This is a genomic window from Bradyrhizobium sp. ISRA430 (genome assembly GCF_029909975.1).
Lineage (GTDB): Bacteria > Pseudomonadota > Alphaproteobacteria > Rhizobiales > Xanthobacteraceae > Bradyrhizobium.
The window spans coordinates 7,617,773-7,733,115 of record NZ_CP094516.1; the positions used below are offsets into that span (position 1 = coordinate 7,617,773).

Here is a 115,343-nt window from a genome sequence, read left to right on the forward strand (position 1 = left end):
TCGATAGGGGAGGTGAGGTAACCGAACTTTATCGTCAGATGTTCCGAACCTGGTGGGATTTGCGGAGTACCAAGACGGGAGCATTATCCGGCCCGTCTCACGCTGGAGAGCCGGTCCACACTGCTTGGGACGTTTCGGAGAAAGTTCGGGCGGCCTGCGACATCTCCAAGGTGCGACAGGCGAACGGTCCATCGGACGCTGACGTCGAGCAGAATTTGCGCCCGGCCACGTCGATGGCTGCCCCGTTGCAACAGGCGCTGTTGGCGTTAGAAGCTGATCGAGCTGCGGGGCTGGATGCCATTCGCAAGCGCGACGCGGCTATTGAGATGTTACGAGGCGAGGTCGCGCGGCTTGAGCAGATCCTCAATACGATCTGAATGCTTGCAATCAAAAGGCGCTGGCGGATTTTGCCAAGATGCTTAACCCACACGAGCTGATCTCCCGATCAGGTGTGACGCAGGCGCCGGCCGCATCAGCGGCGGAATCGATATTCTCCCCAGCCTGCAAGTCTGCTGTCCAACGGGGGCTTGACCTCATGGACGAGCCGTGCGTCTTGGCCGGCCGTTTCCGCCGCGGATAATCTCACTGTGGGCTGGTGCCGTAGAACGGCGAAGACCAGAGATCCTGCATCGAAAAGAAGATATATGCTGCCGAAACATCTGCGCCATCTCGAAGCTGAATCGATTGAAATCATGCGTGATGTGGTCGCCGAGTTCAAAAGGCCGGTCATGCTTTACTCGATCGGAAAAGACTCAAGCGTCATGCTGCATATTGCGATCAAGGCATTCTATCCGACAAAATTGCCTTTCCCCCTACTTCACGTCGACACGACTTGGAAGTTCCGCGAGATGATCAGCTTCCGGGACGCCGCAGCCAGGCGGCTGGGCCTCGACCTGATCGTCCATGTCAACGAGGAGGGAATCGCGCGCGGGATCAATCCGATCGATTCCGGCTCCGCGCTACACACCCAGGTGATGAAGACTGATGCGCTGAAACAGGCGCTCGACCTTCACGGATTTGATGCCGCCTTCGGCGGAGCCCGGCGCGATGAGGAAAAGAGTCGCGCAAAAGAACGGATACTCTCCTTCCGTTCGGCCGGACACGTATGGGATCCCCGTAACCAGCGGCCGGAGCTCTGGAGCCTGTTCAACACACGGATTCGCCAGGGCGAAACCATGCGGGTGTTTGCGATGTCAAACTGGACCGAGCTCGATGTGTGGGAATACATCATGCTCGAGAAGATTCCGGTCGTTCCGCTCTACTTCGCAAAACAAAGACCGATAGTGCGTCGAAATGGTGCGTCTATCATGATCGACGACCAGCGATTGCCCCTTAACTGCGGCGAGAGGCCGGAAATGCGGATGATCCGCTTTCGCACGCTTGGATGTTATCCGTTGAGCGGGGCTATTGAATCCGATGCGACGACCATCGAAGACATCGTCGCGGAAATGCAGACTGCGACTGTGTCGGAGCGCCAGGGACGCCTAATTGATACCGATGAAGCCGCTTCAATGGAGAAGAAGAAGCGAGAAGGCTACTTTTGATGTTTGCAAAGCCAACAACGGAACTGGTCCCGGCCAGGACAAAGGATCAGCTGCGATTCATCACATGTGGCTCGGTGGACGACGGCAAATCGACGCTGATCGGCCGATTACTGCACGACAGCAAGATGATCTACCACGATCAGCTCACGGTGCTGGAACGCGACAGCATCAAGCATGGTAGCACCGGGAACGACATCGATTTCGCGCTGCTCGTGGACGGGCTAGAGGCCGAACGGGAACAGGGCATCACGATCGACGTCGCCTACCGCTTCTTCACGACGCCACGGCGCTCCTTCATGGTGGCCGACACTCCCGGTCACGAACAGTATACCCGAAATATGGCTACCGGCGCCTCGAATGCTCAGCTCGCCATCATCCTGATCGATGCCCGCAGAGGCATGATGGTTCAGACCCGCCGGCACTCCTTTATCTGTTCGCTGCTCGGTATTCGTCATGTCGTGCTGGCAGTGAACAAGATCGATCTTGTGGCATACAACAAGGAGTGCTTCGATCGGATCGCCCGTGACTATCTGGCCTTTGCCGCCGGTCTCGGCTTCACCTCGATCGTTCCGATCCCGATCTCGGCGCGCTACGGCGACAACGTCGTGGACCGCTCCGGTCATGCCAACTGGTATCATGGTCCCTGCCTGCTCGAGCATTTGGAAAGCATCGACATCCAGCCCGGCACCGCAAGCCAGCCTTTCCGCTTTCCGGTCCAATGGGTGAACCGGCCCAACCCGGATTTTCGGGGCTATGCCGGGTCGGTGGCTTCCGGGAGGATCTCGGCAGGAGACGAGATCGTTGTCGCCGTGTCGGGACGGACCACGCGCGTCAAGCGGATCGTGACTCACGATGGCGACCTTGTCGGCGCCGAAGCCGGCGATGCGGTTACCATTACACTGGAAGACGAAATCGATATCGGCCGTGGCGACATTCTGTCGCGACCGGACGACCGACCGAAGGTCGCCGACCAGTTCGCCGCTTATGTGATCTGGATGGACGAGGAGCCGCTCGCTCCCGGACGCAATTACGTCCTGCGGATTGGATCGCAGACGATCGCCGGCAGCATTACCGCAATTAGGCATCGGATCGACGTCAACACTTGTGAGCATCTGGCCGCCGGGATGCTTTGCCTCAACGAGATCGCCTTCTGCGATGTTGCGACCGCAATGCCCGCAGTATTCGATCCTTACGACGTCAATCGAAAGACCGGATCATTTATCTTCATCGATCGTTACACGAATCGTACGGTCGGGGCCGGCATGATTGCCTTTCCGCTACGCCGGGTTACCAATATTGCTAGGCAAGCGCTATCGGTGGACAGGAGGGAGCGCGCCGCGCTCAAGAAACAGAAGGCTTGCGTCATCTGGTTCACCGGCCTGTCTGGCGCGGGAAAGTCGGCGATTGCCAACCTCGTTGATCAAAAACTGTTTGCGATGTCGCGGCATACCATGCTGCTGGATGGTGACAACCTCCGGCACGGATTAAACGCGGACCTCGGCTTCTCGGAGGCGGACCGCGTGGAGAACATTCGACGTGTCGGTGAAGTTGCCAAGTTGATGGCGGACAGCGGCTTGATCGTGATCTGCTCGTTCATCTCGCCCTCCAGGGCCGAACGGGACAGGGTGCGCAGCCTGGTTGGCAAGGAAGAGTTCATAGAAGTTTTTGTCGATACGCCGATCGAGGAATGCGCGCGGCGAGACCCAAAGGGCCTGTATTCAAAGGTGAAATCCGGCAAGATCAAGAACTTCACCGGGATCGATTCGTGCTACGAAGCACCAACAACAGCGGAGATTCATCTCAGGACCATGGAGCAGACCCTAGAGCATTCAGCGGAAGTGGTAGTGGATGTCTTGATGGCGCGCTCAATTCTTGATGGTTAGATGTCCCTCGCATCGCACCATCGATTCGCACAATATCTGCTGGCCCGGCCAAGGCGATTCGGCTCAGGCGGGCCTGCGATCGGACTTTTGGCTCTAAAGGAACAAAATGGTCGCACCCACTCGTCGACTGCCCGCTTCCGGTTACGTGCTCGAAGTGGATGGTCAATTCAAAACCGAGTACGCGAGCAGAGATGGAGCACGGGCAGGAGCGGAGGAGCTCAAGAAGCGCCGTCCCATGCTCCAGATCAGAATCTACGACGCGATTACAAAGGCCAGAGAGGAAGTCCGGCTTCCAGTAGGTTGAGTTTTTCGCTTAGCGCTTCTCGCTGCGCGTGCGGCCGGCGAAACGCCGGGCTCCCGTTAAAGCCGAGCCGGGCAGCGTCCCAGCCGGATTCGATCTCTCGCGCATTATGAGGCTGGGGCCTCGGTTTTCCGGACCTCGCCGCATCCGGCAAGCGGGCGCTTGCGTCTCAGTATATTGACCAATCTGAACTTAGCGGTCGGCCACGACTCCCTGCTGTCGCGGCGATGCCAGCTTTCGGGAAGCTTGCTTCCTTTTGGCCCGCCGCTCGTCGGCGGACATGGCCTGCCTACGCCCCGCGCCTTCGCATTGCGAGACAACGCAGCCGCGAACCTTAGCCATCGTGCGCTGCGCTACGGACCTCCGCCACGCTTCGGGTTCTGCTCCGTTCCGCCCGCCCGTCGTTGATCGCCATGAAGGCGGCGATGGCGCGGCCGAAAAGGCAAGGGAGCTCAACCATGGCAATGACAAGGACTATCTTTTGATAATCTGCTCTGGTCAGCCGTCAACCTGTTCGACCGCGCGGTAGACCGCGTCGAACGCGAGCTCGCCATCAACGAGCAGGCGCTCCAGAGGAGCCAACGCGAGCAGAACGGCTCGGAGGTGCGATCCGTCGAACCAGAGCGCCTCACGGCCGGGGTACTTGCGCTCATTGAGTGCCACGACGCGCTGGAACTCCAGCTCACCTTGGGGCTCACGCTTTGCACCAGCCGTCAACCACGGCACGTTCACCCCCGCCAGGATCGATCGGTGAGACGTTCTCGCCGCGAAGCGGCGTGCAGAACCGAGAGATGCTGTCAGCCTAGCGATCGTTTTCAGAGAGGGACACGTGTCACTCAAGTCCGTAGTCCTCGCAAAGCAGGATGACATGTTCTGCTTCACGGCGACCCGCCGAAAGGTGTCGAACTGATCGTTGCTAAAGGGCCAGCGATTCAAGGTCGCTCAATTGTCTTCAAGCCGGGCTCGACCACAGCCTGCCAAGGCCGCTCATTCAAGCGCAACGACTTGATACCGGCAGTCATGTCCGACGAGGGCGTACACTTTCCCGGCGGCAGCATCCGGGAGGATCTCGCCGGCAAGCTAGGTACCTCAACCTGCGGGTTCGCGAGGAATCGTACGTGAACTGGAGGACTGGGCCATCACTTACCTGCAGGTGGCGCGCTCGCAGGCGGAAGGCCGACGGTCCTGATGTCGAACTCTCAAAATACTTTAGCTCGTTGTGAATCTCCGCACTCTACTGCCTACGTCGGCTTATCGCGGCCAACTGGGGGTACGGTCAGGAAAAATTCACGCGAGAAAAATCCCTGGAGAGGGTTGAAACGCCCCTAACGTCAAGTTGTACGGTCTCGAAATGGACAACGACAGTCATCAGCGTCCGAAACCCTCCAACGAGCGACGGAGTGCGAATGCATCAAGTCTCAAGCCCACGCATCAGACTCCCGCTGCCAACGACGATCATCAAGTGTGCCATGCCTTGATCTGCATCCGGGCGCGATGACATCCGACTGCATCGTTTCCTAACGTCAAGTTTGCCCGAATAGCGCGGGTTCACCGCGTAAGTCGGTCGACCGACCTGCCGCTTCGCGACGTAAGAAGGCTACCGCGCTCAAGCCTGCGCATGCGTGATGGCTGGATGAGAGCGCGCGTCGGCGCCAGTTCGAGGGCGCGGTCCCAAAGCCAATTTCTAGGAGGTGCGAATGGCATCGGTGATGAGCTCTATGAGAAATCGCTCTGTATCTGCGATGAGATATGGAGTTGCCATCCGGCAGGCGTTTCGGACGCCGGCCCGAAAGGCGCCCGCGATTAATGGCGTTTGCCCCGAAGCTGTTGACCGTGGAAGTCGACGCTCACCGCAGGGGCTCCCTGCTGGGCTGGGCGTTCTCCAGATCCATTGACGACTACAACTTGAGGAGGAATGGTTTGACAAGACAGCGCTCTTTGCTGACGCCTGGTCCATTGTCGTTATCGCTGGCGGTCAGGAGCCAGATGCAGCTTGATCTCGCATCGCGCGATTGCGAGTTCAAGGAAGTGACCGCCCGCATGAGGCGGCTAATGCTCAACTTGCTGCGAAATGCTGAGGACTATTCGGTGGTGCCTATTCAGGGAGGCGGCTCCTTTGCAATGGAAGCCGCTCTCTCTTCATTTGTATCCCGAGCCCACAGGCCGCTCGTTTGCATAAACGGCATCTATGGCGAGCGCATTTTACAAATTTTGCGGCTGTGGGGCGTCGAAGCCGTGAAGCTTGTCAAGCGAGCGACCGATCCTTTGGATCCTCAAGAAATTGGCGAGCATCTGAGCCGAAATCCTGGCGTTACGCACCTATGTTTTGTGCATTGTGAGACGACAACCGGAATCGTCAATCCGCTGGACGCGATCGTGGAGGAGGCGAGGCGACGTGGCGTAAAGACCATCATCGATGGGATGAGTTCTTTCGGCGCCCTCAATATCGACCTGAGCCAGCGTGGACCTGACGTCCTGGTCACCTCGAGCAACAAGTGCATAGAAGGGCCGCCGGGAGTAGCGTTTGTCATCGCGTCTCGCGAGCTGCTGGAGAATGCGGTTCAAGAACCGAGGTCGTTTGTGCTCGACGTGAGAGATCAATGGCGTTCGCTCGAGCGCACCGGTGAGTGGCGATCGACCCCTCCCACCCACATCGTTCAGGCAACGACAAAGGCATTGGAGATTCTGCACGAGGAGGGCATTGATGCCAGGCGCTGCAGGTATGAGAAGGTCAGGGACGATCTCGTCAAAGAACTCGAAGGAGTGGCATCTCCGCTGCTGTCCACGGAGTTGCAGTCGCCGGTCTGCGTTGCGTTCAGTGCGCCGCCCGGAATCGTGGACCAGGCAGGATTCGATGGGCTGTATCGCCACTTGGCGGCCCACAACCTTTACGTCTACTCGAAGCTGCATATTCCGACGCGGAGTTTCCGCGTCGGTTGCATTGGGGAAATCAAATCCAGCTGGATCGAGCAGTTGGGCTGCGCTTTTCGTACATATTTCCGGTCCGATCAGGCTCGGTCAGCGGCGCCGATGTCGGCCCAAGAGACATGCGGGGCTCGCGTAAAGATGCCGGCTCGAGCGGCTGGGGACCCGCAGCTGCCGTTTTCCGCCGAGACTGCTGTTCTGCATGCGGGCTATCGACGCGACGTAGTGACGAAAGCCGTCGCAGTGCCGATTTACCAGAATACAGCTTATGAACTCGATGGCGATCTAAATCACATCGCTGACGTCTACAACGTCAAGGCCGATGGGTTCACGTACACGAGGATCATCAATCCGACGACCCGCGCGCTGGAAAGGCGCTACGCCGCCGTCGATATGGGAAGCGACTCGCTCGCCGTTGCGTCAGGTCAAGCGGCGACGTTCCTGGCTATCGTCAACCTGTCAAGTGGCGAAGTGGGGGACAATGTCGTCGCCTCTCCGTATCTATATGGCAATACCTGGAACCTGCTCCACAACACATTAAAGCGTCTTGGGATCAGCGTGAGGACGGCAGATCCTCGAAGGCCCGAGACGTTCGAACGTGCCATTGATGATCGCACGATATGTCTGTTCGGAGAGGTGATTTCGAATCCTTGTCTGATTCCGCTCCCCGTCAAACAGCTGGCCGAGATCGGCCGAAAGTACGGCGTGCCTTTGGTCGTGGACAATACGACGACGCCACTGGTATGCCGGCCGTCAGATCTCGGCGCTGCGATTACGACGTACTCCGCAACGAAATATATATGCGGCCACGGCACGACGCTCGGCGGACTGATCGTTGACAACGGCGAGTTTAGCTACCGGGGAGCCTCTCGCTTTCCCTTGTTCAACCGTCCCGACGATGCGCATGGCGGAATTGTCTGGCATAACGCGGTGCGCGATGTAGACGATCTTGGAAAGAGCGAGTTTCTCCTCAAGGCTCGCATGACCTGGTTGCGCGATACCGGCGCGGCGATCGCCCCGTTTGCGAGCTTTCAACTGATCCAGGGGCTTGAAACGCTGCCCCTTCGCATGAAGCAGCACTGCGCGAATGCCAGGATCGTGGCCGACGTTCTCAAGGAGCATCCTAAAGTGCGCCGTGTCTTCTACCCGGGGCTCTTTGAAGGCGCCGATCGGGAAACCGTCGAACAGACACTCAATGCTGCATACGGACACGGGGCAATGGTCATGTTCGAAGTGGAGGACGAACAAGCCGGGCGCAAGTTCATCCAGAACGTCGACTTGATGTATCACGTTTCGAATGTAGGCGATGCCCGCACGCTCGTGACCCATCCTGTCTCGACGACCCACACCACCGTCCCGCGGGAAAAGCGCGAAGCCGCCGGCATATTTGGCGGATCGATCCGGCTTTGCGTCGGCATCGAAGATGTCAACGACATCCTGCGCGATCTGGACAAGGCGCTTTCCGCAATCTGACAACCTGCAAGGCGATCAGGAGGAGGTTCTCATGAATCAGGCAGACGCTTGGAAATTGAGGTCATCACGCTATGAGGCCGTTCAATTCAGCCGAGAGATCAATAGGCAGCTCTCCGAGCTGAGGCCCGACAACATAACGGGAGCCGCTTATATTGCTAAAGATTACGCTGTCATCACAGCGTGCACGCTCGCGACTGTGTCGGTCTCGTGGTGGCTCTACCCGCTGGCCGTCCTTCTGATTGGTGCCTATCAGCGCGGATTGACAACCATCGCTCATGATGCGGCTCACCGCACGCTCGCCAAGAACACGACCTGGAACTACGTCCTCGGCATTCTGTTCGCTTCCTATCCGTTGTTCCAGCGCCACTGGGCCTACCGGATCTCGCACGTCTATTTACATCATCCCTATCTCGGGGACCCGGACAAGGATCCCGACCTGAAGTTCTTCCTGGCCAGCGGCGTTTACGACGTGCAGCCTCCGGAGCGGTACGCCTTCAACATGATCTGGAAGCCGATCTTCGGCGGCGCGACAGTGGCGTATCTGAAGTATCTTTGGACCAATCGATTTTCGATCACACATGCCGAGGATCAGAGCCGCTCAGGCATACTTATCGACAAGTATGGCTTCTATCTCTTCTGGATCAGCATTCTAGTCGGGTCATATGCTGTTGGGCTGCTCCATATCGTTGTCCTGTTTTGGATCGTGCCCTATCTCACCACGTTTCAGGTCCTCGGCTGGTTTATCGAGCTCGCCGAGCACTCACCTATGTGCGAAACCGAGACGCAGAACGTCTATCTCACCAGGAATCGGAAAGGGAATTTCCTCGAGCGGGCCATCCTCGGACAGAATCTGGATGAGTACCACCTTGAGCATCACCTTTCGCCGGGTATCCCGTTTTGGCTGTTGCGCAAAGCTCAGAAAATCCGAATGCAGGATCCCAACTACGCGAAGGTTGCCGCTACCTGGGGCGGGCTCTTTGCCAAGGGACCTCAAGGTCAACCTAGCGTCATAACTCAGTTGAAAGAGCGAAATCGACGCTTGTACGAGCAGTCCGTTGCCGAGGCTCGCACGCGAGGGCTGGTGGCGTGACGTTGCTACGGCCAGAGAGCGCCCGAGCCGTGGTCGGCATCACTTCGAACCGTCTTTTGGTCGATGGTGTGCATCGCGACTGGTTGCGGCGCAAGTACGTGCAGGCACTCCATCGTCATGCGGGAGTGGCTTGCGTCATATTGCCGACGGCCGACGCCGAAGATGCGAGGGAGGAGGTCGCCCCGGCGATCATGCGCCGGCTCGACGGCTTGGTGTTGACAGGTGATGAATCGAACATCGATCCCGCCGTCCTGAGAGCGCCTGCGTCCTTGACGGAGGCTGACCGGCAGGACGTTGAGGTTGGGATCCTTGACCGTCCGCGGGACAGGCTCTCTGCCCTAACTATAGAGAGCGCCATCGCGCTCGGAATGCCTATTCTGGGCATCTGCCGTGGCCTTCAGGAACTCAACGTCTATTTCGGCGGCACGCTCCGCTCATCGCTTGCGGACTGGAGGCCGGAAAGTGGCGCGATGCATGCCGAGAAGCCAGATCGTCCAAGAGACCGTCAGTACGACGCCGCGCACAGCGTCAGGATATCTTCCGATGGCGCGCTCTTTCCAATCGCGCGGACGATCGAAGCACAAGTCAACTCGCTGCACAATCAAGGCATCGAGGCGCTTGCCCCGGCGCTGAGGCGGGAGGCGCGGGCGCCTGACGGTTTGGTCGAGGCGGCTTCGGTCATTGGCGCCCCGACGCTGCAAATCGGTGTGCAATGGCACCCCGAATGGCACGTCTCAACCGATCTCCTCAGCAAGCAACTGTTCAAGGCATTTGGAGAGGCGTGTGTTGGGTACTACCGAACTAAGAAGAGCTAGAGGCGGATTGTGACATTTCAAACCAAACGTGGTCCGTGCGGGTCGAAAGGAGAGTCCCTCGGAGCCGATGCACGCGCCTGGTCCTGCGAGCGTCGAGCGCCGCCTCGCGGGCACAGGAAGACTGGGCGATTGACGAATCGCTTCGCTCTAGGAGTGTTCTTTGTGGCGCTTTATGTCGTCGTAAGCGCGGCAGGCGAGGTTTATGCGGCGTCGTATTTTCAGCAAGCGGATGTGTTCGTCGCGCTCCTGCTGTCCTTCGCTGTGGTTTGTCTGATGTTCAATCTCCTGGCTCGCCACGAGGGAGGCGAGGCAACGGTCGCGAAATGGTCGCTCCTGGTCTTCGTCGCGCTCAATGTCGTGACAGCAATCAGCTGGATCGGCCTATTTATCGGACTGAAATACGCTGAACCTGCGATCGTCGTCGCCTTCATGGTGGCGCTGGGGCCCACCGCGACGGTGTGGTTAAACGCACTGATCAGGCGCCAGGGTGCCCCTCCAGCATCCGATATTGTCGTAAGCGTTACGATCGCAACGATCGGGAGTTATATGATTTGGATCTCGGCCAGCGGCAACGCGGGCGTGGAGTGGGGGGCTCGATCGTCCTTTGGCATCGTCTTGGCCATCGTGGCCGGCCTATCGCTGGCCCTTACAAATATACTTGTCAAACTGCTGTTCGACCGTGGGTTTTCTAGCCGACAAGTGCTGGCGCATCGCTTTTATGGAACGATTCTCTTGCTGCTGGGACTGGTCGACCATTCATCTATCGTGCCTGAGATCTCGCAGCATGGGTTTGCGATCGCAACAATTGGGCTGTCGACGATCATTGTTCCTTTGCTCTTGATCCAACAGGGCATTCGCCGCGTAGAGCCCTTCACCGTCAACATGGTCCTGTCCACCGCCCCTATCATCACCTTCCTGTTTCAATACTTCGATTCTCGCATCGTGCCTTCGTCACATACGTTCATTGGAAATGTTCTCATTACGGCTGTCGCTGTCGGCAACATCTACTTGCAGTATCGGAGATCCGCATGAAAGAACGGAATTGTGTAATCGTAGACGCATACTCTACCGGCCGTTACCTACCGGAAGAATTCAAGCGCTATGGAATTGGAACGGTGCATGTGATGTCGGCTGCACAGATTCCCCCGATATTCCAATCGCATTTCAATGCGGATCTGTATGATGAAGTCATTCGCCCCAGCGAGCGCATGGGATATGACGACATCGTTGAATATCATCTTCAGGCTCTCCATGGCAGGGAATTGGAGTTCGTTATCGCGGGCTGCGAGACCGGAGTTGAGCTAGCCGATTCTTTGTCGGAGCGGCTGGGCTTACCTTCAAATGGGACCGCGCTATCCGCTGCTCGGCGTGACAAAGCGCGATTGTCTTGCGCGCTGACCTCTGCAGGCGTGCGATCGATCAGACAAGTCGTGTCCGACAGTGCTGTAGAGATCGCGAGCTGGAAGCGTGAAGCGAAGTTCGATGAGATCGTGATCAAGCCTCTGAACAGTACGGGTACCGAGGATGTATTCTTTTGCTCGACAGATGCTGATATTCAGCGGGCTCTCAGCGCAATTGTCGGGAAGACGAACCGTGTCGGAGCGTTGAATCGTTTTGCCCTTGGGCAGGAAAAAATAAACGGCCAGCAATACACCGTAAATGCCGTCTCGATCGACGGGGAAGCCTTCGTTACGGAGGCCTGGACCTATGACACGGTTCCTATTGAGGGGGCATCATCGGTCTGCTCACTTGAGAGATTGTTGGGCGGCAGCGAACCAATCGTTCAGGAACTGTCCGACTACTTGGTGCGTGCGTTGCAGGCGCTTCAGATCGTCGACGGACCAGCTCATGCTGAGATCATCGTCGATCATCGGGGACCGGTTCTGGTGGACTTCGGAGCGAGGCTTCAAGGGACCATGTCGGCAAAAGCACGAACGATGGCGTTGGGGCACAACCATATGACGCTGACGGCCTGGCGCTACGCAGATCCCAAGGGCTTTGGTGAATATATGAGGCTGCGCGGGCCCTACAAGCGGCAGGCTCACGCACTATGCGTCTCGCTGATCTCGGATATGGGCGGTGTCGTTGCCGGTCACCCGGGACTCGAAGCAATCCGCAAGCTCCCGAGCTTCGCGGATGCCATTGCATTCGTTCCGATTGGTCAAGAGCTGGTTCCCACGATCGACTTGGCGTCGACACCAGGCATCGTTTATCTCGTGAATAGCGAGTTGACTCAGCTTGAGGATGACTATCGCAAGTTGCGAGCAATGCGGATGGACCAGGTGTTCGATTTAGTGACGCAGGATCGCGACTAATGCCAACTGATGCCAGGTTGACCGGAGCGAATCCAGCCCGCGCGGCGATGATCGGCGTAAGCGACTTCGATGGCGTTCTGCGAGGCAAACACGTCTTAGGTGAAGATCTCTCGGATGGAGATAAAGTTATCAAGTTCTCTGAAGCGGTGCTGGCGTGGGATTGTTCGGACCGGCTCATTCCGGCCAGTTTCACGCAAAAGCCGCTATCAGCGTTCGGAGATGCTGACCTGCGTATTCTGTCAGGCACCGGCCGTTCGGTGTCTCATGTCGGCGATCAATATCTCTACCTCGCGGAGTTCACGGGCGCACATGAGAACATCTGCCCGCGCGGTGTTCTGCGCAGGGTCCTGCGAAGGGCTGCTGACCACGGATACGACTGCACTGTCGGGTTCGAGTTTGAATTTATGCTGTTCAAGGAGAACGCAGACACGATCGAAGAAAAGCCGTTCGGCGAATGGGCTCCTTTTACGCGCGGCCCGTTCGGCTACTCGATTGCGCGCTCTGTCGCGCAACATCAGTTATTCGATGAGATCTTGGCGCTTTGTGAGAAGGCAAGAATACCTCTCAGCGGACTGCACTTTGAAACGGGACCTGGCGTGGTCGAAGCGTCACTTCGTCATTGTGATGCGCTGGAAGCTGCCGATCGAGCAACCATATTCAAGTCGATGATTAAAGCCTGGGCGCAAACGCGAGGCATGATGGCTACATTCATGGCCAAGGTTTCCGAGAAATGGCCCGGCCAGTCTGGCCATATTCACATCTCGATGTCATCGGATAATCAGAATGCATTTTACGACAGTGATGCGTTCGGCAACGTCTCGAAGCTTATGAGGCAATTCATCGCCGGACAACTAGAATACATGAATGAGTTCTGTGTGCTCGCTGCGCCGAACTTCAACAGCTACAAGAGATTGGTGCCTGGCTGCTGGGCACCAATCTGTCCAAGCTGGGGAGTTGACAACCGCTCCTGCGCAATTCGCGCCATTCCGGGAGAGCCATCTGCCCATCGCCTGGAGTATAGGCTGCCTGGCGCAGACCTGAACCCATATCTCGCGCTCGCAAGTGCGATTGGTTCGGGAATATTGGGTGTCGAGACAGGTCCGGCACTGCCGGCTTCGATCGTCGGTGATGCAAGCGCGGAAATGTGTCGGCCGTCCGCGAGACTGCCTCAAAGCCTATCAGAGGCAACTTCTCGGTTTGCAGAGTCTGCAGCGGCAAGTGATGTCTTCGGAGAAAGGTTTGTTGAGGCGTTTTCTTGCTCGCGCCGTTGGGAGTGGGAAGCCGTTCAACATCGGGTCACCGACTTTGAACGTCGGAGATACTTCGAGATCATTTAGCTTGAGCTCTTCGACAGTTCTGAACTTCATTCCTCTGGCCGGTGCCGGCCACACTATTGCGGCTGCCCGTTCCGCTGATGTTGGACTTCATACAGAGCAAATGTGCGTTACTCGTTAAGTGAGGACCTCGGGACGCTGAGGAGGTCTGCAGTTATCTGCTCTGTGGCAGCAACCGCGATTGCTCCGTTGGGATACTAGATTATATCTAACGTCCGGTCCTTCTCGTAAGCTTTACATCGGCAAGCAGATGGTGGAGCTCAAGCATGCGCCCGGTTGGCAGGTATCCCTCGCAAGCCGTCGAGCGTGCGCGCGCTTGCCTGGGTTGGTCCCAAAGCGGCAAGACAAGCGCTGCGGTCCGTCAGCCAGAAACTCACTCCGGCTGAAGTGAGCGAGCTGAAGTTCCTCGCCTCTTCATTGCCGACTTGGCTTGCCAGACCGGTAAGCGGACTGTAAGCGTAGCTCTGCGGCCCTTTTGATGATTGACGCTTGACATCTGTTTGAGCCGCGTGCCGCGACGCCGCGGCTTCCAAATTTGGACAATGCGCTGGCGGCGGCCTCGAGCATCCTCGGGGCGACGAGGTTGGGATCGAACTGTGCGGGCCCCAGAGGCGCATATTTTCATATTCCAGATGAGTAGGGTCGCCGCTGGCATCGAGGTATTCGGCATAGCCGGGCGCACCGCCGACGTCCTCGAGCAGGAGGGATGTCCCTCTAACGTCGTGGTGTCGAACCATTTTTCGAGTTTGATCACTTGGTCTCAGCTGTCACCGAAGTCATAGAGATAATGGATCGTCTTCGCGCCGGTCTCCTGAACGATATTGAAGGGCCGCGTCTTGCGATGCATCGATGGGCTGAGGGCCAAAATCTCCTCCGGGATCAGGGATACCCCGACGTCCTTCGCCGGCCAGGAACTCGAAGAGATGGCTGTTCGTCCGGCCAAACGCCGCCTGAAGCGTCAGATGCAGCCGATCAAGGCGCAGCGTGAGCGGCACGACAAGGCATCGCGTCACCTCCGGTTTCACATCCTTGAGAGGTCACCTTGATCCGGACCGAGGTCGTGTTCAAGCCCATGCCGCCAGCCTCGGATTATGTGCATGCATCCTGTAGATCGACGCTCAAGCCGTCCAAGGCAGCCAGGAGATGCTGTCCATTGATTGGAAAACCACCTTGACAGCGCTTTCGATACGTCAGGCGATGAGTTCAGCATTGAAGATTGAGCGGTGGACGCCATTTCTTAGTAGCGCTTTCGATAATCGCAGGGTTGATTGCCTCAAAGCAGTTTGGAAAGGCCGGCGGGGACCTGACAACGCTCTTGCCGATGTTTCTGCTGATACCCTTCGGCGGTATCCTTCTCGTCTTCGGATATGCACTGGGATACATGCATCTCGAAATATCTGCATAATCGTCGCGATAGCGGTCGGAGCAATTTTGGTGGTGGAACCGATTCTCACGCTTTCTGCTGCTTCGAGACGGGCTAACGGTAGTTCGCCGATATCGGATTGGCGGTCGGTGTGCTTGGCACGCTCACTGCGCTATTTTTATGAGCGTATTCTAAGTGCGCTTAACTGGGCAGCATCCTCGGCGAGGTCCTATTCTGAAAAGGACTTGCGCAGCGTAGGTTCTGCTCACTCGAACGCGAGAAGAAGAGGTCGACTTGACGGAACGTTCCACATCGAGCCAGATCTACGCATTGTTGGATCCGAAACTCTTTGGTCGAACAATAACATCTCCTCCCGGTTAATAAGAGCTTTGCTGCTGCCGAAAGCCTGACAATCGACCCTTGCGGTTCGCCATGCTCGACGGCTTTCGGTATTCGGGAATGACTTTGGCAGGGCTATTTCTGGCAGCGCACATTTCCATACTGGTCACGGCGAGGCAGCGGAATCCGGACCGGCGCTACAATCGACTATCCGTAACCGGCATGAGGCCCCCACCTAGCCACCCCTCGGCTTGCGCGCGATACAGCCTGGCATGAGCTGATCGGTGGAGGTGGAACGATGGCAAATGCCATGCTTGATGCCAGGCAGGAAGATGACTCCTATCGTCGCGTCGAGGTGATCACTGGGGAGCGCCGACGGCGTCGGTGGACGGGCGAGGAGAAGGCCCGGATCGTGGCGGAGAGCTTTGGGGAGGGTGCGAACATCTCCGAGGTTGCGCGGCGCAATGGCGTTTCGCGCGGGCTGCTTACGGTGTGGCGACGCCAAGTTGCGGCGGCGGTGGTGGGCAAGGCGCCGAACTTCGTGCCAATCCAAATTGATGCCGAGAGCGGTAGCGGGACAGCCAGCGAGCCCGAGCGTATTTCGCGGCTACAGACGAAGCCTTTGGAGATCGCCGCGCCGCCGGCCAAGGTTTGCGGGGTTGTCGAGATCGAGGTGAACGGGGCGCGCATCCGGGTCGAGCCGGGCGTGGAGCTGGCGACGCTGTCGACCGTGCTGGCGGCGCTTCGGGGCGTCCGGTGATTGCGCTACGCTCTGACCTCAAGGTGGTGCTGGCGACACAGCCGGTCGATTTCCGCAAGTCGGTGCATACGCTGTCGGCACTGGTGAGCGAAGCGCTGCGTGCGAACCCGTATTGTGGCGACGTCTTCGTGTTCCGCAGCAAACGCATGGACAGAGTGAAGCTTCTGGCGTGGGACGGCAGCGGCATGGTGCTGGTGACGAAGTGGTTGCACCAAGGGCACTTCACCTGGCCGCCGATCCGCGACGGCGTGGTGCATCTAAGTGCGACGCAGCTCGCGATGCTGCTCGACGGACTCGAGTGGACGCGCGTCTCTCCCAAGCCTGTGAAGCAGCCGGCCGTTGTCGGCTGAGAGGAGAGGATTTCGCTGGAGCCTCTGGCGCGCGCATGTATCGTCTGGTCATGGCGATTCGTCCCGACGCTCTCCCGACCGATCCGTCAGCTCTGACCGAGATGGTGCTCGCGCTTGACGCCGAGAACGAGAAGCTGCGCGTAGCAATGCAGACGCTCAAGGAGATGATCTTCGGGAAGCGCTCGGAGCGGCTTGCGGTGCTCGTCGACGAACAGCTTGCGCTCGAGCTGGGCGATCTTGAGGCCGACGCGAGGCTGTGTGCGCCCGCCAACGACGATGTGGCTGTGGCGAAGCCATCCGGCAAACCGCGCAAGAAGGCGCGCCGCAACATCGGCGCGCTGCCCAAGCACCTGCCGCGCTGTGAGCAGGTGCTGGAGCCGGAGGCGACCGCCTGCCCGTGCTGCCAGGGCCAGCTCCACAAGATCGGCGAGGACGTCAGCGAGGTGCTGGACGTGATCCCGGCGATCCTGCGGGTGCTGCGGACGATCCGTCCCAAATATGGCTGCCGCAGCTGCACCGATGGTGTGGTCCAGGTGAAGGCGTTGCCACGCCTGATCGAGAGCGGCATGGCCTCGACCGCACTCGTGAGCCACGTGGTGGTCTCGAAGTTCGCCTGGTATCTGCCGCTGTACCGACAGGTGCAAATCCTGGCCGGCCAGGGTGTCCATCTCGACCGGGCGACGCTCGCCGGTTGGGTGAAGCGTGCAGCCTGGTGGCTCAAGAGCCTTTATGAGCTCCAGCTGCGCGCGATCCAGGCCGCGCCGCGCCTGTTCTGCGACGAGACGCCGATGCCGGTGCTCGATCCCGGACGACATCGCACCCGCATCTGCCAGTTCTGGGCGCATGCGATGGATGACCGGCCATGGGGCGGCCCCTCGCCGCCGGCGGTCGCCTACGTGTTCGCCGACGGCCGCGGCACGGAGGAGATCGCCGGACAATTGACGGGCTTTTCCGGCATTCTGCAGGTGGACGGATATGCCGCCTACAAGGCGCTCGCCCGCGGTCATGGCGGCGCGATCCAGCTCGCCTTTTGTCTGGCCCATGCCCGGCGCAAATTCGTGGAGGTCTACAAGACGACCCAATCGCCATTCGCTCGCGAGGTGATCGAACGGCTGCAAGCGGTCTATGCGATCGAAGCGGAGATCCGCGGCAGCAGCGCCGAGCAGCGGCTGGCCGCCCGCCGCTCCAGGAGCGCAGCGTTGATGGCGGCGCTCAGGGCGCGGCTGACCGAGATCGTGGGCCAGCTGTTCTCCCAGTCGAAGCTGGCAGAGGCGATCAACTATGCGCTCAATCACTGGGATGGCCTGACGCTGTTTCTCCGCGACGGCCGCGTCGAGGTCGATTCCAATACGGTCGAGCGTTCCATACGCCCGATTGCCATGGGGAGGCGCAACTCGTTGTTCAGCGGCAGCGAGGGCGGCGCCGAGAGCTGGGCGATCCTGGCGTCGCTCGTGAACACGGCAAAGCTCCATGAGCTCGATCCGCAGGGCTATCTGACTGACGTGCTGGAGCGCATCGTCTCCGGACGTACCAAGAGCCATCAGCTGCACGAGCTGCTCGCCTGGAACTGGAAGGCGGCGCGCCAGCGCACCGCACAGGCCGCGGCGTGAGCCCGCGTCGCCATAAAGCATCGTCATCGATGGCCGCCGCCGCGATGCCGCTTGCGGAGCTCGAGCGATGGCTCCAGGCTCGCCTCGATCAGCATCCTGCCGCCACCAGTCTCCCTATGCTCGACGGCTACATCGCCGCGATCGTGGCCGGACCGGTGTCGATGAGCCCGCTCGACTGGATCTGCCCGCTGCTCGCCATCGACGCCGATGCTTTCAACCACGGCGGCACCCCGGAGTTCGCCGCGATCTCCGCCGTCGCGCTGCGCCATAACGAGATCAGCCAGATCCTTTCGACCACGCCTGGCCAGTTTGCCCCGATGCACCGGCGCAAAATCAATGGCGACGTCGATCCGCGTCCCTGGTGCCAGGGTTTTTATGGCGCGATGCGGCTCAGGCTGTCGGCGTGGGCGCCGTTGCTGGACACCAGCAATGTCAATCACGGCCTGCTTCTGCCCATTCTGTTGCACTGTCGCGACGATCAGGGGCAGCCGATGCTCGGATCCCCCCGAAGCGGCCGCGAGACCAAGAACTTTCTGCGTAACGCCCACGCCGATATTCCGGCGGCGGTCGAGGCCTTGCGGCAATACTGGATGCCGATCCGCTACGCCCGCGCTCGCTGATCACCGCGGACGTGGGAGCTCATACCGGTTACGACTATCCCGCACCTTATGGGTCATCCCCTATTGCTGCCTCAGCACCACAACAGCTTCCATGAAATTGGAACTCGGACGGCGGGGTTGTGCATTCGGAGAGCATCCTTCGTCAGCCAACCGTCAGCCAGGCGGCCTATCCAGGGACGCTGCGCATTGTTGACCGTATGGGAGATGGAACATGACGGGCATTGGCCGACCTGGCGAACCGCACGTTGGGGCTGCGGGAGCCGACACCACGTCGGTATCGAGCAGTGCGCATTCGGAGCCAAATTTTGTCCCTGCGGAAGGCCACCGAGTTTTCAACTCCGTCGTGGAGCGGATGCGCTTAGCGTCTGAAGATAGAATGGCGACGCTCGCGAGCCTGCCCTCAGGTTCGGGTGTGGCAGTCCCCATTTCCTCAAGCGGTGAGGGGATCAACGCAGCGAAACAAAATATGGACGGCCTGCTTGAGGAACTTGATGCTTGCCACAGTGCTGCCATGGGCGCTCAGAGCTCGTCTGAGGCGCAAGAGCTGATCGATCAGGTTGTCAAAGCAGGCGCAGCAGTTCTGGACTACTACGCGAGCCTGTCTCCAGATGTGGCGCGCAGCATTCTGTCCGAAGATCAGGCTTGCCGAATTCGTGACCGGACTCTGGATGCGGGGAACGAATGCAACGCGCTGGCCGCACCGACTATCTACGCCTTGGAGCAGAGTAGGGAGAATGCGGGAAAGATACTCGAGCGGATGCGCCAATCCAATGCTCCGCCCGACCAGCTGATCCGAGCGGCTTCCAGTGTGGCGAAACACTATTTGGCCTGCACGGAGTGGTGGGAAAAGAAGGCATTGCGCTCTGAACGGATGCAGTCCGTCTGCGCAGCCACTGCCAGCTTGCCAAGTGCAACGGCCGAAATGCGACAGGCCGAACAGGCGACACTACGGCTGCATACCGGCTGGGCACTGAATACGAGGTGCGTGCATCTGCAATCGCAAGTCCTTCTCGCGCGGGTCATGATTGAGTCGCACGCGAGCACGCTCGACCCGGCCGTCAGGCAAATCCTCTTGGGTGAGAACGGTCGGGCGCGTCTACTCGGAACCTTCATGGGCGATGTTGTTCCGGCATTCCTCTCAACGGGCGACGCTGTTCTGAACAGCAAAGGACAAGCCCTCGACGCAGAGCACTGCGCGGTTCTGGAAGGGGTCATGGAGCGGCTATCGGAATTTGCGTCGGCGTTGCCCAACATGGTTGCCGAGCTAAGGAATAAGGGAGCAAGTCCCGAGCTTCCGTTGGATCTGTTGGATCAGATCGTGGAAGGATCGTGGGTCACGGCCCATGAGGTCATGCGCCTGCTAGCAGTGCAGCCGAAGACACCAGCCATAATTGCACCGCCAACGGAGGCTGACCTTGCGTTACCGGCCGACACTGCCGGCAACGACCCGGCGGCCGAAGCCAGTCCAGCGCGAAGGAAAGGGAAGGGCAAGCGGAGGCAGGCCGGAGGTGCGGGGAGCTCGGCAGCCGGGCAGCCCGAGCCGCAGCTCGCTAGGCCCGAAGCCGACACGGTGCGAACCACCAAGGTTATTGTGCTCTCGGATCTGGGCACGAAGAAACTCGCGAGCGCGGAAGAGGCGCATACGAGGATGTCATCGTCCGCGAGGGAACACTTGGCAATATGGCAGGCCCCGCCATCGAAGGAGACACTGACGCGCCTGCTCGCGCGATTGGACGAACTCTTGCAATTCAATCTGCGCAGTGAGCAAAGAGCCGTTTCGCAAGCGCGCCACATGAAGCCCGAAGATGCCGAGCACGTCGTGGACACCGTGGTTGAGCGGCTGCAGAGCCAATCCGCGGAGATTGAGGCCTGTGTAACCGCGCTGGACGAACCTCGCCGACGCGGCCTACTCACGCCTATCCAAGTGCCCGAAGTGCAAAAAAAAATAGTCCGCCTCAAGGCGATGTTGTCGGAGGTTAAGGGGCAGGCACGTACTGCGAAGGCGCAAAAGGCTTCGATCGAGATCGATTGCATGAAGACCTATGCGTTTCCCTCGCAGAAGTACCTCGAACGGTTGCAGGCGGCCGAGGAGTTGGCTCCCTTGGAGGCACCGCGCGCGCTGAAGGGTGAGCCAGGAACGCTGTTCGAGCTCAAGCTGCAGCCTACGCCACTGCGCAATGGTACGGTGAATCCGATGTGGGTGCACATCCATACGAAGCGGCCGGTCTATGCGTGGCAGTTAACGACATTGGATGACGCCGAATTCGCCGCTTGCCACGTGAAATCCAACGAACAGCGCGGCTACAATCGCCTCTGGCAGAACGCTCGAGCTGCAACGGGTCACGAAGACGTCGTGATCCACCGCGGCAAGCTCACGCCTGCGTTCTGCAAGTCCTTGTTAGGTTCCGCTTTTAGCGGCTATCCAGGGTATCCTTTCGCCGGAACGGAGCGCGGGGCACGCAGGTGACTCGATACGAGACTAGTTAAGCGACTCGATAGAGTGCCGCTTGTGGTACGGCATCGGTCTTCTTCGCATGCGGATCCAGTGGCCGAATGAACCGCACTTTGGGCTCCAGGCGCCAACTCCTGAGTTAAGAAGCCGGATTGAGCTGTTGGAGAGGCGAGCGTTCGCCATTAGCAACTCCAGGAAGAGGCCCAAGAGTTCTCTGAGCCGGGCGAGGATACGGCGGAAGATACTATGGGGTGACCGGCAAAGGCGTGAGAGTATTGAGGCTGGTCATGAGCAATGGAGCACCCCATGCAAAAGGCAAACGATCTCGGCCGGTCTTCCACGGTCCTGGAACAAGATAGCACGCTGATCGCAGTCATTGAGATGAGCCTCTCAAGCTGGCTCGTCGCTGGAATCGTTCCCGGGTTGGATCGTCATCCGTTGAAGAAGCTTGGCGCCGACGAAGACGCGCTGCTCCAGTTGCTACACCGCTGGCGCGAGGAGGCGACAAAGTGTGGGCACGCGATCACACGCATAGCGGGCGCCTTTGAGGCGGGGCGCGATGGTTTTTGGCTGGCTCGCTGGCTGCGGGCTCGTGGCGTCGAGGCCTTCGTTATCCACTCAACAAGCGTCGCCGTCCCCCGCGAACACCGGCGGGCTAAAACCGATCGGCTCGACACCGAGCATTTGAAGCGCGCTCTGCTCGGTTGGCTACGCGGCGAGCCGAACCATTGCCAAATGGCAGCAATCCCTAGTCTCGATGAAGAGGACGCCCGGCGTCCGAACCGCGAGCGTGAGAACCTTGTCAGCCAACAAACCAGCATTGTCAATCGATTGAAGGCATGCCTCATTCGCCTGGGTATTCGCAATTTCAAGCCGACGTTGCGTTATGCGTCAGAGCGACTTGAGACGCTGCGCACGCCGGAAGGGGTGCCTCTGCCGCCCAACACTGTCGCCGAGATGCGCCGGGACATGGCACGCCTTCGCCTCGTCAGGGAGCAGATCAGGGAGATCGAGGCGGCTCGATTACAGCGTTTGCAGGTTTCCGAGAGCGGAGCGCACGCGATGGTCAAATTGCTGGCGCGCATCATTGGCGTTGGAATCGAAACAGCGGACATGCTCGTGCATGAGATCCTCTCCCGGCAATTGAGAGATCGCAGAGCAGTCGCGCGTTATGCGGGCCTCACGGGCGCTCCTGATGAAAGCGGCAAGCGAAGACGGGAGAAAGGCCTTGCACGCGCCGGCAATGCTCGGGTACGGCGTGGGATGATCCAACTGGCCTGGCGCTTTCTCCTTTTCCAAAAGGACAGTGCATTAGCCCAATGGTTCCGCACTCGCGCGGCCGACGCGCGCGGCGCGCGCAAGACCATGATCGTGGCGCTGGCGCGTAAATTGCTCATTGCATTCTGGCGCCTGACGACGACAGGCGAAATACCTGTAGGGATCAAGTTGCGCCCGGTAGCATGAACGCGAGACAAGACACCTCGATTGGGGCTTTGGCGAAGCAACCGCTAAACCCTGATACTCCGAGGTGGCGGTGACCCGAGCCACAACTTGGTCCATATGACCTCGCGGAAGAATGGGCCCGCTGCCCGAGCTTCGCTTGCGATGCGCATTGCTGCATCATGGTCGAAGATTGCGTTCGACCGCATACAAGTACGCGGCGCGATGGCCCGCCGGATATTGCAAGCTCCCTCGGAATGTCTCTCAATCGCCATGCCATGGAGAGTTCGTGGTTACGCCCTGCCGCCCGACCATGCTCAGGCCCACCAAGGGGGATGGGCCCCCCTCTCCGCCGCCATCGCTCGCCAGCGCTGCGCTTTGGGGCAAGCGAGCGACGGCGGCTCCGAGGGGATGGCTTCGTCGGGACCCCAACGATCAATTTGCTGAACTTGACGTCACACGACTGCCCCACCCAAAGGAAAAGAATTGCCTAAGAGCTCTTGACAGGAAACACCCCATACAAGTTGTGGCCGACGGCTGAGAGGACGACATTGGCGGCGTCGCCGGCGCGGCCTTTGAGGTAGCAGCGGCCGAGGTGGCCTTCGGCCTTCATGTGCCCGATGATGGGCTCGATGGCAGAGCGACGGCGCAGCTCGCGCTTGATGACACCGAAGACGCTGCGCTTATGGCCGGAGATGAAGACGGGACGGGGATTTTGCGCATGGTGGCCGCGGTACCCCTTGTCGACATAGGCCCGCTCGATCGGACAGCCGGTGAGCGTCTCGGTGCGCTCGATGGCGTCCCGCAGGGTGTGCCCATCATACGGATTGTCGGGCATTGCGCTCGCGTGCAGCACGAACAGTCCGCCGGGAGCGCGGCGATTGTTGGTGACGACGGAGGCCTTCACGCCGAACTCGTAAGGCGCGGCGGCCTTGGCTTTGCCGATGCACTCCACCGCCGGAGCATGGAAGGAATAAAGCTTCCAGCCGCGCTGGCGCTGCTGCTGCGAACGAATCTGCGCGGCCCAGCCGAGCAAGGGCGAAGGCCTCCTCCAGTGCCGGCTGGCCCTTGATGTTGCGCGGATGTCGCGAATGATTGGGCCGAGCCTGCTACGCAGGATGCGCAACTGTCCCTGATGCCGCCTGAACTGTTTGGCGCGAGCGTAGCGGGAAGCCATCATCGCGGCGGCCTTGGCCACGCGAGCATAGGATTGCCGGACCTGACCCCGTGCCTTCTCGCCAGGTGATTGAGGCCCTTGATGGCCGCATGCAGCGGCTCGGCATCGGTCGGAATGGTGATGGCCTTCGGCTGCACTGTGGTATGTGCGCCATGACGGCGCGAAGAAGGAGGTTGAGTATGTAGACCATCTTCCGAGCACTTGCTGCGCAAGAGATGAGGGCAGGCCCCTCGGACTCGGATTGCAGGATCAGAGTCCAAACCGCCACAAGCTGCTTTAGCTCAATGGCAGAGGTAGTGAGCGTTGCTGGAAAAGGCGGGCGATCAGCCTGTCAGGTGAGCCACGGGAAGACGAACGCAAGTAAACCGCCGATGATGCATCGAAAGTACAGTTCAGCTGTTGTCGAAACCAGGGGCGATACCACCTCCTGGGATCAAGCGCGGCGAGAGCCTGTCTATTGGCCGGGCGACAACCGGTGTAGAGGCGGCGTGATCCCGATGGCAGGCTCTTGCGCGGAACATGGGAACCTGCGTCGCGATGCCAAGGGAGACCCCAAAGGCGGCGGACCCGCCGAGGGCAGAGTACCAATGCGCGACGCAGGGGCGGACGGGTTCGTAATGTGCGCTGGGCAGCGCGTGAATCAGGAGGGTTGAAGTCCCTTCGGTGCTCGAATGAGGAGCACCGTATCCGAAGACGGGGGTAATGCCTCGTTGGCCAGACGCGAGAGCGTTTGGAGGACAGGGTGTCCGGGGCGATCCGGAATCCGAAGGGTTTGAGGAGAAGTATCGGGCTGTAATCGAGGGGCAACCCACAGATGAACAGGTCGGCCAAAGATGGGGCAAGGTCGAGCCCGCATTATGGGGGCGAAGGCGTTACTCATTCACCCATCATACCAAGGTGTTTGCTGACGGCACGATACGGAAGATTCATGCGTGACCCCAGGAGACCTGCCTGTGTCCCGGCAGTAACCGGGAAAGTGACCCTATAAGCGCAAGCGAAGTGGGAAGCGATGCACAGGCAGGAGTCGGAGAACGGAGTAGTACCTGAAGCGCGAGACGAATAACTCGCGTGACCAGCAATGGCGGATCGAGAGTGATCCGGGGAAGGACGTTCGTGAACGGGTCGAGAGAAGATGCGTCGAGATAGATGAGAAAGAAGCGTGGAGATGGACAGTTCCTTTTGTGAAAAACCCGAACGTCACGCTTCGAGGAGACTATCAGATCATCTTGTTCTCGAAGATCAGAAGCAGAAGGTCCACTCTCTGGTGGACAAGGTGTATTCACGCAAGAACTTGAAGCTTGCGTGGGAGCGCGTTCGCGCCAATCATGGGGCAAGCGGCGCAGACAGGGTGACCATTGAGGAGTTCGAGGCCAGGCTGGATGAAAATCTGGAACGGCTTCATCAAGAGCTTCGCGAGGGCACCTATCAGCCGCGAGCAGTGCGACGATTAGAGATTCCGAAAAGAGGAGCTCCGGGCAAGACAAGGCCGCTCGGCATACCTTCGGTCTACGACAGGGTATGTCAGCAGGCTCTGGTCAACCGTCTGGTGCCCATCTTTGAGCGCGTCTTTGATCCGAGCAGTTTTGGATATCGCAAAGGTCGCAAGACCGCGGATGCCCTGACCAAGATTTGGCGTGAAGTGGAGAGCGGAAACGAGTGGATCGTGGACGCGGATCTGAAAGACTTTTTCGGGTCTGTGGATCACGAAAAGCTCCTGACCCTGGTCGGAAAGCAGATCGCTGATAGCAGAGTGCTGAAGTTGATTCAGCAGATGCTGAAAGCAGGTTATGAAGAGCGGGGACAGAAATACGCGACTCCAACGGGAACCCCGCAAGGCGGAGTCGTCTCGCCGTTGATGAGTAACATCTTGCTGACTCCCTTCGACAAGGAGATGAGGCGGCAAGGGTACCAACTCACGCGGTGGGCGGATGACTGGGTGGTGACCTGCCGGACACGAGCTGAGGCGAAGTACGCCTTGGCGCGAGCAGCGAAGATTCTCAAACAGCTTGGCGTTGAGCTCAATCAGGCGAAAACCCGGATTGTGCATGTGGCGCACGGCTTTGAGTTTCTGGGATTCAAAATCCAACGAGGGAAAGGCAACTTCCGCCTGAATCGCGATCGGATTAAGTCCAAGCTGAACCGTCATGGTCTCTATGCCATTCCCGCACAGAAGTCAGTTGACCGATTCAAGGATCAGATCAGGGCCTTGACGCAAAGGAAAATACCTCTGCGTATGAGAGAACTGATCGAAACGATCATCTGCCAACCGACGTGCGCGGTTTCGAGCGGCAAGACGATCGCCGCATTATCAGCGGCATCATACACGTGCTGAAAAGCGGCTGCCGTTGGTCCGATTGTCCCGAAGCCTACGGACCTCCTACGACGATCTATAATCGCTTCGCCCGGTGGGCGCGGCGCGGCATATGGGAAAACTGTTCCGGGAGCTTGCCGGCAACGGTCGATCGACGGACACCCAGATGATCGACTCCACGCACGTCAAAGCGCATCGCTCGGCAGCGGGCGGAAAACGGGGGCAGAAGCAGGCTGTTGGTCGCTCGCGCGGAGGGCGCAACACGAAGATACACGCACTCGCAGATGCTAAGGGGCGCCTGATCGCCATTCTGTTGACTGGAGGCGAAGCGCACGACTGTCCGATCGCAGAACGCCTGATCCGCAGGGTCAAGCGGCCGAAACGGATGCTCGGTGACAAAGCCTATGATAGCGCCGAATTGCGTGAACAACTCGATGAGCGCGGAACCAAGCCGGTTATTCCAAACCGCAGCAATCGCAATCAACCGTACGGCTTCTCAAAGCGTTCTAGCCTGCTCCGGGCTCCTCTGTGTTTGGCCGAGGCAAATATTTGGGCAATGTAGCCACGCTCAAAAAATTCCGCCGCACAGACTGAGGCGTCGTTGTCAACAACGGAAATCACAGGCGCGGACAAGACGAGCCCTCCTGAAGGAGGAATAGCGGCTGCAAGCATTAGCGGCCTTCGGCGAAAGATGGGCTCGACTGATGAAATTGTAAAATCATACTTGGGTTTGTTCAGGACGATTGGCGCGAATTCCCAACGTCTCAGTCATTCTGATCAAGTCGGCCAGCGACCGTGCACGCATCTTCTTCATTACGTGTCCCCGGTAGATCTTGACCGTAATCTCGGCGAGCCCAAGCTCGGCGGCGACCTGCTTATTCATCAGGCCGGCAGCGACCAGTTTCATCACCCCCTGCTCGCGCGGGCTTAAGCTCTCAAATCGAGACTGTAGGTTCGCGACGATCTGCTGAGCCTCCCGTCTTTTGCGATCGCGTTCGGTCGCCGCAACCACGGCATCAAGCAGTTCCTGATCGCGAAACGGTTTGCTGAGAAAATCGACCGCTCCTTCCTTCATGGCCCTGACAGTCATTGGAATGTCGCCATGGCCGGTAATGAAAATGATCGGAATATGTATGTTCAACCTCGCGAGCTCGGTCTGGTAGTCAAGACCGCTCAAGCCTGGCAGCCGGACATCAAGAACCAGACAGCTAATAACGTCCGGGATTGGGCTCTGCAGCATTTCGCGCGCCGATCCGAATGCAATGACGCTTAACCCTACCGATTGAAAAAGATTCGTAAGCGAGCGACGCATGGAGATGTCATCCTCGACGACGAAGACAACCGCCCTTGTCGAGGACTCGGCATTGCTGGCTTCACCTGGCGAGTCAAATCGTCCTGTCACGAGACGGCCTCCTTATGCGGCGGTAGGGCAACCTGGAAGGTCGCGCCCGGTCCAGTTTTGTGGACCATTGACAGCCGTCCTCCGTGAGCTTCCACAATCGACCGGCAGATTGAAAGACCCATTCCAAGGCCACTCGACTTGGTGGTGAAGAAAGGATCCAAGACGCGGTCCGCGTCGTTCTCGGCGATGCCGACGCCGCAATCGGTCACGGCAAGTTGGATGTGCCCCACATCGTCCTTTGATGATTGAATCAGCAGTTCGCACGTCCGGTCGGTAACTGCCTCCATGGCTTCGATTCCGTTCATCACGAGATTGATGATCACCTGTTGTAGCTGAATCCGATCGCCGAGGATCCTAGGCAGCCCTGCCGTCAACTCGGTTCGTAATGTCACTCGGTGGCTCACCAGCTCTCGTGTTACCAGCGCAATGACGTCCTTAACGACCTCATTGATATCGAGCGGCACCATCTCAATCTCGCCTTTCTTCGCGAGCGCGCGAATACGACGGATCACCTCGCTTGCCCGGATTGCGTCTTCGATGATCCACTCCACCGAAGAGCGCGCGGCGGAAAGATTAGGCGCTTCCCGGCCCATCCAACCGAGGCACGCATCGGCGTTGCTGATAATAGCGGCGAGTGGCTGGTTTATTTCGTGGGCGATGGAAGTTGTCAGCTCTCCTAAGGTCGTTACACGCGTTACATGCGCAAGCTCCGACTGTGCCTTTCGTAGCTCTTGTTCGGCTTGATCGGCGCGAATGGTAGCGGTGATGTCAGTGCTGACGCCACGGTAGCCGAGAAAATTGCCCTTTCCATCGAAAAAAGGCTTGCCACTCGTGCGGACGTAGATCTGAGATCCTGTCCGATTCACGGTGCGGTAGACGAGATCCCGAAATGGAAGATGGGCCTCCAACGTCGCCCGATGCTGCCGCCACTTCTCGGGTTCCTCTTCGAGGTCGCACGCAATGTCCCAGCGAAGCAGGCCGATCAATCCTGTCGCCAAAATTCCCGCAGCGCTGGTGTGCTCGGATAAGCGAGTGACCTGATGATCCGGCCCGGTCTCCCAGAGCCAGTCGGAAGCTGTTTCGGCGTAGTCGCGAAAGCGCTGTTCGCTTTCGCGCAGCGCGGCAAGTGTGTTTTCCAGGCGTTCCCTAGCTGCGTGTTGCTCGGTGACATCCATATGTGTTCCGATCAGCTCGCTGACGTTACCATCGCTGCCGACCACCACATGTGCAACGGAGTGTATGCGTCTTATCCCGCCATCCGGTAGAAGGATACGAAAATCATATTCGAACCGCCCCTCCTTGTGTTCAATCGCTTGGCGCTGCACCTCCTGTAGCCGCGGCAAGTCGTCCGGATGGATGCGCGATCGAATGGTCTCGATCGATACCGGCTCTCGTGGGCTAAAGCCAAACAGACGATCGACCTCGGCGGAGCGATACACGAAATCTAGACCGTAGACGTCCCAGGACCAGCTGCCCGTGTGACTGAGATGCTGGGCTTCGGCCAGATAGGCCTCGCTGCGGCGCAGCTGCTGTTCTGCTCGCCTCGCCGCCGTAATATCCGTAGCTGCCCCAACAAACTCGATATCACCAGAGGCTGTTCTCGTCGCTCGTGCCTGCGCATGGATGTGCTTTACCGAGCCGTCCGGTAGCAGAAGCCGGTATTCGTGCTCGAAATCGCTCGGGTCTCGCATTGCGCGATCGATAATTTCTTTAACCGAAGCCCTATCATCTGGATGAGTGCGCTCAACGACGAGCTGCGGCCCCGGCTGCACTCTGTCAGGATCTAATTGGAAAATGCGAAATGTTTCCTTTGACCAGAAGGCCTCGCCCGTAGTGGGGTTCCAGCTGAAGCTGCCTGTGTGACTCAACTCCTGCGCCTGGGCCAAATGTGCTTCGCTCCGCTGCAGGGCGAGTTCGGTCCGCCTTCGCTGCGTGATATCTTCGCAGGCGATAAGGACAATGGGCTGCTCATCGCCCCAGAGCATGGCTTTGGCGTTTTCACGTACCCACAACACCGATCCGCCCTTCCTGACTTTCTGGACGTCCCACGTGCGCGTCTGTCCGACATCCTCAAGGCACGTCCGAACGCATTCGCGAACGAACGCGCGATCCTCCTCCAGAAATACGTCCAGCACGGATCGACCGACCAGTTCAGCAGGAGCATAGCCGAGTTGTGTCGCGCCGAGCGTATTGACGTTGAGGACAGTGCCGGCTTCATCGACCATGAAGTACATGGCCGGATTGTGCTCGAAGATGGCGCGCCACCGCTTTTCGCGATCCTCCAAATCGGCCGCACTCCGCTGAAGCTCGGCCGCAACGACACGCGCAGCCTCTCTTTCCTGGCGGAGCTTTCCGACCAGGTGCGCTCCCACAATCGAGGCAATAAAGAATGCAACAACCACCGGCAGATCTTGGGGGGCATCGAGTCGCAGGCTGAACGCCGGCGGCGCAAAGTAGTAAGCGAGAGCAGCGATGGTTACGATGCAAAGCGCCGACGACGCGATGAAGCTGCCCATCAGCGAAAACAGCAAGATCACTAACAAATACGCGAACGCCGTCGCGGCGAAATGCGCGTGAAGGTACAAGCAGGCCAGTGTTGCCACGGTCAGGGTTATGCTGCCGAAGGTAAACTGAAGGGCCGAACGTTCTAAACTGCTGATCGGGCTACGCATTCTGATACCATCCGGCTGTTCTCCGGCGGGAGAGCTATAACATTTTAGGGCGCGTACTCATAAAGCCACGACAATACCGGGCCTCAGGTCAGTTGTCCGCGCAGTTCTGGTTGAGGTGATCAAGCGGGTTTGTGGCGCAACCATCCCTTCATTTTGAGACCGTCCCGCATGTTGAGAGCCAGAAGTGTAATGTTTGTTGCGCCCGCGACGAGCTCGATCACCTGCACAGCATAGAACGTGGCATCGAATTCTGCCGCCTGAGCCTTGGACGCAAGGAAGAGCGCAGACGGAATAAGAATCAGGATGCCGTTTCCTGCAATGAATGGCATGCGCTTGAATTTGGCCCCGATCAGTCCGGCCCGGCGCGCCTTTGCCAAGATGACACCTGTACCACCGGTCGCAGCGAGCGCCGGAATCAGCAACAAGAAACCCCACGGTATGGTGCTCTTAACCGCTGCAACTGTGGCATGGGACGCGAACAGCTCGCTGAGTACCGTCGACAGCCAAAATGTGCCGATCGTTCCGATAGCCAAGGCGCCAGCGACAGGATGGATCAACTTGATCATGAGTATCTTCCCTTCCTAAAAGGAGCAGGGCTAGGCAACGCAGATGCCGGGCACGGCAACTTTCTGGAACAGATGAGGGGAGGCTATCGCGGAGGCCGGATAGCTGGCGATTTTTGCTAGAAAGTCAGGATGGGTGAAGGCCGCGCGGAAGTGTGCGGTGGATTCCCAGACGGCGTAGTTCAGATAGGTCGAGCTGTCGCCGAGAGCTCTGTGCAGCTGAGTGGAAATGAAGCCCGGCTGTCGCTTCATGAACGCTGCGTCGTCCTGCCAGGTCTTGAGAAAAGCCGCCTCATCGGCTTTGTCGAGTGTGAATGGGTTCACCAGGACGACCGAATTTGCCTCAATAGCGATCTGGCGGTCGATCGGGAAAGAAGGGTCGAGTGGGCGTCGCAGCGACATGAGTGCCTCCATTGCTATTTGATATGTGATGTCTAATTGGTATTATGATCACATAACACTTTGACATCATGATGTCAATAGAAAACAATGGTGACAAATGAAAAGAGCCAAGCGAACCCCGGAGGGTGACGCCCTGACCGACCTTGTTCTCGATCTATTCAGGCTCGACAGCCTATTTCTGACGGCCGGCGACCGTCTGGTCGCCCCGCTTGGCCTAACAAGCGCACGCTGGCAGGTGCTTGGCGCCATTGTGTCCGCCGAACGTCCCCAACCGGTCGCTTGGCTCGCACGTGACCTCGGCGGCAATCGTCAAAACGTGCAGCGGATTATCAATGATCTGCACAGAGAGGGCCTCGTATCTTTTGAGGTCAACCCGCATCACCGACGGGCGCAGCTCGTCGTACTCACTAAGAATGGACAGCGCGCCTTCGAAGCCGCAATGGAGTTGCAGGCTCCCTGGATCAACGATCTTTCAGAAGGGCTGTCGGTCAAGGATATACGGATTGTCCATCGCGTGATCACGGCCTTGCGAGATAAGCTTGAGGGCAGCCGTGAGGACAAGTCGGCCTGACATGGCAAAAGCATTGTGATTGGCCCGGCGCCCGTGATTCAAGCTCCCAAACTGGGCTTCGAATCATGCGCCATGAACTAACGGACTACGAATGGGCAGCTATCGGGTCTATGCTACCAAACAAGCCGCGTGGAGCCCCTCGGGTAAAACGACCGACGCGTCCTCAATAGTATCTTCTGGATGCTGCGATCTGGTGTATGGTGGATTTAATGAGTCTCAACCTTAGTACGCGGTTCGCGCGCCGATTGCCCTCAAGCCGCACGACCTCATCGCGCAGAACCGTCCTCGGGATATCGTGCGGACTTCGAGTGTACAAAGCATCTAACACTGATCTTGTTAAATCATGATTATCGAGAATTAGTGGGAGGTGTTTTTGCGACCGACCAAAGTTTGGCAGTTCATCTAGGAACTGCCGAGTGCATCCTCCAGAATAGCCTTAAGACGCGCGGCTCTCTTTACCAGCTCGCGATCCAGGTCCGCTTTGATGGCTACGGCATAATCGTTGCTGATCTCTACGGCATGGCCCGAATCGTTGTGGTCCAGCGTCCCTGCGGGCAGGAGCTGATAGGCTTTCATACCCAGGACGTGCGTATCGTTCGCCCAAGCGGCAACTCGTGCTTCATCATAGGGCGGGGCTTCGACTGTCGGCAGCGGATCGGCATCCAGCGGATCAGCATAACTCCGCCTGGAGATCGACCAAAGAGTCTTCCGACATGCTGTGGAATGTCGGCGCGCGCGTATATGACGTGCCGTCGGACCGCTTCGCGTGCAAGATGACATGAAGTTTGTTACCGCCTTGATCGCCGTTTTGTTCGCTTGCGTGCAACGGCTGCTCCAGGTCCCAGATGGACAACGAGCTTCAGCGCGCGGAACCTGTTTTCCTTAGAGCGCGAATTGTTTTTGAGGATCGCAATCGCCGCCGGAAGACCTTGGACGATGCAGGTGCCCTGGTTGCTTCCATCCTGGCGATCGAGGGAAGCGTCGTACGTCGGTGGTTCGATGTCAATATCGATGAAATGCCAGCGATGGGTGTCCTTCCGGTACGAATTTATAGTCATCCGCCCAGTTTGAGATGGCGGCCAGCGAAGTGTCGCCGATCGGCTCCTTGAGCTTGGCCTGCGCTGCCGGACTTAAGTGCCGCTACGCCAGTTCCGCAATGACCGAATGACGTAGCTGTCCCCACGCCAGGGCGGAAGATGTGCTGCCTACAAAGCAGCGGTGCAGATCGCGAGTATGAGTCTGAGTGGCTGCCCAATATTGATGAAGTGCGTCAAGTCATTTGCGGACTGAGGCAGGTGCTTGGGTTACGGCACGTCGACCGGGGGCATGGACGCCGTCGGGCGTGGCACAAAGCCATTCTGGTGCTGGTCACGTGCCGCAAATATGATCGTAAAAGTCGCGAGGAGGATCAGGAGTACGCGCATGCAACAAGGATTACTCGAAACGATATATCGCAATTATGAAACGGCTCACATCTCGGCCTTGGAGCAGGGACGGCTCTTACGGGGCATCCCACGCACACAGCGTATTGGCCAGCAAAAAGCTCACAAACCTTGATACTCGTTCGTTTTCGCCAGTAGCCGCCGAACAGCGGGATGTTTGCGCTCAAAAAATGCATTTTCCCTTGAGGGCGGCAGGAATAGTGCAGCGAATTCGAGTGGTAATTTAGTGCTTGGCTATTCACCGCGGAAGGCAGCCGCCCCCTCGTGCTGCTTCCGGGCGCACCATGAAGGACGGTTCATGCGCATCATGACGTTGTGTCCGGTAGCCTGTTGGCGCTGACCGCCGCCGGCCTCGCGCTGCGTTGCTCTAGTCTGCTTACATTTGCCTTCATTTAAATCCCGCGCTCGACGTTCGGCACGCGAGGCTTTCTACGAGACGAGCTCGCGCAAAACCGTACGCCGCTGGCCATGGCGCGTGGTATGGTTTTCCACATGTGGAGGCCCGGCGATTGCAGATTGATCCGCTCAGGTTTCCGTAGGGATCCGCTTCCTCGAATGACTCCATTTTCGGATGTAGTGCCCCTGTTTCTGAACGACCGACCTGATCTCCTGGCCGGGCTTCGTGCAGTTGCCCACTAACAACGTAAGGCCCCCTCCATCGAACGATATGGTTAGTCTTATGATTGCGCTCGCATCACGCGTTTTTTGCGTGGGTTGCGCAGCATTTTTGCGCCAGGTCAACTTCGGCGCGACAACTATCGACCCTCGAACAATCAGGCACAGGAGCGCTGGAAGCGTCACCTAGCAAATCCCCGACGCGCACAGCCTTCGGGGGAGGTGTCGCGTGCCATGGAAAACTGCCCCCTGTCGCCCTGATTGCCGCGCAGCACATGAAGACCGCGGATAAGCTGGGCGTGGACGGCGTCCGCATCTGGGACGCATCACGAGCCGCCCTGATGGCCATCATGGATCAGGAATACGATCGAAGGGATATCATCCCCGAAGTCACGCAGATCGTGCGGAGCAGCTTAGAGACCAATATCGACGACGCGAAGACTGGCAAGATCTGCAAGTACACCGGCAAGTTCGAAACGATGGGCTGGCTGAAGAAGAAGTAGCCTATCGGCTAAGCGGCAGCGCCAGCTGCACGCCGATCTTGCGTCCGAGCTGGCCCTCGATGAAGTCCTTTAGTGCCTCGGACACCTCGCGCCCTTCGGTGCCGATCCGCCACTCGAGTTCGCGGGCGACGTCTTCGGAGGCGTCTCTCGACCAACCCTCGGCCGGATTGAATCCCACTACCATTCAAACCTTCTTCGCCGCAAGACGGCGCATCACCCCATCGTCACGCTAAAAAAATGCGTTTCTTCCTCGCAACAGCAGGAATAGTGCACTCGATTCGAATAATGGTTTATGCGTTGGCCGGTCAAACGGCGACGGCAGCGAGTGCTGCTCTCTTTCTGTGATGTAATATGAGAGCGTTGCATGGCCAATCATGACCTTGTCTCGGGAAGCCTCCTGGCACTGACCGCGGCCGGTATCGCGCTGCTTTGCTCGAGCCTGCTCGCCTTTGCCTTGATCTAAAGCGAACACGCTGACTGCGTTTCACGCCTTACGCATTCAGCCTCACGCCTGGGATGCTACACATGAGAGTGAAACTCTGAACCGCTTCAGGTACCCCGGGAGCGAGACTACCCCTGGTTGTTTCAATGTGAGGCGGTCGCTCATGCAGAAGCACCTCAGGGGCGGCAGCAAGATCGATCCGAAACTGCAAGAGAGCTGTTCGACGACGAACCTCGTGAGTCGCTAGCGATGAAAAAGTACTATTTTGATATCCGCCACGGCAGCCAATTCATTCGCGACGATGAAGGTGTGGAGTTTCCAAACGCCGAGTCAGTGCGGCAAGAGGCGACCACTACACTCTCGGAGATCGCTCGCGAGTGCGTCAGAGGCGGGCCGCAGCACCGCATCGCAGTTGAAGTGCGCGATGATCATGGCCCTATATTGGAGGCGAGCGTAAGCTTCACGGTGAAGCTGCACGGTAGTGTCCGCTTAGGATAGTCGTGAAAAGGTCCCCTAGCCCTAGGCCGGCCTTGTGTTCGGCCGGCTGCCCTTGTCGCGGAACAGGAAGGGATAGTTGATCTTCTCGATGTGGATGCGGCCGTTGATCGGTTCGACGGCGGACGAGCTTGGGCGCGGAGGCTTCGGGATCGGCGTAGGGGCGAGGTTCGGCGTACTTCACTTTAGGTCCATGAAATTTCGCGATTCAGGCTTGATATAACCTGCCGCAGGCTGATGCTTCGCAAGAACGAGTGCCACTGAGACGGGCCCAAAAAGCCCATTCTCCCGCCTCCAGCATCCCACACAGCCACGGCATGCCCGCCCAATCCCGCGTCGTGGGCTCGCATCTCCAGAGCATGCAGTTCTTGCTGCTTTTCGCCATCGGGTAGTCGGCCAAACCGCTGATCCAGCGGAAAAATGATCATGTCTTGGCCTTGTTCGCGAATATGCGCGAGCTTGAGAGTGGGCATCGATTTTCTCGAAAATTGATTCGGAAACGTCAATCAACTTACCCGAGCTTGCCTCACTGTGCCACTTTACGCGAACTCCTCCATCAACCTTATGGCCCCCTATGCCACGGCTGGCCCCGGTCCGCATCGATCGCGCGAGGGATGACACTCGCTGGGGCGATGCGGTCTACGCTGCGCAAGCCCAGAAGCGCCAAGTGAACTGCCACTCGGTCGAGGATCTGAACCTGGACGCTGTTGCGGACCAGGTGGCCCGCGAATTCCCGGACTATATCGTTTCGCCGGGCCCCATCGTAGCGCCGCACGCTCCTTAAGTGACGCCAGAACGCAGTCTTCTGACACGCTGATCCCACAATTGCTGCTTACGCGCGATTGCCATGGGCATTTCGCGACGAGGATTCCCGACCTGCTCAGCGTTGCGCTCGTGCGACGGCGGCCGCCGAAATCCATCGAAGAAAACGGCCAAACGCGGGAATTAAGCGTGAGCGCGCGGGCGATCGCACCAAAAGTCGCACCCGAATTTGCTACTCGCCTAAGGAACCATGTCCGGGGGCGACTCAATGGTTACTGACGACACCAAAGGTGTGGCTCATCGAGTCCCATTCGATCCGCCACGTGGGGCAACGTACATGTCTGTTGACGGTGTCACCATTGGCAACTGCCTCGTGCTGAACACGGGCAACGATGGTGCCCTGCTGGAGCCCGTCCTGCCGACGTTTAACGAGTTCTTCTTGATCTTCACTCCAATCTCAGCGGCGCGCCAGGTTTTCCGACGGTGCAAGAGGGCCGCGCGTTCAGGGCACTAAGATGGAGGTCCAATATGAGCGCAAGCAGCCGTGCTTCGCGCGGCAGAAGACGAAGGACTACCGAATTGGCGGTAGTTTGAGGCCTGACCCATCAAATTCGGTTGGTAGTGAAGAATATGTCCTTCGACCCGATGGCCGCAGCGATTGATTGGCTGGACGCCTACCGCGCTGGCGATCTCGACACGATTTTACGAATGTACGCTGATAACGCAGTGACCGATTGTAGTTGCTGCGTCAAAGAAATCGTTACCGACAAAGTGCGGCTGAGAACGTTCTTGGCGGAGCGTCTGAAGGATTGCGGGGCTTCTGATTTGGACGATCTTCAACCCATAGCTGATGGCGCGTCCGTCTCATACGCCGCGCCCAACAGGGTAGTGCACGCTATCTTGGAGTTCGGCACTGACGGCAAGATAGTCCGCATGCGTTGGTCGGACTAACACTCATCGCGCGGTTCAGCTATTGCGTGAGCGTCACGAGAGGATCATCGTGCCCGGCCTTGACTTGCGCGGAATGCTTTGGATTGGCCGATTTGACGCTGCCGTTGCGTGATGATGGGGTGATCGCGGGTTGGAGCGGGCAACGGGGACCTCGGAATGACCAGCGAGTCGCAGCTACGCGAGAAGCTTCGGAAGATCGAGGCGTTGTTCGCGGGGGCCGGAACTGCTGGTGAGCGCCTTGCGGCGGAAGCTGCGCTACAGCGGGTGCGTGCCCGGGTCGAAGAGCTCGCTCGCCACGATCCACCGATCGAGCGCAATTCTCAACGCCGGAAGAGGGAAGGGGCCCTGTTGTCTCAAGCGAGAACGAAGCAGAGAACACGGCGATTGACGATGAGTCTAGCAACATCGGATACCGGTAGCCGCTTCTGTGAACTCTACAAGGCCTGGGAAAGCCGCCTGTCGGTGACGATGCGCCAATCGCATGCCGTCGGCGACAAGCTGTTCGTGGACTATTCGGGCGACGGCGTGCCGGTGACCGCCTGACCGGCGAGATCCGCAACGCGCAGATCTTTGTCGCAGTGCTGGGCGCCTCGGGCTTCACCTAAGCGCAGGCGACTTGGACGCAAGGGCTGGCCGACTGGATCAGCGGTCATGTCGGCGCGTTCGAGGCGATCGGCGGCGTGCCGGCGCTGGTCGTACCCGACAATGCCAAGACCGCCGTGATCAAGGCGTGCTTCTACGATCCGCAGATCAATCGCAGCTACGCTGAGATGGCGGCGCATTACGGCACGGCAATCCTGCCAGCGCGGCCACGCCGTCCGCAGGCGGTATTAGTAATCGAGCGCTGGCTTATCGGGGGCCTGCGCCACAGCATCTTCCATAGCCTCGCCGAGCTCAATGCCGCGATCGGCGCGATGTTGCACAGGATCAATGACGAACGCCCGATCCGCCGGCTCGGCGTGACGCGCCGGCATTTGTTCAATGAGATCGATCGGCCGGCGCTGAAGGCCTTGCCTGCGACGCCCTACGTCTTCGCCGAATGGCGTATCCGTCAGCATCGACTATCACGTCGACTTCGAGGGTCACTACTACAGCGTTCCGCATCGCTTCGTCCGCGCCGAGGTCGAGGTGCGGCTCACTGCCCGCACGGTGGAGATCTTCCACAAGGGCGAGCGGATTGCCGCGCATCAGCGCATGAGCAGCAATCACAAGCACACCACCGTGCCCGAGCGCATGGCCTCCAGTCATCGGCGTTACGCCGGCTGGACCATCGAGCGCATCCGTAAGGATGCCGCGGCGATCGGGCCTCCGACGTTGGCACTGTGCAATCTTATCCTCGACGAGCGACCGCATCCGAGCAGGGCTTCCGCGCCTGTCTCGGCATCATCAGGCTTGCCCGATCCTATGGCCGCGAACAGCTCGAAGCCGCCGCCGCGCGTGCGATCGACATCAGCGCGGGCACTTACGGCCCGGTCAAATCGATTCTCGCCAACAACCTCGATCGTCGTCCTGAACACGGGACTGCGATCGTCCACGCTAACATCCGCGGGCCGCGCTACTACAATTAGGAGAACAGACGTGCTGACCCATCCGACACTCGATCAGCTCCACGCTCTTGGCCTGCATGGCATGGCCAAGGCCTTTATCGATATCCAGGCTTCTGGCGAGGCCAATGGCCTCGGTCATGCCGAATGGCTGGCGCTGCTGCTCGATCGCGAATCCTCCCTGCGTGGCGACAAGCGCCTCTCCGCTCGCCTGCACTACGCCAAGCTGCGCCAGCAGGCTGCGTCGAGGACATCGATTACCGCACGCCGCGCGGCCTCGATCGCGCGCTGTTCGCTTAACTTGCCGAAGGCGGTTGGATCGATGCGCATACCAATCTCCTGATCTGCGGACCCGCCGGTGTCGACAAAAGCTGGCTTGCCTCGGCGCTCGGCAATAAGGCCTGCCGCGACAACCGCTCGGTGCTGTATCAGCGCGTACCGCGACTGTTCTCGGAGCTTGCTCTGGCGCGCGGCGATGGCCGCCATCAACGCCTCCTGCGCGTGCTCGGCCGCGTCGATCTTCTGATCCTCGACGATTGGGGCCTCGAGCCGCTCGATGCCGCCGCTCGCCACGATCTCCTGGAGATCCTCGAAGATCGCTATGGCTGCCGCTCCACCATCGTCACCAGCCAGCTCCCTGTGGACCAGTGGCACGCGCTGATGGTCGCCACCGCGATCCTCGACCGGCTCCTGCACCACAGCCACGTGCTGACCATCCGCGGCGACAGCTACCGGCTCCGCCAAGCGAAAGAGCGGCCTCATCAAGCCGCCCGCCGCCGACGGCCCTCCGGTCGGCTCCGCCTCCCTCCGTCCCGTCAGCGGCGGAGCCAACCTTCAACCGACATCATGAACCCGAGGGTGGGGGCAGTTCTTCATGACGCAAAGGAGGCAGTTCCAGATGGCGTTTGACAGGGGAGGCGGGCCTCTGAAGCAAGCAGATATAAATGTGCTCACGGTAAACCCCTCTACCGGCCCTCATTATTTACTCACCACCTGCAGCGCAATGCGTAGCTCGTAAAAAGCCTGATACGATCAAGACCCGGCTTTGGGGACAACATTGCTGAAAACGATGCGGCGGGGGTTGCGGCTCGCGGCAGCTCTTGACCGTCATCTGCTATCGCGGCAACGAGAACAACCAGAGCAGATCGAGATGATGAGAACAGGGTGTGGCTGTGACGGATCAATCCCAAGCATCGGAGTTGCCGTCGGTCTTGCAGAGATCGTCGAAAGGCTTTCGTCGGATATTTGCTCTTGTAGCCGTGTTGCTCGCTTTTTGCGCCGGAGCCTATTTTTGGACGAATATCGAAACGTCTGCCGAGGCGCCGCCGGCGCATGAAGTCGTGCCTCCCACGCTTGGCTTGTCATCTGAGGATAGGGCCGTCCTTTTGGGGATCCAATCGGGGCAGCAGAAGACAGCCGATGAAATTGCCGAGCTCAATCGCAACGTCGATGCGCAGCAAGCCGATCTAAAGCGGATCTCGGATCAGATCGCAGCCCTGACCCAAAGAATCGAGAAGCTGCAGAATCCTGCGCCTGTTGCTTCTCCTGCTCCTGCGGCTTCTCCGCCACCCGTGCGCACCACATCCAAGCCGGCCAAGAGAGACGTCCGGCCGTCGAAACCGCAGGGTCCGGTTTCTGTCGGAGGCGCGCCGCTGACTGCGGAGCCGAGCACGGAACAGCGCTGATTGCCACAAAATGCCTGCCATATGACGCTGCGCCTTCCAACGACGTAAGGACGCGGAAACCAACGGTCCACCATCTTGATCGGCAGGCCGAGCCTCTCATTGCTCCGCGTGGTTTCGGAAATCCTCTGCGAGGCGCAAGAAGTTCATAAGCAGGACGTGCCCCTGTGAGGTAAGGATCGACTCGGGATGGAACTGGACGCCATAGGTGGGATAATAGCGGTGCGTGAGGGCCATGATCTCGCCTTCCTCCGAACGCGCCGTCACTATGAGGTTCTGCGCACATGACTGATCAAGCTCGACGCTAAGAGAATGGTAGCGCCCGACGCCAAGCGGGGTTGGCAGCCCCTTGAATAACCCTCGGCCGTCATGCGCAACGTATGAGCACCGACCGTGCATGGGCCGATGCGCACGCGCCACCCGTCCTCCGAAAACGCTCGCAATACACTGATGTCCAAGGCAGATGCCGAGAATTGGTACGCGTCCTGAAAGCTCGCGGACCACTGCTGTCGATATTCCTGCCTCAGTTGGGGTGCAGGGGCCGGGCGATATGACCACCGCGCGCGGCTTGAGACCAACGAGCTCGCTGATGCTGATAGCGTCGTTTCGGATTACTTCCGTTCCTTCACTGAGCTTGTGGAAATAGCGGGCAATGTTGAACACGAAGGAATCGTAATTATCGATGATGACAATCAAAATGCACCAGCTAGTTCAGAACCAAATGCATCAAAGATTCGCTCTGCCTTGGCGAGCGTTTCCTCGTATTCGGCCTCGGGCTCCGACATGGCCGTTATACCGCTGCCCGCATGAAACACAGCCAGGTCGCCATCGATCGTGACAGTGCGGATCGCAATGTTTGTGTCCATGTGCCCGTTGAAGCCGATGAAGCCGATCGCCCCGCAATAGACCTCTCGCGCTATGCGCTCGATTTCTGTAATAATTTCCATCGATCGCAGCTTTGGCGCTCCCGTAATGGAGCCGCCGGGAAAGCAAGCTCGGAGCAGGCTAACGGCGTCTTCGTCTCCGGCAAGTTCCCCCTTAACGATCGACACGAGATGGTGCACCGAGGCATAGGACTCGAGATTGCACAGGGCTGGAACCTCGACCGAATGCGCAGTGCAAACGCGTGACAGATCGTTACGCAAAAGGTCGACAATCATCGTGTTCTCGGCATGATCCTTTTCGGAAGCGAGGAGAACAGCCGCACGGCGCTGGTCTTCCTTGGAATCAGGCGAACGCGCGATCGTGCCCTTGATAGGTCGTGTCTCGACTTGTCGCCCCTCAAGCTTCAGGAATCGTTCCGGCGAACTTGATGTGATGGTCAGCTTTCCGTATCGTAGCAGGGCCGCAAAAGGCGCCGGATTCAATGTTCGTAGCTGGCAGTAGAAGGCGAGCGGATCAAACGAGGTCGACAGGCGGGTGCTGAAACGCTGCGCAATATTCGTTTGGAACACGTCACCAGCCAGGATCAAGTCGATCACGCGTTGTACCGCCGCAATGTAGTCCTCGCGGCTGAAGTTCGAGCGCCATGCGCCCGCTTTGCTGGGACAACCATTCTGTGGCGCCTTTGGACCGGCAATCAATGCTCCAAACTGGTCGGCTCGACGGCGCGCTCGTTCCCTCCGTCGCACGGGATCCTGCTCCGGCCATCCGGTCGAGACGATCCAGCATTTGTTATCCCGGTGGTCGAAGCTGATGACCACGTCATAGAAATGCAGGATGGATTGGGGCAAACCCAGACCGGCAATTGCCGGCGCAGACAATCGCTCCAATGTCCTGTTCATGTCGTAGGCAAGGTAGCCTGCCGTTCCTCCCTGGAAAGGCGGGAGATCGGGACGATGCTCTTGCGGGTACTTCGCGAGCAGCGTGCGAAGGACCTTCCATGGATCGGCCTCGAGAGTCAGTCCGTTCCAACTGGCTTGGCCGTTTACTACCCTATAGGTGCTGAACGGGTCGCACGTCAGATATGAGTAGCGCCCAAGCAGCTCGTGCCTTGCTGCGCTATCGAGAAACGTGAGATGCGATCGATGCCCAAGACGTCGCATCACTGTGACAGGTTCGACCCACTGCAACTCGCGAACGTACATCGGTTTATCGGTCACCGGCGGCTGACGTCGTGAAAGTGCCGTACCATCTGTTGCCCCACCCGATGAGAATGACGCTTGTCTGCGATGGCCGGAAACTTGAGGTCCATTGCCAAGTTAACCCGGCGGTGGACTTTTTGCTGCGGCAGCACCTGGATCATCCTGCCGTGGAGGCGAAAGGGGTATCTATTGATACATTGTAGTCGGCCGCGAACCGCAGCTCGCGGAGCGGTCGGACCCGTTTAATCGACTCCTGGTAGAGATCGTGCGCTTTGTAAGCTGCGAGCTCCGCCTCGCTGTCGAACTCGCCATAGACCACGATGTCGATATCGTTGCCGAGCTGATCGGTCTTGCGGTTGCGGGCAACCTCAAGCCGGCGCGCATGTGGTATCGTGGTGAGAAGCGAAAGACCTTCGATGATCTGGTCGATATGCGCCTCGTCCTTGGCGCTGAAGAAGACGATGTGACGAATCATGGCCGTCCGTGGAGATGTCGCTAGCGGGGGCATAACTATCTGGGAATAGAACCCGTTGCAATGAGGCTAGTCGCTTGCCGCATGATCGTCGCTTGCGATCGTCGGCGATCCGCAATGAAGCTTGACAGATTTGCTCAGGACGCCGGAAGCGCAAGGCGCTCAATGGTTTGAATGTGTCGCGTAAGCAGGTTACAGGCTTGATCGATGTTGCGCGTTCGCAAGGCTTGCAGAATCAGGCGGTGATCTTGATTGGAGCGCGGTCGCCAGCCCACCGACCGCGCCATCGCGAACACCAATCGAGAATTGGCAAGCTGCAGTCCATCGAGGCTCGCGAGCAGACGCGGCATTCCGCAGGGGGCGACCAAGGCTTGATGAAAGGCGCGGTTGGCCATTTCAAACTCCTCGATCGTCTTTGCATTGTCTCCTTCGGTCAAGGCGAGCTCGATCCGAGCCAAATGAGCTGTTGTGAGCCTTGGCCCCGAATGGCGCAATGCCACCACTTCGAGCGCGGCGCGCATTTCGGCGATCTCCTTCACTGAGTGGGTATCGAGCGGGGCCACCCGAACACCGCGACGCGGCACAGCGACAACAAGATGTTGTGCCTGCAGCTGCCGAAAGGCCTCGCGCACCGGGACGTGGCTGGAATTGAATTCTCGTGCAACGTGATCCTGACGAAGTGGCGCGCCTGGCTCTAAGGCGCCGCTGATAATGCGCTCAGCGATCGAGTCCGCGATGCGCGCGACCGTCGTCATGTTGTCAGCAGTGATCATAGATTATCTACCGCAATAACCGGTGCATTTGCGAGGCAGCTCGATTAGCATCTCTTTGAGAGCAATGACTATAGATAATTCACGCGATTATCTACAATTGGGCGGGGTTGGGTTATGGATGCTGCTGCGCAAATCCAACGGAAGGAAGCAAGCAACGGGGCACAGGTTCGTAATGATTGGATCGTCGAAGAGGCTAAGGCGCTCTACGACCTTCCTTTTGCCGACCTGATGCTTCAGGCGCAGCGCGCTCATCGCAAGAACTTCGATCCAAACCACGTCGAAACCGCGAGCCTGCTCAGCATCAAGACCGGGGGCTGTCCGGAAGACTGCGGCTACTGCTCGCAAAGCGCGCATTACGAGACCGGCCTGAAAGCCACCCGACTGATGCGTTGCGCAGATGTGATTGCGACCGCGCAGCGCGCGAAGGATGCCGGCGCGACGCGCTTCTGCATGGCCGCGGCCTGGCGCACGCCAAAAGATCGCGATCTCGATTCCGTCTGCGACATGGTCAACGCGGTCAAAGGACTCGGCATGGAAACGTGCGTCACGCTCGGCATGCTGACACCGAACCAGGCCGCGCGCCTCGCCGAGGCCGGCCTTGACTTCTACAATCACAACGTCGACACATCGCCCGAGTTTTACAGCAAGATCATCACCACCCGCAGCCTGCAGGACCGCATCGATACGCTGGCGCATGTGCGCGATGCCGGCATCAAGATCTGCTGCGGCGGGATTATCGGCATGGGCGAGCGCGTCGAGGACCGCCTAGGTATGCTCGTGCTGCTCGCCAATCTTCCCAACCATCCCGAAAGCGTGCCGATTAACCTGTGGAACAAGGTCAAGGGCGTGCCGGTGGAAGATACCGCGGAGCCTCCCGATCCGATCGCGCTGGTCCGCCTGGTGGCGACCGCGCGGATCATGATGCCGAGGAGCGTGGTTCGCTTGTCCGCCGGGCGGCAATACATGACCGATGAATTGCAGGCGCTTTGCTTCTTGGCCGGCGCAAATTCGATCTTCATCGGCGACGTGCTATTGACCACCAAAAACCCGAAAGTTGATCGCGACGCGGATCTGCTGGCCCGGCTCGGCATCACGTCCGGGCTCGCCTGACGGAAGCAGTGCGCGCAATATGTTGCCTCCACATCCAGCCTAGGTGAGAAATGCAGATAACTTTGATGAAGGGCAAAATCCATCGTGCCTCGGTGACCGAAGCTGATCTGCACTATGAAGGCTCGATCTCGATAGATCGTACGCTCCTGGAGGCAGCAGGAATGGTGATCAACGAGCGCGTCGAAATCTACAATGTCGAAACAGGAACGCGCTTTGCCACCTACGTGATCGAGGCGCCGCCGAGGTCTGGCACGATAAGCCTGAACGGTGCGGCCGCCCGACTGGCGATGCCCGGAGACAAGATCATTATCGTTGCATATGCCTCGTTTGACGAGGCCGAAGCAAAGATATTCAAGCCACGCGTTGTGCGTGTGGACCGAGACAATCGCATCCTAGCAAGTTGAACCTAAAGGGCCATCCTTAAACGGCCAACGGATCTTTTGCGGGATTTGATGCGATCCTGGGAGTGATGAATGCGGTCAATCCAAACAGCTAGACTTAGTCCCTACGTCGCAGCGTTGAATGCCTTGAACGAAGATAAACGGCTGCGCTGCCTCAAGCCGCGCGGGGGGATCGATTTCGCATCAAACGACTATCTGGCGCTCGGGAGCGCCCCGCGCATCAAAAAGGCGATGGTCGCCGCGCTCGAGGCGGGCACTCCGGTTGGAGCGGGCGGGTCGCGGCTTCTGCGCGGCAATTGCGAGGAGCACGAACGGCTCGAAACAGAAGCGGCTCAGTTCTTTGGCGCGGAGACAGCGCTTTTCTTTGGAGGCGGCTACATCGCAAATTTTGCTCTCCTGACAACGCTGCCGCAGCGCGGCGATCTGCTCGTTCTCGATTCGCTCGTGCACGCCAGTATTCACGAGGGGGCGCGGGCCGGCCGCGCAGAGTGCCGAATTCACGCGCACAATGATCCCCAGTCAGTCGAAGACGCAATTCGCGACTGGCGAACCAAAGGTGGAACGGGCCGCGTCTGGATTGTGGCCGAAAGTCTCTACAGTATGGATGGCGACTTCGCTCCAATCGAAGAGCTGGTGGCAATCGCCGATCGCCATGACGCATTTCTGATCGTGGATGAGGCTCATGCCACAGGCGCTTACGGGCATCAGGGACGAGGGCTTACGGCCCCTTATGACAGGCGCGAAAATCTCATCGTCGTTCATACCTGCGGCAAAGCGCTCGGTGCGGCGGGTGCACTTGTTACGGCCTCCGGCATCCTGCGCGATTTCATGGTCAACCGGTGCCGTCCGTTTATTTTTGCCACCGCCCCATCACCATTGATGGCCGTTGCCGTTCGAGAGGCACTCCTCATCCTGCAGAACGAGCCGGAGCGACAGCAACGGCTGGCCAAACTCGTTGCGTTCGCGCATCGGCAGATCACCTCGCTTGGTTTGCGCACGCCATCGACCTCTCAGATCGTGCCGTACATCGTGGGTGACAATGCTCATGCAATACGACTTGCCTCTGCTCTGCAGGCCCGCGGCTTCGATATCCGCGGAATTCGGCCGCCAACCGTCCCTGCAGGCACCGCCCGTTTGCGAATTTCGTTGACACTCAATGTTGGGGAAGAGGACGTGCGCGCAATGCTCGATGCGCTGGTTGAGGTAACGAGGGGCTCGTTTTGTTGAATAAGAGGATCGTCGTGACTGGTACGGACACTGGGGTCGGCAAAACGGTATTTTCCGCAGGGCTCGCCGGCCTTCTCGGCGCGAATTACTGGAAGCCGGTCCAGGCTGGGCTCGAACAAGAGACCGACTCCGAGTGCGTCCGCCGCCTCGGCGGCCTCTCGTCCGATCGGATTGTCCCGGAGCTCTATCGACTTCGGACGCCTGCGTCGCCCTATTACTCCGCGGAGATCGACGGCGTTCGCATAGACACAGAGACGCTTGGATTGCCGAACAGCGGCGAGCAGCAGCTCGTGATCGAGGGCGCCGGCGGACTCATGGTGCCGCTGACAGCGCGCACTCTTTTCATCGACATCTTCGAGCGCTGGCAGCTTCCCGTTGTGCTTTGCGCAAGGACGGGACTGGGCACAATCAATCACTCCCTGCTCTCCATAGAGGCTCTGCGAAAGCGTCAGATTCGAATCCTTGGAATTGCGTTCATTGGCGAAAGAAACGCCGAAACTGAAAGCGCGATTTGCGAGATCGGGAGAGTGCGTTGGTTGGGGCGGCTCCCGTGGCTTGTTCCCCTCACGGACGATAGGCTGCAGGCCGCTTTCAAGAACTCCTTTGTTAGCAGTGATTTCCTGAACCTATGAAGATAGCCAAGAGGTCGCCGATCTGGCACCCGTTCACGCAGCATGCTCTACAGCGGGACATGACGAAAGTGCTGCGGGGAGAGGGGGCTTATCTCTACACCGAAGATGGCCGCCGCCTTATCGATGCAATCTCCTCCTGGTGGGTCGTGACCCACGGCCATTGCCATCCATACATCGTGAACGCGATCCGAGAGCAGGCAGGCAACCTCAACCAGATCATCTTCGCCGGATACACTCACGACGCGGCTGAGCAAGTTGCGACGGAACTATTGAAAGTCACCTCCCCGGCGCTCGAGCATGTGTTCTTCTCCGATAGCGGATCGACCAGCGTCGAAGTCGCGCTGAAAATGGCGCTCGGTTACTGGCACAATACCGGAAAACAGCGAACCCAAATTGTGGTGATGCAGCACTCGTACCATGGCGACACGATCGGGGCGATGTCGGTAGGCAGCCGAGGCGTCTTCAACGCGGCCTACGGGGCGCTGATGTTCGAGGTAACCTCGATTCCGTTCCCGGCAAGAAATCGTGAGCAAATAGCGCTCGATGCGCTTGAAAGCGCGTGTCGAAACGAACATCCAGCGGCCTTTATCGTGGAGCCCCTGATATTGGGCGCCGGTGGAATGCTGATGTATTCTCCCTCGGTGCTAAGAGAGATGAAGCGGATCTGCGAAGCCTTCGACGTCCTGTTCATTGCCGACGAGGTCATGACGGGCTGGGGCCGGACGGGTACCTTGTTTGCGTGTGAGCAGGCCGATGTCACGCCCGATATTGCCTGCTATTCGAAAGGCCTCACGGCTGGGGCGCTGCCGCTCGCCGTCACACTCTGTCGTGCCGATATTTTCGATGCGCATTATTCCGAAGATCGTACGCGTACGTTTTTTCATTCGAGCTCATATGCGGCCAATCCAGTGGCTTGCGCCGCCGCCAAGGCCAATCTGGACCTATGGCAGGATCAGGAATATCGCCGGCGGGTGGCATCCTTGGCCAGAATGCAAGAACAGGCACTCGCGCCATTCCGCGCCGATTCACGGTTCGCAAACGTCCGACGGGCAGGAACAGTCACAGCGCTTGAACTCAATACGAGCGATGCCGGCTATCTGGCGGACATCGGTCCGAAGCTTCTGGCGTTCTTCCAAGCGCGGAATCTGGTGTTACGCCCACTCGGTAACACGATCTACGTGATGCCGCCTTACTGCGTTACGGCGGCCGACCTTGATGAAATCTATGCTGCCATCGGTGACGCTGCTGACTTGCTGATGCGAGGTGCATGAGACTGTGCAATCGTCTGCAGCTTGCAAGGCGAAAGTGTCCGTATTGCTGCCGTTTGATAGTGCAAGGAGGATGCAGCACCCACGGCTCGCAGGGCTGATCGTGCTTTAAGCGCTCTTGATCCAACTGCCGCAGCAATCCTGCGGACTAGCTATGAAAGGCGCGGCATTTAGCCGAAATGTCGAGCGAATTGCATTAATCACGATAGAGAAATCCATTATCTTGAGCAAATTCTCGGCTAGGCATTCTGCGGAAAGTACTGCTTCGCGGGCCAGCCGCACATCAGAGTCAAGGCTCTTGATGGTTGCAAGACCAGTGAGACTGACCGCCGGGCGGCCGCACCTTTGGTGCGCGCGTGGTGCTGCGGTGAGAGGGCAGCGGGGCTTCCCACGTAAATGTCTGACAGGAGGCGAGAATGCACATTGGCTTCCGTAATTCCCTCGACCATTCAGCCACATGCTGCGCGATATGCGGCGGAAAGTTTGGGCTGATCCGCCATTACTGCTGGCGAACGGCCCTTTGCTCCAAGAAATGCGTCAACCGCTTCAAGGCGCGGCGGGAGGCCGATCAGAAATGGCTTCGATGGTTGCGAGCGGCTTAGGAGTAGACTGAGTTGTGCCGGTTGGCCAGACTTGTTGCGAATTCGAGTGGCCCTCTAGAGCGCGTGGAAATCAAGTGACAGAAACATCGGCAAAAATAATCGACTGCCTACAGGGCCAGCAGGCTGGCTCGGTCTGAGCGCCTTCGCGACGACATCTCCTCGACCGCGACTCACGCTGCGCTTACAGCGGCCTGTCACTTTTGGACGTTCCTGGCCTGGCATCCGTTTGCTTTGCTCGGTGCGCCAGCGCCGAAGCAGGAGCCTCACGAGTACCCCTAGGGCGCAGGCACGAAGATGTGCCCTAAGACGAAGTCCCGTGCATCTGCACCTCGGTCCAGGTCGAGCCGTTACCGTTTGGAGAGACTGCAATCAGCCCAGAAACGCGTGCAGATGGTGGCTCGTCGCGAGCGCCGCTCCTCGATCGAGGCGGCGGCCTGCATAGTCGCTGAACCTGTACGGGAAGACGAGCCATCGGGTAGTGAAATCGCGATGAGGAAGGTCTTGTCTCATGATTGCGCGACCATTGGACTGTTTTTGCGTTGTTCTCCAGTTCTTGAGAACTAGATCTCCATGCCCATGCCATTGACAGGTTTGTCCCGTCTTCTCTAGGAAGCGCCGACGGTGTGTGGGGAGCGGATCCAATATGAGCCACAGTTCAGAGCAGCCTCTAGAACGTGTCACGATTCCGGCACTGCAGCAGTGGAAGGATAAAGGACGGCGTGTCGTGATGACCACCGCCTACGATGCGGTTGCGGCGCGCATCGCGGATCCCATTGTCGAGATCATCCTAGTCGGCGATAGCGTCGGAAACGTCTGCCTGGGATTCGACAACACGCTGCCCGTCAGCGTGGCCATGATGAATCATCACCTGGAGGCTGTTGCGCGCACAAGGCCTCGAGCCTTGCTCGTGGCCGATATGCCGTTTCTTAGCTATCACCTCAGCCAAGAGGAGACGCTACGTAACGCCGGCGGTTTTCTGCAGCGTGGCGCCGATGCCGTGAAACTCGAGGGCGGAGCCAAGCGTCTCGCAATGGTGCGCGCTTTGGTCGATTGCGAAATTCCCGTAATGGGCCACCTTGGCCTCACTCCGCAGAGTGTCAATGTCATGGGTGGATTCAAGGTGCAGGGCCGCAACGCCGATGATGCCTTGCGTCTGCTCGATGATGCCCACCGTTTGCAGGAAGCCGGATGCTTCGCTCTCGTCCTGGAGGGGATCCCGGCCGAGCTCGCCGCGCGCGCAACTGAGTCCTTGAGGATACCGACCATCGGGATCGGAGCGGGGTCGAGTTGCTCGGGCCAAGTGCTCGTATTCCATGACGTATTGGGATTCTCTGAAGGCCATCGGGCCAAATTTGTTCGAGCCTATGCCAACGGCTTTCAGTTGATGCAGGAGGCACTGTCGCGCTGGGCTGCCGATGTTCGTGACGGTGCATTCCCCTCGCCACAAGAGTCCTATCGGCTTCCCGAGGACCTTCGCGACACGATCGCAAACTGGACTCCGTCCAGCTCAATCTGATTCAGGGCGCAACATGCAAACAGTAACGACGATCGCAGAGCTCCGCCGCGCTCTCGCAAAGGCTCGCAATACTGACAGGCGCGTCGGCTTCGTGCCGACAATGGGCTATCTGCATGAGGGTCATCTGGCGCTTGTCACCGCGAGCCGGGCGCAATGCGACGTCACGGTCGTTAGCATCTTCGTCAACCCGACCCAGTTCGGACCGAACGAGGATCTCAACACCTATCCGCGCGACTTCCTGCGCGATGAAAAACTGTGCCGCGATGCGGGTGTTGCGATCGTCTTTGCGCCTGGTGCGCAGGAGGTCTATCCGGCTCAATTTGAGACCTTTGTTGAACCGGGTGAACTTGCAAAACCACTGTGCGGAGCGTTCAGACCTGGACACTTTCGCGGTGTCGCAACTGTCGTCTGCAAGCTGTTCAATATGGTGCAGCCGGATGTCGCGTTTTTCGGACAGAAGGACTTTCAGCAATGCGCGGTTGTACGACGCATGGCGATCGACCTTAATCTTCCCATCGAGATCGTCACGGTGCCTACCGTGCGCGAAGCTGACGGGCTCGCGATGAGCAGTCGCAACCGCTATCTCAACAAAGAGAAGCGTCGGCAGGCGGTTGCGATCAGTCGCGCTCTGCTCGCGGCAGAGTCCGCGTTTAAGGCCGGCGAGCGTGACGTCGAGAAGCTCGTAACAATTTCCAGGCGGCATTTGAATGAAGTCGATCGGGTGCAGTACGTTGAGCTCATCGATGCCGACACTCTCAAGGCGGTCGCGAGCCCCTTGACTCGCCCTGCGGCTCTTTGCGCGGCAGTCTACGTCGGCTCGACCCGCCTGATCGACAATGTAATCCTCAAGCCGGAAGCGAAATGCCTTAAGCTGAGCGCGCAAGCAGCCGATCTTGATTGGCTTTGATCTTTTTGGTCCTCGTTGGCCTGCGATGATGACAGCTAGCGCAAAGGGTTTCCAGCGTTCAAAGCGCCAAGGACGCACCTTCAGATCCTCGCCGGTTCAGATCAGCATGCACGTTGAAATCAATTCTCTAAGCTTCCCGGAAAGCAATAGAGAGGTTCTCGCAGATTGAGGCGAAAGTCTTTTTCTATTCCTCGTTCTCGAAGCAAAATCGCGCTCCTTCATCTCCGCGTTCGATCCACCAGTCGACTCTCAGTCCTCGGGAAATATGGGAGGCTTCTCCCCGGCGTTCGCGTTGTGAGTTTTTCTGCATTCCGATGCAGTATTCCTGCGCCGTTCCGGCGATCAAGACGAGTAGCAAGAAGACCAGTTTGGATCCCTGCTCATCAAAGGCGCCTTATAGGATCGACCAAGCATGGAGACCACATCGCCCCAACCAATACCGCCGGCCGTTGAGCCGGCGCCTGCATACCGCAATAAGAATCCTGCGGCGGCCTCTTAAATCAATGGCTTAACACGGCGATGTTGCGGTCGTGTCGCCTTCACTCGTCAGGGTAGGCGTGCCGCCGGGAGCATGATGAAAGAAGATGTCGCCGGTGCCAGACTCTCCCGAGTGACATCTCCTGTTCCTCGGGGGAGGAGCCCCGGCGGCCCGCATACACGCCAACAAGCCATGGTTCGACAAATGCTTGCGGCGCCGGAGCAGGTAGGCCTCGAGAGTTGATCAGTGCTTTCCCGAAGTGCAGGACCGGCGAGCCAGACATCCCGTGACGCGTGGCCGAATCCACAAAGAAGATCGGCATCTGGCCTGCGATATTGACCAGAGGCTCCGAAGCGACGGAGCCACGCTTCCAAATCGCGAGAGTCCCCGGCAGGGCCAATCGTGGCGGAAAGCCAAGAATGAAGACCTCGGCTCCAACCGGCGCATATCCGTATTCCCAATAGTCGGACTTACCGTCTTTCGGGGGGTGATAGAGAACAGCAGCTTTGAAGGACGCAATGCGGCTCTTTTCTTCTTCGTAATTCGGCATCCAGTCATTGAGACAGATCACGCCGATGTCGACCTGTTGAGCCATGCCATCCTGGTTAAGGAAGCCGCAATGTTGTCACCACGTTGGCCGCCCATCTTTGACTACGGGCAGTTCAAGCTCCCGGAATTCCGCTGTTCTACGCGCACTATCTTGCGCAGACCAGTGGCATCTCGGCCGTGTGGGAAAGCGGTGGTGCTCGTCCAGAAATGCTTCAGAGAAGGCATGTTTTCCAGATAGCACATGCCAATTGGTGACAAGGCCGTGCGTCTGCCCGAATTCATAGTAGAATCCTGTCGCCTTCGGCAACGGAACGTTGCGAAAAAATGGTTCGATCTGTGTGACGCGAAGAGATTGCTCGCTAACTGTCAAAGTCTGCTCACTTTCTAGAAAGGGGCGCGTTCAGTGCGCGCATCCTGATAAGTGCAAACCTCAGGTCTCGCCCAGGGCAACTAGAGTGTGCAAATCCGAGTCGCAGCCAATCACGACTCGCGCCCGTGCACGACACTTGTGCTTAACTAAAGCACGCATCTTCGGGCCGAACTGCTCGCTGTCCGACTAAATTCGTGCTCCGAGCGATACTCTGGGCAACTTCGATCGTACGTCTTTGTCAGGAGTGACTTGCGACAAGCATTCACAGTAACACCTCGCCCTTCGGTGCATGCGGTTGCGATTATCGTTTTCAGTCGTCAGAACAGCCTCGGCCGCCGAAATCCTGCAGTTTGACGCCGCTGACCGAACGATCGTAGCTCGCGAATCGCGTTAGCATCTTCATCGTCATGATCACCTCCGCGTGTGGCAATGATTACGGGAGGCCGACGCCGGGCCGGCCTCAAGCCCCCTTCAGAACCATGGCCGATTACGATGCGCGAGCAACGAATCCAATTCCGGATTTTGTATAAGGGCCGAAGCTTCATCTGCTCGCGCACAGTGACTGGCATCAGAAAGTTGCGTCAGACGGTTACTGTCCCGGGCTTTGGTGTCGAGATCGACTTGGCCATTTACAGTCAGCACAACGTTCATCCGATCTCGAGCATGGAGGACGCAGCCATCGGCATCGCCACCCAAATGGTCGCGCGCGCCAGTCATCCTCGTACAGCCCGGCGCCGCAGTGCCCTACGCTCCTCGTCGTAGCTGTTTTCATGGGGATTCCAATAGGGGCCGAATGCGAGCTGCGTTCAGGTAAGGGCTAGCGCACCAGGTCAAGTGCCAATTGAGCCTTCCCTCGGGTAGCTACCGACGCGGCTTCATGCTCGATTCGATGGATGCGTCGGTGGCTTATGTCACAGTCGAAGGGCGGAACCGTAAGAGCCGTTGTAGGTTTTCCGCTGTAGCGCCTCGCTTACACGGCTCACTCCGTACAACTGTTATGCACCATGTTGCGCGCGAATCCTGCAGGCATGAGTAGAGAACTGCAGAATTTGTGCGTCCATTATTATCTGCTACGCCGCGCATCGCTGGAAGATGGTGATGACGATATCAGGTTCAAAAGTGGTGTTTCCAGAGTGCGGCACGCGCGCTCTCACCACTGGGGCGCATGTATGATTCAGATGACAGTCGAGTTCAACCTTATGTAACTAATCAGAACTAGGGGTTTCGCAAACGATCTCGCCTTTGATTGGAAATCTGGTGCCCGCCCCAAAAATAGCGAAACGACTCGTATCAACAGCTCGTCGCAGATTTCGACCGGCCCTGCGTACCCAGATCGCATTGCTGGGAATCGTGAGTGTGCTTGTCACAGGCGCGACTTGCATTGCCGGACTTGACTATCTCGCGAAGTCGCAGAGCGACGTAAGCGAGAGCGCCAATCTTCGCGCTCACCTCACATCTCTTTCCGAAGCCTTTCTTGAATCGCAACAGCTGGCTCTGGAGTTTCTGCGCAAGCGTGATGAAGCTATGGTCGCGCGACAAGCCCAGGGCGTCAAGAACGCGCTGGCGGACCTCAGCCAGATCGAGGAGCAGGCCGCTTCCTTGCCAGGAGGCGATCCCCTGAGAGACGTAACGTTCCTTCGCGCCGGGATCAACCTTTACGCGACTCGCTTTAACAACGTTGTCTCCGCGCAGCGGCTGCTTGGGCTTACGGAGAATGACGGGCTCCAAGGTAAGCTCCGCGAAGCCGTGCATCAGGCGGAAACGCGGCTTGCACGTTTCAACGAGCCACACCTGACGGTGTTGATGTTAATGATGCGACGGTACGAAAAGGATTTCATGCTGCGTCATGAGGAGAAGTATCGTGATGAGCTGGAAAAGTGCGTCGCCGAATTCGAGGCCGCGCTTGCTACCTCAGAGCTTCCTCCGGAATCCAGAGTGGAGTTGAAGAAGCTTGTTGCTTCTTATCGATCGAGCTTTTTGGCGTTAGTTGTATCGCAACAGGCGCTGGATGACCAAGTTGACGATCTCGTCCAAATCTACGGCCGGAATCGTCCTCTTCTGTTGAAGGCGATCGCAGCCGCGGACGCTCGCGCTGTCTCCGCGGAGGATCATGCGTCGCGCCTCAGAGCGACTTTGGGTTGGGCAATCGGGCTAGCCACTCTCGCAATCGGCTTCGTTGCCGTGCTGATTGGGCAGAAGCTGGCGAAGCTGATAACCCGCATGAGCGCAGCAATGCGTCAACTCGCGGCTGGGCAATTCGATGTCACACTGCCGGGTCTTGGGCGTTCAGACGAGATCGGCGACATGGCTCAGGCCATGGAAGAGTTTAAGGTCAGATCGAGGGAGAAACTGCAAGAAGAACTTGCGGTTAATCAGGAACAAGATCGCGCGGCCGCGAAGCGGCGCAAGGCGGAGCTTGGAGAGCTGGCCAGCACATTTGAATACGCCGTGAGCGGCGTCATCGATACAATGTCTTCCGCATCGACCGAGCTGGAGGCTTCCGCTCGAGAGCTGACGGATACGGCACACGTTACTCGGGAGATTTCTGATAACGTTGCTTCGGCGTCGGAGGAGGCGTCAGCCAATGTTCAGCTGGTTGCTGCCGCAACCGAAGAGATGATGGCATCCGCTTCCGAGATCGGCCGGCAGGTCGAGCAATCGACAGAGATCGCCAAGGGAGCCGTGCGCCAGGCTGAAGAAACGGATCGGCGGATGAAGCAGCTATCGGCTGCTGCAATCAAAGTCGGTGGCGTGGTTGACCTAATTGCAACGATCGCCAGGCAAACCAACCTCCTGGCGCTTAATGCAACAATCGAAGCTGCGCGGGCAGGCGGTGCCGGCCGCGGCTTTGCAGTTGTGGCGGTCGAGGTGAAGTCGTTAGCAACTCAGACGGCAAACGCGACCGTCGAAATTGGAGAACGGATTGCTGACATTCAAGCAGCGACACTGGAGTCAGTCAGCGCCATCACAGACATCGGAAATAGTATTGGCAGAATCTCACAAATCGCATCAGCGGTTGCCGTTGCGATCGATCAACAGGGCGCGGTAACGAAGGATATTGCCCAGAATATTCAGCGTGCGGCCGCGATGTCGACGGCGGTCGCGGGCAACATCCGGCAGGTTGCGCAGAAGGCGTCCGTTACAGGTGCATCATCGTCGCAGGTGCTGACATCTGCCAATGTGCTTGCCCGAACCAGCCTTCGCCTCAAAGTCGAAGCCGATGACTTTCTCGCCGGGATCCGATCATGATCCTTGCGCCGAGATGTTCCGCAAGCCTCGCTGATGGTGGAGGTAATAGAGCCAAATGCGTGGCATGATAGGCGCGATAGGAGAATGGGGGCAACTGCTCAGCCCACGAGACTATGGGGCCGGACATCCATAGACAGCTTGCGAAGCCTTCGGAATTGCTGCCGGGGGCAGCATTCGCGCTAACACAAATGGCCGCCGTCGTCGTCCGAAAGCGCTCACGATGCCGGAACATACCGAACTGATCCTTGTGTTTTGACTTCCGATAGGTTTTAAGCCCCTCACTTCATGATCTCGGCGCGAACGAGAAGCGATTCGTGCGGCTTGCCTTGCTGGACTGACGTGACGGAGCCGGCGTCGTTCAGCGTTTGAATCGTTCTGCGCTCCTCAAAGGAATCTATCATGGCAAAAATGACGAAGAACCAGCTAATTGACGCGATTGCTGAAGGAGCGCAGATATCCAAGACTGACGTAAAGGCCGTCATCGAGCAGCTGGCGACGGTAGGCTACAAGGAGTTGAACGAGTCCGGCGAGTTCGTCATTCCCGGCTTCGTCAAAATGTCGGTCGTGAACAAACCCGCTACGGAAGCCCGCAGCGGCATTAATCCTTTTACGAAGGAGCCGATGGAGTTCGCGGCCAAGCCGGCCAGCAAATCGGTTAAAGCGTCTCCGCTCAAGGTTGCCAAAGACGCAGTAGCGGTATGATGAGGTCCGCTCGCCGTCAATAACTTGCACCTGGGCCAGACGACGGACGGCCCTTTGGCACGGTAAGGCCGGGGCAGCGCTCCAGAGAGCCAAACGGATTGCATCACGAAATAAGGTTTGCGAAATACGATACACCGCTATCGAAAGACTGCCGCAACTCTAAGGTCCGTGACGTCCGGCGAGCTGCCGGCGACGTAAGCGGGTCAGGCGATCACGCGATCGCCTGAATTGAGCTGGCGAATATGCTCGCCGGGCGGCTCAGCCCGTAATGCTCACGCAGTGTCCTGCCAGTGTAGTCGTGACGAACAGGCCGCGTTTGCGCAAGATCGGCACGACCTGCTGGGCGAGAGGTCGAAGCCGCCCGGTAGCCAGGCGGCATGACGTTGAAGCCGTCGGCCGCGGGCTTCGGACAACACTCGCTCTTATTGATCTCCCTGTTGATCCGCGCTGATCGATCCGGTGTTTCTTCCGCCTTTCTCCGAAGTCATCGCTGCCGGCTGGCAACTCGCACAAACCGGTGAGCTCTATGACGACGTCTCCGCGAGCCTGCTGCGCGCCTTGAGCGGCTTCTCGTTATCCGTCGCGCTGATCGTGCCGCTTGGCCTTGCCGTCGGCTGGTATGCCCGGCTCGGCAATCTCCTGAATCAGTTCATCGAGATCTGCCGCAACACCGCGCCGCTCAAGGACCGCACCAAGGCTGTCCAAATGATGCTTGTCAATCACTCCCGGCGGCCGACCGCACGATACCATCGCTCTTGTGCTGATGCCGGCCGTCAATGCTCACGATCTCGGCATGTAGGGAGGTGTTGGGCTCGTTTCTGGCTGGCTGCACTCGCCTGGACCAACTCGTCGGGATCGGCAACCTGCGTCCGGCTCTGGGCGGCTGTTCAGATCAGTTGGATTTCCCAAGTTGGTTCCTTCAAGCAGCTCTCGAAGGCGATCGATGCGAGCGATCCGGAGGACATCGGATGGCTTTATCATCAACATTGGGCTCCTTGCGCGAAGTGCGTCGATGAAGACGATACGGGCGCACAATACCGATGCGTTGTCAGCGGGATTGATAGCCCATTGTCCCCATAGATCGACAGCGAGTCATAGCGGCATCTCGCAATAGGCGTGGGAAATAACGTGCTCGGTCAACTGCCGGCGACGAAAGAGGCGACGCACGCAACGCCACCCGAAATGGTTGCCTCGCACTAGCTGCTGCCGCTGTAGAAATCAACTACGCGAACGGCCATCGCCGCTGCGCAGGCGGAAATCCGTCAAAAAAGGGCGATCAAGCGTGGAATTTATGCGTGAGCACTGCTGCTAGCCGCATTAATCAATACTCAAATGCCGCTAGGGTCAGCCAAACGCACTAAAAGCCAAGATGACGCGGAGTTCCTCCGGCCAAAGGAGATCGAAATGTCAGCTGACGGCGGCCTCGTGCTGAACAGGGGCGAAGAGACCTCCCTACTTAGGTATCTAACAAACTTCCGCATGACTATTGCAAGCCGCGAAGATGTGGACCCGCGCGGCAATAGCGCGCCATCTTCCGATCCGGCGAAGGACGCTCTTTTGGTTCGGAGCTGGGACGGCCGGATGCTGCATTCGACGAAACTAGAAACACTCCTGCGATTGAAGCCCATCGCAAAAGACAGAAGCAACGCAGGAATTTAGGCATGAATGGGCGAACTGATGCATTTTGACGCAACAACATTCCTAAGCTGGCCGGCAAGCAAACTCGGCGGACATATTGGGTGACTAGCATGAGCTTGGCGGATTGGAACGTCGTTGTTTTTCGTTCAAGGCCGATTCAGAACGATGATGGCAGAACACAAGCAACCTCAGCTTCCTCGGTTCAGACCAGATGGAGAGCCGCCTGAAAGACCACACACCTAGTGCGCGATGCCCGCGAGCTATTGATGGCGAAGGACTTTATCTAAGGCAATGCCGGGAGCCGGCACATTTCGTGTTCGAAAGGGCTTGTCGAACGCCTGGTTGGAGCTGCCGACAGTAATGGACCAAAGCCGATCCGAACCCGATGCAACGCGGCCCAGGATCATCTCTTACGCTTCGACAAAAATTTTGATCTCTCGTCCGGAGATAGTTGCAATCATGAAGGCTCCCGACTTATGGTAGATCCAATTGAAGGCTGTGGGGAAAAGCTATGAGAGCTGTCTGGCTCGCGTGGCTCGTGCTCGGTGTGTCGGTCTCGCAGGCTTGGTCCTGGGGGCAGGAAGGCCATGCAATTGTCGCCGAGATCGCGCAGCGACGGCTCGATCCCGCCACGCTCGGCAAAATTGAGGGCCTGCTTGCGCAGGAAGCTCCTGGTCTAGATCACCCCAACGTAACACTTGCTTCAATCGCCAGTTGGGCTGACGACTACCGTGCCGACCATAAGGATACGGCAGGTTGGCATTTCGTGGACATGCCGGATGATCGATCAACCTACGATCCGGATGCTGACTGCAAAAACGGCAATTGTGTCGTCGAGGCTATTGCGCGCTTTCGGGCTGTCCTGGGTGATTGCTCGAAGCCGGCATCCGAACGACTCCAGGCCTTGAAGTTCATTGTTCATTTCGTGGGCGACATTCACCAGCCTCTGCACGCTTCGGACCGGTCGGACGCCTACACAGGAAAGGACGATCAAGGCGGCAATCTTGTCCCGGTGACGTTCTTCGGACAGACCACGAACCTGCATACGCTCTGGGATACTGGCCTGATTATGCGCACCGTTTACAACTGGGGCGCCTATGTCGTCCGGCTTGAAACGGTCTGGTTTCCGGGGCGCGACTTGACCGGGTTGAAGGGTGGCTCGCCTGCCGAGTGGGCCGTCGATGCGCACAGGCTTGGCCACGAAATTGCTTATGACATTCCTGACGATGGAGTTTTAGGGGTGAAGTATTTTTCGAAAGCATCTCCGATTGTTGATCGCCAACTGGCCCTGGCTGGAATACGGCTGGCTCAGTTACTCAGGGACACGCTGGCCACGGCAGCGTGCCAGTAACAGAGTGTTAGGTGCCGCTATGAAGGCGCTGACGCTAGCAGTTGCTATCGCTTTGTCGTTTCCCCTCGCGGCTGCGCTGGCAGCTCCGGGAAACACCACGTCCTGCTCGACAAATGGAATCTGCTACTGCACGCACGATTATCTGAGCGATCCCATCAGACAGCGCGTTGCCGAAATACGGAATCTGATCGCCACGCAACGGGCTCAAGGCAAGGCGATCGGTTATCTAAGCGTGCCCCTCACCGGGATTGGCGGTGGATTATTCCCAGTCAATGCGCTCGTCGCTATGGAAGCCAAGGAACGGGTGGAGCAGCAGTTCGGCCCGCGCGACGTTTGGGTCCTCAATCCGGCTGCTCCGGAGTTTTCCCTGGCCGCTGACGCGAACGGCGTCGACTACATGTGGATGTGGACCCAGATCCTCGAAGGAGAAGGGCCTGAAGGCCTTGGCGCGTTCGACTTCGTGTATTTCATCGGACCGTCTGATTTCGCGCGCCACTTTGGGCTTGATGGTCATGCCGACCTCGAAAAGCTCGACACGGCCTATGACAATCTGGTCAAGACCAAGCCTGATCTCGCGGCCAAGGTCGATAAGCGCTCGTTCCGCGACTACTACGGTGTGCGTGCCTCCGTCAGCTTCAGCTACGGATCTCACGATGAATGGAACATTGTTCGGACCATCAATGCGAAACGGCGTGCTGCTGACAGTACTGCTGGGTTTGCGAAGCAGATGGGTGTCTTCTTTGACGAGAAGCCCGTAGCCCCCGGGCTTTTGGAGGTTCCTGTTGATGTCGGCAATGCCGGCGCATGCAAGACGAATTGATGCAAATGATTTAAGGGAGAGTTTTTCATGTCCACGAAGCAAGCTGCTGCCAATGCCATCAAGAAAGCCAAAGGCAAGGCGACCGGTTCCGGCAACGGAAACGTTGTCGTGAAGGCCTACACCTCACCCACCCTGGTGCTGCTTGCCTATGACTGGCCTGCGGGCGATGAGCATGAGGACTTCCTTGGCTTTGCGATCGAGCGCGCGCCTGGATTTGATGGAGCCGCGAAAAGCTGGTTGCCGAACCGAATCGGCTTCAAAGGCCCCAAGCCCGACCACAGCGACTTCCCAAGCAGCGAGGCGCCGATCCAGAAGTTCTACTGGTGGGATGCCCGGATCGATACGAAAGACCGTGGCCACTCCTTCAAGTATCGGATCGTACCGGTAAGGGGAAAACCGGACGCATTGAACCTGTTGGATGCACAGGCCACGGCAATCGACGTGCAGGTCCCGTTGACAGAGGAATACGGGATCACGACACACTTCAACCGCGCCGTCGTGAGTTCGCAGGCATTCTCGAAACAGTTTCCGGAGATCAAGACAGCGGCACAGCAAAAAGCCGCCAGAGCATGGCTTGGCAATGGCATGGAGCAGGCTGTTCCGCAGTTTCTGGATCGCGCAGCAGGCAAGGACATCGAGGGGGCCATTTACCATCTGACCGACGAAACTTGGATCATTCCCGCGCTCAAGAATTATGGGGGGCTGATCTCGCTTGCCTACAATCACACGAGCAAGGACCAGGCCTCCGACGACGCGATCCAGGAGCTCGAGGATTCCGGCCGTCCTGCCGATCTCTTTGCTGCCCGCACGCACGCGAGCATCATGCATAACAAGTTTCTGGTGCGTGTCGGCGCCGCCGATCATCCCGAAGCGGTTCTCGCCGGCTCGGCGAACTTCACGAGCGAAGGTTTGTCCGCCCAGGCTAACGTGCTGCACGCCTTCGAATCGCCTGAACTTGCGAAGCTCTATCTCGCGCGCAAGCGCCTGCTCGACGGAGATCCTGGCCTGTCAGAGACCCAAAAGGCTCAGAAAGGCTGGTCGGATGAGGTCGTGGTTGGCGATGCAACGATTCGCTCCTTTTTCCCGCCGGAGGGCAACAAGACGCGGCTCTCTATTGACACCATTATCGACGCTATCAAGGCTGCCAAGCACTCGATCCTGCTCTGCGCGTTCGACCCCACGGACATGAACCTCCTGAATGCGGTGTTTGATGCGTCGGATGAGGGAAAAATGATGCTGGCCCTCGTCAACCGTGTCCCAGCCAAGGCGCCAACGGGCGATCCGTCCCACGGCGATGTGGCCGCCAAAATTGCGATTCTCGACCGTGCGCAAAAGAGCGATGAGATCGTCGGCTTCGGCGCGTTCAGCGCCAAGGACACACCAACTGATTTCATGCCGGAGCGTGTTCTCTGGCCCGGCGAAGACCCCAAGATCATGGTCCGTGTTCACCACAAATTCGTCGTCATCGATGCCGAAGGCGACAACCCAGTGGTCTTTACGGGGTCGGCAAACTTCAGCGGCAATTCGCTGCATCACAACGATGAGAACATGCTGGAGATCACGAAATGCCCTCGTATCGCGGGCATGTATATGGCCGAGTTCCTGCGTTTGTATGAGCACTATCGGGCGCGCGTCAAATCGGAAGATATCAAGACATTCAAGCTGACGCCCGACTATGGCTGGAGCCGTAAGTATTTCAAGCCGGGCGCGCCAGAAACCAAGGCGCGCATGGCCATGGCAGGTACCGCTGAATAACGCCGGCGTTGATTTTAACTTTCGACCTGGAGGCATTCATGTTCCTGAACGTTACCGATTACCACGGCAATCAGATTGCCATCGACCCGAAAAGGGTCATCAAGTTGCGCGCGGCCTCGCTTTCGGACGAGCCGGCCAATACGGTGTTCGTCGATTACGCCTCCAACGGGACGTTTGTGCAGGGGACACTGCCAGAAATCCGCCGGCTGTTCGGCACTTAGATCAAGCTGACTGCATTCCACACCCCGGATGGTCAGGACATCTACATCAACAAGGATGGCGTAGCCTCGGTGGCGGTCGATGACCGCTACGCCGGTAGCGCCGTGCTCGTCGTGACGGTCGAGTTCGAAAACATCAGAGTTCCGGCCCGCAACAAGATCCCGGTGCGCGAAAGTGTCGGTGAGGCGGAGCCATTCTCGGCGCCGCGACGCTGGTCTGAATCAATCGTCGTGTCTGGTATCGATGGTGCAAACGCCGGGAGAGCGAGTATGATGTCTTGTCTGCCCTGATCGCCCGCGCACTCCTTTCTGCGTCCGTGCGAGCGCTGGGCGGCGAGGCGAGCGTGCCGCTCCTGCTCACCGATGATCTCGAGCGACCGCCAGTGCCGGCTACCAGGCGCGAGCGGCCATGCGTCGGGGCCGATTTCACGTCCGTGATCGGCGTTGTGCATATTGGGCGCAGGGTAATCCAGAAAAGTTCCTGGGCAGTGAGGGCAGGTCACCTGTGTGGTCCGGTCGCAGGCCTTACGCCGAATAGCCGACGAAGGGAGCGCCGTTCTTTGTCATCAAATAGATTGCACATGCGCTCCGCCTGCTCAGCGCTCGCCCGGCCACCACGTCGATGGCGGGTTGGCGGTCGAGATTTTGGTAGGGCGCAGCGTCACAAGATGGCTGCGCTTGAACGGATAGCCCTGAAGCTCGGAGCATTGGCGGCACCGCATATGCCGCTCAAGTCGTGGATAGGTGTCGTCGTCCGGCGACGCACGACATCGAGGGCAGCCGTCTGACGGCTGTCGCAGCCCAGGCATTTGACCCAAGGTAGGAATAGCCTGCGTTTAACGCATCGCCGAGCGTAGGCGAGGGCTGGGCTGGTCCCTTGAAGACCAGCATACGCTTGTTCCAGGCTTCACAGGCGGGCCGATCGGCCTGCTTGCGCGCCTCTGCCGCGCACTCGGCTGATGCGCGCACGGACGCAGCCGCTGTTGTCCGCCTGCCGGGTAATGCAGACTTGTTGTGGTCATTGCGAGTTATTCCGAGTCTACACGGCCAAGACCCGCAGCAGACTTTCGCCGCCCTTGAAAGTTGTACACTCGCTAGTTGAGGCCGTAGCCCATTCTACTCCGGCATGGTCTTGCGGGGAGCAGATGCAGTCGGCTCAAGGCGACGTGAACGAGATCAGGACCCTTGCGCTATCAATTGAGAGGCCGTGGCGGAGCTGGGTTCAACGAGTCGTCAGCGAAACTCTGAAATCGCCTTCGCCAAGGTCCCTCACGATAGAGCCGGAGCTCCGGTGTGCCCGAAGCGCCGTGCCACGTCGCGACAAACACTTGAGATATATTCTCACCGTCAGCGTGCCGCGATATTTGGTAGAGAGCGAGGCCCGGTTCCACCGTGTAGGTAGCGACGAGAAATTCGTCGGTAGCGAAACAGCGGATGACGCTATCGTCCCCTTCGACGTCTCGGCCGTACTGCCGGAGCAGGTTGTCGGTAAGCCTAATAAGCTCCGTGACGGCTTCCCGGTCGATCGCCGTCCTGCTAGCAGAGCGTCGTCTAACCAGCCTTCTCGATCGCTCGATCAACCGGGCCGCGGCCTGACGCGCGACGTGCTTTGTCGCCCCCACTTTAGGCTCCCCCCATGAGTGGTGACTAGAGCTACCACAACGTAGAACTGTTATGTTCGTTCCCGCGTCTTAGAGATAGTATACTATTTTTGGTTGCCCGCCTTCGGAAAGGGACTGCGCTAAAGTTATCCGGTCCGCTTTGCCTCCACTTTCTGCCCGTTCCGGGCGTGCAATACGGGCCCCCGGGGCTCGTCGGCTATGGACCCGATCTTGCGTCCTTCTATCGCGAGACTGGCGTGCTCGTCGGCCGCAATCTAAGGGCGAGAAGCCCCGTGATCTCCCGGTGACGCGGCGAACCCAAGTTCGAACTGGTCATCAACGTGACAGCCGCGAAGGCGCTCGGCATCGAGGTGCCGACCTCGATGCGATTGCTCGCCGACGAGGTGATCGAATGAGGCCTACCTTGCAGTGAATGAGTCCGGAGTTGGCCCTTTGCGACAGTCCACCGGGCGCCGGTACATGTCCGAAGTTGGGGTTGGAGCAGAAACCGCCAACTCTGGCTCGAACCGACACGATTGACCCTGGCTGCGTGAAAACGACGAGTCAGATAGAGATCGTCTCGGGGTTTTCGGAGACGATCGATGCGACGGTTCATTGAAGGCGCGGATCGCGATCAATCGACGTTGTTGCCGGCATGCCTCGATGATTGGGTCGGTGAGAGCAATCCTGTTCGTGTTGTCGATGCTTTTGTCGAAGCACTTGATCTCGACGGGATGGGTTTTGAGGACATTGAACCGTCGGCGACCGGGCGATCCGGCTATCACCCAGCGGTGCTGCTCAAGCTGTACATCTACGGCTATCTCAACGCATCCAGTCGAGCCGCCGGCTGGAGCGCGAGGCAAGACGCAATCTCGAGGTGATCTGGCTGTTACAACGGCTTTCGCCCGACGACAAGACGATCGCCGACTTTCGTCGCGTCAACGGCCTCGGCATCAAGAAGGTGTGCGCGAAGTTCGTTGAGTTTTGCCGGCGGATGGGATTGCTGACGAAGCGAGCGTCGCCAGCGACGGATCGAAGTTCAAGGCGGTCAACACGCGTGACAAGAACTTCACAAAAGGCAAGGTCGAGCGCCGTCGCCAGCAACTGGAGGAGAGCGTGTCGCGCTATCTCGCACAGCTCGACACGGCAGATCTGCAGGAGCCATCTGAGACTCTCGCCGCGAAGACGGCGCATCTGAAGGAAAAGCTCACCAAGCTTAAGAGCGAGATGCATAAGCTCGAAGCCTACGAAGAGGCGATGCTGGCATCACCAGATCAACAGATCTCGCTGACCGATCCCGACAGTCGGTCCATGGCAACGAGTGGCCGTGGCTCGGACGTCGTCGGCTACAATGTGCAGGTTGCCGTAGATACCGAGCATCACCTCATCATCGCGCACGAAGTAACGAATAGCGGCTCAGATCGCGCTCACTGGCAAACATGGGCAAACAGGCCAAGGCCGTGCTCGGCGTCGACAAGCTCGAGGCCGTGGCCGAGATCAAGGCTTGCGCCGACGCTGATATCCTTGTGACTCTACCGAAGCCAAACACGACCGGCATGGAGGCGAAAGGCAAGTTTGGAAAGCACGACTTCGCTTACCTGGCCAAGCAGGATGTGTATCGCTGCCCGGCTGGCGAGTTGCTGGCATACTGGCTCACAACAGTGGATGGCGAGCGCACCATTCGGCGCTACGTCACGAAAGCTTGTGGGAGTTGCCTACCGAAGGCGCGCTGCACCACGGCCAAAAACCGTGTCATCTCTCGTTGGGAGCATGAGCACGTCATGGAGGATGCCCAGAGGCGGCTCGATGCTGATCCTCAGGCGATGCGTCGCCGTCGCGAGACGGTCGAGCACCGGTTCGGCACGCTGAAAATGCGCATGGGCGCGACGCACTTCTTGACCAAGCGCTTGCCGAAGGTCGCCGCTGAGATGGCGCTGCACGTGCTAGCCTACAACATCATGGGTGCTGGTGCGCTGATCGCGGCGATTCAGGCATGAGGAGGAGTGCTGTCGCGCGTGCCGCCAACCTCATCATCGATCACAGCGGCTCGGGCAAGCCACTGGGCTGGCTTCCGGCGCCTTACCGGAAATTGTGCCATTTCGGCGCCAATCTGGGACCCCACGGGGCTGCTCCAAGCGGTCCCCCGCAAATAAAACGTTTTCACGCGGCCAAGACCCAGACCGGACATGGGAGGACAGGTGACGCCTCAGGCGGGCGCAAAGCCTATGGCCGCTTCTCTTACCAGCTTCAGAAAGTTGCGGACAACAATCGAGCGGTCACCGCGACGGGCCGCGAGGCTGAGCCGCGTTGTGGGGATCACCGGTCCTCTGATGTTGCGGTAGACGACACCCTCCATGAGCGTTCGTTGCATCGAGGCGGGTAGCAGAGCAATTCCGAGCCCGGCCGCAACGAGACCAAAACACGAGGTGATGCCCGGAACGTGTTGGCCGATACGCGGACTGAAGCCAGCCGCGCCGCAAGCTGCGATCGTCGCATCGTACATGCCGGTGCCTGGCGGGCCGAACAGAATGAAAGGCTCTCCGGCCAACTGCTTCATCGAGAGCGCCTTCTCGCCTTTGCGTCGGACCAGTTCGTGGCCCGCAGGGACCGCCACCACCATCGATTCATCGAGCAAAGGCGTAATGACAAGGTGCTCCGGATCGACTCTCGATGTTCGGACGAAAGCGACGTCGAGCTGCTCATCGCGCACCCGATCCAACATTTCTGTGCTGAAGCGCTCCTCGATCGACACCGACACCAGAGGATAAGACTCGCGGAACCTGCGAACGGCAAGCGGCACGAACGGATGAAACGGGCCGCTCGGCATGAAGCCCACGGTGATCCGCCCCAACTCGCCGCGTGCCCGGCTTTGCGTCGCATCGAACGCGTGCCGCAGGCCCGCCAGCACGGCGCGGGCCTCGTCGAGGAACGTGTGGCCCGCATCGGTGAGCTCGACCCCGCGGGCACGGCGATGAAACAGCTGGACCTGCAATTCATCCTCGATCGCCTTGATTTGGCGGCTGAGTGGCGGCTGCTGCATGTCGAGCCGTTCGGCCGCCCGTGTGATGTGACCTTCCTCCGCGACTGCGAGGAAATAGCGAAGCTGCCTGAATTCCATGACCATACCCGAGAGGTATTGGAATTGCCCTTTTCATATCATGGATAGATGCAGGCAGAAAGGCTATCGGTAGACATTGGCTTCAACAATCCGACGGAGACGATCATGCCGGCGATGTCAAAGACCCCGCATTTGACCGACGGTCTTTTCCGCGTCACACGGGTGGTGGCGCGCGCGATCTGGCTGGCGTTGGACCCTGCCGACGAAGCGGCCGCAATACCGCGAAGCCTCATCAAAGGCCCCAATTCGCAAGGGGGGAGCTGGAGGCGCGCCAGCAACAAATGTTTTCAGCCGGATTTTGAGGTCCGTGATGTCGAACAAGAGAGTCGTGCTCTGGCGTCCCATGTATCACCCGATCGGCCACACGCTGCTGTCGGAAGCAGGGGTCGAGGTGATAGTGGTCGACAGCAGCGACGCCGGCGAATTGAAGCAGTCGCTGCACGGCGTAGACGTGCTGTGGGCGCGAGCGCCGGAAAAAGTCACCGCCGACGTCCTTGATGCGGGCAAATCCCTCATTGCGGTCTCCTCTTCAGGGTTCGGCACTGATAACATCGACATCCCCGCCGCCAGCGCCCGCGGCATCGTCGTTTTCAATCATCGTGGATTTGGGCGCGTACCGGTTTCGGAACACGCAATCCTGCTGATTCTGGCCGCCATGAAGCGGCTGGTTTGGGGCGACAAGGGCGTTCGCGACGGCACCGCGTGGGCGGCGCGTTCGGATATGTCGCTGGGCGAACTCGAAGGCAGCACGGTCGGAATCGTCGGCATCGGATTTGTCGGATCTGAACTTGCGCGCAAGCTTGCGAGCGGCTTCGGCTGCCGCGTCATCGGTTACGACCCTTACGCCGATCCGCGGCTCGCTCACCTCGCCAATATCGAAATGGTGTCCGATTTTCGCGACTTGCTTCGCCAGTCCGCCGTGCTCGTGCTGACGCCATCCCTGACCAACGAGACCCGCAACATGATCGGCGCGGCGGAGCTCGCAAACCTCCCAAAGGGGGCCATTGTGGTCAACGTGGGCCGAGGTCAGGTGCTCGACTTCGACGCCCTGGCAGGCGCACTCGACAACGGACATCTGCTTGCAGCCGGGCTCGATGTCTTCCACCCCGAGCCACTGCCGGATAATCATCCGTTGCTTGCGAACGAAAAAGTGACGTTTTCGCCCCACATCGCCGGGAACACGACCGAAGCGACGATCGGCCTGGCCCGATCCGCGGCCGAACAGATATTGGCTTGCCTCAAAGGCGAGACACCGAGGTTTGCAGTCAACCCGCAAGCTTGGAGCGGAACGGCGTCAAGACGGCCAGTATAGCGTCGATGTGTACAGGTCCGGTACTGGCCCGACGGCGAAGTTCGATGCGCTTTTGGGAAAGTCGGCTTGTCAGGGTGGACCGGAAGCCGCGATCCCGCGCAGCAAGGGCTCAGTTTGACCCATCTCTGCCATTCGCCGATTAAGTGCTATGATGTACATGGCGACATGCTTACCGCGATGCGGCGGGGCTATGATGCCCGCGAGGGATGGTCATGAGGCGGCGCAACTTTATCACGCTGCTTTGTGCCGCTGGCGTTGCAGGGTGGCCGCTCGTGGCACGTCCGCAAGACAGACAGCGGCGCATTGGAGTGCTGTTGGGGCGCTCGTTCGCGGACGCTGAAGGAAAGAAACAGGCCCAGGCGTTGGAGCAAGGGCTTTCGCAGCTTGGTTGGAATAGGGATCGCAACATCCAGGTTGAATACCGCTGGGCTGGTGGCGATCTTGAACGGACCCGAACGCTCGCGAAAGAGCTGGTCAGTCAGCAGCCTGACGTCATTGTCGCCCAGAACACGGCTATAGTAACGGCATTACTCGGCGAGACACGCGCCACTCCCATTGTTTTCGTGCAGGTTACCGATCCAGTCAAAAGCGGCTTTGTTGCTAGCTTGGCCAGGCCTGGCGGCAATGCCAGTGGCCTCGTAGACCTGGAGCCATCACTTGCGGGAAAGTGGGTGGATCTATTGAAGCAAATCGCGCCCAGGCTCGCACGGGTTCACTGTATTTTCAACCCGGAGACCGCTCCGGGAGGCGGATCATATTACTTGCGCCCGTTGGAGGCAGCTGCAACATCGCTGGGTATCCAATCGATCGCTGTGCCAGTGCGCGATACTGCCGGGATCGAACAAGGGATTGCCGCGGTTGCCGGCGAACCCAATGGAGGGCTCGTGGTGATGCCAGATATCTTTAATGGCATCCATCACGAGTTAATCATCTCGACGGCGGCCCGAGACCGTGTTCCCGCAATCTATGCTTTCCGCTTTTTTGCTTCAGGCGGCGGATTGATGTCTTATGGTATCGATATCCTTGATTTATATCGGCGAGCCGCAGCTTACGTTGATCGCGTCCTGAGGGGCTCGCAAATCGCCGATCTTCCCGTGCAGCTGCCGGTCAAATTTGAACTCGTGATCAATTTGAAAGCTGCGAGAGCGCTTGGCGTCGACGTTTCTTCATCGCTGCTTGCTCAAGCCGACGAGGTGATTGAATGAGACGATTGGCTTGCCTCGCATTTGCACTCTGGGCGTTCGGACTGTCAGCAGGCGCGCACGAGCAGCAGGCCAGCAGATCCTATCGCATAGGATATCTTGGATTCGGCGCGCTAACTTCAACGCTTCGCGAGGTCTTTGAGCGCGAGCTTCGTGACCTCGGATGGATTGAAGGACAGAATATCTTTATCGACTACCGATTTGCCGATGGCGATCGTGACAGGCTGCCGGGCCTCGCGGCGGAGTTGGTCAAGCTCAAGGCGGACGTTGTCGTTGCATCACCGACGCCGGCAGCGCAGGCCGCGAGGAACGTCACACAGGCGATCCCTATCGTGGGCATTGGGCTCGACAACCCTGTCCGGCATGGCCTGATTGCGAGCCTTGCGCAGCCAGGCGGCAACGTCACGGGCCTTTCATATAGCGATGGTCCGGAGATCTTCCGCAAGGACTTGAGCCTGCTGCACGAGATGGCTCCGAACATCCGCCATGTCGCCGTGCTGTCGAACTCAGCCAGTCCGAACCATTTGGTGGCGATGGAAAATATTGAGGCCGCGGCCAAGTCTCTTGGACTTGAGCTCTTGCTTCTGGACGTCGACGCGCCGGACCGGTTCGAGATCGCATTCGCAACGATGGCTCGAGAGCGGGTGCAGGCGCTGTTTGTATTTGGTGACCCGATGTTCAGTGTCTATCGATTTCGGCTCGCCGAGCTCTCGGTCCAATACCGGCTACCGACCGTCTATACTAACAGACCTCACGTCGATGCCGGCGGGTTGATGTGTTACGGGCCGAGCTTCCCCGAGCTTTGGCGGAGAGCCGCGGCCTATGTCGATAAGATCCTCAGGGGAGCCAAACCGGCCGATCTGCCGGTTGAACAGCCGGTCACGTACGAATTGGTCATCAATCTAAAAACCGCCAAGGCGCTCGGCGTCGAGGTGCCCCCAACCCTGCTTGTCCAGGCCGACGCGGTGATCGAATGAGGCGGGTCTGCTGCGGTGCGTGAGTGGCCCCTTCTGCCCATGGCGGTGCGGAAGGTCATGTCAGCTCCGGGAGGTAGACCGGAAGCTATGGGCCATTGCTCGGAAGGGTGCTGTCGACCGCACAACACAGGGATATGCGGCGCGATGGATAAGCCGGCGCGCAGCTTGAAATCGCCAAACTTGTTGAGGGCCACCGACACGTCGTGCCGGCGTCGGCGCAATAATGGCCCGAGGAAGCGGAGCCCCTGGCCCGCGGGTCCGGCCTTCGGAGGTCGGGACCCATGACTAAACCGGTTCTTTGGTGGATCACGATGAATCTAGGTCTCCGCTGGGACCCCGACCTATCGCGTCAAAGGTGATCGCGCGCGAAATCGCGATCCTTGACGTCCGGCAGGAGCGCTGTGCTGACAATGCTGACGATCGCGCAGCCGAGGATGTAGAGCGCGATGACATAGCCCGAACCTGTGGCGGCCAATAGCGCTGTCGCGATCATCGGCGCCGGCCCGCCGGCAGCCACCGCAGCCAGTTGAAAGCCGATCGAGGCGCCGCTGTAGCGCAGGCGGGGCGTGAATACTTCGGCAGTCAGCGCCGCCAGCGGCCCCCACATCAAGTCATGGAAAAACAATGCGAAGATGGTCGCCATGATCACCAGGCCGGGCACAGCGCTGTTGAGCATCGCGAAATAGGGAAACGCGAAGAGCCCAGTGGCGGCCGCGCCGAAAACATAAACCCGCTTGCGGCCGAGCCGGTCAGACAGATAGCCGGATAACGGGATCGTGAAGAACGATATGAACGAGCCGATCAGAAGCGCTATCAGAATGAAGTCGCGCGACAGGTGAACGACCTGTGTGCCGTAGGGGAAGATGAAAGCAAGGTAGATGAAGACCGGCGCCATCTCGCCCATGCGCACGAGCGCGGTGAGGGCGATCTCCCTCGGTTGGCGTTTGAAAACTTCGACGACGGGCGCGCGTGCCACCCGCTCCTCGGCGATCAGCCGCTCGAAGATCGGCGTCTCGAGAATGCCGAGACGGATCCACAAGCCGATTGCGAACATGACAATGCTCAGCCAGAACGGGACGCGCCAGCCCCAGCTCAGGAATTCTTCCCCCGACATCTGGCTGAACGCCAGGATCGCCAGGGTCGCCAAGAAGAACCCGGCTGGCCCGCCGAGTTGTGGCCAGGCCGCGACGATCCCGTGATTCCGGTTGGTGCGCGCCCACTCCATCGACATCAGGACCGAGCCGCCCCATTCACCGCCGGCGCCGATTCCCTGAACAAACCGCAGGACGATCAGCAAGACCGCGCCCCAAACGCCGATCTGCTCATAGGTCGGGACGCAGCCTACCAGGAAGGTCGACAAGCCAGTTAGCAATAGCGTCGCGATCAGCGCCGCCTTGCGGCCGATGCGATCGCCGTAATGGCCGAAGATCGCCGCGCCGATCGGTCGAGCGACAAAGCCGACTGCGAAAGTGGCGAACGCCTGCAGCGTGGCGGTGAGCGGTTCGGACGACGGAAAATACAGTTTAGCGAAGATGATCGCGGCCATCTGGCCATACAGCAGGAAATCGTACCATGCGATTGTCGTGCCGACCGTGCTGGCGATGATCGCCCGGCGCAAATGGGTGCGGTGCTCGAGCTCGGACACCGGTACGACGGGGATTTCAGCAGCCGTCATTGACGATCCTCCCGTGCCGGGCATCGGCCGGCCGAGGCCAGTAACCGTGTCGTTGCGGGTCGACGATAACATTGGCCGCGGGCCAATGCACTCGGCTACCATCCCACCCTCGCCGCTTGTCCTCGCTGACGAGTTGATCGAGTAGGACCGAGTTCGGCGCATGCACTTCGCTGCACATGCTAAGGTCTCGAACTGGCGCGACCCAAAAATTCGGTGCGTTTCCCTGATGCCGGGTGTCGGGGCGACCGGAAAAACATTTGTTCAATCCGAGTCTTATGGGTCATGATCCGATTCGGACCTTGGCTCTGGTCAGTGCTATCGTCTCGCGGTTGCGATGGCGACGATGTAATTCAATAAGACGTCTGCTCGGCGAGGGAGAGCCGGAGTGCTTGCCCCGATTGTTCTGCTTTTGGAAGCAGTGCTCGTAACATGGGATGATCGGGGTCCAGATTCCCGTCGGCGGATTGAGTCCTATCCGAGGCAGCGAGCCCCATGCACCCTGGCCGGCAGTTGGAGTTTTTAAAGCGCGTCCAGATCCTGGCTGGTCTATCGCAGATATCTTTGGAGGAGCTCGCCAAGACGTGCAGATGGCATACTTACAAACGCGGTGAAGAAATACTTGGGTATCGCGATCCTTCGAACAATGTATTCTTTCTTGTCTCCGGCAGGGTCCGCGCAATCATCCACTCGGCACGTGGGAAAGCTATCATCCTTAGGGACCTTAGGACGGGCGACATTTTTGGTGAGATTTCTGCCATCGACGGGAGCCCACGATCGGCATCGATCGAGGCACTGGAGGTAGCCACCGTCGCGACCCTGACCTCTAGTCAGTTTGAAAATCTGCTGCTCAAGGAGCCAAGCGTCGCAATGGCAACGCTGCGCCACATCGCGGGTGAACTGAGAAGATTGTCGCAACGCGTGCTCGAGTTCAGCACACTTGTTGTGCAAAACCGAATTCAGGCGGAATTGCTCCGTCTGGCGACTGATGCTGATAGAGACGGAGCGCAACCGTTGTTGTCGCCGGCCCCATCGCTTTCCGACATCGCCAACCGTGTTAGCACTCATAGAGAAGCAGTTTCTCGGGAGGTAAGCCGTCTCACTTCGATCGGTCTGTTGCGTCGCGAGGGACGCAACCTGCGGGTCACCGACATCGGCCGTCTAGAGAAGCTTGTGCGCGACATCAAGGGCGAGTAGCCCATTCCTGGCTTCCTGGTGCGACGTGGCATGCGATGCCGGCGATGGGCCGATCCCACCGCTCAGATTTTTTTTCATACATTGGCAAAACTCAACGCCCGGTGCGGTTCCTGGGCGTAGCCTCGCCCCACCGCGGCGACGACCATCATGTCTCTATCGGCTTACCGGAAGGCAAGAGTAACGAACGGAGCAAGCCGATGCATAGGTACTTACATTACGCGCGGGCGAATTGATTTAGGTCATTTTGGAAGTTGTGGTGCGAATATTCTGTTTTGTTTGCAGAGGAGGATTGCCATGAAGAAAATGTTCTCGGTGGCCGCTGTTGCGGCAGTGATGGTAGCCGGCTCCCGGGCAGGGGCCGCAAAGCTTCCAAGCTTTGAATTGAAAGGCCTTCCGATCACGCGACATCAGGTCGCAGTAATGGGAGCGCAAGATGTTAAGGAACAGTCGGCGACCCCAACGCTGATGTACGGCGGGATGCCGGCGTCTGCGCATCAGATCGCTGTCCTGACGCCGCGCCCCAGCATGACGGCGAAGGCAACGGCCGTGAAGCTGACCACAGTCGGCTTGTCAGAGCGATAACGCGACGGCGGGCGCTTGGGTGTGACAGCTTCGGTCGGCATCTGCTCCGTTGCCGTCAAAGCTCATCTTGAGGACTGCAAGTCCCCAACCAGGACAGCGCCGATGATCCGCGTGCCAGGCCGAGTTGGGAATCCGGAGATTGCACAATGAGCACAACATATATTTCAACAGGGTGGGACAGACGCCTCGCTTCTGCCCGGCGCGTCGTCAGCTTCTTGGAAAGACATTGGGAGACGTTTCTGGAAATGCGCATACGCGAGCAGCTACGCGCTGATTTGTCCGGCCTAAGTGACAGGGAGCTGATGGACATCGGTACTTCGCGTGGCGAGATCGACTACGTCGCCTCGAACCGAGGTAGCGATCCGCGAGGCGTCCGATAAACGCAAGGAGAGTGCCATGCCAACTCGTTGTTCGCATCGCTCTCCCGCAGACCACGACCTCGCGATGCGCTTCCTTCAAGTCGATCGCTCCTGGTATGAAAGCTATTGGCTCGAGGAGCACAAGCGGCAATCGGCCGGCATGATCGCTCGAAATGTTACGACCGCAGCGTCGTGCCTTCGCCCAGCTTGGGACCGCTTGGCCTCAGTCCGGCCAGCGGTGTTGGCGATTGCCCTAACGACCAAAACCAGTCCCGGAATACGACAGTCGTGAATCTGCATTTCGTCTCCCTGGCGAGGACGGTCGTATGCTATGTTTTCAGCACATCATTCCTCCTAGGTCTGATATGGCGGACTTACGGACTGCCGCCTGTCATTTGGTATTGGAATACTTGAGCCATTCGGCCCCGCCTTCGGACGCATTTCAAAAGTCGGCCGGGCGATATTTCATTGATGCATTTCCCTCCGTTCTTCCCATTGACCCGGAGGCGGGCTTTTTCTGTCAAGTGTTACCACGAAGCGATTTTCGCATGTCTATTACCAAAAACCGAGCCGCTCCTTATTCGGGTGCAAGGCGGGGTAGCGGTCACTTCATCCTTTCGATGCTCTGTGCAGCCTGCATGCTTCAATCCGCGAATAACGCGTGGGCTCAATGCACCGCCCGCGATGTCTTGCAGAACCAGCTAAAACTCAAGACGCGCTCCGCCCAGCCGCCCCAACAGCCTATCAAGTCCGCCCGCGATGTTGCGACATGGAAGACGATTACAATTGGCACCTTCGCTGACTTGATTAGGCTGCGCAACGACATGGACCGTATGGGCTGCAATATCGGTGGGCAAGCCGCTGAAATTCTTGCTCGACCGACGTTCGCCGTTACCTCTCATAAGACAGATGTGGACCTCGTCGCCCTATCGCCAGCCCAGCTAGGGTTCACGTCCGATACCGTGAGCCTGGCCACGGTTTACGCGCGCGCTCGACAGCTCGGCTTTGAACTTGCTGCGGCCGAGGTCGGCCCGCAATTGCGAATCCAATATCTCGACCAACCCATGGGTGAATTTCTCATCATCGGAATGGAGCCAATCAAGAAGTGGAGCGGCGAGCCGATTATTCTGAATGTGGCAAATGGCGGAGCCGGATTGATCCTAATCGGCCAAGACGGTAGAGCCGGAGCGGAAATACCCGTGACATCTCGTTTTGTTTTCGCGCGGCCCCATCAACCCGCACCCAGCACCGAACTCGAGCAGGCAGCAACGTTTCCACCGTGAACAGGAGCGTCCCGAGCTGAGAAGTTTTACCGGCAAACTGCGACGCCCGCGACGGGCGTGTGCGTTTGCGTTTCAACAACGCACTATGGAAGGAGCCCGGGAATGACCATCGGCAGAAAAATCTGGCTCTGCATGATGCTGGCCGCCGCGATGGTGGCGAGCACATCCGTGGGAGCGCAGCCCCCCGACGACCAAGTGATCATTATGACTCAAAATATCGATCAGGGGAACGAAGCAACTTTAAGGACGGGGACTCCGGATGCGTTTGCAAAGTTTTTCACCGAAACTGTTGACACCAAACCAAAGGACCGGGCGGCCGCCATCGCCAAGGAGATTCGTGCCAACCAACCTGATCTCGTTGCGCTCCAAGAAGTAAGCATCTTGCGCAAAGGAAGTGGTCCCACGCCGAATGACCCCAAAATTGCGGCAACGGAGGTGGTGCACGATCAACTCCAGCTTTTGCGTGATGCGCTTAACGAACTTAACGAGCATTACGAGACTGTTGCCGTCATCCCCAACAGCGATCTGCAATCTTCGACTTCGAGTCCCCTGAACTTCGTTGTCCGCCTAACGGATCGGACCGTCATCCTCAAACGCGCTTCCTCGAACCGTCTCAAGCTGTCGAATGTTCAAGTCGAGGAATACTGGGGCAAACCGGAGGTTGGCCCGTTCCGTACGTTCGGCTGGGGCTCGGTCGATGTTGAAGTCGGCGCCTTTAAGTTCCGGTTCGTAGTAACGCATTTGACACCGCCACAACCTAATCTTCCTGACCCGATAGCCGTTCAGAGGGCACAGGCATTAGAGCTTATTCAAAGCGCGGGGAAACCTGATCTTCCGGGGGGATCCGTTCTTCCGGTCGTGTACGCGGGTGATTTCAACACTGTGGCTGGGCTCGACACCTACAAAATTCTCGTCCACGATTCCGGCGGGATCGACGCGTGGAAAAAGGTGAATCCCATGGCCTTATGCCCCGAGCCCCGCCCCACAGGCGATCACGATCGGGGCGGTTGTACCTGCTGTCAGGCTCCCAATCTTAGCGATCCCACGCCCCAGTTAGACCATCGGATTGATCTGGTGATCGTGCCCCCTAGTATCAACGTTGGGGAGGCAAGGCTCATCGGTACTTTGCCGGCCGACCGCACACCATCGGGATTATGGCCATCCGATCATGCGGGCGTGGTAGTTGGCTTTGTGCCCCAGAGGGGCGGTGACAAAAAATTGACAAATGTGCAGACCGGTAAGTGCCTGACAATTGCGGGAGGGGTGAGTGCCGATAATAATGTAGAGGCCGTCCAATTTACCTGCGACAGTCATCCGTCGCGCAGCTGGAAGATAAACAACGTAGGCGGCGTTGTTCAGATCCAGAATGTGCAGACCGGTAAGTGCCTGACAATAGCGGGAGGGGTGAGTACCGATAATAATGTAGAAGCCGTTCAATTTACCTGCGACAGTCATCCGTCGCGCACCTGGAAGATAAACAACGTAGGCGACGTTGTTCAGATCCAGAATGTGCAGACCGGTAAGTGCCTGACAATTGCGGGAGGGGTGAGTACCGATAATAATGTCGGGGCCGTTCAATTTACCTGCGACAGTCATCCGTCGCGCACTTGGCGTCTTGAAGCAGCGACAATTGGAACGCCTCCTATGAAGTGCTGCGCTAGTGTGAAAGAATAAACAAACCGAAGACACGCGGAAGCTGCGTTTTTCTGTAAAGACTTAGTAATTTTTCACAAGCGCAACCGGCGACCCAGGCCTCTGGGTTTGTTCGCCACTGGTCTTGGCGCGTCGGGTTTGCTCGGGGGGCGCGGGAGGAAAAAACGCGCCAATCAAAGTCTATTTATGAGACGCGGCCGTGACATTCGGCGCAGATCGCGGCGAGCGCATTGCCTTGCGGCGATTGGTTGGGATTGTCCGGGGTCGCGCGGCTTGGCTGCCCTGGCGATGGCGCGCTCGATGTCCCACTGCTTTGCCGCGAAATCAGAGCTCGAGCAGTCGCTCGATGTCCTCGAGGCACACGATGCAGCGACCAAGATGGTTGTGAACCCGCAAGGAATGGCGGCTGGAGAAACCGACACGCAACCAATTGCGGAAGCGGCGTCGCAATTGACGCCACGGGTGCTCTCGCGGGTAAAAGAAAAAAGCCCTGATAGTTCCGCCCACTCGGTGGAGTAAGTCAGAGGATCACTGGGTACAGCGGCGCTGAGCAGGCGCAAATGGTCGCGTTCGATGGCGAGGCCGCGACACCTCGGCTGGAAGTCGCAAACGGGCGCAATGCCTATTCAGGACCAGCGGCGGTGGTGCAAGGCACTCGGCATCGCGGTACCACAATCGCTGCTCGCGCGCGCCGACTAATCGAATAGGCGTCCATTTGCTGCGCTGCATGAGTCTGGAATTGGCCCGAAGCGACGGTGGGGATTTCTGCTATTCCGCCGCTGTCAGGGGTTAAGCGGACATCTGGGAGCGGGCCAAAGACGACGCGACTGACCCAAGGCAGAAATCGGCGGATCGCTAAATTCCCTTTGTCGTATTGTGCGTATTGACCTACGGATACCGGAATGCCTCGTCTGGATACCTCTTTATGGTTGAAGGACCTTCTTCCTGCCTCCTTTCTGAAGGTGTAGGGTTCAGGGCATACTTGTGCGAGCTGCCGGAAGGGACGTGCCGAAGTCCCGGTCATTTTTGGCGGGCAGCGTCAGAGCCACCGGCGGGCACTGAGCCTCAATAGACCAACCACTTTTTTTGGCTGTTCTCCTGCGCCCGAATGCATCGTGTGCGTTCGCACACGCGTTTAGAGGAGATTTCAATGAACAAGCGTTTCCTCGTTACAGTTGCGTGTTCCGCTCTTGGTTTGATCAGCGTAACCGGATTTGCGCTGGCGGAAACGGTGGGGCGATATGAATGCAGCATTGTCGGCGCAATAAGCCAGGAGACGGTCGGTGACCGGGATGGACACCTGCTCCGCAGTCTCCAATATTCTTGCCTTGGCGTAGAGGGTCTGCTGAAAGACGCTGTGTACACAGGGTCTTCTATCAGCGAGTGGGATGGTCCTCAAGGAACGTACTTGTCTGCTGGCGGAATTGTCAGGGCGGCCGGCGGGCTCGCGGTGACCCAACTCACCGAGGGCAAAGGGTCTGTCGTCATGAAAGATGGCAAGCCTGCCGGCAGTGAATCCTCTGGCAAAGCGGTGTTCAAGCTCGCTTCTGGCACACTTGCCACACTCTCGGGCAAGGTCGTCAAATTTGACACTAAGCCAACAGGCGTTGGTCGATTTAGCATCGAATTGACGACTGACAGCGAAGTGGGTGCTGTCCGCACGAGCCAGCAGTAGCGTCCAACACGCAATTAGGTTGCGCTATTGTTGAGGGGGCATCGTCATTGAATAGAAATCGCGCAACAGAAGGGATTTGCCATGAGATCCAATTGCAAAATCGCAATAGCATTGCTTGCCGGCGTCGCGATCGGCGGTCTTGCGGCCGAGGGTCTTCACGCACAAGCCAAGCCGCCTGTCTACTATGTCGCAGAAATCGATGTAACCAACCCCGATGCCTATGCGAAAGAGTACGTCCCGAAGGCTCAAGCCCTCATTAAGGCAGCCGGCGGTCGCTTCTTGGCGATCGGAGGAGCCGCTACTGCCGATGGCGGAAAGGTAACAGCATTTGACGGCGATGCACCGAAGCGCGTTGTCGTTCAGGTCTGGGATAGCATGGAGAAGATCAAGGCGTGGCGCGCCAACCCCGAGTATATTGAGCACCGAAAACTCGGCGAAAAATACGCGAAGTTCCGCTCCTTTGCGGTTGATGGCGCGCCGAACTAATTGCTTGTAATTCTCACATGCCAGAGGCCGCCAACCGGGCGGCCTCTGAAGCCTACGAGCTTTGCAAACGAGTAGGGGGAAGCCGCCAAAGCACTTGGACTCGCCATTACAGACAAGCTACTCGCGCTCGCCGATGACGTGATCGAGTGAGCATCGCAGGCCCGTAATTGCTTCATTGCATGAGTTGTGGCCCGACTCGGACCTCCCATAACGTCCGCTCTCGCGCCGCTGTCAGGGGTATAACGGACATCAAGCGCGCACTAAACCACGTCGGGCGCGCTCCGATCCAGCTCCACCAAGCGTAACGTGCGTTGTCACGTAGCAGCGATGAAACGTTCAAAGCGCATCGCAAGCCTATCGCGGTCGGGGAGGTCTTTGGCGCGACTTGGCAGGTGAATTGTGTTGCCATGGAGCCGCTTCAGGGCTTCGAGCATGGGGCCATCGTTCTGCGCCAGCAGGCGATCAGATACGTGGAGGCGATAATCCAGATCGATGCCGATCAAATGCGCGTCGAAAGCCGCATGATGGATTTTGGACAGCGGGATGCCATTGGAAACGACGGGTTGTCCGTAGCGCTCGTCCTTGTCGGCGACGATGTGGGCGGCGTCGAGAAGAAGAGGTTCGGGCAATCCAGACAATGCGCAACGACCGTTGTAGGCGGTGATGACGGCCATGCGGAATGACGCTTGTTTGCACTTTAATCTCCCTGTGTCTGAGCAGTTTGTCAGGCAGTAGCCTTGTCTTCTTTGTCGGCGCCTCGCGCGACGATCTTGAGGGCATCATCCGGCAATGGTCGCTGCAAGGCTTTCGCTTCGTCCCATGGCGCACGCATCCAGACATCGCGCTCCTCGTCAGTCGTCAAGATCACCGGCATCGCCTTGGGATGAATTGGCGCGACAATGGCGTTCGGCGCCGCCGTCAGAAATCCGTAAACAACATGAGGGCCGGGGACCGGCTTCGACTTGGTGCCCCGATCGCCCTTGAATTCGGTCCAGATGCCTGCGAAGGCGCAGAGCGGACGATCGTCATTCAGCGCAAACCAGACGACATCCTTCTTCTTTGTCTCTGGGTTCGGCTCGGGCGCGTACTCGGCGAAGCTGTTGAACGGGACCAGGCAACGGTTCTCCGGCTTCAGCCATCCGCGCCAATGCGGCGAGGCGGTGTTGCGGATGTTGGTCACCGGCGGTCCGCCGGTCCTTGGAGGGGGCGGCATACCCCAGCGCATCAGCACCATTGAGTCACCGGCGACCGCGATCGGTCGCATGCGCGAGCATCATGCGGACTCCATAGTGCGGCGGCCCAGGGCCGCCGCAGTCGCATCGGCACGCCCCCACGGGGCGGCGGATCGTCGTCGCCGTCGAGCCGCCGCAGCGCGGCCAGGATGTCGGCGAGCCGGATTGTGTGACCCATGCCCGGTATCTCGCGCAGCGCGGGGCAGGATTCGACTGCGAACATGTCGGAGGCCCATGACGACAGAATGAGCCGCTTCTCCGGCACGGAGAGCTCGTTGTCGTTCAGGATGTCGTCCGGAGACGCATAGTGCGCGGCCGGATGGAAGAGGGGATTGAGATTGTCTGCGTCCGTGTTGGCGTTGGTCATTGATGCCTCCCTTTACGCTCCTTTCTCGGGACAGGTTCGGCGAGTTCGGGCGGCGGCGACCGCCGCCCGTGCGTGATGGTCTTTACTGCTTGTTGATCGCGATGCGCTTGACGCCCGCTCGCGGGTTCTCGGACTTCGGCAGCGAGATGGTCAGGACGCCGTTCTTGAACGACGCCTCGGCCTTGTCCTCCTCGACGTCCTGGAGCGCGATCTGCCGCTGGAACGAGCCGTAGTGGCACTCGGTGAAGTATCTGCCTTCGTCCTTGCGCTCGCTCTTCTTCTCGCCGCGGATGCTCAGCACCCCGTTAGCGATTTCGATCTGGACATCGTTCTCCGTCATGCCAGGAAGCTCGGCCGAGATCGTCAGCGCCTTGTCGGTCTCGCTGAGCTCGATGTTCGGCCAGCCGGATTGCCCTTCCATGAGCGGCGACAGGCCCGTCCCGCCGAAACCTCGGAAGACCTCGTCGAACAGGCGGTTCATTTCGCGATGCAGCGTCGTGAAAGGATCGTGGGTGCCACGCGTCGGCGCAAGGTCCTGGTTTCTCGACCAGGGAATGAGATCACGAACTGCCATGGTTTTTCTCCATCGTTGCATGAGACAGGGAGCGCGGCTGCGCTTGTGCGCGCCGCGTTCCGTGGTCGAACCTCGATCAGGCGTCAGGCCGCCTTCTTCTGCTCGATCTGCGAGGCGGGAGAGGCGCCGCTTCCGATCTCGATCCGGCGCGGCTTCATGGCTTCGGGTACCTCTCGGACGAGATCGATGATCAGCAGTCCGTCGCGGAAGGAGGCGTCAGTCACGTGGACGTAGTCGGCCAGGTTGAACACGCGCCGGAACGGACGCGCAGCGATCCCTTGGTACAGGTACTCGCCGGCCGCCTTCTCGGGCTTCCTGCCCTCGACGGTGAGCGCGTTCTGCTCGGCCGTCACGGCGATGTCGTCAGCGCCAAAGCCGGCGACGGCGAGCGAGATCCGGTAGTGGTCCTCGCTGGTGCGTTCGATGTTGTACGGGGGATAGTGGTCTTCGCTCGCCTGGCGCAGCGTGCTGTCGACGAGGTCGGCCAAGTGGTCGAAGCCGATGGTGGAGCGCCACAGAGGCGCGAAGTCAAAGGTGGTCCTCATAACCAAGTCCTCCAAAGAGCAAGTTGGATACAAGGAGCGCAAGGCAGGACTCAGAGCGGGTCTGATACCCGGCCCAGCGCCCGCGCCGGACCCGTGAAGGCATCCGGCACACCGCTCTCGCGGCGAAAAATGACTTAGAAAAACGAGACGCCGTTTCAAGAGGTGGGCCGCAAAAAAATTCACAGTGACGGCGGGGCCCCGCTCCCCTTCCTGAAGGACTCGGATGCACGGCAAGAGGCGTCTTGACAGTGATCCTCGCTCGAATATTTTTCCGCGGGGAATTTTCTTCCCGCCTTCTCAACACCAAAGGATTGCGACGACCGTCAGGAGTGACGAGGATGCTCGATGAAGATCTGGCCCGCATTCGCGCGCACCGCAACAACATTCACCGCTACCGGCGACTGCTTCGGACGAGGCTATCGGAGCTTGAACGTCAGTTCATCGAACGCCGCTTGGCCGAGGAGCAGAGCAAGCTCGTGGCCCTCGCGGCCACCACCTTCCCCGTCGCGTTTCCCATTCCGAAAAACCAAGTGGCTGCCTCAGTTGCGGAAGGCGGTCAATGAGCGACGCCCGCGAGCTTCTGCCGCGGCAGCGAGAAGGTCATCCGACACTTCTAAGACCGGCACATTTACCTGCATAACTTCGGGACAGCACCCGTCTGATGAGCAAGGCCGCCGGTTCACGCTGGCACTGTCCCATCAGTCTCGAAATAGAACGCTGCCGGGCTCGAAATACAGGTCCCGGCAGCGTTTCATTCTCGAACTGAGCGCTGAAATCCCAGTTGGTTTCGAACGTGCAACGGCCATGCCACAGGCTTGTGACAGGCCGGTTCATGCTGACGGGGCTATTTGGTAGGCTGCTTCGACTTCGGAACGATCTTCGGAAAACTCCGGTTAATCGCCATGAAACGCATCAAGCCAAAGCGAGCACCGCTCCGCCCCGATGGTACGCCCATGACGGACGACGATTTCCGAGCCCTCCATGACCAGATTGCTTCCTTTGACGATATCGAATGGATCGACGAGACTACGCGAGATCTCGTCGAGAGGTTCATGCCCGACTTGGCGAGTCGCCTCCCGACGAAGCGGACCGAGACCTTCGAGCAAGCGCTTGGTCGGGTTGGGGCCAAAGCCAAGCGGAAGGTTACAGCGGCGGAACGGAGGAGACCTAAAGGCCGTGGCAAGAAGCGGCGTGTTTAGTTCACCGCCTCGCTTCAGCCCTAGCCCCTTGAGCACTTCCAGGGGATTTTACGAATTTGCTGAAGTTCCTGCCCGGAACAGTGCTGAAGCGAACAGAACAACTCGGTGAGTTGAGTAGCCTGCGCCTCGCTAGCCCGAGGACCAAGCTTCCTCCAGCGGCTCCGGCCTTTCCGGTCCGACCCGCCTCAAAGGCCGGGGTTGTGTTCCGCGTTGGTCAGCAGCCTCACGAAGGTGCCGCTCTCGTGCAGCTCGAGCGAGCCTCGGTTGAGCCCGCTACCCTTGAGCGTGTACAGGAACGGCGCGTTGATCTTCTCGATGTGGATGCGGCCGTCCTGGACCGGCTCGATGCTCCTTGCGAGCTCGACCAGCTTGCGGGCTGCGGCTTCCGGGTCGGCGAAGGGACGTTCGGTCGTGAGTTTCATCGGTAGCCCATAGCTGGCACTGTCGGCGTATTCCAATCGAAGTCCGGCCGGACCTCGGCGCCTCGTCTACCGCAAGCCTGACAGATGAACCGCGACTCAAGATCCGACAGCCGGACGTCGTCAGACCATCGATCGGCGCTGAGCGCAACGCTATGGCCGCACCGATAGTCGGCGCAATAGACGAGGATGCCACGCACGCCCATGCTGCGCATGTGGCCGAAGGTGATCTTGAGCGGGCGGCCGTTATCGTGGGTGGGCATATGACGTCGGACAGGGCGAGGCATACCTCTATCAAAGCGGCAACATGATCACCTCGCAAATTGTCGATCTGTGGTAGCTCCGAGCCGCGCTGAACCACTGCGTCTTGTGGGTGTGCAAAAACCATCGCGAACATCTCTTGATCTTCTACACCGCTGCCAGATTGCTCGGTGAGCGCCGTGGGATGCATTGGTCTGCTCATGGCCCCGCGGCGGACATCCCACCGGAATTAGGAGCAAACAATGAAAAAGCTTTTCACTTGTGTGGCGGCCGTGGGCTGCCTGGTGGCGCTCCTCTCCGTCGCGCAAGCCCGCTCTGCATTCGACGGTTCCTGGAGCCTCATTTTCGTGACGCAAAGAGGCGCTTGCGATGCGACCTATAATTTCACCGTCGACATCACCGACGGAATAGTTACCCATCCGAATTTGGTCAGGTTCAGAGGCTACGTAGCACGTTCCGGCGCAGTTCGGGCGTCGGTGACAGTTCAGGACAAATTCGCCTCCGGCTCAGGCAGGCTCTCGAGCAATTCTGGCCGCGGGACGTGGAGTGGCCATTCAGGAAACGCGCGTTGTTCAGGCTACTGGATCGCGCAGCGAAATTGAGGTGCGAGCCCAGATCGGAGTGGCCGCTGGATTGGAGGATGGCTCGCTGATTGCCTATGACGCTCGTCCAGATAAAATCAACCGGCAGTGTGGTCGACAGTGGCGGGCATCATCCTTTGAGGCGGCGACGCTCCAGCGCGGCCTTGGCCTCGAAGCCCGTGACGATTGAGCTGACCAGCAGGATGCCAATCGCCGCCATGATCAGAATTATCTCGATCATGATCTATCGGCCCCTGCGCTCTCGTAGATCTCAGAGTGAAAACGAGCAGCGCGACTGCAAAGAGCAGGAATGTACCGGCGCTGATCTCTTTTGACTTGCGTTTCATGACGCACCAATCCGCTCAAGACGGGCTGGCTCCTAAGCGAACGCGTGATTTAGCAGGATCACAATTCGCGCCTGATCCTGGGATGGCTCCAGTTGTTCATCTTGATCCAGTGCTTCTGCCGACCGGCACGGTATGTCCTGCACTCGCCAGCAGTCCGCCATAGTAGCACCCCGCCGCTCGAGCAACTTCTCTCGCCAAGGCGTGTTCTCGATTAAAGGCAAGGAGGCGAGCATGATGAAGAACAAGGGTCCTAATACTCGAAATGCCGGATCAAGCTCACAGACCCAGATGCAAGCGAGCAATCCGAATATGCTCAATCCCGGAGATGAGGCGCTCCCCGGAACTCCAGGTACTGGCGAAGACGTGTGCCCGGAGTGTCACGGCGAAGGCCGTATCGACGGCTCGCCCTGTCCGAACTGCGGTGGCAGCGGCACGATCACCCGAGCGATTGGCGGCGCCTGATGGACCCAGAACGGCGATAAGATATTTCGAGAGATATGGTGACTAGCGGGCCTCCTGTGCGTGGCGGCATTGGCATGCCCCAGCGCATCAGCGTTATCTCGGTTTCGGCTTCTGTGTTGCGTGCCGGAGCTGGATAGTCCGGGAAGACATTGAGCATCGGCTATAACTTGCCGAAGTAGCGATGAACGCGAATAAATGAATGGAAGAGGGCAGGATTGGCGCAGGGCGCGGCAAGTTGAACTGCACCGCTGAAAATGTTGGGTCATCGGAACGGCCGCCATTGCCCGTTGCTGGCTGGCGGCCCAGCATCCGAGCAATGGCGGACGGCGACTAGGGACTCTCGTTCGGCGCCGTATGACCAGCCTTCGCGAGTGCCTTGGAGATGTCGCTTGCGGCATGCTGCATGGCACAATCAGACTTCCCTAAGTGGGAACACCAGGGTGAACCGCGCGCCCGGTTCAGCGGATCCGGCCGTCAGCTTTCCTTGGAGCTGGGCTGCCAAGCTGTTGATCACGCGCATGCCGAGGCTGTCGCGCGCCTTGGCGAGGTCGAACCCCGGCGGAAGCCCCACGCCATGGTCCCACACATCGAGCCGATACAAGCCGTTTGGTTGCCGTGCGCCCAGCACCTCCACCTCGCCCGGCCGGTCCGCGGGGTAAGCGTACTTGTAGGCGTTGGTGAGGAGTTCATTGATGAACAGGCCGAGGGGGACGGCCAAGTCCGCGCTCACCACCGCCGGGTCGGCGCGACAGCGGGTGGAATGTTGGGGCGCAGTGTGCGCGATGGTCTCGCCGAGGCCGCACAGGAAGCCGCCAAGGTCGATCTCACGCGCATTGGTCCCCCGCCAGAGCTGATCGTGCACGTTGGCGACGGCATGCACCCGCAGCGCCGCGTCCTCCAGCACTCGACGCGCGGCGCCGTTCATACTGCGTCCCTGCAGATTGAGGATACTTGAAACGAGAGTCAGACTGTTCTTCACGCGATGGCTGACTTCGTGGATCAGCGTCTTCTGTAACTCCTCCAGCTCCTTCTTCTCAGTGATATCAGTGTTTGTCCCGAACCAGCGGACCACGTGCCCCTCGGAGTCCTTTACAGGTTCCGCGCGCGAGAGAAACCACCGATACCGTCTATCGGCGCCGCGCAGGGGGAAGGTGTCCTCCCACGGCTGGCCGGTATCCCACGCGCGTTGGATGCGCTCGACCACCCGCGCGACGTGATCGGGGTGATGGACTTTGGTCCAGCCCCAGCCCTGCATCTCTTCCGCTGTGGTCCCTGTATAAGCGTACCACCGCAGATTGTACCAGCAAATCCAACCCTTCGCGTCCGCCATCCAGGCGAGCTGCGGCAATGAGTCGGCCAGACTCCGGAACTGTTCCTCGCTTTCGCGAAGCGCATCCTCGGCCCGCCGCGCATCATCGATATCGATGCAGATGCCGATCCCTTTCACCACCTGACCCGTGTGGTCGCGCACAGCGGCCGCGCGCAATAGGAACCACCGCCAAGCCCCGTCGGCGCGACGGATCCGACATTCCGTCCTGACCGCCCGGTCCGACCGCACGGCCTCTCCCCAAAGAGCGGCGGCGCGGTCCTGATCATCCGGGTGGCAGATCTTGCGCCAGCCGTGCCCGAGCAGGACTTCCTTCAACAAGCCAGTGTACTCACAGTACTGTTCGCTGACGTAGGTATTGCGCCCCTCGGTATCCGTCTCGAAAACCAGCCCGGGAATGGCTTCGGCCACCGCGCGGAAGCGGGCTTCGCCGGCTCGCGCTTCGGCTGCCCGCTCGCGCTCCAGCATCTCTCCGGTGATGTCCTCGACCTGGTGGATGATGTGACGGACCTCGCCGTCTGGACCGAACGCCGGCGTGTTCAGCGGCGCCCACCAGCGCACCTCGAAAGTCCCATCAGGGCGCCGGATGTCGTACTTCTGCACCGGCATTCGATCAGCGGCGCGCTGCTTCAGGACCCGCTCAAGCGAGGCGCGCAGGTTGCGCGCCCCGGCGGCCCCCCGGTCGGTGGGATTTTCCGGAAAGGCCTCAAATAGCCGCTTGCCGACCAGGCCCTCCCGGCGGGTCATGGTCGCCTCGAGATAAGGCTCCGAGACCTCCTCGATCGTGAAGTCCGGCGCGAGCACAAGGTGCGCGGTATGCTGCGCTTGATAGAGCAAGCGGAAGCGCTCTCCATACTCCTTCTGGGCATGGATGTCGGTGCATGTTCCAAGCCAGCGGACGATGCGGCCCGCCTCGTTGCGAACGGGCGCGCGCGGCCCAGTACCCAGCGGTAGACGCCGGAGCGATGCCGCAAACGGTATTCGATTTCGTAGGGCTCGCCTGTCTGGAGGCTGTGGCGCCAGCGCGCGAAAGTTTCCACGCGGTCGTCGGGATGAAAAAGCTGCGCCCACTCATCGCCCTCAGTCGAGCCGGGCTGCGCGCCCGTGTATTCGTACCAGCGCTCGTTGAAGAAGTCATGATAGCCGTCCGGGCGCGCGGCCCAGACGATCTGGTCGACTGAGTTGACGATTGTCGCCGAGGTGGCGCGGCTCTCCTCAAGCTCGCGCTTGGCTTCCAACCGCTCGAGTGCGACCCCGAGCAATTGCGCCATTCCCATCATGAACTCGGCGTCCGCCTCGTCCCATTCGCCGGTATCCGCGGGGCTGTCGGCGGCCAGCGCACCCCAGCGGCGATCGGCACCGAGGGGGATAGGCACGCTCACCGTTCGCCTGACGCCATGTTCCGCCAGAAGCCGCGGCGTTCGGAACCTTTCCTCTTGATCGAGGTGGTCCGAAATAATCGGCGCGCCCGTTCGGAACGCGAACCCGGCAGGCGTGTCAAGACCCATCACCTCTTGGCCGACAAAGCCCGGCTTCCACCCCACGCCGGCGCGGAGCAAAAGGGCGTTATTGGCGGGCAGGAACTCGGCTGCCTTGCTGAACCGCGCATGCATGCCCTCGGCGCACAAGCGCACTGCTGAGTCCAGCAGGTCATCGGGCGCTGACGCCTCGATCGCCCGCCGCCCGAACTCGGCGAGAGTCGATTGCTGGTGCAGTCGGTAGGCCAACTCTTCCGGTCTTGCCGGAGCGGCTGCACCGCCTCGCCGCTCTGTCGCATTTTCCGTCCGACGCATCGGCCGCTCCAAGCGGATCTCCCAGGGCAATGACGCGCAAGACAGCCGGTTCCGCTCGCCGGGTCTGGATTTTCCATAGGGCGCTTTGGGGCGTGAGAGTTGCACGCACCAATTCATCGCTGGAAGAGTCATGTTTTGCACGTTCAGGCTGACGGCGTGTCGCCATTCGCCAGAATTTTGCTCGATACATCCGTGTGGAAGTTTGCCTCTTGATTGGTTGTCGCGCCGTAGATGGGGGTGATTGCGGTTGCTGCTCGAAAGGCTCAGCCTGGAAGGGAGGCCGGCGAGCCGGCGGCAGCAGGAGCGGGAATATGAAGCACTATGCCGGTCTGGATGTTTCGCCAAAGGAGACGGCTATCTGTGTTGTGGACGAGAATGGCGTCGTCATTCGCGAGGGCAAAGCACTTTCGGAACCGGAGGCTATTGTTGCCTGGCTCAACGAAAGCGGGTTGCCCATTGTCAAGATCGGGATTGAGATTGGTGGTCTCGTTCGTTGGCTGTACAGCGAACTGCGTGCTGCCGACTTACACGCAGTCTGCATCGATCCCGAAGACTGCGTGGCGTGACTAAGACAATGCCGATTAAGACCGATCGAAACGACGCTCGCGCTATTGCACAGGTAATGCGGGTCGGCTGGTACACCGTCGTTCATATCAAGGGTGACCTGAGCCAGGAGCTACGAATGCTTCTCAACAATCGCAAGACGCTTCTGATCAAGCAGATCGATATCGAGAATGAAATTCGCGGCGTCTTACGCGTCTTCGGCTTAAAGCTGTCTGGTCGTATATCTCAAGTGACGTTTGAGCAACAAACTAATGAACTCACAGATGGCCATCCATGGCTCGCGGCCCAATGCTGGTGGCTCGAGCCGCGCTGCGTGAACAGTACGGCGTCCTAGACAAGATGGTACTTGAAATAGTGCGCCGCGAACCGACATGTCAGCGGCTCATGACGATACCAGGTGTTGGTGCACTGACGGCAATCACTTTTCTAACAACCATTGATGACCCGGATCGCTTTCAACGCTCCCGCGACATTGGCGCGCATCTCGGCCTCACGCCACGCAAATACGCATCCGGGGAAATCGATCGGAATGGCGCTATTTCGAGGTGCGGCGATGTGATGCTCAGGACCATACTTTATCAGGCCGCGCTTGCACTTCTAACCCGCACCCAGCGTTGGTCCGCATTGAAAGCCTGGGGTGTAAGGGTGGCCGAGCGATGCGGCCTTCGCCGAGCAGTCGTAGCAGTCGGACGAAAGTTAGCGATCGTGATGCATCGGATCTGGGCAGATGGAAGTGAGTTCCAGTGGACCCGCGAGGAGGCGACCGCATGATCAATTAGCAATTCATCGGATCCGCCGACAAGGCGCGATGACGTCCTGCGAGGACGAGGTCGGGATGACTGCGCCGCAATCTGTGTACCTGGTAGTACGCGCCTAATAGATAGCAGCTCCCGATCTTCGGACTACCATCCTGAGGCGACCATGAACGTCGACCTCGTAGACAAGAGCGAGCCTCGCAGGCTGTCGTAACAAGCTGAACACTTGTGCCGGCAACCGCAATCAGACAGGAGATTGCACATTCGGACGTCTTTCCAAGCGCGTGTTCAAACAGAAGCGTTCGGGACTTGAAACCCATTCTGCTTAAGAACGTCGGGATCGCAATTGGGCTTCGACCGATTAGAGGTTTACGGACCCGCCCGTGCAATTATTCCTAGCGATCACTTGCGCTGGCGTCTGGCCGACAAGCCCCTCGTAAAGACGAGGATCAGTGGCCCCTTCGGTGTTGATCAAGAATATCCGTGCTTCGCGTTCAAGACCGATCTTATTGCGCAATGTCTCGTCGGAGGCGATCTTCAGCAAGCCGGCCAGACCGACACCGCCACTCTCCCCCGCGACGACAGCAGCGTCGCCATGATTGGGATTTGCCAGCCGTTTCATGACACTGATTGCGTCCTCGTCGTCCACAGTCATAAAGGCGTCCGCTGCGCGCGAAAGGATGCGCCAGGCGACGAGAGAAGGTTCATGGCATTCGAGCATCGCCATCACGGTCGATGGCCCATGCTCCACCTTGACCGGATGCCCGGCTCGAGCGCTCTCAAACAGGCATGCCGCGCGCGAGGGATCAACAACCGTGAAGAACGGGCGGTTGTCCCCGAATAGAACCGAGAGATGTCCCGCAACGGCTGCGGCTATTCCGCCTACGCCGGCCTGCACGAAGACGTGGGTCGGTGTGGTGGGCAACTGACGCAGTGCCTCGCTTACGAGGGCAGTGTATCCCTGCATCACGAGCCCGGGAATACGCTCGTAGCCCGGCCAGGACGTATCAGATACCGTGATCCAAGCCTTTTCCGCGGCAACTCGCGATGCCTCGGCAACGGAATCGTCGTAATTGCCGTGGATGCGGATGATCTGCGCGCCAAAACGGGCGATCGCGGCGATACGCTCGTCGCTAACACCTGAATGGACGAATATAACGCAGTTCGCACCAACGAGCTTGGCGCCTTGCGCGACCGACCTGCCATGATTGCCATCCGTGGCGCAGGATACCGTCATCTCCCGTGCCACTGTCTTCACTTCAGGTGTGTGGAGCTCCAAGACATCAACAGATCGGCCGAGCTGCCGACCTGCTTCCTCTAGCACCAGCCGGATCACGGCGTAGGACCCGCCCAGCGCTTTAAAACTCCCAAGCCCCAGTCGCTGGCCCTCGTCCTTCAGATGGATCGAGCCTACACCGATCTCGTGAGCAAGGCCCGGCAACGAAACGAGCGGGGTCATCCTGTGGCCGTCGCGATGCGCTAGAAAGCGCTCCACGTCGCGCGCAGCGTCGAGGCTCAGCGTATCGGCATCCGAGTCATCCAGGGCAGAGCGGTGGTCGGTGTGCCGGTTGAGAAGCAGCATGGTTCGAGCTTTTTTTGGTCGTTGAGGGTTCGAATGGAATACCTCATTCGCGACAAGATTGTGAGCCTGGGCGGCTGCTTAGTCGAACTGAATACAATTACATGACAATGCTCCATCGGATAACGCCGTCTTCGGGTGACGTTAGGCCGCCATCGATTTGCGACGACGATACACCTCTGCGAGCTGGCCGGGTCGCTAAGCCGCAGGCGACGCGACCGCGCGCGAACCTATCAGCAAGGGAGTTGCTTGCTGCTGTCGACCGAAAGTGTTGCATTTGAACCGCCGAGTGCATCGTCCAGAATAGCCTTGAGACGCGCGGCTCATTTCACTAGCGCTCCAAAGTGGGCTTTGATGGCCACGGCATAATCGTTGCCGATGTCCATGACCCGCAAGGTTGCGGTCGAGCGTTCTTGGCGGCAGGAGTTGGCTCTTATGTCCATCGCATGCGCCGAGGCGGCAATTCGCCTGGAGATCGACGAGAGAATCATCCCACATGCTGTGGAATATTGATGCGCGCGTATACGTCGCGCCGCAGGACCGTTTCCTAACAAGACGATGTGAAGTTTGTTGCCGCCCGCCTTGATCGCCGTTGTGCTCGCTTACGTGCAACGGCTGCTCCAGGTCCCCAGCCAGATGAACAACGAGTTTCAGCTCGCGTAACCTGTCTGCCTCAGGCCGTGAATTGCCTTTGACGATCGCAATCGCCGCCGGAAGACCTTGGACGATGCAGGTGCCCTGGCTGCTTCCACCCTGGCGATCGAGGGAAGCGTCATACGTCGGTGGTTCGATGTCAATATCGATGAAATGCCAGCGATGGGTGTCCTTCCGGTACGAATTTATAGTCATCCGCCCAGTTTGAGATGGCGGCCAGCGAAGTGTCGCCGATCGGCTCCTTGAGCTTGGCCTGCGCTGCCGGACTTAAGTGCCGCTACGCCAGTTCCGCAATGACCGAATGACGTAGCTGTCCCCACGCCAGGGCGGAAGATGTGCTGCCTACAAAGCAGCGGTGCAGATCGCGAGTATGAGTCTGAGTGGCTGCCCAATATTGATGAAGTGCGTCAAGTCATTTGCGGACTGAGGCAGGTGCTTGGGTTACGGCACGTCGACCGGGGGCATGGACGCCGTCGGGCGTGGCACAAAGCCATTCTGGTGCTGGTCACGTGCCGCAAATATGATCGTAAAAGTCGCGAGGAGGATCAGGAGTACGCGCATGCAACAAGGATTACTCGAAACGATATATCGCAATTATGAAACGGCTCACATCTCGGCCTTGGAGCAGGGACGGCTCTTACGGGGCATCCCACGCACACAGCGTATTGGCCAGCAAAAAGCTCACAAACCTTGATACTCGTTCGTTTTCGCCAGTAGCCGCCGAACAGCGGGATGTTTGCGCTCAAAAAATGCATTTTCCCTTGAGGGCGGCAGGAATAGTGCAGCGAATTCGAGTGGTAATTTAGTGCTTGGCTATTCACCGCGGAAGGCAGCCGCCCCCTCGTGCTGCTTCCGGGCGCACCATGAAGGACGGTTCATGCGCATCATGACGTTGTGTCCGGTAGCTTGTTGGCGCTGACCGCCGCCGGCCTTGCGCTGCGTTGCTCTAGTCTGCTTGCATTTGCCTTCATTTAAATCCCGCGCTCGACGTTCGGCACGCGAGGCTTCTGCGAGACGAGCTCGCGCAAAACCGTACGCCGCTGGCCATGGCGCGTGGTATGGTTTTCCACATGTGGAGGCCCGGCGATTGCAGATTGATCTGCTCAGGTTTCCGTAGGGATCCGCTTCCTCGAATCACTCCGTTTTCGGATGTAGTGCCCCTGTTTCTGAACGACCGACCTGATCTCCTGGCTGACGCTGGTCACGCGTGTTTTCTTTTTTCGCCACTTGCCGAACGAGCCGATGATAGGTGGTCGAGCTCCCTGGGGCACGACCAGCAATTCGTCGCTATCGTTTACGTAGAGGTCGAACATGTTTGTCCCTCTCCAACCTTGCGGATGCCCCTTCCATGATCAGCAAGCGAAAGAGCGCGGGCGGTTGGACTCGCCTCTCGCTCTCTAACGCTCGCCTGCCCGACTCATCGAAATATCGTCCCCACACGCAGCAGCTCGTAAAAGAAAAGTCCGACCTTCGTCGGACTCTAAACTATTTACATTGTGCTCGGCATGCACAATCAATCGCCATCGAACCGCTCGTTGCGCCGGCGTGTGCATATGGTGCCCTTGCGGCGGCAACACGTGTTCTGATGCAATGCAGATTTCGCGATGAATGCGCCGGTAAACTCCGGCACACGGAGCTGCGAATCCAGGCCCGTGATCCTGATGAGAGAGTTCGGCGATCGATTGTCTCAGATAGTTCGCGTTGCGCGCGCATCATACATTTTTTCTTGCGCAGCATTTCTGCGCCAGATCAAACTCCGGCGCGACAAGTATCGACCCCTCGAACAATCAGGCACAGGAGCGCTGGAGGCGTCACCCTGGCAATCTCCCCGACACGCACAGCCTTTCGGTGGGCGGGCCCTTAAGAACAAGCAGGTATGAATGTGCTTCACAGGTAAGCCCCCTAGCGGTCCTCATTATTGGCCTCACCACCTGCAGCACAATGCGTAGCTCGTCTCAAAGCGTCTGTTATCGCGGCAACGAGAAGAATCAAAAGCAGATCCGGCGATGAGAACGGGATTGTTGGTGTGATGGATCAGGCCTACGGATCGGAGTTGCCGCCGGTCCTGCAGAGATCGCCGAAACGCTTTCGTTGGGTCTTTGCAAGTTCGTCGATCGCCAGAAGCGCCAAGAGGGCACCTTCAGATCCTGGCCGGTTCAGAAGCCTTGGTATTGAAATCAACTCTCTAAGCTTCCCGGAAAGCAATAGCGAGGTTCTCGCAGATCGAGGCGAAAGCTTTTTTCGATTCCTCGTTCTCGAAGCAAAATCGCGCTCCTTCATCTGCGCGTTCGATCCACCAGTCGACTCTCAGTCCTCGGGAAATACGGGAGGCTTCTTCGCGCAATTGATCAAGTTGCCTTCCGTAGGCCCGAACGATCACACAACCTGCCATCTCGAATGCTCTGCTCAAAATGAGACCTTGTGTTCCTGCGGAGCGGTGAGGATCCGCTTCACCTGTTCGGCTTGCTCTATGGTTAGATTGGTTGCCAAGCTGGTCCCAATCAGCGCTGGCCCCTTACGTTCTCGATCATAAACCATTCAACCCTTGCCGCCTTTGCGAACGAAAAATCTGTTTTGCGAAGAAGCGCCGTCGCTCAAGCCTGGTTCCCCGATTCTCTGCCTGATCCGTCACGATAGGGCCATGCGTCCGCCAGGGCGCATTTGCATATGTGAATCGTTTGACGCGTCGCTCGCTGCGAGAGGCAGATCTTTGAAGCAAGAGAGCGGTTCCCACTCAAGGCAGCGCGTCCACGCTTTGCGCACGCAGCCGGGTCTTCACTATAGCTGACGTGCCGACGGGCGGCGGATCGATCAAACCGCTCTTCGACCGAAAAAGCGGCATTGACGGAGCGACTCAGCAATTGGCGTCAGATGGCCACGGAAATTATGGCCACGGAAAAGGAGGCGGTCAACTGACGCGAGCCGGTCTGCCGTTGCTGTTTACTCTGGCGCGAGCGCCGCAAGTGCACTTTCGATCACTGCGATTTCTTGACTGACCTGAGCGACCGCTTGCTTCGGATCAATTCCAGTAACACACTTCAGCTGCTGCAGTAGCTCCCGCCGATGCGCTAGAAGGTTCTCCAGCGCGATACGGTCGTTTAGTTTCACATAGCCGTCCACAATCAATCCAATCGAAAGAGACATCGAAACTCTCAAAAAGCTGTTCTCAACGAAGATGCGTATAGCACATCGGCAAACGATGTTCAGCTCGTCGGCAGAGAATACTGGCGGCCGAGCTTATTAGCGACAAGCGTCCGGCGGCGGGGGCGTTGCCGACTATTCCTCGCGCTTTACAAGCGTCCAGCTCTGTATGAGCGACTACCCGAGCAGAAAGACGGCGTATGGCGAGCCAAAATCGCTGCGGATCGTCGCGATGGAAATGCTAGGCTAGGTAAAGGAATGATATCACGAACTGCCATGGTCCTTATCCGCCTGCCGAACGGCTTCCGAGATGCGGCGACAGGCGGCGCGTTGACCGACGACATGCTCGCCTGAATATATCTTCGTAGAGATTGCGACGACGTCAGGAGCGTCCAGGATGCTCGATGAATATTTGGCCCGCATTCGTGCTCACCGCAACAACATCCACCGCTGTCGTCGCCTGCTGAAGTCGAACCTGTCGGATGTCGAACGTCCGTTCATCGAAAGACGCCTCACCGAAGAGCAGACCGCGCTCGAGTCTCTTTCGGCCGAGGCCTTCCCGTTCGCGTTTAGCCTTCGGAAGGGGCCGGACATGCCGGCAAGCTAGGCGCGGAGCCGCGAACGACGCGCGCGTTCCGGACCACGCGATTTCTTGGCGACGGCATCATCATGAGCTCGAGACCGGGCATAATCGACGATATCCGCCTGCTGTTGGCCTAGCCCCGGGGACCTGATCTAGTGACCTGCACGTGGGTTCATTCGGCTCGGGTATCAGGTGCTCAATCTATATCGGCATTTACCCATAGCGGATTAAAAAGCCGCATTGTTCGAACGGTTCTCGCTCGCGGACCTGTTTGTATTCGGCCATATCTCGGCAGTTTGTTAGATTGGCTACACGCCCAGCCAAATCGTTCTCATTCGCTAGCCAGCTGAGACAGCCACAACTTTATCTTTCATCGGTCTGCGACCACGGCATGAGATTTGCTCAATTGGCTGAGACGCTGCGGAACCGTATTCGCGGCGAGAGGCACAGCAAGGAAGGAAACGGCTTGCCAAATCTGCGACTGGAGACAGTTTATGTCGCCGGCAATATCTCCAGCAGCATGCTGGGGAATACAAAGGTAAGCGGCGGTACCGCTCGAGACGTGGAACATCAAGTTGGTACGCGCCGATCGGGCTCGGCTGCGAAATACCCTCGCGCCGATATTGTTACTAGTCGCCGTCGGGCAAATGGCAAGTCTTTTGCGTGTAGCCGATCCCGTAGGACTACTGCACGGGTTCTCTGCGACCGACGGTTGGTTGTTTCGACGGAGACCGCAGTCGGTCGCGCGACAGGGAAGTCGCAGTTCCGGGGCAGAACAACGGCCTCCAGCTTTTGGATCAATCACTTCAACCTGCACCGGGCAATCGAACACTATGATTGTGCGTAGCCTGCACGACGTCGAAGCAACCGATCACTTCGTCGATTGGGGCAATGGTACTAGCCACCGCCTTCTGACGGATAAGGACGGCATGGGTTTTAGCATCTGCCACACCGTGGTGCGCGCTAACACCGTTTCGCTTCTGCAATACCGGAATCATCTCGAAGCCTGTTACTGCATCGCTGGAGAGGGCGAGGTCGAGGACATGGACGGCAATGTCTTTCCCATTCGCAAGGGTGACATGTATGTGCTTGACAAGCATGACAAGCATTTCCTGCGCGGGGGACGGGACAACGACATGATCCTCGTTAGCATCTTCAACCCGCCCCTCACCGGAACCGAGCGCCACAAGCTCGACGACCCGGCAGGCTCCACATATTGAGCGATGCGAAGAAACGCCAATCCAATATGAACTGCCGCCAATTGCGAGAAACATTTACTCGAGCGATCCAGGCACTGCCTCGTACCGCGCGCGCGGACCTCAGAAAAAGTCTTTGTCCCGGTTTTACGAGATGCGCACGTGATGCGGCTCGGCTGAGCTGACAAATTACTTTGGCATTCCAGGTCCATTTTCCCTTGTCCGGACCAGGCGATCGGAGGCTTGTGCCGATTGATAGCGCGCTCAGTTGTCCGATGTCTGGCGACGCTGTTGGACAGCTGACATAGCACTGCTGTGGCTATCGCATTGATTGCAGTCGATTTCACCTTTGGCACGATACATGCGTAATCCTCTCAAGGGCGCCATAGAGGAGAAGTCGTTCGATGAGAACGCCCACCAGAAACTCTGACTGGCAGCTGCGATACTGCCGGTACCATATTTGGTGATGCGGAAGGTCGGCAGGAAGATTGAGTGATCTGCTTCGGCGAAGGGTTTCGTCACATCAATGCAGGGCAGCCTAAGCCCCACAACAGATCCGAACCGGTGTGAGCGATTTACGTGAATCAAGGAAGTCGCCTTCCAATCTTGAGCGATGAACAGGTGCAGAGCATATCTGCCGCACATGAACTGCTGGCGCGTGGGGAGGAGTTTTGGCGAGGGCGGCTCGAGCAGTTTAGAAGACTGCATCCTCCTTTCGTGTCATCGTCCGCGGCTGCAGCGCCTTCCCGATGGCAGTCGAGTTCGTGGTCCAGCCTAAGCACTTTGGCTAAACTATCCCCACAAGATCGCTCGGAGTATTTGGTAACGGCTTGGCTGATCTATCTCGCTCGGATCACGGGGGAAAAAGAATTTCAACTGGGATGGAAGCCTGCATGGGATGGATTGCAAACTGGCTCCAAACTCGTCGAGGTGTTGATCGCCTCCGTCGTGCCGATGGATGTTTGCATTGAGCTTGCTCATGATTTTGAAGAAGTGCGCAAAACCGTAGCGGCCGAAGTCGCTCAGCTGAGGACGCACGCTAGCTTTGCCCGGGATCTTATCGCGCGTTGCCCGACATTGAGAGGTGTGGAGGCGCTACGGGCGCGCCAGCCTTGGCCGATTGGCATTGCAATCACGACAGAGAGCTGTTCCGTCGCTGACGATCTGACGACGAGCCACAAAACGGGCCAAGCCTTATGCGGCAATTTGCTGACTTTTGAGGTTCGCGCTCCGGATGGGAGCTTCCGCTGGCATTTTGATGCCGCTCGATTGGCGACGAAGCAGATTGACCGCATGACGCAGCATTTGCAAACGTTGTTGCGCGGCGTGATGGACGATGCGGGGCAGGCTGTCGGCCGAATCGACATTCTGCCAACCGACGAACGCGCGTATCTACTGGAGGATTTGAATCGGACGGCGGCGCCTTATTCGTTTGAGCGATGTATCCATGAGCTATTCGAGGAGCAGGTGCAAAAGGCACCGGAAGCGGTGGCGGTGGTCCATGAGAAGGAGAGACTGAGCTATGGCGAACTCAATGCGCGGGCCAACCGGCTGGCGCATCATCTGATCGAGCTCGGGGTCAAGCCGGACCAGCCGGTAGCGATCTGCCTGGAACGCAGCCTAGCGATGGTGGTTGGTGTCTTGGCGATCCTGAAGGCCGGCGGCGCCTATCTGCCGCTAGATCCGGCTTATCCGTCGGCGCGGCTGCGGCAGATTGTCGACGATGCAGAACCGAAACTGCTGCTTTGCGATGTCGCCGGTCGAACCGCATTGGGCGCCGAAGCCGTGGCCGATATGACGGTGGTCGATCTGGAGACGGCGACCCCGACTTGGGGCGAGCGGCCGCCTTCGAACCCGGACCCGGGCACGCTTGGCCTCACATCGCGCCATCTCGCCTATGTCATCTATACCTCCGGCTCAACCGGAATCCCCAAGGGCGTTGAAATGTCGCATGGCGCGCTTGTGAATTCGCTTGCGGGGATTGGCACGTCACAACTGCGCACACTTCAATTCGCGACCCTGAACTTCGATGTGTCCTGCCAGGAATTGTTCATTTGTTGGAAGGACGGCGGAGTGCTTGTGCTCCTGCGGGAAGAGACCCGGAGGCGCTTCTCCGACCTGCTGGAATTTGTAGAGCGGGAGGCGATCGAGCGGCTTTTCCTCCCGTTCGTAGCATTGAATCATTTTGCGGAAGTCTGGAGCACGCAGCGCGTGCAGCTGCCCTCTTTAAGAGAGCTTTATACAGCCGGCGAGCGATTGCAGGCCACTCCACTGCTCAGGGCGTTCTTCGAAGCACACCCGAACGCGAGATTGATCAATCAATATGGGTCCACGGAAATCAGCGTCATTTCCGAGCACCACCTTGCGGGCGATCCGTCATGTTGGCCCCAGATGCCTCACGTGGGACGTCCAATCGCCAACACGCGGGTGTACCTGCTGGATGGCCATGGTGCGCCCGTGCCGTTCGGCGCGGTGGGCGAACTTTACATTGGCGGGGCGGGGGTGGCGCGGGGCTACCTGAACCGCCCTGAGCTGACAGCCGAGCGGTTCATCGCCAGTCCCTTTGTCGAGGGCGATCGGCTGTACCGGACCGGCGACCTGGCACGTTATCTGCCGGACGGCAATCTTGAGTTCCTGGGCCGTAACGACGATCAGGTGAAGATCCGCGGCTATCGCATCGAGCCGGGCGAGATCGTAGCAAAGCTTTGCGAGCACGCCTGGGTGCGCGAGGCGGTGGTGGTGGCGGGCCAGAACGGCGCCGGCGACAAGCATCTTATCGCCTATGTGGTCTGCGCGCCCGAGGCCGGCTCAGACGAGGGCGACGGAGGCGGGCTTGCGGGCGCCTTGCGGGCGCACTTAAGTGCGCGGCTGCCGGACTACATGGTGCCGAGTGCGTTCGTGCGGCTGGCCGCGCTTCCGCTCACGGTGAATGGCAAGCTCGATCGGAACGCGCTGCCGGCGCCGGCCGATCAGGCCTATGCGCTGGCGGCCTACCAGGCGCCGCAAGGTGCGGTCGAGACGGCGCTGGCGCAGATCTGGGCCGAGCTTCTCGGTGTCGAGCGCATCGGACGCCACGACCATTTCTTCGAACTGGGCGGCCACTCGCTCTTGGCCGTGCAGGTGTCGAGCCGGCTGTCACAGGCTGTCGGGGTCGAACTGTCGCTGTCGACGCTGTTCGCAAGGCCAGTGCTGACTGACCTGGCAGCAAGCATCGTCGAGCTGTTGAGCCGCTCCGGTCCGCAAGAGCTGCCGTCGATTGCGACCGTGTCGCGTCATGAGCCGCTTGTGCTGTCATTTGCGCAGCAGCGGCTATGGTTTTTGGCGCAGCTGAACGAAGACAGCACGAACTATCACATTCCGCTGACCTTGCGACTGCGCGGGATGCTCGACCACAGCGCCTGGCAGCGCAGCCTTGACCGTCTGTTTGCGCGTCATGAGGCGCCGCGCAGTGTCTTTGTCGCGACCCAGGGCAAGCCCCGGGTTGAGATTCTGCCCCCGGATGCGGGTCTGCCGATAGTTGAGCACGATCTGCGGGAGAGATCGGATGCGGAAGCGGCACTTTTGGATCTGTGCCAAGAAGAGGGACGCACGCCATTCGATCTTGCACGCGGTCCGCTGATCCGCGGGCGTCTGGTGCGGATGTCGGATGATGAGCACGTCTTCCTGCTGACCCAGCATCACATCGTCTCGGACGGCTGGTCGATGGGCGTGCTGCTGCGTGAACTTAGCCAGCTCTACCGGGCATTCGCGGCTGGGCAGGACGATCCTCTGCCGCCGCTTGCGATCCAGTATCCGGATTACGCCGCCTGGCAACGCCAATGGCTGTCGGGGGAACGGCTGCAGAAGCAGGCGCAGTATTGGCGCAGCGCCCTGGCAGGCACGACCCGTCTTGTCTTGCCGACGGACCGTGCGCGGCCTGCCCAGCAGTCGTTTGCCGCGGCCACGGTCCCGATCGTCATCGATGCGGATTTGACGCGGGAGCTGAAGCGGCTGAGCCTGCAGCATGGCACGACGTTGTTCATGACGGTGCTGGCGGCCTGGGCGGTGGTGCTGTCGCGTCTGTCGGGGCAGGACGATCTTGTGATTGGCGTGCCGAGCGCCAATCGGGGGCACCGCGAGATCGAAGAGCTGATCGGCTTCTTCGTCAACACGCTGGCGCTTCGGCTGGACCTGTCGGGCAAGCCAAGCGTGTCGGAGCTTCTGGAGCGGACGCGGCGCACGGTGCTGGCTGCGCAGGAGCATCAGGACCTGCCGTTCGAGCAGGTGGTGGAGATCGTGCAGCCGCCCCGGGCTCTTGATCACACGCCGTTGTTGCAGGTGATGCTGGCCTGGGAGAGCAATGCGGTTGGGTCATTGGACCTGCCGGGGCTGAGTGTCGAAGCTCCCGGCGAGGAGATTGATCAGGTCGAGTTCGATCTGGAGCTGAGCCTTGGCGAGCATGGCGAGGAGATCGCCGGAACGCTGGGCTATGCCACGGCGCTGTTTGATCAGGCGACGATCGAGCGGCAGCGTGGCTATCTGCTGGCGCTGCTGCGGGCGATGGCTGCCGATGCGCAGCAAGAGGTCCGCCGCATCGACATCCTGCCGGCCGAGGAGCGCAGCTATCTCTTGGAGGAGTTGAACCGGACGGCGGCGCCTTATCCGTCGGAACGGTGCATCCATGAGCTGTTCGAGGCGCATGTGCAAAGGGCGCCGGATGCAATGGCGCTGGTCTGCGAAGCTGAGCGGCTGAGCTATGGCGAACTCAACGCGAGGGCCAACCGGCTGGCGCATCATCTGATCGCCCTCGGGGTCAAGCCTGGGGATCGCATTGCCACCGTGCTGGACCGCTCCGCCGCTCTTGTGGTGGCGCAGCTGGCGATTCTGAAGGCGGGCGGAGTGTATGTACCGATCGATCGCGCCCTTCCATCTGCGCGACAAGAATTGTTGATGGCCGATTGTGCTGCACGCCTGGTGCTTTGCGGGGATGACCTGGTTGAGGCGACGATACCTGTTCTCGCTATTGAGCCGCTCATAGTTGGAACGGGATGTAGTAGCGATCCTGGTCTGGCGTTGAGCGCTGAGACTGCCGCATACGTCATGTACACCTCCGGCTCAACTGGCCTTCCGAAAGGCGTTGTTGTTCCTCATCGTGCCGTCAACCGGCTCGTGATCAACAGTGGATATGTGAAGGTCGATGCAGGAGATCGGGTGGCATGGGCTGGCAATCCCGCCTTCGACGCAAGCACATTCGAAGTATGGGCACCGCTGCTTAACGGTGGTTGCATTGTTGCAATGGATGCCGCCACCGTCAGGGATACTCCCAGTTTTGCCCGGGCGCTAGAACAGCACCGCGTGACATCACTGTTTCTGACAACAGCATTGTTCAACCAATATACTTCATCGATTGCTCCGACGTTGGCGCAGCTGAAGTACGTCCTCTGTGGGGGTGAGCGCGGTGATCTCGCCTCATTTCTGAGATTGCTGAAAGAAAAAGGCCCGGTACGTCTCATTCACTGCTACGGGCCCACCGAGACGACGACCTTCGCGACGTTCTGGAATTGCCCGGCTGATTTTGATGGGGCAGAGGTCCCGATCGGCCGCCCGATTGCCAACACGCGGGTGTACCTGCTGGATGGCCATGGCGCGCCCGTGCCGTTTGGTGCGGTGGGCGAGCTCTATATTGGCGGGGCGGGGGTGGCGCGGGGCTACCTGAACCGCCCTGAACTGACGGCCGAGCGGTTCATCGCCAGTCCCTTTGTCGAGGGCGATCGGCTGTACCGGACCGGTGACCTCGGGCGTTATCTGCCGGACGGCAATATTGAGTTCCTGGGCCGCAACGACGACCAGGTGAAGATCCGCGGCTACCGCATCGAGCCGGGCGAGATCGTCGCAAAGCTTTGCGAGCACGCCTGGGTCCGCGAGGCGGTCGTGATGGCGCGCCAGAGCCGCGCCGGCGACAAGCATCTGATCGCCTATGTGGTCTGCGCGCCCGAGGCCGGCGCCCCCGAGGCCGGCTCGGTCGAGGGCGATGGAGGTGGGCTTGCGGGCGCCTTGCGCGCGCACTTGAGTAGCCGGCTGCCGGACTACATGGTGCCGGCTGCGTTCGTGCCGATCGCGGCGCTGCCGCTGACGGTGAACGGCAAGCTCGATCGGAACGCGCTGCCGGCGCCGGCCGACGAGGCCTATGCGCTGGCGGCCTATGAGGCGCCGCAGGGTGCGGTCGAGACCGCGCTGGCGCGGATCTGGGCCGAGCTTCTCGGTGTCGAGCGCATCGGACGCCACGACCATTTCTTCGAACTGGGCGGCCACTCGCTCTTGGCCGTGCAGGTGTCGAGCCGGCTGTCACAGGCTGTCGGGGTCGAACTGTCGCTGTCGACGCTGTTCGCAAGGCCAGTGCTGATTGACCTGGCGGCAAGCATCCTCGAGCTGTTGAGCCGCTCCGGTCCGCAACAGCTGCCGTCGATTGCGACCGTGTCGCGTCATGAGCCGCTGGTGCTGTCGTTTGCGCAGCAGCGGCTATGGTTTTTGGCGCAGCTGAATGTAGGCAGCACGAACTATCACATTCCGCTGGCCCTGCGACTGCGCGGGGTGCTCGACCGCAGCGCCTGGCAGCGCAGCCTTGACCGTCTGTTTGCGCGTCATGAGGCGCTGCGCAGCGTCTTTGTCGCGACGCAAGGCAAGCCCCGCGTTGAGGTCCTGCCGCCGGATGCGGGATTGCCGGTACTTGAGCACGATCTTCGGCACAGAGCTGATGCGGAAGCGGCACTTTTGGATCTGTGCCAAGAAGAGGGGCGCACGCCATTCGATCTTGCGCGCGGTCCGCTGATCCGCGGGCATCTGGTGCGGATGTCGAATGATGAGCACGTCTTCCTGCTGACCCAGCATCACATCGTCTCGGATGGCTGGTCGATGGGCGTGCTGCTGCGTGAACTCAGCCAGCTTTACCGGGCATTCGCGGCTGGTCAGGACGATCCTTTGCCGGCGCTGGCGATCCAATATCCGGATTACGCCGCCTGGCAACGCCAATGGCTGTCGGGGGAACGGCTGCAGAAGCAGGCGCAGTATTGGCGCAGCGCCCTGGCAGGCACGACCCGTCTTGTCTTGCCGACAGACCGTGTGCGGCCGGCCCAGCAGTCGTTTGCCGCGGCCACGGTCCCGATCGTCATCGATGCGGATCTGACGCGGGAGCTGAAGCGGCTGAGCCTGCAGCATGGCACGACGTTGTTCATGACGGTGTTGGCGGCCTGGGCGGCGGTGCTGTCGCGTCTGTCGGGGCAGGACGATCTTGTGATCGGCGTGCCGAGCGCCAATCGGGGGCATCGGGAGATCGAAGGGTTGATCGGCTTCTTCGTCAACACCCTGGCGCTTCGGCTGGACCTGTCAGGCGAGCCGAGCGTGTCGGAGCTTCTGGAGCGGACGCGGCGCACGGTGCTGGCTGCGCAAGAGCATCAGGACCTGCCGTTCGAGCAGGTGGTGGAGATCGTGCAGCCGCCCCGGGCTCTTGATCACACGCCGTTGTTGCAGGTGATGCTGGCTTGGGAGAACAATGCGGTTGGGTCACTGGACCTGCCGGGGCTGAGTGTGGAGGCTGCTTCCGACGGGATCGATCAGATCAAGTTCGATCTGGAGCTGAGCCTTGGCGAGCATGGCGAGGAGATCGCCGGAACACTGGGTTATGTTACGGCGCTGTTCGATCGCGCGACGATCGAGCGGCAGCGTGGTTATCTGCTGGCGTTGCTGCGGGCGATGGCTGCCGATGCGCAGCAAGAGGTCCGCCGCATCGACATCCTGCCGGCCGAGGAGCGCAGCTATCTCTTGGAGGAGTTGAATCGGACGGCGGCGCCTTATCCGTCGGAACGGTGCATCCATGAGCTGTTCGAGGCGCAGGTGCACAAGGCGCCGGAGGCGGTGGCGCTGGTCTGCGAAGCTGAGCGGCTGAGTTATGGTGAACTCAATGCGCGGGCCAACCGGCTGGCGCATCACCTGATTGCCCTCGGGGTCAAGCCGGACCAGCCGGTGGCGATCTGCCTGGAACGCAGCCTGGCGATGGTGGTCGGGCTTTTGGCGATCCTCAAGGCGGGCGGTGCCTATCTGCCGCTGGACCCGGCCTATCCCAGCGAGCGGCTGCGGCAGGTTGTCGACGATGCAGCGCCGCGGCTGCTGCTTTGCGATTCCGCCGGACGCGCAGCACTCGGCCGCGAGGTGCTGGACGCTGTGACGGTGGTCGATCTGGCGACGGCCACGCCGGCCTGGGCCGACCGGCCGGATGCGGACCCTGACCCGCGCACGCTTGGCCTCACATCCAGTCATCTCGCCTATGTGATCTACACCTCAGGCTCAACCGGAACGCCCAAAGGAGCGCAGAATGAGCATCGGGCCATTATCAATCGCCTGATCTGGATGCAAAAAGCCTACGCACTCAATGCGACTGACGTTGTCTTGCAGAAGACCTCATTTGGCTTCGATGTTTCGGTCTGGGAATTCTTCTGGACGTTGCTTGAAGGGGCGAGCCTGGTGCTGGCGCTTCCTGGTGCGCACAAAGACCCCGATGCGCTTGTCAACTTGATAGTCAGCCAACGCATCACCACGGCACACTTTGTACCATCCATGCTGATCAGCTTTATTGACGCGAAGGGTGTTGATCGCTGCACATCGCTGAAGCGTCTCATCTGTAGCGGTGAGGCGCTGTCTACCTCCCTTGCGCAGAAGGTTCGTCGCGTATTGCCTTGGACCGGTCTGCACAATCTATACGGTCCCACGGAAGCTGCTATCGACGTGACGGCCTGGACTTGTCCGGCTGATTTTGATGGGTCAGTGGTCCCGATCGGGCGTCCAATCGCCAACACGCGGGTGTACCTGCTGGATGGTCATGGCGCGCCCGTGCCGTTCGGCGCGGTGGGCGAGCTTTATATCGGCGGGGCAGGGGTTGCGCGGGGCTACCTGAACCGCCCTGAACTGACAGCCGAGCGGTTCATCGCCAGTGCCTTTGTCGAGGGCGATCGGCTGTACCGGACCGGCGACCTCGGGCGTTATCTGCCGGACGGCAATATTGAGTTCCTGGGCCGCAACGACGACCAGGTGAAGATCCGCGGCTTCCGAATCGAGCCGGGCGAGATCGTCGCAAAGCTTTGCGAGCACGCCCTTGTGCGCGAGGCGGTGGTGGTGGCGCGCCAGAGCCACGCCGGTGACAAGCATCTGATCGCCTATGTGGTCTGCGCGCCGGAGGCTGCGGACGAAGGCGATGGAGGCGGGCTTGCGGGCGCCTTGCGCGCGCACTTGAGTAGCCGGCTGCCGGACTACATGGTGCCGGCGGCGTTCGTGCCGATCGCGGCCCTGCCGCTGACGCCGAACGGCAAGCTCGATCGGAACGCGCTGCCGGCGCCGGCCGACGAGGCCTATGCGCTGGCGGCCTATGAGGCGCCGCAAGGTGCGGTCGAGACCGCGCTGGCGCGGATCTGGGCCGAGCTTCTCGGTCTCGAGCGCATCGGACGCCACGACCATTTCTTCGAACTGGGCGGCCACTCGCTCCTGGCCGTGCAGGTCTTGGAGCGGCTGCGGCGGCTGTCGCTCGGGGTGGAGGTACGTACCTTGTTCGCCAGGCCGGTGCTGGCCGATCTTGCCGCCGGCCTCGGTAGTCATCACGAGGTGGCAGCCCCCGTCAACCTGATCACCGAGCAAAGCACCGCCATTACGCCGCCAATGCTGCCGCTTATTGAGCTGACACAGGGCGAGATCGATCGGATCGTCGCCACAGTGCCCGGCGGCGTCAGCAACATCCAAGACATCTATGGCCTCTCGCCGCTGCAAGACGGCATCCTGTTCCATCATCTGCTAGCCAGTCGGGGCGATCCCTACCTGATGGTGTCGCAGGTGGCGTTTGCCGAGCGTGACCTGTTGGAGCGTTATCTTGGTGCGGTTCAGCAGGTGGTGGATCGGCACGATATCCTGCGTACGGCGTTTGTTTGGGAAGGGCTGTCGAGCCCGGTCCAGGTCGTCTGGCGGCGCGCGCCGCTACACGTGAGCGAAGTCGAGCTGGACGGCTGCGAAAGCTCCGGTGCCGAAGAGCTCCGGCGCCGGTTTGATCCGCGCCGGCAGCGCATCGAAATTGGCCAGGCGCCCTTGTTGCGGTTTGTGATAGCGCGCGAGCCGGACAGCAGGGGCTGGCTGCTGCTGCAGTTGCAGCACCATTTGATCGGCGATCACACGACGCTGGAGGTGATGCATACCGAGGTGCGCGCCGTGCTGGAGGGGCGCGTGCACGAGTTGTCACAGCCCCAGCCGTTCCGCAATCTGGTTGTGCAAACTCGGCTGGGCGTGAGTGCACAAGCGCACGAAGAGTTCTTCCGAAAGATGCTGGCCGACATCGACGAGCCCACCGTGCCGTTCGGGCTAAGCGAGGTCTACGGCGACGGCAGCGGCGTCGGCGAGGCGCATCGGATGCTGCCGCAGGCGCTCAACGAGCGGCTGCGCGAACAGGCGCAGCGGCTCGGGGTGAGCTTGGCCAGCCTGTGCCATCTGGCCTGGGGGCAGGTGGTGGCGCGCAGCAGCGGCCGAGAGCAGGTGGTGTTCGGCACAGTGCTGTTCGGCCGGATGCATGCGGGGGCGGGCGCCGACCGTACAATGGGTCTGTTCATCAACACGCTGCCTGTGCGGCTTGCCCTGGACGAGACCGGGGCTGCGGCGAGCGTGCGCAGCACCCACGCGCAGCTTTCCGAGCTGCTGGCGCACGAGCATGCTTCGCTGGCGCTGGCGCAACGCTGCAGCGGCGTTGCGGCGCCGGCGCCGCTGTTCAGCGCGCTGTTGAACTACCGTCACAACAGGCCGGCGGCCACGCCCGGTTTCGGAACGGATGATGTCCTGTCGGGCGTGGAATGGCTCGGCGGCGAGGAGCGCACCAACTATCCCGTAAACTTGTCGGTCGAGGACTATGGCGAAGCGCTCGGCCTGACGGCGCAGGTGGCGGAGCCTGTCTCTGCTGATCGGGTCTGCGGCTACATGCAGCGGGCGCTCGAGCAACTGGCCGAGGCGCTGCAGCATGCCCCCAACATGCCGGTGCGCGAGCTCGACATCCTGCCGGCCGAGGAGCGCAGCTATCTCTTGGAGGAGTTGAACCGGACGGCGGCGCCTTATCCGTCGGAACGGTGCATCCACGAGCTGTTCGAGGCGCAGGTGCACAAGGCGCCGGAGGCTGTGGCGCTGGTCTGCGAAGCTGAGCGGCTGAGCTATGGTGAGCTCAACGCACGGGCCAACCGGCTGGCGCATCATCTGATCGCCCTCGGGGTCAAGCCGGACCAGCCGGTGGCGATCTGCCTGGAACGCAGCCTGGCGATGGTGGTCGGGCTTTTGGCGATCCTCAAGGCGGGCGGTGCCTATCTGCCGCTGGACCCGGCCTATCCCGGCGAACGGCTGCGGCAGGTTGTCGACGATGCAGCGCCGCGGCTGCTGCTTTGCGATGCCGCCGGACGCACAGCACTCGGCCGCGAGGTGCTGGACGCTGTGACGGTGGTCGATCTGGCGACGGCCACGCCGGCCTGGGCCGACCGGCCGGATGCGGACCCCGACCCGCGCGCGCTTGGCCTCACATCCAGCCATCTCGCCTATGTGATCTACACCTCAGGCTCCACGGGGACCCCAAAGGGCGTCATGATCCAGCATCGAGGGCTGGTCAATCTGCTGTTGGCTCAACTCGGCCTTTTTCGCGCTTCTTCTAAGAGCCGAGTCGTGCAGTTCGCCTCCATTGGATTTGATGCAAGCGCTTGGGAGCTTGTTATGGCGTTTGGCTCTGGAGCCGCATTGCACTTGCCTGCGGATGAGATCCGTCAAGCGAGTAACAAGCTATCGGATTATCTCCGAAGCGAAGCTATCACCCATGCGACGTTACCCCCCGCGTTGCTACCGGCAAGCAAGAATCTGGGATGTTTGGCTTCGCAAGTTCTCATTCTTGCTGGCGAGCTGCCGAAGGCTGAACTCATCCGAAGTCTCGCCCAGGCATCAATTGTCAACGCTTATGGCCCGACCGAGACAACAGTTTGCGCGACGGTCTGGAATTGCCCTGCCGATTTTGATGGGGCAGTGGTCCCGATCGGGCGCCCGATTGCCAACACGCGGGTGTACCTGCTGGATGGCCATCGCGCGCCCGTGCCGTTCGGCGCGGTGGGCGAGCTTTACATCGGCGGGGCGGGGGTGGCGCGGGGCTACCTGAACCGCCCTGAACTGACGGCCGAGCGGTTCATCGCCAGTCCCTTTGTCGAGGGCGATCGGCTGTACCGGACCGGTGACCTCGGGCGTTATCTGCCGGACGGCAATATTGAGTTCCTGGGCCGCAACGACGACCAGGTGAAGATCCGCGGCTACCGCATCGAGCCGGGCGAGATCGTCGCAAAGCTTTGCGAGCACGCCTGGGTCCGCGAGGCGGTCGTGATGGCGCGCCAGAGCCGCGCCGGCGACAAGCATCTGATCGCCTATGTGGTCTGCGCGCCCGAGGCCGGCGCCCCCGAGGCCGGCTCGGTCGAGGGCGATGGAGGTGGGCTTGCGGGCGCCTTGCGCGCGCACTTGAGTAGCCGGCTGCCGGACTACATGGTGCCGGCTGCGTTCGTGCCGATCGCGGCGCTGCCGCTGACGGTGAACGGCAAGCTCGATCGGAACGCGCTGCCGGCGCCGGCCGACGAGGCCTATGCGCTGGCGGCCTATGAGGCGCCGCAGGGTGCGGTCGAGACCGCGCTGGCGCGGATCTGGGCCGAGCTTCTCGGTGTCGAGCGCATCGGACGCCACGACCACTTCTTCGAACTGGGCGGCCACTCGCTCCTGGCCGTGCAGATGCTCAGTCGAGCATTAGAACTTGGGCTGAGCTTTAGCGCTGCCGACCTCTTCCAAACCCCTGTTCTGAAGGAATTTGCATCAAAGATTCATGTGGAGCCACAGCCCAGTAGCCGAGGGGTGATTTCCGTTCGATCAACCGGATCGCAGCCACCGCTGTTCTTTGTCCCCACAGGTTTTGGGGATTGTTCCTATGTCTTCGGTTTGGTAGCGGAAATGGATGTAGATTGCCCCGTCTACGCTCTGCCGTGGCCGCCCTTCAATGACGTTTGTTCACCAACTCTTGAGACGATGGCCGCAGAGGTGATCCTTGCGATTAAAGAGATCCAGCCACGAGGCCCATACCGCTTTGCTGGATACTCATCAGGTGCAATCCTGGCCTATGCAATCGCCGAGCAATTCCTGAGCATCGACGAACTTGTATCATTCATGGCGTTCATCGATGTTAGTTCACCTGCAGATTCTTCTGGCGCATCACATATCAATTTGGCTCGAGAATTTGTTTTGGAGCGTTGTGGAATCTCGCGCGATGAATATGGCGAGGTTTTCGAACGACACCCTGAGCAATGTTCCATTTTTGAGTTGCTCGAAAAGGCGCAGCAAATGGGAGCGTTACCTCCAGACCACGATCTCCACGGCGATGTTTCGATGTATCAAAGGGCCGCGACATTTCACCGGGCGCTACACTCGTACCGAGTGCCGTCGCTCCCGATCGAGATACATCAGTTTTATGCCAGTGAGCCTCTTATCAGCCCTGAGGTACAACCTGACGAACAACTGCATCGCAAGGCAAACTCGCCAAACAAGGGTTGGGACTTGGTTTTGAATGCGGGGGCCATTCATGCGGTCCCAATGCCAGGCAACCACACCACAATGGTAAGCAATCCAGAAAACCGGCAAGTTCTGGCTCGGGCCATTTCAGCTGCCTTAATCGGGACTATCGAATAGACCCAAAGAACTTTCTCCGAAAGCTGAGGGTTCGAAGGTTGGTCTCGAGCTCCGGCGCTGCTCGGATAAGGGCGGAAGCTAATCATTTCTTTATGTTTATGTCAGGGATCGCTGACATCCCGAAATGTTGGCGATCGCCGACCTTTTAAGGTGTCAGCGATCGCTTACACATGACAGTAAGCGCACGCTGACATGCGGATGGACTATGTTCATACACACACCTGCTGATCTCGGCGCCGTCATTCGCGACAGGCGCAAACACTGAAGCAGCCGGCGATTTCATTCAGAATAGGCGAGGCGACTGGCGAAACCGACGAGATCGTCGATCACATCGATGGTGATACGTTCTCAGCCGATCACGCTCTCTCTCCTGCCCAGAAGGCCGGCGCTGAGGATCATCAAGTATCCTCAAGTGTGTCGTCTTCACTGTCTGTCTGAAGGATGGTTTGCGATAGCAGCGCGGCGGCTCTTTGAAGTGGAGGAATGAAGCGATCCAGCTCTGTGAAGCTCACTCGCGCCACGGGCACCGATACGCCAAGGCAGGCGATCAGCTCTCGGTCCGGGGAAACGATGGGGACCGCGCAGCCAACGACGCCCTTCACGTATTCCTCGTTGGTCTTGGCCCATCCGCGACGGCGAGTTTCCTCGAGAAGCTTCATGAGGGTGTCGTAATCCACGATGGTGTTGTCGGTGTACCGTGTCAGAGCGAGCGAACGACATAACTTCTCACGCGCTCTCTCAGGTAACCGACTCATGTAGATTTTTCCAGTCGAGGTGCAGTGAAGGGGAGCAGCCTCGCCGGGATTGAATTGAAGCCCCTGTGGTTGGGACACCCGTACGCTGTCGACGTAAGCGACGACGTTGTCGCGCACGACGCCAATTTCGCACTGTTCGCCGATCTCGCTGGCAACCGCGCGCAGCACCGCGTGTCGCCGCGCCGTGCGAAAAGCCGCGCCGATGACTTTGGCGGACAGTGTGACCAGCTGATTGCCCACCGCGTAGCGCTTGGATCCAAGCGCCTTCTGGAGAAGGCCGCGTTCTTCCAGGTTTCCAACAAGCCGATGGGCTGTCGGAACGGGTAACGAAAGGGCGTTCGCGATCTCCGCGACCGAGACGGCCTTCGTCTGATGAGCGACGTAACCGATGATGGCGAATGCTCGGTCGAGCGGTCCAGCCGTTCGTTCTTGCTGCGTCACGCGAATCTCCCATAGAGGTAAATTATCATTTTTTGGAATAAATACTACTACAATATGAAAAATACGTTAGACGCGCTTGCCCTTTGCTCATAACGTTGGCGCTGTCGTCTCATGATCAGAGATTGTGCAGCGCGCAGTGTGTTGGGCCTGCGGCTGGGGCCCGAATTCGACCGGTGCGAGGCGAGGTGTCCAAAAAGGAGATGGGAATGTCGCGTCATTACGACGTGGAAGCTGTGCGCAAGGAGTTCCCGGCAGCCGAAAGGATGGTCTACCTCGATTCCGGCTTTCAGACGCCGCTGGCGCGACCTGTAAAGACGGCGATCGACACCTTCCTTCGTGAAGGCTTGGAGACAGCCGGACCGAAAAGCGTATGGCTCGATCGGGTTGAGCAAACGCGTGCCAAGGTCGCCCGTTTCCTTGGTGTGTCAGCCGACGAAATCGCCTTCACGAAGAACACATCGGAAAGCATGAACGTCGCGGCGAATGCGTTGCCTCTGCGAGCCGGTGATAAAGTTTTGATGATCCACGGAGATCATCCAAATAACGCCTATGCCTTCCTCAATTTGAAAAAGAAGGGCGTCCAGATCGACTTCCTTCCGATGACGGATGTCGTCAACGCGGACACTTTCCTTCCCCACATCGATGAAAAAACTCGCGCGATATCGCTGTCGCACGTCACCTTCCACGCCGGACATCGCTTCGACATCGAGAGCATCGGCTCTCTTTGCGCGGATAAGAAGCTGTATTTCGTCGTCGACGTCATGCAGGCGATCGGGGTCGTTCCGATCGACGCGAAAGCTATTCAGGCAAGCTTCGTTGGCTCCGGCAGTCACAAGGGATTGCTCGTCCCTCAAGGTCTTGGATTGCTCTATTGGAATAAGAAGCTGGCGGAGTTGGAGCCTGCCTATCTCGCCGCTGCCAGCTTGGCCGAGATTCCTGACGACCTTATCGCGCGTGCCGATCGCTTGTCGCCATCTCCGAGCGCGCGACGTTTCGAACTAGGAAACTTCAACCTTCCCGCAATTCACGCGCTCGGCGCCTCCCTCGACATGATCGAGCAGATTGGCGTGACAAACATTCAGAACCATTGCTTCGACCTGGGCGATCATCTTATCGCCCAACTGGACGAGCTCGGCCTCAGTCTCGTCGGTCCGCGTCAGCGAGACCATCGCTCGCCACACATCTACGTCGTTGGTCTGCCCGCGACAGAATGGCTCGGCTACTTCGAAGAGAATGGCGTGCGTGTTTCCCCCGAGCGCGACGGCATTCGCGTGTCGTTCGGCATGTTCAACACGGTCGACGATGTGGACCGTCTGGTGCATCTCATCCGTGGACGCCAGTCAAAAAAGTCATTCAGGGCCGCTTAGGATTTGGCATGGGAGCGGCTTGAGAAAAACACCCGCAATCGTGAGGCTCGCGATGTTCGGAGTTCTTCTTGAAAATACGTCGGATGGCCAGCGGTACATCGACTGGCTTCTTTCGGGCCTTGGTTGGACCTTGGCGCTTGCCTTCTTCGGCTGGTGGATAGCGTTCGCGGTCGGAGTCGTCGTCGGCATAGGTCGAACCATGCGGAGTTCCTTTTTCAGGGCATTAGCGCGAATGTACGTGGAGATCTTCCGAAACATCCCCGTTCTCGTGCAGATGTTCCTTTGGTACTTCGTCCTGCCCGAGCTTCTTCCGAGTACAATCGGCGACTGGATCAAGCAGATTCCTCCGCCCTGGGGATCTTTCTTTCCGGCCCTCTGGTGTCTGAGCCTGTACACCGCGGCGCGCATCGCGGAACAGGTTCGGGCAGGCATCGAAGCCTTGCCGAAAGGGCAAGCCGAAGCGGCTGCCGCACTTGGTCTGAGCGGATATCTGACCTATCGCCATATCATCCTGCCGCAGGCTCTGCGCCTCATCGTGCCAAGCCTGACAAGCGAGGTGATGGGCATCTACAAGAACACGTCCGTTGCTCTGACCATCGGCTTGATGGAGTTGACCGCTCAAGCGCGCCAAATCAGTGACACTACGTTCCAAACCTTCACGGCATTCGGTGCCGCCACACTCATCTATCTTGCCTTGGCTCTGATCGCCTATCAGACGATGATGCTCATCGACAAAGCGGTGCGTATTCCCGCTACGGCACCGGGCAAGGAAGCTGTGGGAGCAGATTTTGACGACGTAAATCTTGAAGGCGCCGTGCCCAGCAGTATGGAGGTCGTGAAATGAACAGCCTCGATTTCTCGATCATCGCGCAGGCATGGCCCTATTTATGGTCAGGATTGCTATTCTCGCTCTCCTTGACGGCAGCTGCCTTCTTCTTTGGGATGTTTCTCGGAACGCTCTTCGCTCTCGTGCAGCATTTTGAACTCCGCATTCTGAGCCAGCTCGTCCGTGGCTACGTCGCCCTGATGCGATCGATTCCGCTCATTCTCGTCCTGTTCTGGTTTTTCTTCTTGGTGCCCGTCGTTCTGGGCCACCTGTCAGGCAATGGTCGTCCGATTCCAGTGGGTGCCACCTACACGGCGTTCATTACGTTCGGTTTGTTCGAGGCCGCCTATTATTCGGAAATCATCCGCGTCGGCTTGCGCGCGGTGAACAAGGGGCAATTCGAGGCCTGCCAGGCTCTCGCCTTGTCGACATTCGATACGTATCGCCACATCGTCCTGCCGCAGGTGTTTCGGGTCGCCAGCCCCATCATCCTGAGCCAGACCATCATTCTGTTTCAGGATACGTCCCTCGTGTACGTCCTGTCGCTCACCGATCTGCTTGGTGCGGCTTCGAAGCTTGCACAGCTCAATGGTCGCCTCGTCGAGATGTACCTGGCAGTAGCCGTTGCTTATCTCATCATAAGTTCCGCCGCGTCCCAATTCGTCGCCTCACTCCGCAAGAAGTACGCGATCGCGGGCGCCCATCCATAGTCAATCGATGATCTGATGGCCCGTCCTTCCCTGGCGGCTTCAACCTGGAGACCAGCATGCAGCAAGAGCGCACGGTTAGCCCAGCCGACCAACTCCCGATGGTTGTCGTCGAGCACCTCATCAAGCGGTTCGGCAGCTTCAATGCCCTGAGTGATATCAACCTCAACATTGCAAAAGGAGAAAAGATCGTACTCTGCGGGCCGTCGGGTTCCGGGAAGTCGACCCTGATCCGCTGCATCAATCATATCGAAAAGCATGATTCCGGCCGCATAGTCGTCGACGGGACCGAGCTTACAGATCGGATTCGCGATATCAACACTGTTCGCTGTGAAGTCGGCATGGTCTTTCAGAGCTTCAACCTGTTTCCGCATCTCTCGGTGCTCGAGAATTGCATGTTGGCTCCGATGAAAGTCAGAGGTCTTGCTCAGTCCGAAGCACGTGACCGAGCGATGGTGTTGCTGAGGAAGGTCCGGATCCACGATCAGGCCAAAAAGTATCCCTCGCAATTGTCTGGCGGTCAGCAGCAGCGTGT

88 protein-coding genes and 8 pseudogenes (2 of these 96 running past the window's edge) are annotated in these 115,343 nt (G+C 59.3%); 64 read left to right on the plus strand and 32 right to left on the minus strand.

Annotated features, from left to right (window positions below):
- The 3 genes from MTX21_RS35795 to cysN form a co-directional block, all read left to right on the plus strand.
- Positions 1 to 377, plus strand: partial view of a sulfotransferase gene (locus MTX21_RS35795; protein WP_280969160.1) — the final stretch only. It extends 889 nt beyond the left edge of the window; 377 of the gene's 1,266 nt are visible here — the last part of the coding sequence; its start codon lies off the left edge, out of view; it ends in the stop codon at positions 375 to 377.
- Positions 378 to 587: 210 nt separating this feature from the next.
- On the plus strand, positions 588 to 1,544 hold the full coding sequence (gene cysD, locus MTX21_RS35800; protein WP_280971340.1) for a sulfate adenylyltransferase subunit CysD: 957 nt from the start codon (positions 588 to 590) through the stop codon (positions 1,542 to 1,544).
- On the plus strand, positions 1,544 to 3,427 hold the full coding sequence (cysN, locus tag MTX21_RS35805; protein ID WP_280969162.1) for a sulfate adenylyltransferase subunit CysN: 1,884 nt from the start codon (positions 1,544 to 1,546) through the stop codon (positions 3,425 to 3,427). Before cysD ends, cysN begins: the two co-directional genes overlap by 1 nt.
- A gap of 799 nt (positions 3,428 to 4,226) precedes the next feature.
- Here cysN and MTX21_RS35810 read toward each other — a convergent pair.
- Positions 4,227 to 4,454: a hypothetical protein gene (locus MTX21_RS35810; RefSeq protein ID WP_280969163.1), complete on the minus strand. Its 228-nt coding sequence runs from the start codon at positions 4,452 to 4,454 to the stop codon at positions 4,227 to 4,229.
- A 1,080-nt stretch (positions 4,455 to 5,534) separates the two neighbouring features.
- Between MTX21_RS35810 and MTX21_RS35815 the strand changes: the two genes are divergently transcribed.
- From MTX21_RS35815 to MTX21_RS35840, 6 genes are all read left to right on the plus strand, one after another.
- Positions 5,535 to 8,126: a 2-aminoethylphosphonate--pyruvate transaminase gene (locus tag MTX21_RS35815; RefSeq protein WP_280971341.1), complete on the plus strand. Its 2,592-nt coding sequence runs from the start codon at positions 5,535 to 5,537 to the stop codon at positions 8,124 to 8,126.
- A 31-nt stretch (positions 8,127 to 8,157) separates the two neighbouring features.
- A complete protein-coding gene (gene rtxC, locus MTX21_RS35820; RefSeq protein ID WP_280969165.1) occupies positions 8,158 to 9,216 on the plus strand; it encodes a dhydrorhizobitoxine desaturase in 1,059 nt (352 codons plus the stop codon).
- 29 nt (positions 9,217 to 9,245) lie between these two features.
- Complete coding sequence (locus MTX21_RS35825; RefSeq protein ID WP_280969166.1) at positions 9,246 to 10,031, plus strand: gamma-glutamyl-gamma-aminobutyrate hydrolase family protein; 786 nt, start codon at positions 9,246 to 9,248, stop codon at positions 10,029 to 10,031.
- A gap of 129 nt (positions 10,032 to 10,160) precedes the next feature.
- The gene (locus tag MTX21_RS35830; protein WP_280969167.1) at positions 10,161 to 11,063 is read left to right on the plus strand and encodes a DMT family transporter; all 903 of its coding nucleotides are present in this window, start codon (positions 10,161 to 10,163) and stop codon (positions 11,061 to 11,063) included.
- Positions 11,060 to 12,346, plus strand: a complete 1,287-nt coding sequence (locus MTX21_RS35835) for an ATP-grasp domain-containing protein (RefSeq protein ID WP_280969168.1) — start codon at positions 11,060 to 11,062, stop codon at positions 12,344 to 12,346. The genes MTX21_RS35830 and MTX21_RS35835 overlap by 4 nt, the downstream gene beginning before the upstream one ends.
- Positions 12,346 to 13,683 carry a glutamine synthetase gene (locus MTX21_RS35840; protein WP_280969169.1) on the plus strand — a complete coding sequence of 446 codons (1,338 nt, stop codon included), beginning with the start codon at positions 12,346 to 12,348 and terminating at the stop codon, positions 13,681 to 13,683. The genes MTX21_RS35835 and MTX21_RS35840 overlap by 1 nt, the downstream gene beginning before the upstream one ends.
- Positions 13,684 to 13,940: 257 nt before the next feature.
- Here the strand turns inward: MTX21_RS35840 and MTX21_RS40195 are convergent, their stop codons facing one another.
- A complete protein-coding gene (locus MTX21_RS40195) occupies positions 13,941 to 14,417 on the minus strand; it encodes a hypothetical protein (RefSeq protein WP_348637467.1) in 477 nt (158 codons plus the stop codon).
- Positions 14,418 to 14,594: 177 nt separating this feature from the next.
- Positions 14,595 to 14,705, minus strand: a pseudogene (locus MTX21_RS40200) (plasmid pRiA4b ORF-3 family protein); the annotation flags it as partial.
- Between the two features lie 975 nt (positions 14,706 to 15,680).
- Here MTX21_RS40200 and MTX21_RS35850 point away from each other — a divergent pair.
- From MTX21_RS35850 to MTX21_RS35875, 6 genes are all read left to right on the plus strand, one after another.
- Positions 15,681 to 16,142 carry a transposase gene (locus MTX21_RS35850; protein ID WP_280968746.1) on the plus strand — a complete coding sequence of 154 codons (462 nt, stop codon included), beginning with the start codon at positions 15,681 to 15,683 and terminating at the stop codon, positions 16,140 to 16,142.
- Positions 16,139 to 16,492, plus strand: a complete 354-nt coding sequence (gene tnpB, locus MTX21_RS35855; RefSeq protein WP_208089702.1) for an IS66 family insertion sequence element accessory protein TnpB — start codon at positions 16,139 to 16,141, stop codon at positions 16,490 to 16,492. The genes MTX21_RS35850 and tnpB overlap by 4 nt, the downstream gene beginning before the upstream one ends.
- Positions 16,493 to 16,542: 50 nt before the next feature.
- The gene (locus tag MTX21_RS35860) at positions 16,543 to 18,102 is read left to right on the plus strand and encodes an IS66 family transposase (RefSeq protein WP_280970901.1); all 1,560 of its coding nucleotides are present in this window, start codon (positions 16,543 to 16,545) and stop codon (positions 18,100 to 18,102) included.
- Between the two features lie 29 nt (positions 18,103 to 18,131).
- Positions 18,132 to 18,722 (plus strand): UPF0149 family protein, encoded by a 591-nt coding sequence (locus tag MTX21_RS35865; RefSeq protein ID WP_280969170.1) that lies wholly within the window; start codon positions 18,132 to 18,134, stop codon positions 18,720 to 18,722.
- Positions 18,723 to 18,933: 211 nt separating this feature from the next.
- The gene (locus MTX21_RS35870; protein ID WP_280969171.1) at positions 18,934 to 21,189 is read left to right on the plus strand and encodes a hypothetical protein; all 2,256 of its coding nucleotides are present in this window, start codon (positions 18,934 to 18,936) and stop codon (positions 21,187 to 21,189) included.
- Between the two features lie 291 nt (positions 21,190 to 21,480).
- Positions 21,481 to 22,638 (plus strand): IS110 family transposase, encoded by a 1,158-nt coding sequence (locus tag MTX21_RS35875; RefSeq protein WP_280968912.1) that lies wholly within the window; start codon positions 21,481 to 21,483, stop codon positions 22,636 to 22,638.
- A 499-nt stretch (positions 22,639 to 23,137) separates the two neighbouring features.
- On the opposite strand, the pseudogene MTX21_RS35880 reads toward MTX21_RS35875, so the two are convergent.
- Positions 23,138 to 23,934 (minus strand): annotated as a pseudogene (locus MTX21_RS35880) (IS5 family transposase); the annotation flags it as partial.
- Positions 23,935 to 24,956: 1,022 nt separating this feature from the next.
- Between MTX21_RS35880 and ltrA the strand changes: the two are divergent.
- The gene (ltrA, locus tag MTX21_RS35885) at positions 24,957 to 26,123 is read left to right on the plus strand and encodes a group II intron reverse transcriptase/maturase (RefSeq protein WP_280969172.1); all 1,167 of its coding nucleotides are present in this window, start codon (positions 24,957 to 24,959) and stop codon (positions 26,121 to 26,123) included.
- Positions 26,124 to 26,214: 91 nt separating this feature from the next.
- Positions 26,215 to 26,664 (plus strand): IS5 family transposase, encoded by a 450-nt coding sequence (locus MTX21_RS35890; RefSeq protein WP_280969173.1) that lies wholly within the window; start codon positions 26,215 to 26,217, stop codon positions 26,662 to 26,664.
- A gap of 156 nt (positions 26,665 to 26,820) precedes the next feature.
- On the opposite strand, the gene MTX21_RS35895 is transcribed toward MTX21_RS35890, so the two are convergent.
- The 4 genes from MTX21_RS35895 to MTX21_RS35910 form a co-directional block, all read right to left on the minus strand.
- On the minus strand, positions 26,821 to 27,504 hold the full coding sequence (locus MTX21_RS35895) for a response regulator transcription factor (protein ID WP_280971342.1): 684 nt from the start codon (positions 27,502 to 27,504) through the stop codon (positions 26,821 to 26,823).
- Complete coding sequence (locus MTX21_RS35900; protein ID WP_280971343.1) at positions 27,501 to 30,176, minus strand: PAS domain S-box protein; 2,676 nt, start codon at positions 30,174 to 30,176, stop codon at positions 27,501 to 27,503. Before MTX21_RS35900 ends, MTX21_RS35895 begins: the two co-directional genes overlap by 4 nt.
- 119 nt (positions 30,177 to 30,295) lie before the next feature.
- On the minus strand, positions 30,296 to 30,742 hold the full coding sequence (locus MTX21_RS35905) for a hypothetical protein (RefSeq protein ID WP_135178150.1): 447 nt from the start codon (positions 30,740 to 30,742) through the stop codon (positions 30,296 to 30,298).
- 30 nt (positions 30,743 to 30,772) lie between these two features.
- Entirely contained in the window at positions 30,773 to 31,141 is a 369-nt protein-coding gene (locus MTX21_RS35910; protein WP_280969176.1) for an antibiotic biosynthesis monooxygenase family protein, read from the minus strand.
- 97 nt (positions 31,142 to 31,238) lie between these two features.
- Here MTX21_RS35910 and MTX21_RS35915 point away from each other — a divergent pair, with 97 nt between their 5' ends.
- Together MTX21_RS35915 and MTX21_RS35920 are read left to right on the plus strand one after the other, a co-directional pair.
- Positions 31,239 to 31,712 carry a MarR family winged helix-turn-helix transcriptional regulator gene (locus MTX21_RS35915; RefSeq protein ID WP_027562320.1) on the plus strand — a complete coding sequence of 158 codons (474 nt, stop codon included), beginning with the start codon at positions 31,239 to 31,241 and terminating at the stop codon, positions 31,710 to 31,712.
- 65 nt (positions 31,713 to 31,777) lie between these two features.
- Positions 31,778 to 31,907: pseudogene (locus MTX21_RS35920) on the plus strand (transposase); the annotation flags it as partial.
- A gap of 207 nt (positions 31,908 to 32,114) precedes the next feature.
- Here MTX21_RS35920 and MTX21_RS35925 read toward each other — a convergent pair.
- Entirely contained in the window at positions 32,115 to 32,288 is a 174-nt protein-coding gene (locus MTX21_RS35925) for a hypothetical protein (protein WP_280969177.1), read from the minus strand.
- 1,756 nt (positions 32,289 to 34,044) lie between these two features.
- On the opposite strand from MTX21_RS35925, the gene MTX21_RS35930 reads away from it, so the two are divergent.
- Positions 34,045 to 34,272 carry a hypothetical protein gene (locus MTX21_RS35930; protein WP_280969178.1) on the plus strand — a complete coding sequence of 76 codons (228 nt, stop codon included), beginning with the start codon at positions 34,045 to 34,047 and terminating at the stop codon, positions 34,270 to 34,272.
- Between the two features lies 1 nt (position 34,273).
- Here the strand turns inward: MTX21_RS35930 and MTX21_RS35935 are convergent, their stop codons facing one another.
- Positions 34,274 to 34,456, minus strand: coding sequence for a hypothetical protein (locus MTX21_RS35935; protein WP_280969179.1), 183 nt, complete (start codon positions 34,454 to 34,456; stop codon positions 34,274 to 34,276).
- A 507-nt stretch (positions 34,457 to 34,963) separates the two neighbouring features.
- On the opposite strand from MTX21_RS35935, the gene MTX21_RS35940 reads away from it, so the two are divergent.
- Positions 34,964 to 35,212 carry a hypothetical protein gene (locus MTX21_RS35940; RefSeq protein WP_280969180.1) on the plus strand — a complete coding sequence of 83 codons (249 nt, stop codon included), beginning with the start codon at positions 34,964 to 34,966 and terminating at the stop codon, positions 35,210 to 35,212.
- Positions 35,213 to 35,394: 182 nt separating this feature from the next.
- On the opposite strand, the gene MTX21_RS35945 is transcribed toward MTX21_RS35940, so the two are convergent.
- On the minus strand, positions 35,395 to 35,682 hold the full coding sequence (locus MTX21_RS35945; protein ID WP_280969181.1) for a hypothetical protein: 288 nt from the start codon (positions 35,680 to 35,682) through the stop codon (positions 35,395 to 35,397).
- A 919-nt stretch (positions 35,683 to 36,601) separates the two neighbouring features.
- Between MTX21_RS35945 and MTX21_RS35950 the strand changes: the two genes are divergently transcribed.
- The 4 genes and pseudogenes from MTX21_RS35950 to MTX21_RS35965 all read left to right on the plus strand — a co-directional run bounded on the left by MTX21_RS35950 (position 36,602) and on the right by MTX21_RS35965 (position 40,151).
- Positions 36,602 to 36,922 carry a nuclear transport factor 2 family protein gene (locus MTX21_RS35950; protein WP_280969182.1) on the plus strand — a complete coding sequence of 107 codons (321 nt, stop codon included), beginning with the start codon at positions 36,602 to 36,604 and terminating at the stop codon, positions 36,920 to 36,922.
- A gap of 417 nt (positions 36,923 to 37,339) precedes the next feature.
- Positions 37,340 to 38,490: pseudogene (istA, locus tag MTX21_RS35955) on the plus strand (IS21 family transposase); the annotation flags it as partial.
- A 10-nt stretch (positions 38,491 to 38,500) separates the two neighbouring features.
- Positions 38,501 to 39,207 (plus strand): annotated as a pseudogene (gene istB / locus MTX21_RS35960) (IS21-like element helper ATPase IstB); the annotation flags it as partial.
- Positions 39,208 to 39,632: 425 nt separating this feature from the next.
- A complete protein-coding gene (locus MTX21_RS35965; protein ID WP_280969183.1) occupies positions 39,633 to 40,151 on the plus strand; it encodes a hypothetical protein in 519 nt (172 codons plus the stop codon).
- A 96-nt stretch (positions 40,152 to 40,247) separates the two neighbouring features.
- Here MTX21_RS35965 and MTX21_RS35970 read toward each other — a convergent pair whose 3' ends face one another.
- From MTX21_RS35970 to MTX21_RS35985, 4 genes are all read right to left on the minus strand, one after another.
- Positions 40,248 to 40,844, minus strand: coding sequence for an aminodeoxychorismate/anthranilate synthase component II (locus MTX21_RS35970; protein WP_280969184.1), 597 nt, complete (start codon positions 40,842 to 40,844; stop codon positions 40,248 to 40,250).
- Entirely contained in the window at positions 40,841 to 42,250 is a 1,410-nt protein-coding gene (gene pabB / locus MTX21_RS35975) for an aminodeoxychorismate synthase component I (protein ID WP_280969185.1), read from the minus strand. The genes MTX21_RS35970 and pabB overlap by 4 nt, the downstream gene beginning before the upstream one ends.
- A 139-nt stretch (positions 42,251 to 42,389) precedes the next feature.
- Positions 42,390 to 42,707, minus strand: a complete 318-nt coding sequence (locus MTX21_RS35980; protein ID WP_280969186.1) for a Dabb family protein — start codon at positions 42,705 to 42,707, stop codon at positions 42,390 to 42,392.
- Positions 42,708 to 42,841: 134 nt separating this feature from the next.
- On the minus strand, positions 42,842 to 43,477 hold the full coding sequence (locus MTX21_RS35985; protein WP_280969187.1) for a GntR family transcriptional regulator: 636 nt from the start codon (positions 43,475 to 43,477) through the stop codon (positions 42,842 to 42,844).
- A gap of 114 nt (positions 43,478 to 43,591) precedes the next feature.
- On the opposite strand from MTX21_RS35985, the gene bioB reads away from it, so the two are divergent.
- The 7 genes from bioB to panC all read left to right on the plus strand — a co-directional run bounded on the left by bioB (position 43,592) and on the right by panC (position 51,140).
- Positions 43,592 to 44,587, plus strand: coding sequence for a biotin synthase BioB (gene bioB, locus MTX21_RS35990; RefSeq protein WP_280969188.1), 996 nt, complete (start codon positions 43,592 to 43,594; stop codon positions 44,585 to 44,587).
- A 50-nt stretch (positions 44,588 to 44,637) separates the two neighbouring features.
- Positions 44,638 to 44,991, plus strand: a complete 354-nt coding sequence (gene panD / locus MTX21_RS35995) for an aspartate 1-decarboxylase (RefSeq protein ID WP_280969189.1) — start codon at positions 44,638 to 44,640, stop codon at positions 44,989 to 44,991.
- Between the two features lie 69 nt (positions 44,992 to 45,060).
- Complete coding sequence (locus MTX21_RS36000) at positions 45,061 to 46,215, plus strand: 8-amino-7-oxononanoate synthase (RefSeq protein ID WP_280969190.1); 1,155 nt, start codon at positions 45,061 to 45,063, stop codon at positions 46,213 to 46,215.
- Positions 46,212 to 46,847 carry a dethiobiotin synthase gene (gene bioD, locus MTX21_RS36005; RefSeq protein ID WP_280969191.1) on the plus strand — a complete coding sequence of 212 codons (636 nt, stop codon included), beginning with the start codon at positions 46,212 to 46,214 and terminating at the stop codon, positions 46,845 to 46,847. The genes MTX21_RS36000 and bioD overlap by 4 nt, the downstream gene beginning before the upstream one ends.
- Positions 46,844 to 48,118, plus strand: coding sequence for an adenosylmethionine--8-amino-7-oxononanoate transaminase (locus tag MTX21_RS36010; RefSeq protein ID WP_280969192.1), 1,275 nt, complete (start codon positions 46,844 to 46,846; stop codon positions 48,116 to 48,118). The genes bioD and MTX21_RS36010 overlap by 4 nt, the downstream gene beginning before the upstream one ends.
- A gap of 1,242 nt (positions 48,119 to 49,360) precedes the next feature.
- Entirely contained in the window at positions 49,361 to 50,233 is an 873-nt protein-coding gene (gene panB / locus MTX21_RS36015) for a 3-methyl-2-oxobutanoate hydroxymethyltransferase (protein ID WP_280969193.1), read from the plus strand.
- 13 nt (positions 50,234 to 50,246) lie between these two features.
- Positions 50,247 to 51,140, plus strand: a complete 894-nt coding sequence (panC, locus tag MTX21_RS36020) for a pantoate--beta-alanine ligase (RefSeq protein WP_280969194.1) — start codon at positions 50,247 to 50,249, stop codon at positions 51,138 to 51,140.
- A gap of 539 nt (positions 51,141 to 51,679) precedes the next feature.
- Here the strand turns inward: panC and MTX21_RS36025 are convergent.
- Positions 51,680 to 52,213 carry a hypothetical protein gene (locus MTX21_RS36025; protein WP_280969195.1) on the minus strand — a complete coding sequence of 178 codons (534 nt, stop codon included), beginning with the start codon at positions 52,211 to 52,213 and terminating at the stop codon, positions 51,680 to 51,682.
- A 1,566-nt stretch (positions 52,214 to 53,779) separates the two neighbouring features.
- On the opposite strand from MTX21_RS36025, the gene MTX21_RS36030 reads away from it, so the two are divergent.
- The 8 genes from MTX21_RS36030 to MTX21_RS36065 all read left to right on the plus strand — a co-directional run bounded on the left by MTX21_RS36030 (position 53,780) and on the right by MTX21_RS36065 (position 62,273).
- On the plus strand, positions 53,780 to 55,786 hold the full coding sequence (locus tag MTX21_RS36030) for a methyl-accepting chemotaxis protein (RefSeq protein WP_280969196.1): 2,007 nt from the start codon (positions 53,780 to 53,782) through the stop codon (positions 55,784 to 55,786).
- Positions 55,787 to 56,185: 399 nt separating this feature from the next.
- Positions 56,186 to 56,488: an HU family DNA-binding protein gene (locus MTX21_RS36035; RefSeq protein ID WP_280969197.1), complete on the plus strand. Its 303-nt coding sequence runs from the start codon at positions 56,186 to 56,188 to the stop codon at positions 56,486 to 56,488.
- Between the two features lie 558 nt (positions 56,489 to 57,046).
- Complete coding sequence (locus MTX21_RS36040; protein WP_280969198.1) at positions 57,047 to 57,568, plus strand: hypothetical protein; 522 nt, start codon at positions 57,047 to 57,049, stop codon at positions 57,566 to 57,568.
- Between the two features lie 324 nt (positions 57,569 to 57,892).
- Positions 57,893 to 58,147, plus strand: coding sequence for a hypothetical protein (locus MTX21_RS36045; protein ID WP_280969199.1), 255 nt, complete (start codon positions 57,893 to 57,895; stop codon positions 58,145 to 58,147).
- A gap of 490 nt (positions 58,148 to 58,637) precedes the next feature.
- Positions 58,638 to 59,477 carry a S1/P1 nuclease gene (locus MTX21_RS36050; RefSeq protein WP_280969200.1) on the plus strand — a complete coding sequence of 280 codons (840 nt, stop codon included), beginning with the start codon at positions 58,638 to 58,640 and terminating at the stop codon, positions 59,475 to 59,477.
- 19 nt (positions 59,478 to 59,496) lie between these two features.
- Positions 59,497 to 60,297, plus strand: coding sequence for a hypothetical protein (locus MTX21_RS36055; protein WP_280969201.1), 801 nt, complete (start codon positions 59,497 to 59,499; stop codon positions 60,295 to 60,297).
- 27 nt (positions 60,298 to 60,324) lie between these two features.
- Positions 60,325 to 62,052, plus strand: coding sequence for a phospholipase D-like domain-containing protein (locus MTX21_RS36060; RefSeq protein ID WP_280969202.1), 1,728 nt, complete (start codon positions 60,325 to 60,327; stop codon positions 62,050 to 62,052).
- A gap of 38 nt (positions 62,053 to 62,090) precedes the next feature.
- Complete coding sequence (locus tag MTX21_RS36065) at positions 62,091 to 62,273, plus strand: hypothetical protein (protein WP_280969203.1); 183 nt, start codon at positions 62,091 to 62,093, stop codon at positions 62,271 to 62,273.
- 593 nt (positions 62,274 to 62,866) lie between these two features.
- Here MTX21_RS36065 and MTX21_RS36070 read toward each other — a convergent pair.
- Positions 62,867 to 63,239 (minus strand): annotated as a pseudogene (locus MTX21_RS36070) (hypothetical protein).
- 1,234 nt (positions 63,240 to 64,473) lie between these two features.
- On the opposite strand from MTX21_RS36070, the pseudogene MTX21_RS36075 reads away from it, so the two are divergent.
- Positions 64,474 to 65,868 (plus strand): annotated as a pseudogene (locus MTX21_RS36075) (IS1182 family transposase).
- A gap of 209 nt (positions 65,869 to 66,077) precedes the next feature.
- Here MTX21_RS36075 and MTX21_RS36080 read toward each other — a convergent pair.
- Positions 66,078 to 66,995 (minus strand): LysR family transcriptional regulator, encoded by a 918-nt coding sequence (locus MTX21_RS36080; protein ID WP_348637468.1) that lies wholly within the window; start codon positions 66,993 to 66,995, stop codon positions 66,078 to 66,080.
- 304 nt (positions 66,996 to 67,299) lie between these two features.
- On the opposite strand from MTX21_RS36080, the gene MTX21_RS36085 reads away from it, so the two are divergent.
- The 3 genes from MTX21_RS36085 to MTX21_RS36095 all read left to right on the plus strand — a co-directional run bounded on the left by MTX21_RS36085 (position 67,300) and on the right by MTX21_RS36095 (position 70,480).
- Positions 67,300 to 68,301: an NAD(P)-dependent oxidoreductase gene (locus tag MTX21_RS36085; RefSeq protein ID WP_280969205.1), complete on the plus strand. Its 1,002-nt coding sequence runs from the start codon at positions 67,300 to 67,302 to the stop codon at positions 68,299 to 68,301.
- Positions 68,302 to 68,513: 212 nt separating this feature from the next.
- Positions 68,514 to 69,506 carry an ABC transporter substrate-binding protein gene (locus tag MTX21_RS36090; RefSeq protein WP_280969206.1) on the plus strand — a complete coding sequence of 331 codons (993 nt, stop codon included), beginning with the start codon at positions 68,514 to 68,516 and terminating at the stop codon, positions 69,504 to 69,506.
- Positions 69,503 to 70,480, plus strand: coding sequence for an ABC transporter substrate-binding protein (locus MTX21_RS36095; protein WP_280969207.1), 978 nt, complete (start codon positions 69,503 to 69,505; stop codon positions 70,478 to 70,480). The genes MTX21_RS36090 and MTX21_RS36095 overlap by 4 nt, the downstream gene beginning before the upstream one ends.
- Before the next feature lie 349 nt (positions 70,481 to 70,829).
- Here the strand turns inward: MTX21_RS36095 and MTX21_RS36100 are convergent, their stop codons facing one another.
- Positions 70,830 to 72,155 (minus strand): MFS transporter, encoded by a 1,326-nt coding sequence (locus MTX21_RS36100; RefSeq protein WP_280969208.1) that lies wholly within the window; start codon positions 72,153 to 72,155, stop codon positions 70,830 to 70,832.
- A gap of 561 nt (positions 72,156 to 72,716) precedes the next feature.
- Between MTX21_RS36100 and MTX21_RS36105 the strand changes: the two genes are divergently transcribed.
- The 8 genes from MTX21_RS36105 (at position 72,717) to MTX21_RS36140 (ending at position 79,387) form a co-directional block, all read left to right on the plus strand.
- Positions 72,717 to 73,349 carry a Crp/Fnr family transcriptional regulator gene (locus tag MTX21_RS36105; RefSeq protein WP_280971344.1) on the plus strand — a complete coding sequence of 211 codons (633 nt, stop codon included), beginning with the start codon at positions 72,717 to 72,719 and terminating at the stop codon, positions 73,347 to 73,349.
- 294 nt (positions 73,350 to 73,643) lie between these two features.
- Positions 73,644 to 73,931 carry a hypothetical protein gene (locus tag MTX21_RS36110; RefSeq protein ID WP_280969210.1) on the plus strand — a complete coding sequence of 96 codons (288 nt, stop codon included), beginning with the start codon at positions 73,644 to 73,646 and terminating at the stop codon, positions 73,929 to 73,931.
- A 245-nt stretch (positions 73,932 to 74,176) separates the two neighbouring features.
- Entirely contained in the window at positions 74,177 to 74,311 is a 135-nt protein-coding gene (locus MTX21_RS36115; protein WP_280970902.1) for a DUF1127 domain-containing protein, read from the plus strand.
- A 599-nt stretch (positions 74,312 to 74,910) separates the two neighbouring features.
- Positions 74,911 to 75,573, plus strand: coding sequence for a hypothetical protein (locus MTX21_RS36120; RefSeq protein ID WP_280970903.1), 663 nt, complete (start codon positions 74,911 to 74,913; stop codon positions 75,571 to 75,573).
- A gap of 102 nt (positions 75,574 to 75,675) precedes the next feature.
- A complete protein-coding gene (locus tag MTX21_RS36125) occupies positions 75,676 to 77,247 on the plus strand; it encodes an RICIN domain-containing protein (protein WP_280969211.1) in 1,572 nt (523 codons plus the stop codon).
- Positions 77,248 to 77,499: 252 nt separating this feature from the next.
- On the plus strand, positions 77,500 to 77,745 hold the full coding sequence (locus MTX21_RS36130; RefSeq protein WP_280969212.1) for a hypothetical protein: 246 nt from the start codon (positions 77,500 to 77,502) through the stop codon (positions 77,743 to 77,745).
- 631 nt (positions 77,746 to 78,376) lie between these two features.
- On the plus strand, positions 78,377 to 78,901 hold the full coding sequence (locus MTX21_RS36135; RefSeq protein ID WP_280969213.1) for a hypothetical protein: 525 nt from the start codon (positions 78,377 to 78,379) through the stop codon (positions 78,899 to 78,901).
- A gap of 111 nt (positions 78,902 to 79,012) precedes the next feature.
- Positions 79,013 to 79,387, plus strand: a complete 375-nt coding sequence (locus tag MTX21_RS36140) for a DUF1330 domain-containing protein (protein ID WP_280969214.1) — start codon at positions 79,013 to 79,015, stop codon at positions 79,385 to 79,387.
- Between the two features lie 314 nt (positions 79,388 to 79,701).
- Here the strand turns inward: MTX21_RS36140 and MTX21_RS36145 are convergent, their stop codons facing one another.
- The 5 genes from MTX21_RS36145 to MTX21_RS36165 all read right to left on the minus strand — a co-directional run bounded on the left by MTX21_RS36145 (position 79,702) and on the right by MTX21_RS36165 (position 82,105).
- The gene (locus MTX21_RS36145; protein ID WP_280969215.1) at positions 79,702 to 80,061 is read right to left on the minus strand and encodes an HNH endonuclease; all 360 of its coding nucleotides are present in this window, start codon (positions 80,059 to 80,061) and stop codon (positions 79,702 to 79,704) included.
- Between the two features lie 50 nt (positions 80,062 to 80,111).
- Positions 80,112 to 80,651, minus strand: a complete 540-nt coding sequence (locus MTX21_RS36150; protein WP_280969216.1) for an SOS response-associated peptidase family protein — start codon at positions 80,649 to 80,651, stop codon at positions 80,112 to 80,114.
- Complete coding sequence (locus MTX21_RS36155; RefSeq protein WP_280969217.1) at positions 80,612 to 80,986, minus strand: hypothetical protein; 375 nt, start codon at positions 80,984 to 80,986, stop codon at positions 80,612 to 80,614. The genes MTX21_RS36150 and MTX21_RS36155 overlap by 40 nt, the downstream gene beginning before the upstream one ends.
- Before the next feature lie 82 nt (positions 80,987 to 81,068).
- Entirely contained in the window at positions 81,069 to 81,560 is a 492-nt protein-coding gene (locus tag MTX21_RS36160) for an Hsp20/alpha crystallin family protein (protein WP_280969218.1), read from the minus strand.
- Between the two features lie 83 nt (positions 81,561 to 81,643).
- Positions 81,644 to 82,105, minus strand: coding sequence for an Hsp20 family protein (locus MTX21_RS36165; RefSeq protein WP_280969219.1), 462 nt, complete (start codon positions 82,103 to 82,105; stop codon positions 81,644 to 81,646).
- A gap of 338 nt (positions 82,106 to 82,443) precedes the next feature.
- Between MTX21_RS36165 and MTX21_RS36170 the strand changes: the two genes are divergently transcribed.
- The gene (locus MTX21_RS36170; protein ID WP_280969220.1) at positions 82,444 to 82,668 is read left to right on the plus strand and encodes a hypothetical protein; all 225 of its coding nucleotides are present in this window, start codon (positions 82,444 to 82,446) and stop codon (positions 82,666 to 82,668) included.
- A gap of 821 nt (positions 82,669 to 83,489) precedes the next feature.
- Here MTX21_RS36170 and MTX21_RS36175 read toward each other — a convergent pair.
- Complete coding sequence (locus tag MTX21_RS36175; protein WP_280969221.1) at positions 83,490 to 83,726, minus strand: hypothetical protein; 237 nt, start codon at positions 83,724 to 83,726, stop codon at positions 83,490 to 83,492.
- A gap of 500 nt (positions 83,727 to 84,226) precedes the next feature.
- On the opposite strand from MTX21_RS36175, the gene MTX21_RS36185 reads away from it, so the two are divergent.
- Together MTX21_RS36185 and MTX21_RS36190 are read left to right on the plus strand one after the other, a co-directional pair.
- Positions 84,227 to 84,586, plus strand: coding sequence for a hypothetical protein (locus MTX21_RS36185; RefSeq protein ID WP_280966419.1), 360 nt, complete (start codon positions 84,227 to 84,229; stop codon positions 84,584 to 84,586).
- 557 nt (positions 84,587 to 85,143) lie between these two features.
- On the plus strand, positions 85,144 to 85,374 hold the full coding sequence (locus MTX21_RS36190; RefSeq protein ID WP_280971187.1) for a hypothetical protein: 231 nt from the start codon (positions 85,144 to 85,146) through the stop codon (positions 85,372 to 85,374).
- Between the two features lie 412 nt (positions 85,375 to 85,786).
- On the opposite strand, the gene MTX21_RS36200 is transcribed toward MTX21_RS36190, so the two are convergent.
- Positions 85,787 to 87,538, minus strand: coding sequence for a PAS domain S-box protein (locus MTX21_RS36200; protein WP_280970904.1), 1,752 nt, complete (start codon positions 87,536 to 87,538; stop codon positions 85,787 to 85,789).
- Positions 87,445 to 88,494, minus strand: coding sequence for a PAS domain-containing protein (locus MTX21_RS40205; protein WP_348637469.1), 1,050 nt, complete (start codon positions 88,492 to 88,494; stop codon positions 87,445 to 87,447). The genes MTX21_RS36200 and MTX21_RS40205 overlap by 94 nt, the downstream gene beginning before the upstream one ends.
- 311 nt (positions 88,495 to 88,805) lie before the next feature.
- On the opposite strand from MTX21_RS40205, the pseudogene MTX21_RS36215 reads away from it, so the two are divergent.
- Positions 88,806 to 89,829: pseudogene (locus MTX21_RS36215) on the plus strand (IS110 family transposase).
- 345 nt (positions 89,830 to 90,174) lie between these two features.
- Here MTX21_RS36215 and MTX21_RS36220 read toward each other — a convergent pair.
- Entirely contained in the window at positions 90,175 to 91,395 is a 1,221-nt protein-coding gene (locus tag MTX21_RS36220; RefSeq protein ID WP_280969223.1) for a diaminopropionate ammonia-lyase, read from the minus strand.
- A gap of 381 nt (positions 91,396 to 91,776) precedes the next feature.
- Here MTX21_RS36220 and MTX21_RS36225 point away from each other — a divergent pair, with 381 nt between their 5' ends.
- Positions 91,777 to 91,905: a hypothetical protein gene (locus MTX21_RS36225; RefSeq protein ID WP_280969224.1), complete on the plus strand. Its 129-nt coding sequence runs from the start codon at positions 91,777 to 91,779 to the stop codon at positions 91,903 to 91,905.
- Between the two features lie 1,244 nt (positions 91,906 to 93,149).
- Here MTX21_RS36225 and MTX21_RS36230 read toward each other — a convergent pair.
- Complete coding sequence (locus MTX21_RS36230; protein WP_280969225.1) at positions 93,150 to 93,359, minus strand: hypothetical protein; 210 nt, start codon at positions 93,357 to 93,359, stop codon at positions 93,150 to 93,152.
- A gap of 1,627 nt (positions 93,360 to 94,986) precedes the next feature.
- Positions 94,987 to 95,190, minus strand: coding sequence for a hypothetical protein (locus tag MTX21_RS36235; RefSeq protein WP_280969226.1), 204 nt, complete (start codon positions 95,188 to 95,190; stop codon positions 94,987 to 94,989).
- Positions 95,191 to 95,584: 394 nt separating this feature from the next.
- On the opposite strand from MTX21_RS36235, the gene MTX21_RS36240 reads away from it, so the two are divergent.
- Complete coding sequence (locus tag MTX21_RS36240; protein ID WP_280969227.1) at positions 95,585 to 95,794, plus strand: hypothetical protein; 210 nt, start codon at positions 95,585 to 95,587, stop codon at positions 95,792 to 95,794.
- Positions 95,795 to 96,603: 809 nt separating this feature from the next.
- Positions 96,604 to 96,990, plus strand: coding sequence for an ectoine synthase (locus MTX21_RS36245; protein ID WP_280969228.1), 387 nt, complete (start codon positions 96,604 to 96,606; stop codon positions 96,988 to 96,990).
- A gap of 240 nt (positions 96,991 to 97,230) precedes the next feature.
- Here the strand turns inward: MTX21_RS36245 and MTX21_RS36250 are convergent, their stop codons facing one another.
- Entirely contained in the window at positions 97,231 to 97,674 is a 444-nt protein-coding gene (locus MTX21_RS36250) for a hypothetical protein (protein WP_280969229.1), read from the minus strand.
- 111 nt (positions 97,675 to 97,785) lie between these two features.
- Here MTX21_RS36250 and MTX21_RS36255 point away from each other — a divergent pair, with 111 nt between their 5' ends.
- The gene (locus MTX21_RS36255) at positions 97,786 to 110,712 is read left to right on the plus strand and encodes a non-ribosomal peptide synthetase (protein WP_280969230.1); all 12,927 of its coding nucleotides are present in this window, start codon (positions 97,786 to 97,788) and stop codon (positions 110,710 to 110,712) included.
- 398 nt (positions 110,713 to 111,110) lie between these two features.
- Here the strand turns inward: MTX21_RS36255 and MTX21_RS36260 are convergent, their stop codons facing one another.
- On the minus strand, positions 111,111 to 111,908 hold the full coding sequence (locus MTX21_RS36260; protein WP_280969231.1) for an IclR family transcriptional regulator: 798 nt from the start codon (positions 111,906 to 111,908) through the stop codon (positions 111,111 to 111,113).
- Between the two features lie 206 nt (positions 111,909 to 112,114).
- Here MTX21_RS36260 and MTX21_RS36265 point away from each other — a divergent pair, with 206 nt between their 5' ends.
- The 4 genes in view from MTX21_RS36265 to MTX21_RS36280 are tightly spaced (at most 56 nt apart) and all read left to right on the plus strand, a layout consistent with a single transcriptional unit that may run on beyond the window.
- Positions 112,115 to 113,275, plus strand: coding sequence for an aminotransferase class V-fold PLP-dependent enzyme (locus MTX21_RS36265; protein WP_280969232.1), 1,161 nt, complete (start codon positions 112,115 to 112,117; stop codon positions 113,273 to 113,275).
- Between the two features lie 52 nt (positions 113,276 to 113,327).
- The gene (locus MTX21_RS36270; RefSeq protein WP_280969233.1) at positions 113,328 to 114,119 is read left to right on the plus strand and encodes an amino acid ABC transporter permease; all 792 of its coding nucleotides are present in this window, start codon (positions 113,328 to 113,330) and stop codon (positions 114,117 to 114,119) included.
- Positions 114,116 to 114,811, plus strand: coding sequence for an amino acid ABC transporter permease (locus tag MTX21_RS36275; protein ID WP_280969234.1), 696 nt, complete (start codon positions 114,116 to 114,118; stop codon positions 114,809 to 114,811). Before MTX21_RS36270 ends, MTX21_RS36275 begins: the two co-directional genes overlap by 4 nt.
- Positions 114,812 to 114,867: 56 nt before the next feature.
- A protein-coding gene (locus MTX21_RS36280; RefSeq protein WP_280969235.1) for an amino acid ABC transporter ATP-binding protein crosses the window boundary here: on the plus strand, positions 114,868 to 115,343 show its 5' portion. The gene runs 292 nt beyond the window's last position; 476 of the gene's 768 nt are visible here — the first part of the coding sequence; its start codon is at positions 114,868 to 114,870; the stop codon falls past the right edge of the window.

Bases quoted from the DNA above. Each gene is read 5' to 3' on its own strand.
- MTX21_RS36060 (WP_280969202.1), top strand. From the start codon at position 60,325: ATGTCCACGAAGCAAGCTGCTGCCAATGCCATCAAGAAAGCCAAAGGC.
- MTX21_RS36265 (WP_280969232.1), top strand. From the start codon at position 112,115: ATGTCGCGTCATTACGACGTGGAAGCTGTGCGCAAGGAGTTCCCGGCA.
- MTX21_RS36010 (WP_280969192.1), top strand. From the start codon at position 46,844: ATGAAGATAGCCAAGAGGTCGCCGATCTGGCACCCGTTCACGCAGCAT.
- MTX21_RS36165 (WP_280969219.1), bottom strand. From the start codon at position 82,105: ATGAGGACCACCTTTGACTTCGCGCCTCTGTGGCGCTCCACCATCGGC.
- MTX21_RS36085 (WP_280969205.1), top strand. From the start codon at position 67,300: ATGTCGAACAAGAGAGTCGTGCTCTGGCGTCCCATGTATCACCCGATC.
- MTX21_RS36045 (WP_280969199.1), top strand. From the start codon at position 57,893: ATGTCAGCTGACGGCGGCCTCGTGCTGAACAGGGGCGAAGAGACCTCC.
- MTX21_RS36035 (WP_280969197.1), top strand. From the start codon at position 56,186: ATGGCAAAAATGACGAAGAACCAGCTAATTGACGCGATTGCTGAAGGA.
- MTX21_RS36065 (WP_280969203.1), top strand. From the start codon at position 62,091: ATGTTCCTGAACGTTACCGATTACCACGGCAATCAGATTGCCATCGAC.
- rtxC (WP_280969165.1), top strand. From the start codon at position 8,158: ATGAATCAGGCAGACGCTTGGAAATTGAGGTCATCACGCTATGAGGCC.
- MTX21_RS36100 (WP_280969208.1), bottom strand. From the start codon at position 72,155: ATGACGGCTGCTGAAATCCCCGTCGTACCGGTGTCCGAGCTCGAGCAC.
- MTX21_RS35985 (WP_280969187.1), bottom strand. From the start codon at position 43,477: ATGATCACTGCTGACAACATGACGACGGTCGCGCGCATCGCGGACTCG.
- panC (WP_280969194.1), top strand. From the start codon at position 50,247: ATGCAAACAGTAACGACGATCGCAGAGCTCCGCCGCGCTCTCGCAAAG.
- MTX21_RS36000 (WP_280969190.1), top strand. From the start codon at position 45,061: ATGCGGTCAATCCAAACAGCTAGACTTAGTCCCTACGTCGCAGCGTTG.
- MTX21_RS36125 (WP_280969211.1), top strand. From the start codon at position 75,676: ATGACCATCGGCAGAAAAATCTGGCTCTGCATGATGCTGGCCGCCGCG.
- MTX21_RS36225 (WP_280969224.1), top strand. From the start codon at position 91,777: ATGACCCGCAAGGTTGCGGTCGAGCGTTCTTGGCGGCAGGAGTTGGCT.
- MTX21_RS36155 (WP_280969217.1), bottom strand. From the start codon at position 80,986: ATGACCAACGCCAACACGGACGCAGACAATCTCAATCCCCTCTTCCAT.
- MTX21_RS36095 (WP_280969207.1), top strand. From the start codon at position 69,503: ATGAGACGATTGGCTTGCCTCGCATTTGCACTCTGGGCGTTCGGACTG.
- MTX21_RS35840 (WP_280969169.1), top strand. From the start codon at position 12,346: ATGCCAACTGATGCCAGGTTGACCGGAGCGAATCCAGCCCGCGCGGCG.
- MTX21_RS36190 (WP_280971187.1), top strand. From the start codon at position 85,144: ATGATGAAGAACAAGGGTCCTAATACTCGAAATGCCGGATCAAGCTCA.
- MTX21_RS36025 (WP_280969195.1), bottom strand. From the start codon at position 52,213: ATGGCTCAACAGGTCGACATCGGCGTGATCTGTCTCAATGACTGGATG.
- MTX21_RS35890 (WP_280969173.1), top strand. From the start codon at position 26,215: ATGGGAAAACTGTTCCGGGAGCTTGCCGGCAACGGTCGATCGACGGAC.
- MTX21_RS36230 (WP_280969225.1), bottom strand. From the start codon at position 93,359: ATGTTCGACCTCTACGTAAACGATAGCGACGAATTGCTGGTCGTGCCC.
- MTX21_RS36240 (WP_280969227.1), top strand. From the start codon at position 95,585: ATGCTCGATGAATATTTGGCCCGCATTCGTGCTCACCGCAACAACATC.
- MTX21_RS36175 (WP_280969221.1), bottom strand. From the start codon at position 83,726: ATGAAACTCACGACCGAACGTCCCTTCGCCGACCCGGAAGCCGCAGCC.
- MTX21_RS35860 (WP_280970901.1), top strand. From the start codon at position 16,543: ATGGCGATTCGTCCCGACGCTCTCCCGACCGATCCGTCAGCTCTGACC.
- MTX21_RS36055 (WP_280969201.1), top strand. From the start codon at position 59,497: ATGAAGGCGCTGACGCTAGCAGTTGCTATCGCTTTGTCGTTTCCCCTC.
- MTX21_RS36235 (WP_280969226.1), bottom strand. From the start codon at position 95,190: ATGTCTCTTTCGATTGGATTGATTGTGGACGGCTATGTGAAACTAAAC.
- MTX21_RS35835 (WP_280969168.1), top strand. From the start codon at position 11,060: ATGAAAGAACGGAATTGTGTAATCGTAGACGCATACTCTACCGGCCGT.
- MTX21_RS35940 (WP_280969180.1), top strand. From the start codon at position 34,964: ATGAAAAAGTACTATTTTGATATCCGCCACGGCAGCCAATTCATTCGC.
- MTX21_RS35865 (WP_280969170.1), top strand. From the start codon at position 18,132: ATGGCCGCCGCCGCGATGCCGCTTGCGGAGCTCGAGCGATGGCTCCAG.
- MTX21_RS35905 (WP_135178150.1), bottom strand. From the start codon at position 30,742: ATGATCAAGTTGATCCATCCTGTCGCTGGCGCCTTGGCTATCGGAACG.
- MTX21_RS35910 (WP_280969176.1), bottom strand. From the start codon at position 31,141: ATGTCGCTGCGACGCCCACTCGACCCTTCTTTCCCGATCGACCGCCAG.
- MTX21_RS36110 (WP_280969210.1), top strand. From the start codon at position 73,644: ATGAAGAAAATGTTCTCGGTGGCCGCTGTTGCGGCAGTGATGGTAGCC.
- MTX21_RS35915 (WP_027562320.1), top strand. From the start codon at position 31,239: ATGAAAAGAGCCAAGCGAACCCCGGAGGGTGACGCCCTGACCGACCTT.
- panD (WP_280969189.1), top strand. From the start codon at position 44,638: ATGCAGATAACTTTGATGAAGGGCAAAATCCATCGTGCCTCGGTGACC.
- MTX21_RS35925 (WP_280969177.1), bottom strand. From the start codon at position 32,288: ATGAAAGCCTATCAGCTCCTGCCCGCAGGGACGCTGGACCACAACGAT.
- MTX21_RS35950 (WP_280969182.1), top strand. From the start codon at position 36,602: ATGTCCTTCGACCCGATGGCCGCAGCGATTGATTGGCTGGACGCCTAC.
- MTX21_RS35930 (WP_280969178.1), top strand. From the start codon at position 34,045: ATGAAGACCGCGGATAAGCTGGGCGTGGACGGCGTCCGCATCTGGGAC.
- MTX21_RS36090 (WP_280969206.1), top strand. From the start codon at position 68,514: ATGAGGCGGCGCAACTTTATCACGCTGCTTTGTGCCGCTGGCGTTGCA.
- panB (WP_280969193.1), top strand. From the start codon at position 49,361: ATGAGCCACAGTTCAGAGCAGCCTCTAGAACGTGTCACGATTCCGGCA.
- MTX21_RS36185 (WP_280966419.1), top strand. From the start codon at position 84,227: ATGAAAAAGCTTTTCACTTGTGTGGCGGCCGTGGGCTGCCTGGTGGCG.
- MTX21_RS35980 (WP_280969186.1), bottom strand. From the start codon at position 42,707: ATGATTCGTCACATCGTCTTCTTCAGCGCCAAGGACGAGGCGCATATC.
- MTX21_RS36145 (WP_280969215.1), bottom strand. From the start codon at position 80,061: ATGGCCGTCATCACCGCCTACAACGGTCGTTGCGCATTGTCTGGATTG.
- cysN (WP_280969162.1), top strand. From the start codon at position 1,544: ATGTTTGCAAAGCCAACAACGGAACTGGTCCCGGCCAGGACAAAGGAT.
- MTX21_RS36120 (WP_280970903.1), top strand. From the start codon at position 74,911: ATGCTCTGTGCAGCCTGCATGCTTCAATCCGCGAATAACGCGTGGGCT.
- MTX21_RS36270 (WP_280969233.1), top strand. From the start codon at position 113,328: ATGTTCGGAGTTCTTCTTGAAAATACGTCGGATGGCCAGCGGTACATC.
- bioB (WP_280969188.1), top strand. From the start codon at position 43,592: ATGGATGCTGCTGCGCAAATCCAACGGAAGGAAGCAAGCAACGGGGCA.
- ltrA (WP_280969172.1), top strand. From the start codon at position 24,957: ATGGACAGTTCCTTTTGTGAAAAACCCGAACGTCACGCTTCGAGGAGA.
- MTX21_RS40205 (WP_348637469.1), bottom strand. From the start codon at position 88,494: ATGCGTCGGACGGAAAATGCGACAGAGCGGCGAGGCGGTGCAGCCGCT.
- MTX21_RS36115 (WP_280970902.1), top strand. From the start codon at position 74,177: ATGCGCATACGCGAGCAGCTACGCGCTGATTTGTCCGGCCTAAGTGAC.
- MTX21_RS36250 (WP_280969229.1), bottom strand. From the start codon at position 97,674: ATGCAGTCTTCTAAACTGCTCGAGCCGCCCTCGCCAAAACTCCTCCCC.
- MTX21_RS36050 (WP_280969200.1), top strand. From the start codon at position 58,638: ATGAGAGCTGTCTGGCTCGCGTGGCTCGTGCTCGGTGTGTCGGTCTCG.
- MTX21_RS36135 (WP_280969213.1), top strand. From the start codon at position 78,377: ATGAACAAGCGTTTCCTCGTTACAGTTGCGTGTTCCGCTCTTGGTTTG.
- MTX21_RS36220 (WP_280969223.1), bottom strand. From the start codon at position 91,395: ATGCTGCTTCTCAACCGGCACACCGACCACCGCTCTGCCCTGGATGAC.
- MTX21_RS35870 (WP_280969171.1), top strand. From the start codon at position 18,934: ATGACGGGCATTGGCCGACCTGGCGAACCGCACGTTGGGGCTGCGGGA.
- MTX21_RS35815 (WP_280971341.1), top strand. From the start codon at position 5,535: ATGGCGTTTGCCCCGAAGCTGTTGACCGTGGAAGTCGACGCTCACCGC.
- MTX21_RS36275 (WP_280969234.1), top strand. From the start codon at position 114,116: ATGAACAGCCTCGATTTCTCGATCATCGCGCAGGCATGGCCCTATTTA.
- MTX21_RS35900 (WP_280971343.1), bottom strand. From the start codon at position 30,176: ATGCGTAGCCCGATCAGCAGTTTAGAACGTTCGGCCCTTCAGTTTACC.
- MTX21_RS36150 (WP_280969216.1), bottom strand. From the start codon at position 80,651: ATGCGACCGATCGCGGTCGCCGGTGACTCAATGGTGCTGATGCGCTGG.
- MTX21_RS35875 (WP_280968912.1), top strand. From the start codon at position 21,481: ATGCAAAAGGCAAACGATCTCGGCCGGTCTTCCACGGTCCTGGAACAA.
- MTX21_RS40195 (WP_348637467.1), bottom strand. From the start codon at position 14,417: ATGGTTCGACACCACGACGTTAGAGGGACATCCCTCCTGCTCGAGGAC.
- MTX21_RS35850 (WP_280968746.1), top strand. From the start codon at position 15,681: ATGGCAAATGCCATGCTTGATGCCAGGCAGGAAGATGACTCCTATCGT.
- MTX21_RS36245 (WP_280969228.1), top strand. From the start codon at position 96,604: ATGATTGTGCGTAGCCTGCACGACGTCGAAGCAACCGATCACTTCGTC.
- MTX21_RS35935 (WP_280969179.1), bottom strand. From the start codon at position 34,456: ATGGTAGTGGGATTCAATCCGGCCGAGGGTTGGTCGAGAGACGCCTCC.
- MTX21_RS36080 (WP_348637468.1), bottom strand. From the start codon at position 66,995: ATGGTCATGGAATTCAGGCAGCTTCGCTATTTCCTCGCAGTCGCGGAG.
- MTX21_RS36160 (WP_280969218.1), bottom strand. From the start codon at position 81,560: ATGGCAGTTCGTGATCTCATTCCCTGGTCGAGAAACCAGGACCTTGCG.
- MTX21_RS36170 (WP_280969220.1), top strand. From the start codon at position 82,444: ATGCTCGATGAAGATCTGGCCCGCATTCGCGCGCACCGCAACAACATT.
- MTX21_RS35945 (WP_280969181.1), bottom strand. From the start codon at position 35,682: ATGCCCACTCTCAAGCTCGCGCATATTCGCGAACAAGGCCAAGACATG.